The 112,883-nt window shown below is 59.8% G+C and carries 113 protein-coding genes (2 of these 113 only partly in view); 61 read left to right on the top strand and 52 right to left on the bottom strand.

Going from position 1 to position 112,883, the window contains the following annotated elements; translation table 11 throughout:
- The 7 genes from C5F71_RS13180 to prlC form a co-directional block, all read right to left on the bottom strand.
- Positions 1-726 carry the 5' portion of a carbonic anhydrase gene (locus C5F71_RS13180; protein WP_029290302.1) on the bottom strand. It extends 6 nt beyond the left edge of the window, so only the first 726 of its 732 coding nucleotides appear in the window; its start codon is at positions 724-726; the stop codon falls past the left edge of the window.
- 227 nt (positions 727-953) lie between these two features.
- Complete coding sequence (locus C5F71_RS13175; RefSeq protein WP_092232490.1) at positions 954-2,012, bottom strand: PA0069 family radical SAM protein; 1,059 nt, start codon at positions 2,010-2,012, stop codon at positions 954-956.
- An 81-nt stretch (positions 2,013-2,093) separates the two neighbouring features.
- Positions 2,094-3,392: a cytochrome c gene (locus tag C5F71_RS13170; protein ID WP_104911272.1), complete on the bottom strand. Its 1,299-nt coding sequence runs from the start codon at positions 3,390-3,392 to the stop codon at positions 2,094-2,096.
- A gap of 12 nt (positions 3,393-3,404) precedes the next feature.
- Positions 3,405-5,189, bottom strand: coding sequence for a GMC family oxidoreductase (locus C5F71_RS13165; RefSeq protein ID WP_029290295.1), 1,785 nt, complete (start codon positions 5,187-5,189; stop codon positions 3,405-3,407).
- 2 nt (positions 5,190-5,191) lie between these two features.
- Positions 5,192-5,944, bottom strand: a complete 753-nt coding sequence (locus C5F71_RS13160; protein WP_104911271.1) for a gluconate 2-dehydrogenase subunit 3 family protein — start codon at positions 5,942-5,944, stop codon at positions 5,192-5,194.
- 270 nt (positions 5,945-6,214) lie between these two features.
- On the bottom strand, positions 6,215-6,490 hold the full coding sequence (locus C5F71_RS13155; protein WP_104911270.1) for a YheV family putative zinc ribbon protein: 276 nt from the start codon (positions 6,488-6,490) through the stop codon (positions 6,215-6,217).
- The gene (gene prlC, locus C5F71_RS13150; protein WP_104911269.1) at positions 6,487-8,538 is read right to left on the bottom strand and encodes an oligopeptidase A; all 2,052 of its coding nucleotides are present in this window, start codon (positions 8,536-8,538) and stop codon (positions 6,487-6,489) included. The genes C5F71_RS13155 and prlC overlap by 4 nt, the downstream gene beginning before the upstream one ends.
- A 101-nt stretch (positions 8,539-8,639) precedes the next feature.
- On the opposite strand from prlC, the gene C5F71_RS13145 reads away from it, so the two are divergent.
- Positions 8,640-9,182, top strand: a complete 543-nt coding sequence (locus C5F71_RS13145) for a gamma carbonic anhydrase family protein (RefSeq protein WP_029290286.1) — start codon at positions 8,640-8,642, stop codon at positions 9,180-9,182.
- A complete protein-coding gene (locus C5F71_RS13140) occupies positions 9,179-9,838 on the top strand; it encodes an HAD family hydrolase (protein WP_032866240.1) in 660 nt (219 codons plus the stop codon). Before C5F71_RS13145 ends, C5F71_RS13140 begins: the two co-directional genes overlap by 4 nt.
- Positions 9,839-10,177: 339 nt before the next feature.
- Here C5F71_RS13140 and C5F71_RS13135 read toward each other — a convergent pair whose 3' ends face one another.
- Positions 10,178-11,221, bottom strand: coding sequence for an aminopeptidase (locus tag C5F71_RS13135; protein ID WP_070996572.1), 1,044 nt, complete (start codon positions 11,219-11,221; stop codon positions 10,178-10,180).
- A gap of 87 nt (positions 11,222-11,308) precedes the next feature.
- On the opposite strand from C5F71_RS13135, the gene C5F71_RS13130 reads away from it, so the two are divergent.
- Positions 11,309-11,737 carry a hypothetical protein gene (locus C5F71_RS13130; RefSeq protein WP_029290280.1) on the top strand — a complete coding sequence of 143 codons (429 nt, stop codon included), beginning with the start codon at positions 11,309-11,311 and terminating at the stop codon, positions 11,735-11,737.
- Here C5F71_RS13130 and C5F71_RS13125 read toward each other — a convergent pair whose 3' ends face one another.
- Positions 11,738-11,977 carry a DUF1161 domain-containing protein gene (locus C5F71_RS13125; RefSeq protein ID WP_092232344.1) on the bottom strand — a complete coding sequence of 80 codons (240 nt, stop codon included), beginning with the start codon at positions 11,975-11,977 and terminating at the stop codon, positions 11,738-11,740. It abuts the gene before it with no gap.
- Positions 11,978-12,186: 209 nt separating this feature from the next.
- Positions 12,187-12,618 (bottom strand): OsmC family protein, encoded by a 432-nt coding sequence (locus C5F71_RS13120; RefSeq protein ID WP_029290276.1) that lies wholly within the window; start codon positions 12,616-12,618, stop codon positions 12,187-12,189.
- A gap of 211 nt (positions 12,619-12,829) precedes the next feature.
- Between C5F71_RS13120 and C5F71_RS13115 the strand changes: the two genes are divergently transcribed.
- Complete coding sequence (locus C5F71_RS13115) at positions 12,830-13,831, top strand: LLM class flavin-dependent oxidoreductase (RefSeq protein ID WP_029290274.1); 1,002 nt, start codon at positions 12,830-12,832, stop codon at positions 13,829-13,831.
- A 58-nt stretch (positions 13,832-13,889) separates the two neighbouring features.
- Here C5F71_RS13115 and C5F71_RS13110 read toward each other — a convergent pair whose 3' ends face one another.
- Both C5F71_RS13110 and C5F71_RS13105 read right to left on the bottom strand, forming a co-directional pair.
- Complete coding sequence (locus tag C5F71_RS13110) at positions 13,890-14,114, bottom strand: DUF1161 domain-containing protein (protein WP_104911268.1); 225 nt, start codon at positions 14,112-14,114, stop codon at positions 13,890-13,892.
- Positions 14,115-14,227: 113 nt separating this feature from the next.
- Positions 14,228-14,443, bottom strand: coding sequence for a dodecin (locus tag C5F71_RS13105; RefSeq protein WP_029290270.1), 216 nt, complete (start codon positions 14,441-14,443; stop codon positions 14,228-14,230).
- 155 nt (positions 14,444-14,598) lie between these two features.
- Here C5F71_RS13105 and C5F71_RS13100 point away from each other — a divergent pair, with 155 nt between their 5' ends.
- Entirely contained in the window at positions 14,599-14,925 is a 327-nt protein-coding gene (locus C5F71_RS13100) for a YqjD family protein (protein WP_003170746.1), read from the top strand.
- On the opposite strand, the gene C5F71_RS13095 is transcribed toward C5F71_RS13100, so the two are convergent.
- Positions 14,922-15,818 carry a LysR family transcriptional regulator gene (locus C5F71_RS13095; RefSeq protein ID WP_104911267.1) on the bottom strand — a complete coding sequence of 299 codons (897 nt, stop codon included), beginning with the start codon at positions 15,816-15,818 and terminating at the stop codon, positions 14,922-14,924. The two genes, C5F71_RS13100 and C5F71_RS13095, sit on opposite strands and share 4 nt — an antisense overlap.
- A 109-nt stretch (positions 15,819-15,927) precedes the next feature.
- Here C5F71_RS13095 and trpB point away from each other — a divergent pair, with 109 nt between their 5' ends.
- Together trpB and trpA are read left to right on the top strand one after the other, a co-directional pair.
- Positions 15,928-17,154: a tryptophan synthase subunit beta gene (trpB, locus tag C5F71_RS13090; protein ID WP_029290261.1), complete on the top strand. Its 1,227-nt coding sequence runs from the start codon at positions 15,928-15,930 to the stop codon at positions 17,152-17,154.
- Positions 17,154-17,963 (top strand): tryptophan synthase subunit alpha, encoded by an 810-nt coding sequence (trpA, locus tag C5F71_RS13085; RefSeq protein ID WP_029290259.1) that lies wholly within the window; start codon positions 17,154-17,156, stop codon positions 17,961-17,963. The genes trpB and trpA overlap by 1 nt, the downstream gene beginning before the upstream one ends.
- A gap of 117 nt (positions 17,964-18,080) precedes the next feature.
- On the opposite strand, the gene C5F71_RS13080 is transcribed toward trpA, so the two are convergent.
- The 6 genes from C5F71_RS13080 to C5F71_RS13055 form a co-directional block, all read right to left on the bottom strand.
- Complete coding sequence (locus C5F71_RS13080) at positions 18,081-19,397, bottom strand: MFS transporter (RefSeq protein ID WP_029290257.1); 1,317 nt, start codon at positions 19,395-19,397, stop codon at positions 18,081-18,083.
- Positions 19,398-19,535: 138 nt separating this feature from the next.
- Positions 19,536-20,684, bottom strand: a complete 1,149-nt coding sequence (dgoD, locus tag C5F71_RS13075; RefSeq protein ID WP_029290255.1) for a galactonate dehydratase — start codon at positions 20,682-20,684, stop codon at positions 19,536-19,538.
- 48 nt (positions 20,685-20,732) lie between these two features.
- A complete protein-coding gene (locus C5F71_RS13070) occupies positions 20,733-21,353 on the bottom strand; it encodes a 2-dehydro-3-deoxy-6-phosphogalactonate aldolase (RefSeq protein ID WP_092232355.1) in 621 nt (206 codons plus the stop codon).
- Position 21,354: 1 nt separating this feature from the next.
- Positions 21,355-22,320: a 2-dehydro-3-deoxygalactonokinase gene (locus tag C5F71_RS13065; protein ID WP_104911266.1), complete on the bottom strand. Its 966-nt coding sequence runs from the start codon at positions 22,318-22,320 to the stop codon at positions 21,355-21,357.
- 163 nt (positions 22,321-22,483) lie between these two features.
- Positions 22,484-22,810: a DOPA 4,5-dioxygenase family protein gene (locus tag C5F71_RS13060; RefSeq protein ID WP_029290249.1), complete on the bottom strand. Its 327-nt coding sequence runs from the start codon at positions 22,808-22,810 to the stop codon at positions 22,484-22,486.
- 108 nt (positions 22,811-22,918) lie between these two features.
- Positions 22,919-23,842, bottom strand: coding sequence for a LysR family transcriptional regulator (locus C5F71_RS13055; RefSeq protein ID WP_029290247.1), 924 nt, complete (start codon positions 23,840-23,842; stop codon positions 22,919-22,921).
- A 103-nt stretch (positions 23,843-23,945) separates the two neighbouring features.
- Here C5F71_RS13055 and betC point away from each other — a divergent pair, with 103 nt between their 5' ends.
- The 3 genes from betC to C5F71_RS13040 all read left to right on the top strand — a co-directional run bounded on the left by betC (position 23,946) and on the right by C5F71_RS13040 (position 28,112).
- Positions 23,946-25,460: a choline-sulfatase gene (gene betC, locus C5F71_RS13050; protein WP_104911265.1), complete on the top strand. Its 1,515-nt coding sequence runs from the start codon at positions 23,946-23,948 to the stop codon at positions 25,458-25,460.
- 19 nt (positions 25,461-25,479) lie between these two features.
- Complete coding sequence (gene choX / locus C5F71_RS13045) at positions 25,480-26,397, top strand: choline ABC transporter substrate-binding protein (RefSeq protein WP_092232364.1); 918 nt, start codon at positions 25,480-25,482, stop codon at positions 26,395-26,397.
- Positions 26,398-26,549: 152 nt separating this feature from the next.
- A complete protein-coding gene (locus C5F71_RS13040) occupies positions 26,550-28,112 on the top strand; it encodes a SulP family inorganic anion transporter (RefSeq protein ID WP_070996591.1) in 1,563 nt (520 codons plus the stop codon).
- 64 nt (positions 28,113-28,176) lie between these two features.
- On the opposite strand, the gene aroE is transcribed toward C5F71_RS13040, so the two are convergent.
- Positions 28,177-29,001, bottom strand: a complete 825-nt coding sequence (aroE, locus tag C5F71_RS13035) for a shikimate dehydrogenase (RefSeq protein WP_104911264.1) — start codon at positions 28,999-29,001, stop codon at positions 28,177-28,179.
- Positions 29,001-29,933, bottom strand: a complete 933-nt coding sequence (gene hemF / locus C5F71_RS13030; RefSeq protein WP_104911263.1) for an oxygen-dependent coproporphyrinogen oxidase — start codon at positions 29,931-29,933, stop codon at positions 29,001-29,003. The genes aroE and hemF overlap by 1 nt, the downstream gene beginning before the upstream one ends.
- 160 nt (positions 29,934-30,093) lie before the next feature.
- On the opposite strand from hemF, the gene C5F71_RS13025 reads away from it, so the two are divergent.
- On the top strand, positions 30,094-31,071 hold the full coding sequence (locus tag C5F71_RS13025; protein ID WP_029290235.1) for a quinone oxidoreductase: 978 nt from the start codon (positions 30,094-30,096) through the stop codon (positions 31,069-31,071).
- Positions 31,072-31,131: 60 nt separating this feature from the next.
- On the opposite strand, the gene C5F71_RS13020 is transcribed toward C5F71_RS13025, so the two are convergent.
- Positions 31,132-31,689, bottom strand: a complete 558-nt coding sequence (locus C5F71_RS13020) for an L-threonylcarbamoyladenylate synthase (RefSeq protein ID WP_104911262.1) — start codon at positions 31,687-31,689, stop codon at positions 31,132-31,134.
- A gap of 54 nt (positions 31,690-31,743) precedes the next feature.
- Positions 31,744-32,838 carry a DNA-processing protein DprA gene (gene dprA, locus C5F71_RS13015; RefSeq protein ID WP_029290231.1) on the bottom strand — a complete coding sequence of 365 codons (1,095 nt, stop codon included), beginning with the start codon at positions 32,836-32,838 and terminating at the stop codon, positions 31,744-31,746.
- A gap of 265 nt (positions 32,839-33,103) precedes the next feature.
- Here dprA and def point away from each other — a divergent pair, with 265 nt between their 5' ends.
- From def to C5F71_RS12990, 5 genes are read left to right on the top strand one after another with little or no spacing between them, the layout of a single operon-like run.
- Positions 33,104-33,610 (top strand): peptide deformylase, encoded by a 507-nt coding sequence (gene def / locus C5F71_RS13010; RefSeq protein WP_029290229.1) that lies wholly within the window; start codon positions 33,104-33,106, stop codon positions 33,608-33,610.
- Between the two features lie 57 nt (positions 33,611-33,667).
- Positions 33,668-34,618 carry a methionyl-tRNA formyltransferase gene (fmt, locus tag C5F71_RS13005; protein WP_104911261.1) on the top strand — a complete coding sequence of 317 codons (951 nt, stop codon included), beginning with the start codon at positions 33,668-33,670 and terminating at the stop codon, positions 34,616-34,618.
- Complete coding sequence (rsmB, locus tag C5F71_RS13000) at positions 34,618-35,928, top strand: 16S rRNA (cytosine(967)-C(5))-methyltransferase RsmB (RefSeq protein ID WP_029290224.1); 1,311 nt, start codon at positions 34,618-34,620, stop codon at positions 35,926-35,928. The genes fmt and rsmB overlap by 1 nt, the downstream gene beginning before the upstream one ends.
- Before the next feature lie 23 nt (positions 35,929-35,951).
- Positions 35,952-37,325 (top strand): Trk system potassium transporter TrkA, encoded by a 1,374-nt coding sequence (gene trkA, locus C5F71_RS12995; protein WP_029290222.1) that lies wholly within the window; start codon positions 35,952-35,954, stop codon positions 37,323-37,325.
- Positions 37,326-37,343: 18 nt separating this feature from the next.
- Positions 37,344-37,655, top strand: coding sequence for a tetratricopeptide repeat protein (locus C5F71_RS12990; RefSeq protein ID WP_104911260.1), 312 nt, complete (start codon positions 37,344-37,346; stop codon positions 37,653-37,655).
- Positions 37,656-37,791: 136 nt separating this feature from the next.
- Here C5F71_RS12990 and C5F71_RS12985 read toward each other — a convergent pair whose 3' ends face one another.
- Positions 37,792-38,679 (bottom strand): lysophospholipid acyltransferase, encoded by an 888-nt coding sequence (locus C5F71_RS12985; protein WP_070996605.1) that lies wholly within the window; start codon positions 38,677-38,679, stop codon positions 37,792-37,794.
- A 41-nt stretch (positions 38,680-38,720) separates the two neighbouring features.
- Positions 38,721-39,278, bottom strand: coding sequence for a DNA-3-methyladenine glycosylase I (locus C5F71_RS12980; RefSeq protein ID WP_092232382.1), 558 nt, complete (start codon positions 39,276-39,278; stop codon positions 38,721-38,723).
- A gap of 81 nt (positions 39,279-39,359) precedes the next feature.
- On the opposite strand from C5F71_RS12980, the gene glyQ reads away from it, so the two are divergent.
- The 4 genes from glyQ (at position 39,360) to C5F71_RS12960 (ending at position 43,756) form a co-directional block, all read left to right on the top strand.
- Positions 39,360-40,313: a glycine--tRNA ligase subunit alpha gene (glyQ, locus tag C5F71_RS12975; protein WP_003213601.1), complete on the top strand. Its 954-nt coding sequence runs from the start codon at positions 39,360-39,362 to the stop codon at positions 40,311-40,313.
- Complete coding sequence (glyS, locus tag C5F71_RS12970) at positions 40,310-42,364, top strand: glycine--tRNA ligase subunit beta (protein ID WP_029290211.1); 2,055 nt, start codon at positions 40,310-40,312, stop codon at positions 42,362-42,364. Before glyQ ends, glyS begins: the two co-directional genes overlap by 4 nt.
- On the top strand, positions 42,364-42,903 hold the full coding sequence (gene gmhB, locus C5F71_RS12965; RefSeq protein ID WP_169870889.1) for a D-glycero-beta-D-manno-heptose 1,7-bisphosphate 7-phosphatase: 540 nt from the start codon (positions 42,364-42,366) through the stop codon (positions 42,901-42,903). The genes glyS and gmhB overlap by 1 nt, the downstream gene beginning before the upstream one ends.
- An 82-nt stretch (positions 42,904-42,985) precedes the next feature.
- Positions 42,986-43,756: a 1-acyl-sn-glycerol-3-phosphate acyltransferase gene (locus tag C5F71_RS12960; protein WP_029290207.1), complete on the top strand. Its 771-nt coding sequence runs from the start codon at positions 42,986-42,988 to the stop codon at positions 43,754-43,756.
- Between the two features lie 169 nt (positions 43,757-43,925).
- Here C5F71_RS12960 and C5F71_RS12955 read toward each other — a convergent pair whose 3' ends face one another.
- From C5F71_RS12955 to C5F71_RS28905, 3 genes are all read right to left on the bottom strand, one after another.
- Positions 43,926-46,229, bottom strand: a complete 2,304-nt coding sequence (locus tag C5F71_RS12955) for a CHASE2 domain-containing protein (protein ID WP_092232385.1) — start codon at positions 46,227-46,229, stop codon at positions 43,926-43,928.
- An 18-nt stretch (positions 46,230-46,247) separates the two neighbouring features.
- Complete coding sequence (locus tag C5F71_RS12950; protein ID WP_029290203.1) at positions 46,248-47,237, bottom strand: FecR domain-containing protein; 990 nt, start codon at positions 47,235-47,237, stop codon at positions 46,248-46,250.
- Positions 47,238-47,606: 369 nt separating this feature from the next.
- Complete coding sequence (locus C5F71_RS28905; protein WP_143007600.1) at positions 47,607-48,059, bottom strand: hypothetical protein; 453 nt, start codon at positions 48,057-48,059, stop codon at positions 47,607-47,609.
- A gap of 17 nt (positions 48,060-48,076) precedes the next feature.
- Between C5F71_RS28905 and C5F71_RS12940 the strand changes: the two genes are divergently transcribed.
- Positions 48,077-48,796, top strand: coding sequence for a response regulator transcription factor (locus C5F71_RS12940; RefSeq protein WP_029290199.1), 720 nt, complete (start codon positions 48,077-48,079; stop codon positions 48,794-48,796).
- 85 nt (positions 48,797-48,881) lie between these two features.
- Here the strand turns inward: C5F71_RS12940 and gyrB are convergent, their stop codons facing one another.
- From gyrB to dnaA, 4 genes are read right to left on the bottom strand one after another with little or no spacing between them, the layout of a single operon-like run.
- Complete coding sequence (gene gyrB, locus C5F71_RS12935; RefSeq protein WP_032857164.1) at positions 48,882-51,299, bottom strand: DNA topoisomerase (ATP-hydrolyzing) subunit B; 2,418 nt, start codon at positions 51,297-51,299, stop codon at positions 48,882-48,884.
- A 4-nt stretch (positions 51,300-51,303) separates the two neighbouring features.
- Positions 51,304-52,407 (bottom strand): DNA replication/repair protein RecF, encoded by a 1,104-nt coding sequence (gene recF / locus C5F71_RS12930; RefSeq protein WP_029290195.1) that lies wholly within the window; start codon positions 52,405-52,407, stop codon positions 51,304-51,306.
- A 20-nt stretch (positions 52,408-52,427) separates the two neighbouring features.
- Positions 52,428-53,531 (bottom strand): DNA polymerase III subunit beta, encoded by a 1,104-nt coding sequence (gene dnaN, locus C5F71_RS12925; RefSeq protein WP_029290193.1) that lies wholly within the window; start codon positions 53,529-53,531, stop codon positions 52,428-52,430.
- 39 nt (positions 53,532-53,570) lie between these two features.
- Positions 53,571-55,091 carry a chromosomal replication initiator protein DnaA gene (dnaA, locus tag C5F71_RS12920; RefSeq protein ID WP_029290191.1) on the bottom strand — a complete coding sequence of 507 codons (1,521 nt, stop codon included), beginning with the start codon at positions 55,089-55,091 and terminating at the stop codon, positions 53,571-53,573.
- A gap of 585 nt (positions 55,092-55,676) precedes the next feature.
- Here dnaA and rpmH point away from each other — a divergent pair.
- The 21 genes from rpmH to glmS all read left to right on the top strand — a co-directional run bounded on the left by rpmH (position 55,677) and on the right by glmS (position 75,967).
- On the top strand, positions 55,677-55,811 hold the full coding sequence (rpmH, locus tag C5F71_RS12915; RefSeq protein WP_003213577.1) for a 50S ribosomal protein L34: 135 nt from the start codon (positions 55,677-55,679) through the stop codon (positions 55,809-55,811).
- 16 nt (positions 55,812-55,827) lie between these two features.
- Positions 55,828-56,232 (top strand): ribonuclease P protein component, encoded by a 405-nt coding sequence (rnpA, locus tag C5F71_RS12910; RefSeq protein WP_029290189.1) that lies wholly within the window; start codon positions 55,828-55,830, stop codon positions 56,230-56,232.
- Positions 56,225-56,470: a membrane protein insertion efficiency factor YidD gene (gene yidD, locus C5F71_RS12905; RefSeq protein WP_010465488.1), complete on the top strand. Its 246-nt coding sequence runs from the start codon at positions 56,225-56,227 to the stop codon at positions 56,468-56,470. The genes rnpA and yidD overlap by 8 nt, the downstream gene beginning before the upstream one ends.
- Before the next feature lie 2 nt (positions 56,471-56,472).
- A complete protein-coding gene (gene yidC / locus C5F71_RS12900) occupies positions 56,473-58,155 on the top strand; it encodes a membrane protein insertase YidC (protein WP_029290187.1) in 1,683 nt (560 codons plus the stop codon).
- 79 nt (positions 58,156-58,234) lie between these two features.
- Positions 58,235-59,605, top strand: a complete 1,371-nt coding sequence (gene mnmE / locus C5F71_RS12895; protein ID WP_070996612.1) for a tRNA uridine-5-carboxymethylaminomethyl(34) synthesis GTPase MnmE — start codon at positions 58,235-58,237, stop codon at positions 59,603-59,605.
- A 550-nt stretch (positions 59,606-60,155) separates the two neighbouring features.
- Positions 60,156-62,048, top strand: a complete 1,893-nt coding sequence (gene mnmG, locus C5F71_RS12885; protein ID WP_104912619.1) for a tRNA uridine-5-carboxymethylaminomethyl(34) synthesis enzyme MnmG — start codon at positions 60,156-60,158, stop codon at positions 62,046-62,048.
- Positions 62,045-62,689 (top strand): 16S rRNA (guanine(527)-N(7))-methyltransferase RsmG, encoded by a 645-nt coding sequence (gene rsmG / locus C5F71_RS12880; RefSeq protein ID WP_104911259.1) that lies wholly within the window; start codon positions 62,045-62,047, stop codon positions 62,687-62,689. Before mnmG ends, rsmG begins: the two co-directional genes overlap by 4 nt.
- A gap of 18 nt (positions 62,690-62,707) precedes the next feature.
- Complete coding sequence (locus tag C5F71_RS12875; protein ID WP_005792605.1) at positions 62,708-63,505, top strand: ParA family protein; 798 nt, start codon at positions 62,708-62,710, stop codon at positions 63,503-63,505.
- A 9-nt stretch (positions 63,506-63,514) separates the two neighbouring features.
- Entirely contained in the window at positions 63,515-64,387 is an 873-nt protein-coding gene (locus tag C5F71_RS12870) for a ParB/RepB/Spo0J family partition protein (protein ID WP_104911258.1), read from the top strand.
- Between the two features lie 148 nt (positions 64,388-64,535).
- Positions 64,536-64,943, top strand: coding sequence for a F0F1 ATP synthase subunit I (locus C5F71_RS12865; RefSeq protein WP_104911257.1), 408 nt, complete (start codon positions 64,536-64,538; stop codon positions 64,941-64,943).
- A 16-nt stretch (positions 64,944-64,959) separates the two neighbouring features.
- The gene (gene atpB, locus C5F71_RS12860; RefSeq protein WP_029290172.1) at positions 64,960-65,829 is read left to right on the top strand and encodes a F0F1 ATP synthase subunit A; all 870 of its coding nucleotides are present in this window, start codon (positions 64,960-64,962) and stop codon (positions 65,827-65,829) included.
- Between the two features lie 133 nt (positions 65,830-65,962).
- Positions 65,963-66,220 (top strand): F0F1 ATP synthase subunit C, encoded by a 258-nt coding sequence (gene atpE, locus C5F71_RS12855; RefSeq protein ID WP_002555987.1) that lies wholly within the window; start codon positions 65,963-65,965, stop codon positions 66,218-66,220.
- Between the two features lie 56 nt (positions 66,221-66,276).
- A complete protein-coding gene (locus tag C5F71_RS12850) occupies positions 66,277-66,747 on the top strand; it encodes a F0F1 ATP synthase subunit B (RefSeq protein WP_008439543.1) in 471 nt (156 codons plus the stop codon).
- A gap of 12 nt (positions 66,748-66,759) precedes the next feature.
- Complete coding sequence (locus C5F71_RS12845; protein WP_029290139.1) at positions 66,760-67,296, top strand: F0F1 ATP synthase subunit delta; 537 nt, start codon at positions 66,760-66,762, stop codon at positions 67,294-67,296.
- Positions 67,297-67,317: 21 nt separating this feature from the next.
- Complete coding sequence (gene atpA / locus C5F71_RS12840; protein WP_029290137.1) at positions 67,318-68,862, top strand: F0F1 ATP synthase subunit alpha; 1,545 nt, start codon at positions 67,318-67,320, stop codon at positions 68,860-68,862.
- Between the two features lie 50 nt (positions 68,863-68,912).
- The gene (atpG, locus tag C5F71_RS12835; protein WP_029290134.1) at positions 68,913-69,773 is read left to right on the top strand and encodes a F0F1 ATP synthase subunit gamma; all 861 of its coding nucleotides are present in this window, start codon (positions 68,913-68,915) and stop codon (positions 69,771-69,773) included.
- A gap of 27 nt (positions 69,774-69,800) precedes the next feature.
- Positions 69,801-71,177, top strand: coding sequence for a F0F1 ATP synthase subunit beta (atpD, locus tag C5F71_RS12830; protein WP_029290131.1), 1,377 nt, complete (start codon positions 69,801-69,803; stop codon positions 71,175-71,177).
- 44 nt (positions 71,178-71,221) lie between these two features.
- The gene (locus C5F71_RS12825; protein ID WP_032885166.1) at positions 71,222-71,638 is read left to right on the top strand and encodes a F0F1 ATP synthase subunit epsilon; all 417 of its coding nucleotides are present in this window, start codon (positions 71,222-71,224) and stop codon (positions 71,636-71,638) included.
- 123 nt (positions 71,639-71,761) lie between these two features.
- Positions 71,762-73,129, top strand: coding sequence for a bifunctional UDP-N-acetylglucosamine diphosphorylase/glucosamine-1-phosphate N-acetyltransferase GlmU (glmU, locus tag C5F71_RS12815; protein WP_104911256.1), 1,368 nt, complete (start codon positions 71,762-71,764; stop codon positions 73,127-73,129).
- A 228-nt stretch (positions 73,130-73,357) separates the two neighbouring features.
- Positions 73,358-74,125, top strand: a complete 768-nt coding sequence (locus C5F71_RS12810) for a DeoR/GlpR family DNA-binding transcription regulator (protein ID WP_029290123.1) — start codon at positions 73,358-73,360, stop codon at positions 74,123-74,125.
- 9 nt (positions 74,126-74,134) lie between these two features.
- Positions 74,135-75,967, top strand: a complete 1,833-nt coding sequence (glmS, locus tag C5F71_RS12805; RefSeq protein WP_029290121.1) for a glutamine--fructose-6-phosphate transaminase (isomerizing) — start codon at positions 74,135-74,137, stop codon at positions 75,965-75,967.
- A gap of 120 nt (positions 75,968-76,087) precedes the next feature.
- Here the strand turns inward: glmS and C5F71_RS12800 are convergent, their stop codons facing one another.
- The gene (locus C5F71_RS12800; protein ID WP_104911255.1) at positions 76,088-77,056 is read right to left on the bottom strand and encodes a bifunctional GNAT family N-acetyltransferase/nucleoside diphosphate kinase regulator; all 969 of its coding nucleotides are present in this window, start codon (positions 77,054-77,056) and stop codon (positions 76,088-76,090) included.
- 808 nt (positions 77,057-77,864) lie between these two features.
- On the opposite strand from C5F71_RS12800, the gene C5F71_RS12795 reads away from it, so the two are divergent.
- The 7 genes from C5F71_RS12795 to C5F71_RS12765 are packed head-to-tail and all read left to right on the top strand — an operon-like array spanning position 77,865 to position 86,045.
- A complete protein-coding gene (locus tag C5F71_RS12795) occupies positions 77,865-78,890 on the top strand; it encodes a glycosyltransferase (protein WP_092232398.1) in 1,026 nt (341 codons plus the stop codon).
- A complete protein-coding gene (locus tag C5F71_RS12790; RefSeq protein WP_104911254.1) occupies positions 78,890-80,038 on the top strand; it encodes an FAD-binding oxidoreductase in 1,149 nt (382 codons plus the stop codon). The genes C5F71_RS12795 and C5F71_RS12790 overlap by 1 nt, the downstream gene beginning before the upstream one ends.
- Before the next feature lie 25 nt (positions 80,039-80,063).
- Entirely contained in the window at positions 80,064-80,849 is a 786-nt protein-coding gene (locus C5F71_RS12785; RefSeq protein ID WP_104911253.1) for an NAD(P)-dependent oxidoreductase, read from the top strand.
- Positions 80,846-81,679, top strand: a complete 834-nt coding sequence (locus C5F71_RS12780) for a sugar phosphate isomerase/epimerase (RefSeq protein ID WP_104911252.1) — start codon at positions 80,846-80,848, stop codon at positions 81,677-81,679. Before C5F71_RS12785 ends, C5F71_RS12780 begins: the two co-directional genes overlap by 4 nt.
- Positions 81,680-81,681: 2 nt before the next feature.
- Positions 81,682-82,038, top strand: coding sequence for an SMR family transporter (locus C5F71_RS12775; protein ID WP_070996626.1), 357 nt, complete (start codon positions 81,682-81,684; stop codon positions 82,036-82,038).
- 11 nt (positions 82,039-82,049) lie between these two features.
- Positions 82,050-82,856 (top strand): glycosyltransferase family 2 protein, encoded by an 807-nt coding sequence (locus C5F71_RS12770; protein ID WP_092232409.1) that lies wholly within the window; start codon positions 82,050-82,052, stop codon positions 82,854-82,856.
- 15 nt (positions 82,857-82,871) lie between these two features.
- Complete coding sequence (locus tag C5F71_RS12765) at positions 82,872-86,045, top strand: hypothetical protein (RefSeq protein ID WP_104911251.1); 3,174 nt, start codon at positions 82,872-82,874, stop codon at positions 86,043-86,045.
- A gap of 80 nt (positions 86,046-86,125) precedes the next feature.
- On the opposite strand, the gene C5F71_RS12760 is transcribed toward C5F71_RS12765, so the two are convergent.
- Genes C5F71_RS12760 through C5F71_RS12735 form a run of 6 tightly spaced genes read right to left on the bottom strand, consistent with a single transcriptional unit; the run spans position 86,126 to position 91,812 of the window.
- Positions 86,126-87,058 (bottom strand): phosphatidate cytidylyltransferase, encoded by a 933-nt coding sequence (locus C5F71_RS12760; protein WP_092232415.1) that lies wholly within the window; start codon positions 87,056-87,058, stop codon positions 86,126-86,128.
- Position 87,059: 1 nt separating this feature from the next.
- Positions 87,060-87,680 (bottom strand): 1-acyl-sn-glycerol-3-phosphate acyltransferase, encoded by a 621-nt coding sequence (locus tag C5F71_RS12755; RefSeq protein ID WP_104911250.1) that lies wholly within the window; start codon positions 87,678-87,680, stop codon positions 87,060-87,062.
- Positions 87,681-87,689: 9 nt separating this feature from the next.
- Positions 87,690-88,133, bottom strand: coding sequence for a hypothetical protein (locus C5F71_RS12750; RefSeq protein WP_029290110.1), 444 nt, complete (start codon positions 88,131-88,133; stop codon positions 87,690-87,692).
- Positions 88,123-89,421 (bottom strand): phosphatase PAP2/dual specificity phosphatase family protein, encoded by a 1,299-nt coding sequence (locus tag C5F71_RS12745; RefSeq protein ID WP_104911249.1) that lies wholly within the window; start codon positions 89,419-89,421, stop codon positions 88,123-88,125. The genes C5F71_RS12750 and C5F71_RS12745 overlap by 11 nt, the downstream gene beginning before the upstream one ends.
- Positions 89,422-89,423: 2 nt before the next feature.
- The gene (locus tag C5F71_RS12740) at positions 89,424-91,178 is read right to left on the bottom strand and encodes a bifunctional alpha/beta hydrolase/class I SAM-dependent methyltransferase (RefSeq protein WP_104911248.1); all 1,755 of its coding nucleotides are present in this window, start codon (positions 91,176-91,178) and stop codon (positions 89,424-89,426) included.
- 10 nt (positions 91,179-91,188) lie between these two features.
- Entirely contained in the window at positions 91,189-91,812 is a 624-nt protein-coding gene (locus C5F71_RS12735) for a CDP-alcohol phosphatidyltransferase family protein (protein WP_104911247.1), read from the bottom strand.
- Positions 91,813-92,015: 203 nt separating this feature from the next.
- On the opposite strand from C5F71_RS12735, the gene C5F71_RS12730 reads away from it, so the two are divergent.
- The 4 genes from C5F71_RS12730 to cfaB all read left to right on the top strand — a co-directional run bounded on the left by C5F71_RS12730 (position 92,016) and on the right by cfaB (position 95,222).
- Entirely contained in the window at positions 92,016-92,270 is a 255-nt protein-coding gene (locus C5F71_RS12730) for a hypothetical protein (RefSeq protein WP_092232427.1), read from the top strand.
- 62 nt (positions 92,271-92,332) lie between these two features.
- The gene (locus C5F71_RS12725) at positions 92,333-93,178 is read left to right on the top strand and encodes a DUF692 domain-containing protein (protein ID WP_104911246.1); all 846 of its coding nucleotides are present in this window, start codon (positions 92,333-92,335) and stop codon (positions 93,176-93,178) included.
- Positions 93,169-93,951, top strand: coding sequence for a DNA-binding domain-containing protein (locus tag C5F71_RS12720; RefSeq protein ID WP_104911245.1), 783 nt, complete (start codon positions 93,169-93,171; stop codon positions 93,949-93,951). Before C5F71_RS12725 ends, C5F71_RS12720 begins: the two co-directional genes overlap by 10 nt.
- 86 nt (positions 93,952-94,037) lie before the next feature.
- Positions 94,038-95,222 carry a C17 cyclopropane fatty acid synthase CfaB gene (gene cfaB / locus C5F71_RS12715; RefSeq protein WP_092232436.1) on the top strand — a complete coding sequence of 395 codons (1,185 nt, stop codon included), beginning with the start codon at positions 94,038-94,040 and terminating at the stop codon, positions 95,220-95,222.
- A gap of 136 nt (positions 95,223-95,358) precedes the next feature.
- On the opposite strand, the gene cls is transcribed toward cfaB, so the two are convergent.
- On the bottom strand, positions 95,359-96,798 hold the full coding sequence (gene cls / locus C5F71_RS12705) for a cardiolipin synthase (RefSeq protein ID WP_104911243.1): 1,440 nt from the start codon (positions 96,796-96,798) through the stop codon (positions 95,359-95,361).
- A gap of 130 nt (positions 96,799-96,928) precedes the next feature.
- Between cls and C5F71_RS12700 the strand changes: the two genes are divergently transcribed.
- Positions 96,929-97,450 carry a DUF3617 domain-containing protein gene (locus C5F71_RS12700; protein WP_070996636.1) on the top strand — a complete coding sequence of 174 codons (522 nt, stop codon included), beginning with the start codon at positions 96,929-96,931 and terminating at the stop codon, positions 97,448-97,450.
- A gap of 80 nt (positions 97,451-97,530) precedes the next feature.
- Here C5F71_RS12700 and C5F71_RS12695 read toward each other — a convergent pair whose 3' ends face one another.
- Genes C5F71_RS12695 through folE2 form a run of 7 tightly spaced genes read right to left on the bottom strand, consistent with a single transcriptional unit; the run spans position 97,531 to position 103,167 of the window.
- Positions 97,531-98,868, bottom strand: a complete 1,338-nt coding sequence (locus C5F71_RS12695) for a dihydroorotase (protein ID WP_104911242.1) — start codon at positions 98,866-98,868, stop codon at positions 97,531-97,533.
- A gap of 2 nt (positions 98,869-98,870) precedes the next feature.
- Positions 98,871-99,431 carry a DapH/DapD/GlmU-related protein gene (locus tag C5F71_RS12690; RefSeq protein ID WP_029290088.1) on the bottom strand — a complete coding sequence of 187 codons (561 nt, stop codon included), beginning with the start codon at positions 99,429-99,431 and terminating at the stop codon, positions 98,871-98,873.
- Positions 99,428-99,853 carry a phosphoribosyl-AMP cyclohydrolase gene (hisI, locus tag C5F71_RS12685; protein ID WP_104911241.1) on the bottom strand — a complete coding sequence of 142 codons (426 nt, stop codon included), beginning with the start codon at positions 99,851-99,853 and terminating at the stop codon, positions 99,428-99,430. Before hisI ends, C5F71_RS12690 begins: the two co-directional genes overlap by 4 nt.
- The gene (locus tag C5F71_RS12680) at positions 99,850-100,728 is read right to left on the bottom strand and encodes a metal ABC transporter substrate-binding protein (RefSeq protein WP_104911240.1); all 879 of its coding nucleotides are present in this window, start codon (positions 100,726-100,728) and stop codon (positions 99,850-99,852) included. The genes hisI and C5F71_RS12680 overlap by 4 nt, the downstream gene beginning before the upstream one ends.
- 11 nt (positions 100,729-100,739) lie before the next feature.
- Positions 100,740-101,606: a metal ABC transporter permease gene (locus tag C5F71_RS12675; RefSeq protein ID WP_104911239.1), complete on the bottom strand. Its 867-nt coding sequence runs from the start codon at positions 101,604-101,606 to the stop codon at positions 100,740-100,742.
- Positions 101,606-102,274 carry a metal ABC transporter ATP-binding protein gene (locus C5F71_RS12670; RefSeq protein ID WP_104912618.1) on the bottom strand — a complete coding sequence of 223 codons (669 nt, stop codon included), beginning with the start codon at positions 102,272-102,274 and terminating at the stop codon, positions 101,606-101,608. Before C5F71_RS12670 ends, C5F71_RS12675 begins: the two co-directional genes overlap by 1 nt.
- Complete coding sequence (gene folE2 / locus C5F71_RS12665; protein ID WP_104911238.1) at positions 102,271-103,167, bottom strand: GTP cyclohydrolase FolE2; 897 nt, start codon at positions 103,165-103,167, stop codon at positions 102,271-102,273. The genes C5F71_RS12670 and folE2 overlap by 4 nt, the downstream gene beginning before the upstream one ends.
- 81 nt (positions 103,168-103,248) lie before the next feature.
- Between folE2 and C5F71_RS12660 the strand changes: the two genes are divergently transcribed.
- The gene (locus C5F71_RS12660) at positions 103,249-104,424 is read left to right on the top strand and encodes an N-acetylmuramoyl-L-alanine amidase (protein ID WP_104911237.1); all 1,176 of its coding nucleotides are present in this window, start codon (positions 103,249-103,251) and stop codon (positions 104,422-104,424) included.
- On the opposite strand, the gene C5F71_RS12655 is transcribed toward C5F71_RS12660, so the two are convergent.
- Positions 104,421-104,789 (bottom strand): glutamine synthetase, encoded by a 369-nt coding sequence (locus C5F71_RS12655; RefSeq protein WP_104911236.1) that lies wholly within the window; start codon positions 104,787-104,789, stop codon positions 104,421-104,423. The genes C5F71_RS12660 and C5F71_RS12655 overlap by 4 nt on opposite strands.
- A 126-nt stretch (positions 104,790-104,915) precedes the next feature.
- Between C5F71_RS12655 and dksA the strand changes: the two genes are divergently transcribed.
- From dksA to C5F71_RS12635, 4 genes are read left to right on the top strand one after another with little or no spacing between them, the layout of a single operon-like run.
- Entirely contained in the window at positions 104,916-105,320 is a 405-nt protein-coding gene (dksA, locus tag C5F71_RS12650; RefSeq protein WP_029290072.1) for an RNA polymerase-binding protein DksA, read from the top strand.
- 26 nt (positions 105,321-105,346) lie between these two features.
- Entirely contained in the window at positions 105,347-106,555 is a 1,209-nt protein-coding gene (zigA, locus tag C5F71_RS12645) for a zinc metallochaperone GTPase ZigA (RefSeq protein ID WP_070996650.1), read from the top strand.
- Positions 106,555-107,199, top strand: coding sequence for a DUF1826 domain-containing protein (locus tag C5F71_RS12640; protein ID WP_029290068.1), 645 nt, complete (start codon positions 106,555-106,557; stop codon positions 107,197-107,199). The genes zigA and C5F71_RS12640 overlap by 1 nt, the downstream gene beginning before the upstream one ends.
- Before the next feature lie 45 nt (positions 107,200-107,244).
- Complete coding sequence (locus C5F71_RS12635) at positions 107,245-108,207, top strand: GTP-binding protein (protein WP_104911235.1); 963 nt, start codon at positions 107,245-107,247, stop codon at positions 108,205-108,207.
- Here the strand turns inward: C5F71_RS12635 and C5F71_RS12630 are convergent.
- A complete protein-coding gene (locus C5F71_RS12630; protein ID WP_029290064.1) occupies positions 108,201-108,593 on the bottom strand; it encodes a DUF3301 domain-containing protein in 393 nt (130 codons plus the stop codon). The two genes, C5F71_RS12635 and C5F71_RS12630, sit on opposite strands and share 7 nt — an antisense overlap.
- Positions 108,594-108,708: 115 nt before the next feature.
- On the opposite strand from C5F71_RS12630, the gene pdxY reads away from it, so the two are divergent.
- A complete protein-coding gene (pdxY, locus tag C5F71_RS12625; RefSeq protein WP_032856675.1) occupies positions 108,709-109,581 on the top strand; it encodes a pyridoxal kinase PdxY in 873 nt (290 codons plus the stop codon).
- 116 nt (positions 109,582-109,697) lie between these two features.
- On the opposite strand, the gene C5F71_RS12615 is transcribed toward pdxY, so the two are convergent.
- Complete coding sequence (locus tag C5F71_RS12615) at positions 109,698-110,180, bottom strand: acyl-CoA thioesterase (RefSeq protein ID WP_029290061.1); 483 nt, start codon at positions 110,178-110,180, stop codon at positions 109,698-109,700.
- Positions 110,181-110,472: 292 nt separating this feature from the next.
- Here C5F71_RS12615 and C5F71_RS12610 point away from each other — a divergent pair, with 292 nt between their 5' ends.
- Positions 110,473-112,236 (top strand): cation:proton antiporter, encoded by a 1,764-nt coding sequence (locus C5F71_RS12610; protein WP_029290060.1) that lies wholly within the window; start codon positions 110,473-110,475, stop codon positions 112,234-112,236.
- A gap of 55 nt (positions 112,237-112,291) precedes the next feature.
- On the opposite strand, the gene C5F71_RS12605 is transcribed toward C5F71_RS12610, so the two are convergent.
- Both C5F71_RS12605 and C5F71_RS12600 read right to left on the bottom strand, forming a co-directional pair.
- Positions 112,292-112,699, bottom strand: coding sequence for an SMI1/KNR4 family protein (locus C5F71_RS12605; RefSeq protein WP_029290059.1), 408 nt, complete (start codon positions 112,697-112,699; stop codon positions 112,292-112,294).
- 99 nt (positions 112,700-112,798) lie between these two features.
- Positions 112,799-112,883 carry the end of a surface lipoprotein assembly modifier gene (locus C5F71_RS12600; protein WP_104911233.1) on the bottom strand. The gene runs 1,415 nt beyond the window's last position, so only the last 85 of its 1,500 coding nucleotides appear in the window; the start codon falls outside the window, past its right edge; the stop codon is at positions 112,799-112,801.

Genomic DNA, 112,883 nt, shown 5'->3' with positions numbered 1-112,883 from the left:
GCGCGCTTTGGGCGTCGCCGAAGGGATCGGTCCGGAACCGGTCAGCGGCAGGAACGTGGCCTGGTCCGCATCGTAGGCTTTGATCTCGCTGGTCTCGATGTTGTAGATCCAGCCATGGATAAACAAATGACCGTTGGCCATGCGCGAAGCCACAGAAGGGTGGGTGCGCAAATGTTGCAACTGGGCGATGACGTTTTCTTCGGTCAGCACCTGCATGCTTTCGCCTTCATTGGCGCAATCACAGTTGTCCTGGACCATGGTCTTGGCGACCTCGGCATGGCGCAGCCAGGCTTTGACCGTGGGCATCTTTTCCAGGCTCTGGGGGTTGAGCACCGCCCGCATCGCGCCACAGTCGGAGTGACCGCAGACGATGATGTGCTGCACGCCCAGGGCCAGCACCGCGTACTCGATGGCCGTGGACACACCGCCGTTCATCTGCCCATAAGGCGGTACGACGTTACCCACGTTACGGGTGACGAACAGATCGCCCGGGGAGCTTTGGGTAATCAGTTCTGGAACAATGCGCGAGTCGGCGCAGGTGATAAACATCGCCCGTGGGCTCTGGGCCGTGGCGAGTTTCTTGAAGAGTTCTTCCTGCTGGGGAAAGACCTCGTTATGGAAATGCAAAAAGCCATCAACGATGTGCTGCAGCGCTGCATCGGCGGACTCCGCCTCGTGAGGGGCTGAAGCCGACGCAGCCAACGGCTGTTTATCCTTGTCACTCATGATTCATCCTCGTAGTTGGAGCAGGGGAGTGTTGCAGTTCAGTTTGGCGCGCGACCATTGCAATAATTGGAAAACCACACCAGCCGCGACGCAGACCCACCAGTCACTCGATGAACAAGGTACCTGCCAAAACTTAACTCAAACTGAATCAACCGCTCTATCTCGCGGGTTTCAGTGATTTCAAAACGCGACCACCCTGGCTGGGCAGTGCGCGCATTTGTATCAGTCTACAACAAAGCCAACTGCCTGCCGGGCGGACAGAATGCACTGCAATCGAGGTTGAAGCCTTCCCGTCGGTCCAGCCCCAAGCGCTTGATCGCCTTGGCAAATCGTTGCGCCAGCAGGTCGGCAAACGGCCCCTCACCGCGCATGCGTACACCGAAGCGGCTGTCATAGACTTCGCCCCCGCGCACCTGGCGGACCAGGCTCATCACATGGGCCGCCCGCTGCGGGTAATGGGCCGCCAGCCACTCCTCGAACAGCGGCGCCACCTCAAGGGGCAGGCGCAGCATCATATAGGCGGCGCTCTGTGCCCCGGCGGCATGGGCCTCGGCGAGCAGGCTTTCCAGTTCGCTGTCGTTGATCATCGGAATCATCGGCGAACACAGCACGCCTACCGGGATACCCGCCTGACGCATCACCCGGATCGCCCGCAAACGCGCCTTGGGCGCCGCCGCACGGGGCTCCAGGATGCGCTTGAGTTCATCGTCCAGGCTGGTAAGGCTGATCATCACCGCTACCAGCCGCTGGCGGGCCAGCTCCGTGAGCAGGTCCAGGTCACGCAGGATCAACGAACCCTTGGTCACGATAGTCACCGGGTGACGATAGCGCAGCAGCACTTCCAGGGTTTGCCGGGTGATCTTGTACTCGCGCTCGATGGGCTGGTACGGGTCCGTGTTGGAGCCCAGGTTGATCGGCGCACACACATAGCCGGGCTTGGACAATTGCTGCTCCAGCACCTCGGCGGCGTTGCTCTTGGCGATCAGCTTGGTTTCGAAGTCCAGGCCCGGGGACATGTCCCAATAGGCATGGCTGGGCCGCGCATAACAATAAATACAACCGTGCTCACAGCCCCGGTAAGGGTTGATGGAGCGATCGAACGGCAGGTCTGGCGAGGTATTGCGGGTGATGATGGTCTTCGCCGTCTCGATACGCACTTCGGTACCCTGGGTCGGCGGCACTTCCTGATACCAACCATCGTCCTCGGCCACACTGACCGTGGGCGCGAAGCGATTGTGCAGGTTGGTGGCGGTGCCTCGCCCACGCGGCGGTAGAGGAGTGGACATGAAAGCGCCTCGATACTGTTTTTATATACAGTATCGAGACGCAGCGTATCTGACCAGTGCCGTTGGGCGGCAAAGCCTGAATCAGTGACTCGTGGTCACTTGCCCCAGATCGTCGCCCGAGGTGCTGTGTTGATCGCTCTTGCGCAGGTCGGCGACTTCGCCGGCCTTCACCGGCGCGCCCTGGTTACCCCAGCTGCCACGGATAAAGCTGACCACATCCGCCACTTCCTGATCCGACAACCGCCAGGCAAACGCCGGCATGGTGAAGGTCGAAGGCGCGGCGTGAGTGGCCGGCAGGGTGCCGCCCTTCAACACAATGTTGATCAGCGACGTGGCATCTGCCGTCTGCAACACCGGGTTGCCCGCCAGCGCCGGGAACACGCGGGTGTAGCCATGGCCGTCGGTACGGTGGCAGGCCGCGCAGTTGTCGATGTACACCGCGGCACCTGGCTTGCTGTCATCGCCCTTCCACAGCGCCTCGGCCACCTGCTTGTCGTATTGGTGCGGCTGATCCTTGGGGTCCACTGCCGGCAGGCTCTTGAGGTAACGGGCGATAGCTGTCAGGTCGTCTTCAGACATGTATTGCATGCTGTGGACTACCACATCGCTCATACCGCCAAATACCGCGCTGCGATCACTGCGACCGGTCTTGAGAAACTGCACCAGCTGCTCTTCGCTCCAACTGCCCAGGCCGTCCTTGTGGTCGCCGCGCAGGCTTTTGGCGATCCAGCCTTCCAGTGGCGCACTGCCGGACAGGAACGCCGCCCCGTCCACCGCGCTCAGGGCCTTTTCCTGCATGGTCAGGGCCCGCGGGGTATGGCAAGCGCCGCAGTGACCCAGGCCTTCCACCAGGTAGGCGCCACGGCTGATCACCGGGTCGGAATCGGCCGGGGCCTGATAGTCCGCCACCTCGGGCGCGAACATCCAGCGCCACGCCGCCAGGGGCCAGCGCATGCTCAAGGGCCAGGGAATATCACTGTCCTGGTTCGCCTGGGCGACCGGTTCCACACCTTTCATAAAGTACGCATACAGCGCCTGCATGTCGGTTTCGCTGACACGTGCATAAGACGGGTAGGGCATCGCTGGGTAAAGGGTACTACCGCTTTTGGCGACGCCATGGCGCACGGCCTTGTCGAAGTCTTCAAAGCTGTAGTCCCCCAGGCCGGCTTTGTCCGGGGTGATGTTGGTGGAGTAGATCACGCCGATCGGGGTTTCCATCGGCAGCCCACCGGCAAACGGCTTGCCGCCCTTGGCCGTATGGCAGGCCACGCAGTCACCGGCGCGGGCCAGGTATTCGCCTTGCTTGATCAAATCGGCTTGCGCGGCGCTCACCGAGCAACTGCTGAACAAGGCCAGGGTCGCGATAACAAATGCTTTCATGGTCGTCGCTCCTTATGCCTGAACCAGCGGGCCGGGGTTTTTCAAGTACTGCTCGCGAATCGCCCGGGCCGACCAGTAGGTCAACGCCGCCACCAGGCCCGTAGGGTTGTAGCCCAGGCCTTGTGGGAAAGCAGATGCGCCCGGGACAAACACGTTGTGTACATCCCAGCACTGCAAGTAGCGATTCAACGCGCTGGTCTTCGGGTCGGTACCCATGATCGCGCCGCCATTGAGGTGGGTGGTCTGGTAGGACGCGGTATTGAAGTGTTCGCCGACTTTTTTGCCGAGCACGGCAATCGCCTTGGGGTTCATCGCCTCGGCGATCTTGCCCATTTTCTCGACCATGAAGCGGTTCATCTTGATGTCGTTTTCCTGCCAGTCGAAGGTCATGCGCAACAACGGCAGGCCGTAGGCATCACGGTAAACCGGATCCAGATCGAGGTAGTTACCCCTGTAGGACTGATGGGCGCCGTGGGCATCCATCGACACCTGGTGGGTGTAGTAATCGGCCGTGGCGCGCTTCCACGCGCTGCCCCAGGCCGGCGTGCCCGGTGGGTTGGAGGTCCCGGCAATCGGTCGGCTGCCCGCCTGGTTGACCCACATGGGCGAGCCACCGACAAAGCCATGGGGCCCATGATCGAAGTTGTCGGCGTTGAAATCGTCCACCGCCACGCCATTGCCGCCGGCGCCGATGAAGTTGTTGGTGTGCACGTCTTTATCGAAGTAGGCCTTGATGGTGGCCATGTTCTGGTAGGCGAAGTTCTTGCCCACCACCCCTTCGCCCGTGATCGGGTCGTAGGGCTTGCCGATGCCCGAGAGCAGCATCAGGCGCACGTTGTGGAACTGGAAGGCGCCAAGAATCACCAGGTCCGCCGGTTGCTCGATCTCGCGACCCTGGGCGTCGATGTAGGTCACGCCGGTGGCCTTGCGCTTGGTGCTGTCGAGATTGACCTTGAGCACGTGGGAATTGGGCCGCAGCTCAAAGTTCGGTACCTGGCGCAACGCTGGCAGGATATTCACGTTGGGCGATGCCTTGGAGTACATGTAGCAGACATACCCACTGCAAAAACCACAGAAGTTGCACGGCCCCATCTGCGCGCCATAGGGGTTGGTGTAGGGCCCCGAGGTATTGGCCGACGGCAGGTTGTAGGGTTTGTAGCCCACATCGGCGGCAGCTTTCTGGAACAGTTGCGCCGAGTAGGTATTTTTCTGCGACTCCAGTGGGAAATGGCTGGAGCGATCCGGCGCATAAGGGTTACCGCCCTTGCCTTCACCCACCAACTGGCCTTTTACGGTCCAGGCCTGGCCGGAGGTGCCGAAGACTTTTTCGGCGTAGTCGAAGAACGGTTCCAGCTCTTCGTAGCTGACGCCGAAGTCCTGGATGGTCATGTCCTTGGGAATGAAGTTTTTCCCGTAGCGCTCTTCGTAATGGCTGCGCATGCGCAACTCGATAGGGTCCACCCGAAAATGCACGCCCGACCAGTGCAGGCCCGCGCCGCCCACGCCATTGCCCGGTAAAAACGCGCCCAACTGCCGGTTGGGCAAGGCAATGTCATTCACGCTATGGCGAATGGTCACGGTTTCCTTGGAGATGTCCTGGAAGAGTTTTTTACGCACGCTGTAGGTCAGTTCATCGATCACCTGTGGGTAGTTACCGTCAGGGTAGGTGTCCTGCATCGGGCCGCGCTCCAGCGCTACCACGTGCAAGCCTGCTTCGGTCAGTTCCTTGGCCATGATCGCGCCAGTCCAGCCAAAGCCAACGATCACTGCATCGACTTTCTTCATGATGGTCGCCACGCTTATGCCCTCTCGCCACGGATGGAAACAGCCGCGAAGGGGTATTGCTCGTTGCGTTCAACCCAATCCATGAAATCGGCGCGGGCGCCGGGGAAGCCGATCATGGTCCAGCCGACCATGCCTTTGTTGCCGCCGTGGATCGGGTCGCAGAAGAACCCCTCCTTGGTGTTTTGCAGCAACAAGTTGAAGAAAATCTTCGGTGGGACCGCCGCGAAATGCTCGCCGGTTTCCGCACCACCAGCCTCCAGGCGACGCAGCAAATCATCCTGGGTAGCGCTGTCTTGCCCGGCAAATGTTTTACCGTTGAACGCGTTCGACCAGGAATCCGTGGCAGCAATACCCAGGCGATAGATCTCCTTGGGCACCAGCTTGCTCTGCCAACCCATCTCGGGCGGCGCGTCGGCGTTGAATGGGCCTTGCATAAACCACAGGGCACCGCTGGCGTAAGGGGTGTTCATCTGGCGGTCGATGTATTGCGGCGCACCGGCTTCCAGGGCGCCCGGGCCTTGGGCATCGGCAGGAATCAAGCGCGCGACGGCGGCGTTGATAAACGCCCATTCCTCGGCGGTGAAGTAGCTGGGCTCGTAGGTCTTTTCACTGGCGGGTGCCTTGGCCGGGCTGGCTTGGGCAGGTTCAGGCGTGGCCATCAGCATCGAGCCGCCAAGGCCGGTACTGGCAACCGTGACCACCGGGATCAAGGTCAAGGATTTGCGCAAAAAGTCACGCCGGGGGTTGTCTCGATCTTGATCAGACATGGTGGCACCTCATCATGTAGTCACGGGTTTGAGCAGTCGCTTCGTGGAGCGGCTTGTCGTTTTGATAGCAATGAATAGTTACAAATGATAGCAGGCTAAGTAATGAAGGAATCGTTTCAGCCAGGAAAATCGAGAAATGCGCGCAAAAAAAATGTAGGAGCGAGCCTGCTCGCGAAAATCTCAAGGACGCCGCGTTCATTCAGAATGAACGCGTTATCGTTAACGATCTTCGCGAGCAAGCTCGCTCCTACAGTGGTTGGCGTAGCTTCTTTAGTCTTTTTTCAGCTTCGGATTAGGGAAGAACTGTACCGCCTGCACCTTGGGATCCGCGGGTGCTTTCAACGCCGAGGTATTGACCCGCGTGCCCAATTCCTTGGGCACCGACAAACCTTGGTCGTTGAGCGTGTCGGCATAGCCGCAGGCCACGCATTCGCGATGGGGCACACTGTCTTCGGTCCACATCTTCAACTTGTCCGGCTCGCTGCACGCCGGGCACACGGCGCCGGCGATAAATTGCTTCTTGGTGATCACAGGCCCGTCACTCATGCTGCCGCGTCCTCACTCAGGCCGCTGTGGCGCAAGAGTGCGTCAATCGACGGTGCGCGTCCGCGGAAGTCGACGAACAACACCATCGGCGCCTGGGAACCACCACGGGCCAGGATCGCCTCGCGGAAGGCACGGCCGGTTTCGGCGTTGAGCACGCCGTCTTCTTCAAACTTGGAGAAGGCATCCGCCGACAACACTTCGGCCCACTTGTAGCTGTAGTACCCCGCCGCATAACCGCCGGCGAAGATATGCGCGAAGCTGTTGGGGAAGCGGTTGTAGGCGGGTGGGCGCATTACGGACACTTCGTCACGGATGCCTTCGAGTACCTGGGCCACGCTGCGGCCATCGCCGTGGGTGGCATGCAGCTCAAAGTCAAACAGCGAGAACTCCAGTTGGCGCACCATCATCAGCCCCGACTGGAAGTTCTTCGCCGCGAGCATTTTTTGCAGCAGGTCCTGGGGCAGTGCTTCGCCGCTTTCATAGTGACCGGAAATCAGCGCCAGGCCTTCCGGCTCCCAGCACCAGTTCTCCATGAACTGGCTCGGCAACTCCACCGCATCCCAGGCCACGCCATTGATGCCGGACACGCCCGCGTGTTCGACGCGGGTCAGCAGGTGGTGCAGGCCATGGCCGAATTCGTGGAACAGGGTGGTGACTTCATCGTGGGTCAGCAGGGCAGGCTTGCCGCTGTCGGCCGGGGTGAAGTTGCACACCAGGTTGGCCACCGGGCTTTGCAGGGTACCTGCGGCGGTACGCCGGCGATCACGGGCGCCGTCCATCCACGCACCGCCACGCTTGTTGGCGCGGGCATACAGGTCGAAGAAGAAGCGGCCGACGTGTTGGCCGTTTTCCTTGATTTCGAACAGGCGAACATCCGGGTGCCAGGTATCGAAGCCTTTCTGCTCGGCGATCTCGATGCCGTACAGGCGCTGGACAATGGCAAACAGGCCACCCAGCACTTTGTCGATCGGGAAGTAGGCGCGCGGGGCTTCCTGGGACACGCTGTAGCGCTGTTCACGCAGCTTTTCGCCGTAGAAACCGCTGTCCCAGCTTTGCAGGTCGGCGCAGCCTTGCTCGGCGGCGTAGGCCTTGAGCTGCTGCAGGTCCTGGTTGGCGAACGGTTTGCTGCGCTTGGCCAGGTCACGTAGGAAACTCAGTACCTGGTCGCTGGATTCGGCCATTTTGGTGGCCAGGCTCAGTTCGGAGAAGGAGGCGAAGCCGAGCAGTTGGGCCAGTTCCTGACGCAGGTCGAGGATCTGTTCCATCACCGGACCGTTATCGTTCTGACCGGCATTCGGGCCCTGGTCCGACGCGCGGGTGCAGTAGGCCGCGTAGACTTCTTCGCGTAGCGCGCGGTCGTGGGCGTAGGTCATCACCGCGTAGTAGCTGGGGAATTCCAGGGTGATCAGCCAGCCATCGAGGCCTTTGGCCTGGGCCGCAGCAGCCATTTGCGCCTTGGCCGAATCGGTCAGGCCGGCCAGGGTGGCTTCGTCGGTGACGTGCTTGGTCCAGGCCTGGGTGGCGTCGAGCAACTGGTTGGAGAACTTGCTGCCCAGTTCGGACAATTTGCTTTGCACTTCGGCGTAGCGCTTCTGCTGCTCAGGCGGCAGGTCGATACCCGACAGACGGAAGTCGCGCAGGGCGTGCTCCAGGATAGTTTTTTGCGCCACATCAAAACCGGCGGCTTCGGGGCTGTTGGCCAGGGCTTCGAACGCCTGGAACAGCTCGCGGTTCTGGCCCATCTCGGTAGAGTAGGCGCTCAAGGCCGGCAGGCAGGCCTCGTAGGCTTGGCGCAATTCAGCGCTGTTGCATACGGCATTCAGGTGGCTGACCGGGCTCCACGCCGCGCCCAGGCGGTCGTTGAGTTCGTCCATGGCCAGGACCAGACCGGCCCAGGTCGGATTTTTCCCCTGGCTTTGCAGGATGCCTTCGATGGCAACGCGGTTGTCGGCCAGGATCTGTTCAATGGCCGGTTGGACGTGCTCGGCACGGATCGCCGAGAACGGCGGCAGGTCGTAGGACTGCAAAAGAGGGTTGTTCGCGCTCACGGTTGGCACCTTGGCTGAAGAAACAGGTAAGACAAAGATGGGGCCATCTTAATTACAATCAACGTCCACCGCAGCTATCAACCAAACAGAGAGAGGCTATCGTGACCCTTCGCACCTATCAGAATCACACGCCAACCCTCGGCGCCGGGGCTTTCGTCGATGCTTCGGCGGTGGTGATCGGCGATGTTGAAATCGGCGCAGACAGTTCGGTCTGGCCGCTGACGGTGATTCGCGGCGACATGCACCGCATCCGCATCGGTGCCCGCACCAGCGTGCAGGACGGCTGCGTGCTGCACATTACCCACGCCGGCCCTTTCAATCCGGACGGTTTCCCGTTGCTGATCGGCGACGACGTGACCATCGCCCATAAAGTCATGCTGCATGGCTGCAGCGTCGGCAGTCGCATCCTGATCGGCATGGGCAGCATTGTGATGGACGGCGCGGTGGTTGAAGACGATGTGATCATCGGTGCCGGCAGCCTGGTGCCGCCGGGCAAAAAACTGGAAAGCGGTTTTTTGTATGTGGGTAGCCCGGTTAAACAAATCCGCGCGCTGACTGATAAGGAACGCGCCTTTTTCACCTACAGCGCCGCGAACTACGTGAAGCTCAAGGACCTGCACCTGGCAGAAGGATTCGACCAATGACCCTGGATTACCAGACTGTCCTGTTTGACCTGGACGGCACCCTGACCGACCCACGGGAAGGCATCACCCGTTCGATCCAGTACGCCCTGGCCAAGCTGGGTATCGATGAGCCTGACCTGACCAAACTCGAGCACTTTATCGGCCCGCCGCTGCTGCAGGCCTTTATGCAGTTCTACGACTTCGACGAGGCCCGCGCGTGGGAGGCGGTGAATTTCTACCGCGAGCGCTTCAAAGTCACCGGGCTCTATGAAAACCGCGTGTTTGACGGGGTCATGCCACTCCTCGAAGAATTGAATGGCCAGGGGCGCCAGTTGTATGTGGCTACCTCCAAGCCGTGGGAATTTGCCCGGGAGATCGCCAGGCATTTCGATTTCGCCAAGCACTTCAAGGTGATCTACGGCAGTGAGCTCGACGGTACCCGTACCAACAAGGTCGAATTGATCGCCCACTTGATGCACGAAGAAGGCCTGGATCCGGCCAGCACCTTGATGATCGGCGACCGCAAGCACGACCTGATCGGCGCGCGCAGCAATGGGCTGGATGCGGCGGCGGTGGGGTATGGGTTTGGTAGTTTTGAAGAGTTGAGTGCCGAAGAACCGCGCTGGCATTTTGAGACGCTGGACGAGATGCATCAGGCTTTTTTGCGGCGGGCGTGAGATGGCTATCGCGGGCAAGCCCGCTCCCACATGTTGATGTGTGAACACCGTCAAATGTGGGAGCTGGCTTGCCTGCGATGAGCATCGGTATCTACACAATTTTGCCGCATCGCATAAAGCCAAGCAGATAGGGCTGTTGTGGCGAGCGGGCTTGCCCCGCGCTGGGCTGCGAAGCAGCCCAAAAACCAGCCGCTACGGAGTATCTGATACACCGCATACGGCTTATTGGGGCTGCTTCGCAGCCCAGCGCGGGGCAAGCCCGCTCGCCACAACTGCGCCATCTGCCTGGATCTAGGCGTTGCGGCAAAGTTGTGTAGATACTTATGCTGCGATGAGGCCCTAAAGGCCGCCACCGACCAACTGCTTCAACGCCAATTTACGCTGCGCAACCGGCAACCCACCCAACTGTTCCACAGCACTGTAGAACTTCAGCCAATCCCCTCCCTCCCGGCGAAACAACGCCGCAAACGCTGGCACCCACTGGTCATACAAACCAAACGGCAACAGCCGCGCATTGTTCATCGGCTGATTGATCCAGGCGTCATACCGCGGGTCGCCGGCCCACTGACTGTCGCGTAACTGCCGATACTCACGGCGTAAACGCTCGAACTCGTCAGCCTTGGCCTGGCGCATTGCATCGGCGGCCAACGGCTGCGCATACAGGCGTTCCAAGCGGGTGCGGGTGTCGAGGATCAGTTGGGTAAATTGGTCGCGCTGCTTCAAGGCCGACTCGCTCGCAGGCCCAAGGCCACGGGCCGTACGCCATTGCCGGGTGCCTTCCTGTTCGACAAAGGTGGCAAATGACTCATTGAACTCAGTGTCGTCCTTCACATAAAAACGCTGGTGCGCCAGTTCGTGAAAAATCACCGTGGCCAGACGCTCTTCGCCCCAGCGCATCATCGAACTCATGATCGGGTCATCAAACCAGCCCAGAGTGGAATAGGCCTCGACCCCGCCAATCGACACATCCATGCCGCGCAGTTGCAACAAGGCAGCCTCGCCCCGTGCGGCACCTTGGCTGTAATAACCGCGATAGGCCACGCACCCGGCGATCGGGAAGCAATGGTTCTGGGGTGACAGGGAAAATTCTGAAGTAGCGAAGACATTCCAGACCACGTACGGCCGACCGATATCGGCGTACAGGCGGTAGCTCTGGTTGTCGGGCAAGTGCAACGCTTGGCTGGCAAAGGTCCGCGCCTTCTGGGATTGCGCCAAATGCTCCCGCAAAACTTGCGCACGCGTCGGGTCGGCGATCACCTTGGCCACCGGCTCGCGGGCCTGCAGCAGTTGCCATTGGCCGCTGGCCAGTTGGCTGTAATAGCTGACACTGGAGCAACCACCGAGCAACACACACGCCAGCCCCGCCAATAAACGCCGCACCATTTCAAACCGCTCCAGAGTCATTGGCCTGCCAGACTAACGGGCTTACAGGAGGTATGCTCATACGATTCCTACGCTTGAGTGCTCACTATGCGTCAGCTCCTGCTTCCCTTGGCGGCGATTTTTCTCAGCGCCTGCACCTCCACACCGATCCCGCCGGCCGACCCGCAACAGGCCTGGGTCGATTTCGCCACCCCGACACCGGGCGCCAAACTGGTCATGGCGCAACGCCTGGACGGCAAAGCCCTCGATGATGGGCGCTACTTCCAGGTGCCACCGGGCAGCCACGAGTTGATGGTGCGTTTTGATTTTGAAGTGTATGCCGGCGCAGGCCTGGGCGGCGGGTTGAACCAGCCCCAGGAGCGCACGTGTTTTATCACCCTGCAATACGACCAGTTCGAAGCCGGTCAGCGCTATCGCCTGGAAGGGCGTTCGCTGGGCTTTACCCCCAACATCCGGCTGTATGACGCCGCACGGCAGTTGCTGGCAGAGGAGCGCAGCGTCAACTGTATTCCCTGATCAGTCATTGTTGCGCTGGTAGATGATGCGCTTGGTGCCGTTTTCGCAGGAGCCCACGATCATGGCTTCATCGTGATTCTTGGCTTCTTCGGCGGTGATGATTTCCAACGTGTAGGACGGGATCGCCTTGGCCTGTAGGTCGACTTCGATCTCTCTCCTCAGTTCTTCACAGTCTTTCGGCGCGGCCAGCGCCGACGTGGCCAAAGCACCGCAGATAATCGCCAAGGCAAAACGTTTCATGTGTGAAGCTCCCTAAATGCGCTGCGCACGGGTGTGCGCCAAAGGCTGCATGGGTATGAGACCACATTTGCGAAACGCGAGTTCTGATTTAACGCACAACAAAATGTGGGAGGGGACTTGCTCGCGAAGGCGGTGTGTCAGCCAATACATTTGTTGCCTGACCTAGCGCGTTCGCGGGCAAGCCCGCTCCCACATTGGACCTGCGCAGATCAGTTGATGAGGGTGCCATCCAGGGTGATGGTGGCGTTCAACACTTTGGACACCGGGCACCCCTCCTTGGCCTTTTTGCTCAGCTCATCGAACTGCGCCTGGCTTGCGCCGGGGATCTTGGCCTTGAGGACCAGATGGACCGCGGTGATTGCAAAACCACCGTCCACTTGGTCCAGGGTCACTTCGGCTTGGGTGTCGATGCTGTCGGCCTTGAGCCCGGCATCGCCGAGAATCATGGAAAAGGCCATGGAGAAACAGCCGGCATGGGCAGCGCCGATCAGTTCTTCAGGGTTGGTGCCCTTGCCGCCTTCGAAACGGGCCTTGAAGCCGTAGGGGGCTTCGCGCAGTACGCCGGTTTCGGTGGAAATAGAGCCCAGGCCGGTTTTCAGGTCGCCTTCCCAGTGTGCGGAGGCTTTTTTCACAATACTCATAGCGTTCTCCCAAGCAGTGGTTGTGCATCAGTAAGGTTCTGAGGATAGAACCTCTGGCAAAGTTCACCCTGTCGGAAAAACCAAGCGCGCAAGTAGGAAATTTCATGCTCGCTATTGAATCTCGGGTATATGCCCTCATTGCATAGAGCATGCACATGAAGCGGCAGGTTTTGGTTCGTCACAAGCCTGCGCCCTTAGGAGAAGCAGGCTTATGAAACCGTTGTCCGACGTGAAGTTCTCGACCCTCGACCTGGTGCCGGTGCGCGCCAATGGCAGCCCGGCGCAGTCGCTGCGCAATTCCCTGGACCTGGCCCAGCACGTGGAAAAACTCGGCTACACCCGCTTCTGGGTGGCCGAACATCACAATATGGATGGCATCGCCAGCTCCGCGACCTCGGTGCTGCTGGGCTACCTGGCCGGCGGGACCTCGACCATCCGGGTCGGCGCAGGCGGCGTGATGCTGCCCAACCATGCACCGCTGGTGATCGCTGAACAGTTCGGCACCCTGGAAAGCCTGTACCCCGGCCGTATCGACCTGGGCCTGGGCCGCGCGCCCGGTTCCGACCAGATGACCGCCCGCGCCCTGCGCCGCGAGCGCTCCGGCAGCGCCGATGACTTCCCCGAAGACGTGGCCGAACTCATGGCGTACCTGGGCCCACGCACCCCCGACCAACGGGTGATCGCCGTACCTGGCACCGGCACCAACGTACCGGTGTGGCTGCTCGGCTCCAGCCTGTTCAGCGCGCAACTGGCCGGTGAACGCGGTTTGCCCTACGCCTTCGCCTCCCATTTCGCACCGCGCATGATGCATGAGGCGATTCGCGTCTATCGCAATCACTTCAAGCCTTCAGCGGTACTCGACAAACCCTACGTGATGCTCGGCGTCCCCCTGGTGGCCGCCGATACCGATGAGCAGGCCAATTACCTGGCCACCTCGGTCTACCAACGCATTCTCGCCCTGATGCGGGGGCAAAGCCTGGTGCAGCGCCCGCCGGTGGATAGCATGGACGGCCTGTGGCTGCCCCATGAGAAGGACGCGGTAGGCAGTTTCCTGGGCCTGGCCATGGTCGGAAGCCCGGCGAAAATTCGCGCCAAGCTGGAAGTATTGATCGAGCAAACCGGTGCCGATGAGCTGATCTTTACCTGCGACCTGTACGAACATGCTGATCGGATTCATTCCTACGAGCTGCTGGCGCAAGTGATGAAAGGCTGATCCACAGGCACAAAAAAACCGACGCCCTGGCGTCGGTTTTTATGTCTGCCACACGGGATCACCCGCGGTTGTAGACGATTTCCTTGGTACCGCCCTCGCAACTGCCGACCACGTCGCCGTTGGTTGCGCTGCCTTTATCGACAATTTCCAGGGTGTACCCGGAGGCGCCATTGGCCTGGATCTTGGCCTCGATTTCGCTTTTCAGCTCGCCACAGTCCTTGCCAGCCGCCAGGGCTGTACCTGCCAGGCTCAACAAACCTACTGCTAACAGAAACTTCTTCATCCGTTACTTCCTTGCGCTGATCAAAAAATGTACGCCGATGCATTTGGCATCGGCGCCCCAAGGTGTCGCGCAGGTTATGGCAATCGGCCAGCGTGCAAGTTCAACCGTGCCTATCAACTATTGGCAATACGAAAGCCCACCTTGAGGGTCACCTGAAAGTGCGCGGCCTTGCCGTCCTTGATGTGGCCACGGGTTTCGGTCACCTCAAACCACTCCAGATGCTTGATGCTCTTGCTGGCCTCGGCCAGGGCATTGTTGATGGCGTCCTCGATGCTGGTTGGGGACGAGCCCACCAGTTCGACTTTCTTATAGGTGTGATGATCAGTCATGAGCGTTCTCCTGGGTGGTTGAATGAAGCCTAGCAGTGATTCTTCGTACCGCTTCTGGCGGTACTTCTCACTTGAAAGTTCAGATTTACTGCACTTTCTGAACCCCCCGCAGTCGGAATCAACACACGTTACTCATTCACTCCAGGAGAGCCCACATGGCCAACACCTCTTTACGCAAAGCGTCATTGGAAAGCATGGAAGCCGAGATTTCGAGCCTGCTCAAATCCCTTGAGAGCCTCAAGGACGATGCGTCTGACGAGTCGCGCAAAACCCTGAAGGCCCTCAAAAGCAATGCCGAGAATGCCCTCAAGCACTCTCGCCACTTGATCAGCGATGCCTACGAAGAAAGCAAAGTCAAAATCCGCGAAACCGGGGTTGCCACCCGTGACTATGCGCAGGAACACCCGTGGACCACCGCCGGCGTTGCCGTTGGCGCACTGGGCCTGCTGGCGGCCTACCTGCTGTGCAAACGCGGTGACTAAACCGGTTGGCGCGCAAGCTCAGCCTTGAGCCACTGCGCCAACTGCCGAGCGCGCCCATCCGCGGCGCGCTTGGGTAGCCACAACGCCAGTTGCGCCGGGGTCTGGCTAAAGCCCCACGGCGCAACCAGGCGACCGGCACGCACATCCTCCGCCACCAGCGGTTGCGGGGCGATCGCCACCCCCAGGCCAGCCACGGCCGCCTCCAGCAAATAATACAAATGCTCAAACCCCTGGCCGTACTTCAACGCGCCGGCCTCGATGCCATGGTGCTGTGCCCAGTTGGGCCAGGCTTGCGGGCGTGAAGTGGTGTGCAACAAAGCCTCGTCCAACAAAGCCTGCGCAGGGGCCTGGTGCAGGGCTTGGTAGTGGGCAAAGTGTGGGCTCATCACCGGGCCAATGCGTTCGCTGGCCAGTTCGTATACCTGCATATCCGCAGGCCACGGGGGCTCGGCAAACAGCAGCAGGGCGTCCAGGCCAGGCCGCCGTGGATCAAGGTCGCCTTCGCCCGCCGACAGATGCAGGCGCAAATCCGGCAAATCGGCATTCAAGCGCCCCAGCCGCGGGATGAACCAGCGCGCCAGCAGGCTGCCAGAGCAGCCAAGCACAAACGGCGCGTCGGCGCTGCTCTGGGTCAGCTCCCCGCACACATCGCGCAAGCGCTCGAACGCCTCGAAGCTGGCATCGCGCAGCCTCACACCGGAATCTGTGAGTTTAATGCCGCGCCCATCCTTGATGAAAAGGCTCACCCCAAGATGTTCTTCCAACACTTTCAGTTGTCGGCTGACGGCGCCATGGGTCACATGCAATTGCTCTGCAGCCTGGCTGACGCTGTTGAGGCGGGCAGTGGCTTCGAATGCACGCAGGGCGTTAAGCGGGGGAAGGTCTCGGCTCATCTGTGAGTTTTCCTGACAGGTTGTGGCGATCTTATCGGTTTTCACGGTCAAGCGTCAGAGGTAGAGTGGCCGTCATTGCCTCTCCCACACTTTCTTCCTGGAGCGCCCCATGACTCAGTCCCAGACCGACTTACGCAACGGCCCTGACGCCAACGGCCTGTTTGGCGCGTTCGGCGGCCGCTACGTGGCGGAAACCCTGATGCCGTTGATCCTCGACCTGGCCCGCGAATACGAAGCGGCGAAGATCGATCCGGCCTTCAACGAAGAACTTGCCTACTTCCAGCGCGATTACGTCGGACGCCCAAGCCCGCTGTACTTCGCCGAACGCCTGACCGAATTCTGCGGCGGCGCCAAGATCTACCTCAAGCGCGAAGAGCTGAACCACACCGGCGCGCACAAGATCAACAACTGCATCGGCCAGATCCTGCTGGCCCGGCGCATGGGCAAGAAACGCATCATCGCCGAGACCGGCGCCGGCATGCACGGCGTGGCCACCGCCACCGTCGCCGCGCGGTTTGGCCTGCAATGCGTGATCTACATGGGCACCACCGACATCGAGCGCCAGCAGGCCAACGTGTTCCGCATGAAGCTGCTGGGCGCCGAAGTGATCCCCGTGGTGGCCGGCACCGGCACCCTCAAGGATGCAATGAACGAAGCCCTGCGTGACTGGGTGACCAACGTCGACAGCACCTTCTACCTGATCGGCACCGTGGCCGGCCCGCACCCTTACCCCGCGATGGTGCGCGACTTCCAGGCGGTGATCGGCAAGGAAACCCGCACCCAGTTGCAAGCCCAGGAAGGCCGCCTGCCGGACAGCCTGGTGGCCTGCATCGGCGGTGGCTCGAATGCCATGGGCCTGTTCCACCCGTTCCTCGATGACACCAGTGTGCAGATCATCGGCGTCGAAGCGGCCGGCTACGGCATCGAAACCGGCAAGCACGCCGCCAGCCTCAACGGCGGCGTACCCGGCGTGCTGCACGGCAACCGGACCTTCCTGTTGCAGGACGACGATGGCCAGATCATCGACGCCCATTCGATTTCCGCGGGCCTGGATTACCCCGGCATCGGCCCTGAGCATGCGTGGTTGCACGACATAGGCCGCGTCCAGTACACCTCGGTAACGGACGACGAAGCCCTCGACGCCTTTCACAAATGCTGCCGCCTGGAAGGGATTATTCCGGCACTGGAAAGCGCCCACGCCCTGGCCGAAGTATTCAAGCGCGCCCCGACCCTGCCCAAGGATCACCTGATGGTGGTCAACCTGTCGGGCCGTGGCGACAAAGACATGCAGACCGTGATGCACCATATGGAAACCGCCAAGCAGGAGAAACACTGATGAGCCGCCTGCAAACCCGTTTTGCGCAACTCAAGGAACAAAACCGTGCCGCCCTGGTGACCTTCGTCACCGCTGGCGACCCGGGGTATGACACCTCCCTGGCGATCCTCAAGGGCTTGCCGGCAGCCGGCGCCGATGTGATCGAGCTGGGCATGCCCTTCACCGATCCGATGGCCGACGGCCCAGCGATCCAACTGGCCAACATCCGGGCGTTGGGCGCCAAGCAGAACCTGGTGAAAACCCTGCAAATGGTGCGCGAGTTCCGCAAGGACAACAGCGATACGCCGCTGGTGTTGATGGGCTACTTCAACCCGATCCACATGTACGGCGTGCCACGTTTTATCGCTGACGCAAAAGAAGCCGGCGTCGATGGACTGATCGTGGTCGACGTACCGCCGGAACATAACAGCGAACTGTGCGACCCGGCCCAGGCCGCGGGCATCGACTTTATCCGCCTGACCACGCCGACCACCGACGATGCACGCCTGCCGACGGTGCTCAACGGCAGCTCGGGTTTTGTGTACTACGTCTCGGTAGCCGGTGTGACCGGTGCCGGTGCCGCCACCCTGGAGCACGTCGAAGAAGCGGTCGGCCGCCTGCGCCGCCATACCGACCTGCCGATTAGCATCGGCTTTGGCATCCGCACCCCGCAACAAGCCGCTGCCATCGCCCGCCTGGCGGACGGTGTGGTAGTGGGCTCGGCACTGATCGACCACATCGCCAATGCCAGCAACGACCAGCAAGCGATTGATGGGGTGTTGAGCCTGTGTGCAGCCTTGTCGGAAGGTGTACGCAACGCCCGTAAATAATCCCCACCCATTGTAGGAGCGAGCTTGCTCGCGAAGACCGTCAACGATAACGCGGGCATCCTGGATGAACGCGGTGTCTTGACGTTTTTCGCGAGCAAGCTCGCTGCTACAACAGCTTTATTCCTTCAGCTCGATACGTTCGACCTTGCCCACCAGCAATATGTAGGACAGCGCCCCCAGCAACGCCAACACTGCAATGTAGGTAATCGCCGGCGCAAACGAGTCGCCCGTGGCCAGGAAGCCAATGACGATGGGCGTGGTGATCGCCGCCAGGTTGCCGATAAAGTTGAACACCCCACCCGTCAATCCCAACAACCGCGCTGGCGCCAGGGTCGAGACCAGCGACCAGGTGATCGACGCCAGCCCGTTGCCGAAAAACGCCACCGCCAGGAACGCGATCACCAACGGCGTCGAGTCGACGAAGTTGGCGCCGATGATCGCCGTGGAGATCAGCAGGCCGCTGATAATTGGCAACTTGCGCGCAAAACCCACCGAGGCGCCACGGCGGATCAGCCAGTCGGAAAACAACCCGGAACACAGCACCCCGACAAACGCCGCGAGGAAGGGCAGCGACGCGAGCAGGCCGGACTTGATGAAGTCCATGCCGCGATATTTCACCAGGTAGGTGGGGAACCACGTCAGGAAAAACCACAAGGTCGAGTTCAGGCAGAACTGGCCCAGGTAGATGCCCCATAGCTTGCGTTTAGTCAGGACGATACCCAGGTCGACCCAACTGAACGGCGCCTTGCGCTTGGCGGTTTGTGCATCCAGGTCCACCAGCCCGCCGCCTGCGCGGATCAGCTCGATTTCCGCGCTGTTGACCCCTTTGAAATCGCGCGGCTCGCGGTACACCGCATACCACACCAGCGCCCAGAGAATGCCTACCGCGCCGGTGCTGATAAACACCATGTGCCAGCCATAGTGGTGCTGCAACCAGGCCAGCACCGGGGTGAGGAATGCCAGCCCGACGAACTGCCCCGACGTGTAGAAGCCAATGGCCGTGGCGCGCTCACGCTCGGGAAACCAACTGGTGACCACCCGGCTGTTGATTGGATAGGCCGGCGCCTCCAGGGCGCCCACTGCCATGCGCAACACGAACAGGGCAATGAAGCTGGCGGCAAATCCCAGCATCACCGTGGCGATGGACCACAACAGCAGGGCGACAGTGTAGAGAATGCGCGGCGGCACCCGGTCCACCAGCCAGCCGCCGGGGATTTGCATGGCGGCGTAGGTCCAGCCGAACGCCGAGAAGATCAGCCCCACATGCACCGGGTCGATCCCCAGTTCGCTGGTCAGGGCCGGCGCGGCAATCGACAGGTTGCTGCGGTCCAGGTAGTTGATCACCACCGTGATAAACAGCAGGACCATGATGAAGTAGCGCTTGCGGCTGGGCGTGACTAAAGATGCCTGCCCGGTGAGGGTTTCAGGGTGCATGGGGGAGCCTCTTATTATGTTTATTGAGGTCGGTTGACGGCTATCTGATGGGGAGGTGGGAGCAGGCTTGCCTGCGATGGCGGTGGAACATTCAACATCGCTATCGCAGGCAAGCCAGTTCCCACATGGACCGCGTTATCACCACTCGGCAAAGCTGCCATCGGCATGCCGCCAGATCGGGTTGCGCCAGCGATGGCCGATGGCGGCCCGTTCAATCACATATTCCTCGTTGATCTCGATCCCCAGCCCTGGCCCATTGGGGATCTTCACAAAGCCCTGGTCGTAGTCGAAAACCCCCGGGTCGCGTACGTAATCGAGCAGGTCGTTGCTTTCGTTGTAGTGAATGCCCAGGCTTTGCTCCTGGATAAACGCGTTGTAGCAAACCGCGTCCAGTTGCAGGCACGCCGCCAGGGCAATCGGCCCCAGGGGGCAGTGCAGCGCCAGGGCCACGTCGTAGGCCTCGGCCATGTTGGCGATCTTGCGGGTTTCGGTGATGCCGCCGGCGTGGGACGCGTCCGGCTGGATGATGTCGACGTAACCTTCGCTGAGCACACGCTTGAAGTCCCAGCGCGAAAACAACCGCTCACCCAGGGCAATCGGGGTGCTGGTCAAAGGCGCCAGCTCTTTGAGCGCTTCGTAGTTTTCGCTCAGCACCGGTTCTTCGATGAACATCAGCTTGTACGCATCCAGCTCTTTCATCAGCACCTTGGCCATGGGCTTGTGCACGCGACCATGGAAGTCCACGCCGATGCCGACATTCGGCCCGACCGCATCGCGCACGGCGGCTACGTTCGCCAGGGCCTGGTCGACCTTGTCAAAGGTGTCGAGAAACTGCAGCTCCTCGGTGCCGTTCATCTTCACCGCTGTAAACCCACGGGCCACGGCCTCTTTGGCGGCGCGGGCGGTGTCGGCCGGGCGGTCGCCGCCGATCCACGAATAGACGCGAATCTTGTCCCGCACCTGGCCACCCAGCAGGTCGCTGACCGACACACCGAGGGCCTTGCCCTTGATGTCCCACAGCGCCTGGTCGATGCCCGCCAGCGCACTCATATGGATCGCGCCACCGCGATAGAAGCCGCCGCGATACAGCACCGTCCAGATGTCTTCGATGTTGCGTGGGTCTTTGCCGATCAAGTAGTCGGACAGTTCCTCGACAGCGGCCGCCACGGTGTGGGCGCGGCCTTCAACCACGGGCTCGCCCCAACCGGTCACGCCCTGGTCAGTTTCCACTTTGAGGAAGCACCAGCGCGGCGGCACGATGAAGGTGGTCAGTTTGGTGATTTTCATCTTCTTGTTCTCTCTTGTCGGATGCGGCACCTGGGGTGCCAGGCACACTCAGTTCAGGGCGTTCCAGGCAGCGACATACGCCTGGGCACGGCTCGCCACCTGCTCGACCGTCATGCCGGGCTTGTACAGCCCGGAACCCAGGCCAAACCCCTTGACCCCGGCGTCGACGAACACTTGCATGTTGTCTGGGGTAATCCCGCCCACCGGCAGCAATACCGTGCCGGCCGGCAACACCGCCAGCCAGGCCTTGACCACCGCTGGGCCCATTTGCTCGGCCGGAAACAGCTTCAGCACATCGGCACCTTCGGCCAGGGCGGCAAAGGCTTCGGTGGGGGTCGCAACGCCGGGCGACAGGTACAGGCCCGCAGCTTTTGCCGCACGTAGCACCTTGGCGTCGCTGTGGGGCATGACGATGACCTGGCCACCGGCCGCCTTCACCTGTTCCACCTGCTCGGGCGTCAGCACCGTGCCGGCGCCGATCAGGCAATCGGCGGGTAACGTCTCACGCAGGGTGCGGATGCTGGTGTAGGGATCGGGCGAGTTGAGCGGCACTTCGATCACCCGCAACCCTGCCTGGTACAGCACCTGGCCGACAGCGCCGGCCTCATCCGGGCGCAGGCCCCGCAGGATCGCGATCAAACCGTTGTGTGTGAGTGCTTGCTTGAGCATGTCAGGCCTCGATTGCAGGTTGAGTGAGCCCGGCGGCCAGCGCCAATTGCCACAGGCCGCGCTCGGTCGCTTGTTGCGCGAGGCTGACTTGGCTGAAACCACACAGGGCGAGGGCGCGTTGATAACGGGCGCAGAGGGCGGTGGCGCCTACCAGGATGATCGGCGTGTTGCGAGTACGGTCGGGCAAGCCGGCCAGTTCATGGCCGATCAGCAGGCCGGACAGGTAGTCCGACTGCTGCTCGGCAGCCAGTTCGGCGGTCAACCCCAGCGTGCGCGCGCTGAATAGCGTCGACAGCACACCGCGTTGGCCGTCCTGTGAAAGCGCCACGCGCACGCCTCGGTCAAAGGCCTCAGCCTGGAACTGCCCGGCGATCTTTTGCGTGCGCCCGAGAATGCTGTGGGTGCTCAGCACCGCGAACAGCTCACCGGTCATGAAGGTGTCAAAGTGGGTGATGCGACCTGCAATTACCTCGACCCATTTGGAATGGCTGCCGGGCAGGCCGATCAATAACTCAGCGCTGGCCGCAAAGCTTTGCAGCACGCCGAGCACCTGGGTTTCTTCGCCGCGCATCACGTTGGGCAAGCCGACCTGCTCGATCACGCCGGGCACGATATGCACATCGACACCGCGCAGGCTGCGCACCTTGTGTAGCGCCAGGCCCAGGCTGGCAACGTCGACCGGCGTATGGCGATAGGCCGCTTCGCTCCAACCCTGGGCGCTGCCGACCATGCCGCAGGCAATCACCGGCAGACCGGGCTGCGCGTCGAGCCAGTCGCCGCACGCGGCATCAAAGGCCAGCTCAAAACCATCACTGCAGTGAACGCCGGCAATCAGCCGCGGTTCACTGGGCAAATGCATGATCCCCGACGCCAACGAGCGCTGTTCGAGGACCTGGCCATCGGGGCCGAGTTTATAAGCACGAAGGGAACTGGTTCCCCAATCGAGCGCGATCAAGTGCGCTGGCATTGCTTCACCTGGAATGTGGCAGATGGCCGACTATAAACCTAAGGCTCTGGATATCTCAATATATAAATACTGATCCCATATAGTGGAACAACGTAGAAAAAATCCCCACGTCATCGTGCTGCTCTACGCACATGAACGTGAGGATTCGACCGACAGAAACTGGTTAAAAAATAGACAAATCCAACGGACGCATGGCCCCCATCCAGATCGCGTAGTCGGTATGGTCCTTCAGGTCATCGCCGGTATCCGGGTGCAGAAACACCACCAAACCGTTGCGATTGAGGGCCAACCACGGCAACGCCACACCGATGTACTGCGGGTCGAAGGCCAACTGGCAGCTCCAGTCCGGATGCGGCCCCACCGCACGCTCATGCATGCGCCCCATGCGCACCGGGAAGATGGCCGCCGCCTCTTCACAGAGCTTGCGCGCCTGGTCGAGCGTGCTGGCGTCGAAGTAGATATGGGCGTGATAACCCTTGATACGTTGCATGACTGGCTCCGGACTCGTTGATCGGCCGATCCTAGACCGCAATCGACGGCAGGCCAAGCCTGGGAGGCTCAGCGATGAGGCAACTCTGTGGCAAGGGGACAAGCCCCCTCAATCGGGCGGCATCAGGCTGCTGGCCTGTTCGGCCGCCAGCCAGTCGACAAACCGCTCGATCAACTGCCCACGCCGTTTGCGCTGGGGCAATACCACGTAATACCCAAAGCGCGAGATCACCGTGTCGCTAATCGGCCGGCACAGCCAGTTCTGCTCGAGCAGGTTATCCACCAGGTGGCGCCAGCCAATGGCCACGCCCTGGCCGGCAATCGCCGCCTGGATCAGCAGCGTGTAATTGTCGAAACGTAGCGGTCCCGGGGTCGGTGCGGCGCTGATCCCCAGTTCGCGAAAGACCCCGTTCCAGTCGAACCATTGGCTATTGTTTTCCTGGCGCAGGTGCAGCAACGGCAATTGCTGCAGGCTCTGCAGCGACAGCGGCGTGGTACGGCCCTTGAGCAGTTGCGGGCTGCACACCGGGAACACTTCTTCGCTGAACAACCACTGGCTGTGCCCCTGGCGAAAACGCCCATCGCCAAACAACACGGCTACGTCGATATCGCTGCGCAAGGTCGCGTGATTACGCTCGCTGGTGACCAGGCTCACATCCACCTGCGGGTTGGCCTCATGAAAGCGATGCAGGCGCGGCATCAGCCAGTAGGCGGCGAAGGCGAAGTCGGTCGCCACTTGCAACACTTCGTGCTGATCCTGCTGGGTGATCAACCCCAGGCCCGCATCCATGCTCTGCAACCCAGCCTGCACGTGCTCGAACAACAGCCTGCCCGCATCCGTCAATTCGATGCCCCGGTAGATACGGTCAAACAGCCGCACCGCCAGTTGTTCTTCCAGGCGCTTGATTTGCTGGCTGACTGCCGGCTGGGTGGTGCCCAGCTCCATCGCCGCCGCCGTGAAGCTGCGGTGACGGGCGGCGGTTTCGAAGGCCCGCAGCAGGTCCAGCGACAGGTTACCCAGGGCTTTATACATAAGCGGTACTTATCCTAGACATTGCTCTGTATGGGCTTTACCACGTATTCCATGGCCCCCATGCTCAATCGCATAAATATTGACTATGGAATGCCGCGAAACCATGAAGCGCAAGAACATTCTTTTCATCATGGCCGATCAAATGGCCGCGCCGTTGCTTCCGTTCTACGGTCCTTCGCCAATCAAACTGCCCAACCTCAGCCGCCTGGCCGCCCAAGGCGTGGTGTTCGACGCCGCGTACTGCAACAGCCCGCTGTGTGCCCCGTCGCGTTTTACCCTGGTCAGCGGCCAGTTGCCGAGCAAGATCGGCGCCTACGACAACGCGGCGGATTTCCCCGCCGATGTACCGACCTACGCCCACTACCTGCGTCGCCTCGGCTATCGCACGGCGCTGTCGGGCAAGATGCATTTCTGCGGGCCGGACCAGTTGCACGGCTACGAAGAGCGCCTCACCAGCGATATCTACCCCGCCGACTACGGTTGGGCGGTGAACTGGGATGAGCCCGACGTGCGCCCCACCTGGTATCACAATATGTCGTCGGTGCTGCAAGCCGGCCCATGTGTACGCACCAACCAACTGGATTTCGACGAAGAGGTGGTGTTCAAGGCCCAGCAATACCTGTTCGACCATATTCGCGAGGACGGCGACCAGCCGTTCTGCCTGACGGTTTCCATGACCCACCCCCACGACCCGTACACCATTCCCAAGCCGTTCTGGGATATGTACGACGATAACGACATCCCGATGCCTACAACGCCGGCCCAGGCCGACCAGGATCCGCACTCCCAGCGTCTGCTCAAGGTCTACGACCTGTGGGACAAGCCGCTACCAGTGGATAAGATCCGCGATGCACGGCGGGCTTACTTCGGGGCGTGCAGCTACATCGACAGCAATGTCGGCAAACTCCTGCAAACCTTGCAAGACACTGGCCTGGCCGAAGACACGATCATCGTGTTCTCCGGCGACCACGGCGACATGCTCGGCGAGCGTGGGCTCTGGTACAAAATGCACTGGTTTGAAATGGCCGCCCGCGTGCCGCTGCTGGTCAGTGCGCCAGGGCAATTCCAGGCCGGGCGGGTGAGTGCGGCGGTGTCCACCGCCGACCTGTTGCCGACCCTGGTGGAGTTGGCCGGCGGTGAACTGGACGCCGACCTGCCTCTGGACGGCCGCTCACTGGTCCCGCACTTGCAAGGGCAGGGCGGGCATGACGAAGTGTTCGGCGAGTACATGGCCGAAGGCACCATCGGCCCGCTGATGATGATTCGCCGCGGCGCCTACAAATTCATCTATAGCGAGGACGATCCCTGCTTGTTGTTCGATGTTCACCGCGACCCTCGTGAGCAGGAAGAACTCAGTCAGTCGCCAGCCCATCGCCCGCTGTTCGAAGCCTTCCTGGCCGAGGCGCGGGCCAAATGGGACATGCCCGCGATCCACCGGCAAGTGCTCGCCAGCCAGCGCCGCCGGCGTCTGGTAGGCGAAGCGTTGGCGGTGGGCAAACTCAAGAGCTGGGATCACCAGCCGCTGGTCGACGCCAGCCAGCAGTACATGCGCAACCATATCGACCTCGACGATCTGGAGCGCAAGGCTCGTTATCCACAACCCTGCCAAAACCAATAAATCCAGTAAGGGGAAGGCCATGCAAAAGTTATCCACAGTCGTCAGTGCCGCGTTGTTGCTCAGTGCCACCCACGTGTATGCCGACGCCCGTTGCGAGACGGTGAAGATGGCCGACCCCGGCTGGAGCGACATTGCCGCTACCAACGCCATCGCCGGCTTTTTACTCAGCGGCATGGGTTACAAGGCCAAGGTCGATACCCTGGCGGTGCCGATCACTTATGGCGGGCTCAAGGACGGCCAGGTGGACGTGTTTTTGGGCAACTGGATGCCAGCGCATCAAGGCTTCTACGATAAGTTCGTGGCCAACGGCGATGTGGTGCAACTGGCCAAGAACCTTGAAGGTACGGAGTTCACCCTCGCGGTGCCGGACTATGTGTGGGAGGCCGGCGTGCATGACTTTGCCGATCTGAATAAATTTGCCGACAAGTTCGACAAGAAGATCTACGGCATCGGGTCCGGCGCGCCGGCCAACCTTTCGCTGAAGGAAATCATCCAGAAGAACGACTTCGACCTCGGCCAATGGAAGCTGATCGAGTCCAGCGAGCAGGCGATGCTGGCCGAAGTGTCCAGGGCGGTGAAGCGCGAACGTTTCGTCACCTTTCTCGGCTGGACACCGCACCCGATGAACGTGCAGTTGAAGATGCGCTACCTCAAGGGCGGGGAAAAATACTTCGGCGACACCGGCAGCGTGTACACCCTGACGCGCAAAGGTTATGCACAGGCCTGCCCGAATGTGGCCAAGCTGCTGACCAACCTTAAGTTCACCCAGGACATGGAGAACAGCATCATGGCCGAGGTGGTGAACAACAAGGTCAGCAATAGCGATGCGGCCAAGGCGTGGATCAAAGCCAACCCGGCGGTATTGGACAAGTGGCTGGAGGGGGTTGAAACCCTCGATGGCCAGGAGGCATTGGCGGCGGTCAAAGCCAAACTCTAAATATTGCCCTGGTTCCTACAGGTCTTCCTATCACCCTGTAGGAGCCGGCTTGCCGGCGAAGAATTGGAAAACGCCGCGTTTTTTCAGGCAACCCGCGTTATCGTTATCCATCTTCGCGAGCAAGCTCGCTCCTACAGTATTTCGAGCGATCCATGTCCCGGCCCCACACTCTGCTCCCATTCCTGCGCTGGCTACCGCGCCAGACCCGCGCCAGCGTTGGCCGGGATGCGATTGTCGGCCTCAGCGGCGCAGTGCTGGCCTTGCCGCAATCGATCGCCTATGCCCTGATCGCCGGCCTGCCTCCCGAATACGGCCTGTATGCGGCGATCGTCCCGGTGCTGATTGCCTGCCTGTGGGGCTCTTCGTGGCACTTGATCTGCGGCCCGACGGCGGCGATTTCCATAGTGCTTTACGCCAGCATCAGCCCGCTGGCGGTGCCCGGCTCGCAGGACTACATCACCTTGATCCTGTTGCTGACCTTGCTCGCCGGCGTCTTCCAATGGCTGTTGGGCATGTTGCGCTTTGGCGCGCTGGTCAATTTCGTCTCCCATTCCGTAGTCCTCGGCTTCACCCTTGGCGCGGCAGCTGTCATTGCCCTGGGCCAATTGCCCAACCTGCTGGGGCTCGACCTGCCCAGCCAGGGCACGGCGTTCAACAGCCTGCTGGCACTGATCGACCACAGCGGCGAATGGGATCGCCCGTCCCTGGCCCTCGGGCTCGGCACCTTGCTGGTGGGCGTGCTGCTCAAATACTGCGTGCCGCGCTGGCCGAGCCTGTTGATTGCCCTGGTCCTCGGCAGCCTGGTGGCGTGGGCGTGGCCGGCGATGTTCGGGCATGTGGCGCGGGTCAGCTCATTTGTCGGCCAATTGCCGCCGTTCAGCCCGTTGCCGCTGGACCTGGATATGATCCTGCGCCTGCTGCCCAGCGCCGTGGCAGTCGGCATGTTGGGGCTGGTGACCAGCCTGTCGATTGCCCGCTCGCTGTCGGCGCGTTCGCAGCAGTTGCTCGACGCCAATCAGGAGGTCCGCGCCCAGGGTTTATCCAATATCGTCGGCGGATTTTTCTCCGGCTACCTGTCGGCCGGATCCTTCACCCGCTCGGGCCTGAGCTACGAGGCGGGCGCCTGCTCGCCACTGGCGGGGGTGTTCTCTGCGTTGTGGGTCGCGCTGTTTGCGCTGTTCGGTGCGGTCCTGATCGCGCACATCCCGATCCCGAGCATGGCCGCCAGCATCCTGCTGATCTGCTGGGGCCTGGTGGATCATCGGGGCATTCGCGCACTGTGGCGGGTCAGCCGTGCGGAGTTTGTGGTGATGGGCCTGACATGCCTGGCCACCTTGCTGCTAGAGCTGCAAACGGCAATTTATGCAGGCGTGCTGGCGTCGCTGTTCTTCTACCTCAAGCGCACCTCGCAGCCACGGGTGCAACAGTGGCGCGACGGTGACGATGATGTGCTGCGGGTCGGCGGCTCGATCTTCTTTGGCGCCAGCCACTACCTGCAAGTGCGCTTGCAGCGCCTGCAAGGCCAACGAGTGGTGATCGAGGCGCAACAGATCAACTTTATCGACTATTCAGGGGTGGAGATGCTGCACCAGGAAGCCCGCCGTTTGCGCGGGTTGGGGCGCAGCCTGACGTTGCGCCGGGCGCGGCCGCAGGTGGTCGAAGAATTGAAAAAGCTGGAAGGGGCCGACAAGTGCCCCATCCATTTCGAAGACTGAATTCGCTCAAAAACTGTGGGAGCTGGCTTGCCTGCTCCCACATTTGATCTTCAGTGGCCTGAAATCATTGGGTTGCCAACTGGCGCCGCAGCTCGGCCAGCACCGGCGCCGAATCCGGGCGCACGCCGCGCCACAGGTAGAAGGCTTCCGCGGCCTGCTCCACCAACATGCCCAGGCCATCCATCGCCACTGCCGCGCCGTGTTCAGTGGCCCAGCGGCAGAATGCCGTCGGTTCCTTGGCATACATCATGTCGTAGCAAAAGGTCTTGCCCGGATCGATCAGGCTGCTGGCAATCGGCGGTACATCGCCTGACAGGCTTGCGGAGGTGGCGTTGATGATCAAGTCCACCGGCTCACTCAGCCAATCGAAGCCACTGGCAGATACCGGCCCCAGGTCATCGAACAGTTCGGCCAGCAACTCGGCTTTTTCCACGGTGCGGTTGGCGATGATCAGCGAGGCTGGCTGTTGCGCCAGCAGCGGCTCCAAGGCCCCACGCACCGCACCACCGGCACCGAGCAGCAGGATGCGCTTGCCCGCCAGGCTCAAGCCGGCGTTGACGGTCAGGTCGCGCACCAGACCAGCACCGTCGGTGTTATCACCCAACAGGCTGCCGTCGGCCAGCTTGCTCAGGGTGTTCACCGCGCCTGCGCGTTGCGCGCGCTCGGTCAGGGCGCTGGCCAGGCGATAGGCCTCTTCCTTGAACGGCACGGTGACGTTGGCGCCGCGCCCATGCAGGAAAAACTCCCGGGCACAGCCGGTGAAATCCTCAAGCGGCGCCAGCAACGTGCTGTAGTCCAGCGCCTCGCCCGTCTGCTCGGCAAACAGGCGATGAATCAACGGCGACTTGCTGTGGCCGATGGGGTTGCCGAACACCACATAACGATCCATCAGCTGGCCACCTGGGGCGCAGCAAGGCCGAGCCAGTCACGGTCTTGCAGGAAATAATCGGTCAAACGTGCTTCTTCGCTGCCGGCGGTAGGCTTCCAGTCATAGCTCCAGCGCACTTGCGGTGGCAGCGACATCAGGATCGACTCGGTGCGCCCGCCCGATTGCAGGCCAAACAGCGTGCCACGGTCGTACACCAGGTTGAACTCCACGTAGCGCCCACGGCGCAACTCCTGGAACTGGCGTTGCTGCTCGGTATAGGCCAGCGCCTGGCGACGCTGGACGATGGGCAGGTAGGCGTCGATGTAGGCATCGCCAATGGCGCGCATAAAGGCGAAGCAGGTGTCGAAGTCCCACTCGTTCAAGTCATCGAAGAACAGGCCGCCGATCCCGCGGGGCTCGTTGCGATGCTTGATGTGGAAGTAGCTGTCGCACCAGGCCTTGTAGCGCGGGTAAACGTCTGCGCCAAACGGCGCGCAGGCCTGCTCGGCCACACGGTGCCAATGGATGCAGTCTTCTTCGTTGCCGTAGTAGGGCGTCAGGTCGAAGCCACCACCGAACCACCAGACAGCCTCTTCGCCTTCTTTCTCGGCGATGAAAAATCGCACATTGGCGTGGGAAGTCGGCACATGGGGGTTATGCGGGTGGATCACCAGTGACACGCCAAGGGCTTCAAAACCACGACCGGCAAGTTCCGGACGGTGGGCACTGGCGGACGGTGGCAGGCCGCTGCCGAAAACATGGGAAAAGTTGACGCCGCCTTTCTCGATCACTGCCCCGTTCTCAATCACCCGCGTGCGGCCACCGCCACCGGCTGGGCGGGTCCAGGCATCTTCGATAAAGCGCGTATCCGCCTCGAAGGTTTCCAGGGCACTGCAAATGCGGTCTTGCAGGTCGAGCAGGTAGGCTTTTACAGCCTCGGTGCGAGTAGTCATGGCATCACCTTGAATCGGGCAAAGCTACGCGAGGCCATTGGGCGTCGGCGGCAAAGGGGCGCACAGGATACCACCGCGCCGGGCGCTGCCACAGTTGACGAAGATCAAGCATAGGAGTCCGATAGGAGCCTTTCGCGAAACAGACTTGAGGACAGAGCAGATGGCCAAACGTATCCAGTTCAGCGCCCATGGCGGCCCCGAAGTACTTGAGTATGTGGACTACACGCCGGCAGAACCGGGCCCGCAACAGGTACGTGTGCGTAACCAGGCCATTGGCCTGAATTTTATCGATACCTATTACCGCAGTGGCCTGTATGCACCGCCGGCCTTGCCCTCGGGCCTGGGCGCGGAAGGCGCTGGGGTGGTGGATGCGGTGGGCAGCGAAGTCAGCCAGTTCAAGGTCGGCGACCGCGTGGCCTATGGCAGCGGCCCGCTGGGTGCCTACAGCGAACTGCACGTGCTGCCGGCCGCCAACCTGGTGCATCTGCCGGATGGGATCAGCTTCGAACAGGCTGCTGGGGCCATGCTCAAAGGCCTGACCGTGCAGTACCTGTTGCGCCAGACCTATGAATTGAAAGGCGGTGAAACCATCCTGTTCCACGCCGCTGCCGGTGGCGTCGGCTCCCTGGCCTGCCAATGGGCCAAAGCCCTGGGTGTGAAGTTGATCGGTACGGTCAGTTCGCCGGAAAAAGCCGCCCTGGCCAAATCCCTCGGCGCCTGGGAAACCATCGACTACAGCAAGGAAAACGTCCCACAGCGCGTACTGGAACTGACCGACGGCAAGAAATGCCCGGTGGTGTACGACGGCGTCGGCAAAGACACCTGGCTCGCCTCGCTGGACAGCGTCGCGCCCCGGGGCCTGCTGGTGAGTTTCGGTAATGCGTCAGGTGCGGTGGACGGGGTGAACCTGGGGATTCTGGCGGCGAAAGGCTCGCTGTACGTGACCCGGCCGACACTGGCGACCTACGCCAACAATCCGCAGAACCTGCAGGCCATGGCCGACGACCTGTTTGCCATGATCGAAAGCGGCAAGGTACGGATTGATATCAACCAGCGTTACTCGTTGGCGGAAGCGGCGAAGGCGCAGGAGGAGTTGTCGGGGCGACGGACGACTGGGTCGACCATTTTGCTGCCGTAACATTTCGGCTGCTTGGAATGCTGCCATCGCGGGCAAGCCCGCGATGGCAGTACCACGGTCTCAAGACGGGCGCCGAACCTCACCCGTGGCCAGATCCCGAATCAAGCTCGGGTTCTTGCGCCCACCCAGGCTGCCACCCAGCACCCGGTCCACCTGACCACGGAAATACTGCTCCACCCGGATCCGCGAGCGCGCGGCCGGCCGGCCTTGTGGGTTGGCAGAGGTGGAGATCAATGGCCCCACCAGTGAACACAAATCGCGCACCAGCGGATGATCGCTGACCCGCAATGCCACGGTGTCGTGCTTACCAGTAACCCATTCAGGCAGCAGGTCCTGATGGGGCACCAGCCAGGTATTGGGCCCCGGCCAGGTACTGGCCATGCGGTCGATCCAGGTGTCGGGGAAGTCTTCGAACAGAAAGTCGAATTGCCGGATATTGTCGGCGACCAGGATCAGCCCCTTATCCACCGACCGGCCCTTGATCGCCAGCAAGCGATCCACCGCTTCCTCGTTCCAAGGGTCGCAGCCCAGGCCCCAGACGGCCTCGGTCGGATAGGCAATCACCGCGCCTGCGCGAATATCTCGTGCGGCCTCTTGCACACGCCACCTGTTGACCATTACTCACTCTCCGGACTAAAGCTCTGCGCAGTTTACCGATGTTCGTTACAAAACCTAACTGCGTGCAAACCAACGACCGCTTTCGCAGATCACCCGACCCTCCAGCTCCAGTTCGGTGAGGCTCGCCAGCACCTGGCACAGGCTCTGCCCGCTGGCGATGGCCAAGCCTTCACTGGTCTGGGGCGCCGCATGCAACAGCGCCACCAGTGGGTGGGTTACCGCCACCGGCGCGGGCCGCGATAACGCCTGCCAACCGCGCAACCCTTCAAGGATGTGTTCGATGGTTTCCACCAGCACCGCCCCGTCGCGGATCAGTTGGTGACAGCCCCTGGCGCCAGGATGATGAATCGACCCCGGTATTGCATACACCTCGCGCCCCTGTTCGGCGGCCAGCCGCGCGGTGATCAGCGAGCCGCTGGCAACGCTGGCCTCCACCACCAGGACCCCCAGGGACAGGCCACTGATAATACGGTTGCGCCGCGGGAAGTTGCCGGCCTGGGGACCGGCGTCCAGCGGGAACTCGGAAACCACCGCGCTGCCTTGGGCAATCATCGCCTCGGCGAGCTGGCGGTGGCGCTGTGGATAAAAATTTTCCAGGCCGGTGCCCAGCACGCCGATAGTCTGACCCCCGACATCTAATGCTGCCTGGTGGGCCGCCCCGTCGATACCCAGGGCCAAGCCGCTGGTAATGACAAAACCGGCGCTTGCCAGGCTGCGGGAAAAGGCCGCCGCCGTATCCATTCCGGGCCGGGAAGCGCGGCGGCTGCCGACCATGGCCAACTGCGGTTTTTCCAGGATAGCGGGGCTGCCGGCCACGAATAACAACGGTGGTGCATCATCCAGCTCGGCCAGCAAGGCTGGGTAATCGGGTTGGTCCCACATCAGCAAATGCTGGGCCGGACGCTCTAGCCAGGCCAATGCGACGCTGGCGCCATCGCGCACTTGCACGCTGCGCCGGGCTTCGGCACAGGCCGCCGGCAACCCCAGCGAACGCCAGGCACTGGCCGGCGCGCCGAGGGCTTTCGAGGCGCAGCCAAAGGCCTCGATCAATGTCTTGAAACGCCTGGGACCGAGCTCCGGCATGCGATGCAAACGCAGGCGGGCTTCCAGCTCGGCGGGGGAAATATCCGGGGTATGGATTACTGACATATGATCATCCTTGATCAGGAACAAGCTGTGGATAACTCTGTTGGTAACTTCTGTAGCAGGCTAATTATTGCAGCGGGTCATCGCCGCCCAACCGGCTACTGCATTTTGAAGACGAGTAGCGATTTCCTCATGGGCGCAATCTCCTTTATTATGTCGGTTCGCGTGAAATGCCTTGGCCTTCGCGGCCTGCGAGCGTTTCACACCGGTCGTGCGGGTTGTCCCGAGGCCGACTTGCCTTTACCTCACATGTGCAGCAATTACGCTTATGGCTATTTTGAACATCCTCGAATTCCCGGACTCGCGCCTGCGCACTATCGCCAAACCGGTGGCCGTAGTGGACGACAAGGTTCGTCAGTTGGTCGATGACATGTTTGAAACAATGTATGAAGCCCCGGGCATCGGCCTCGCCGCGACCCAGGTCAATGTGCACCTGCGCGTGGTGGTCATGGACCTGTCCGAAGACCGCAGCGAACCGATGGTGTACATCAACCCCGAGTTCGAGCCGCTGACCGACGAGATGGGCGAGTATCAGGAAGGCTGCCTGTCGGTGCCGGAGTTCTACGAGAACGTCGAGCGCCCGCTGCGCGTCAAGATCAAGGCCCTGGACCGTGACGGCAAGCCCTTCGAGCTGATTGCCGAAGGCCTGCTGGCCGTGTGTATCCAGCACGAGTGCGACCACCTCAACGGCAAGCTGTTCGTCGATTACCTGTCCACGCTCAAACGCGACCGGATCAAGAAGAAACTGGAAAAGAAGCATCGCCAGCAAGCTTGATTCCCTTCTTCCAAAGGCTTGCTCCGGCAAGCCTTTTTCTTTTGTGAGACGTTTCCCATGACCGAGCCACTGCGCATCGTTTTTGCCGGCACCCCCGAATTTGCCGCCGAACACCTCAAGGCCCTGCTTGCCAGCCCTTATGAAATCGTCGCGGTGTACACCCAGCCGGATCGCCCGGCCGGCCGTGGGCAAAAACTGATGCCCAGCCCGGTCAAGCAACTGGCCCTGGAGCACGGCATCGTCGTGCTGCAACCGCCCACCCTGCGCAACGCCGAAGCCCAGGCTGAACTGGCCGCGCTGAAGCCGGACCTGTTGGTGGTGGTGGCCTACGGCCTGATCCTCCCGCAAGTCGTGCTGGATATCCCGCGCCTGGGTTGCATCAACAGCCACGCCTCGCTGCTGCCACGCTGGCGCGGTGCCGCGCCGATCCAGCGCGCGGTGCAAGCCGGTGACGCCGAAAGCGGCGTGACGGTGATGCGCATGGAGGCCGGCCTCGACACCGGGCCGATGCTGCTCAAGGTCACCACGCCCATCACCGCGCAAGACACCGGCGGCAGCCTGCACGACCGCCTGGCCGAGATGGGCCCGCCTGCGGTGATCCAGGCCATTGCCGGCCTCGCGGCTGGCACCTTGGAAGGCGAAGTGCAGGACGACAGCCTCGCCACCTACGCCCACAAGCTGAACAAGGACGAAGCGCGCATCGACTGGAGCCGCCCGGCCGTGGAGCTGGAACGCCTGGTACGCGCGTTCAACCCATGGCCGATCTGCCACAGCACCCTCAATGGCGAAGCCTTGAAAGTCCTCGCCGCCAACCTGGCCGAAGGCCACGGCGCCCCCGGTGAAATCATCGGTGCCAGCAAGGAAGGCCTGTTGGTAGCCTGCGGGGAGCAGGCCTTGTGTCTGACCCGTCTGCAATTACCCGGTGGCAAGGCGCTGAACTTCAGCGATTTGTTCAATAGCCGTCGTGAGAAATTTGCCCCCGGCATCATCCTCGGAGTGGACGCTTGATGAACCCGCGTTTGGCCGCCGCCAAGGCCCTGGCCGCCGTGCTCAATGGCAAGGCTTCCCTGAACAGCTCGTTGCCGGTGCAACTGGATAAGGTCGAAGACCGTGATCGCGGCTTCACCCAGGACCTGGCATTTGGTACCGCGCGCTGGCAGCCGCGTCTATCGGCGCTCGCGGCCAAGTTGCTGCAAAAGCCGTTCAAGGCAGCCGATGCCGACGTCGAGGCGCTGCTGCTGGTGGGGCTTTACCAGTTGCTCTACAGCCGCGTGCCGGCCCACGCCGCCATCGGCGAAACCGTGGGCTGCGCCGACAAGCTGAAAAAACCCTGGGCCAAGGCCTTGCTCAACGCCGTGCTGCGCCGCGCCCAGCGCGAAAGCGAGGCATTGCTGGCCGAGCTGGAACACGACCCGGTAGTGCGCACCGCACACCCGCGCTGGCTGCAAAAATCCCTCAAGGCGTTCTGGCCCCAGCAGTGGGAAGCCATCTGCGCCGCCAACAATGCGCACCCGCCGATGATTCTGCGGGTCAATCGCCGCCACAACAGCCGCGATGCCTATCTCACGCTGCTGGCAGATGCCGGCATCAACGCCAGCGCCTGTGTGTACAGCCAGGACGGTATCGTCCTCGAAACGGCTGGCGATGTACGCAGCCTGCCAGGCTTTGCCGAAGGCTGGATCAGCGTGCAGGACGAAGCCGCGCAACTGGCCGCCGACCTGCTCGACCTGGCGCCCGGCCAACGGGTGCTGGACGCCTGCTGCGCGCCTGGTGGCAAGACCTGCCACATCATGGAAGTCCAGCCCAACCTGGCCGGCGTGGTGGCCGTGGATCTGGAAGCCAAGCGCCTGGTGCGGGTGCGCGAAAACCTCGCACGCCTGGGCCTGGAAGCTGAGTTGATTGCCGCCGACGGTCGCGACACCGCCACCTGGTGGGATGGCAAACCGTTCCAGCGCATCCTGCTCGACGCACCGTGCTCTGCCACCGGGGTGATCCGCCGCCACCCGGATATCAAACTGACCCGCCAACCCGACGACATCGCCGCCCTGGCTGTGCTGCAAGGCGAGCTATTGGACGCGCTGTGGCCGACACTGGAAGTCGGTGGCATCCTGCTCTACGCCACCTGCTCGACCTTGCCCACCGAGAATACCGAAGTGATCCAAGCCTTCCTCGCCCGCACCAGCGGCGCGCGGGAGTTGGACATTGCCACCACGGCCGGCATCAAGCAGCCCCATGGCCGCCAGCTACTGGCGCAGGAAGGCGGGCACGACGGCTTCTATTACGCCAAGCTGATCAAGATTGCCGCTGCACGCGGTTGAATGGTTTTTAAGGGAGTGACCGGATGAAGATCATCATCCTTGGCGCAGGGCAGGTCGGCGGTACGCTGGCCGAGCATTTGGCCAGTGAAGCCAACGACATTACCGTGGTCGACACCGACGCCGAACGCCTGCGTGGCCTGGGGGATCGCCTGGATATCCGGACGGTCCAGGGCCGTGCCTCGTTCCCCACCGTGCTGCGCCAGGCCGGCGCCGACGACGCCGATATGCTGGTGGCGGTGACCAATAGCGACGAGACCAATATGGTCGCCTGCCAGGTCGCCCACACCCTGTTCCACACCCCGACCAAGATCGCCCGAGTGCGTGAAGCGGCCTACCTGACCCGCGCCGGGCTGTTCGACAACGACGCGATTCCGGTGGACGTGCTGATCAGCCCGGAGCAGGTGGTCACCCACTACATCAAGCGCCTGATCGAAATCCCCGGCGCACTGCAGGTGATCGACTTCGCCGAAGGCAAGGCGCAACTGGTGGCGGTCAAGGCTTACTACGGTGGGCCTCTGGTGGGCCAGCAACTGCGTCAGCTGCGCGAACACATGCCGAATGTGGAAACCCGCGTGGCCGCGATTTTCCGCCGCGACCGGCCGATCCTGCCCCAGGGCGACACAGTGATCGAAGCCGACGACGAAGTGTTCTTCATCGCCGCCAAGGCCAACATTCGTGCAGTGATGAGCGAAATGCGCCGGCTCGATGAGAGCTACAAACGCATCGTCATCGCCGGCGGCGGGCAGATCGGCGAGCGCCTGGCCGAGGCTATCGAAAGCCGCTACCAGGTGAAGATCATCGAGATGAGCCCGGCACGCTGCCGGCATTTGTCCGACACCCTCGACAGCACCGTGGTACTGCAAGGCAGCGCTTCGGATCGTGACCTGCTGATGGAAGAGAACATCGCCGACGCCGATATCTTCCTGGCCCTGACCAACGACGACGAGGCCAATATCATGTCGTCGCTGCTGGCCAAGCGGCTGGGGGCGAAGAAGGTCATGACGATCATCAATAACCCGGCCTATGTGGACCTGATCCAGGGCGGCGACATCGACATTGCCATCAGCCCGCAATTGGCCACCATCGGCACGTTGCTGGCCCACGTGCGGCGCGGCGATATCGTCAGCGTGCACTCACTGCGCCGGGGCGCGGCGGAAGCCATCGAGGCGATTGCCCACGGTGACTCCAAGTCGAGCAAGGTGATCGGCCGGGCGATCCGCGATATTGGCTTGCCACCGGGCACCACCATTGGCGCGATCATTCGGGATGAAGAAGTGATCATCGCCCACGACGACACGGTGATCGCCACGGGGGACCATGTGATTCTGTTCCTGGTGGATAAAAAACATATCCGCGATGTGGAGAAACTGTTCCACGTGGGGTTGAGCTTTTTTTGATCTGACGGAGAGACCGACATGCTCGAATCCCTGGAAAACATGCTCGCCAAGGGTGTGGATAACTCGCTGCTGCGCTTTGGTTTGGGCAAGGGTTATCTGGACCTGAAAGACAACGCCAAGGCGGCCGAGCATTTAAGCAAGTGCGTCGGCTTTGATCCGAAGTATTCAGCAGCGTGGAAGCTGTTGGGCAAGGCGCATGCTGCGCTGGGCGATAAAGACGCGGCACGGCAGGCGTGGGAGCAGGGGATTGCAGCGGCCCAGGCCCATGGCGACAAGCAGGCCGAAAAAGAGATGACGGTGTTCCTGAAAAAACTCGACCGCCAAGCCTGAATGGAGATCACAACTGTGGGAGCGGGCTTGCTCGCGAATGCGGAGTCTCAGCCACTGAATGTGTAGCTGATACACCGCATTCGCGAGCAAGCCCGCTCCCACATTGGTTTCGCATCGACCTTGAATCAGTCGCGAATCAGTACCACCGCGCCTCACCCGGCGGGCGTTTCTTGAAGCGCTTCATGCTCCACATGTACTGGCTCGGGTAAGCGCCCACATAACGCTCCACCACCTTGCTCATCGCCGCGCAGGACGTGGCCGTGTCGGTGCTGTACATATCTTCCGGCGCCGCTTCCAAAATCACTTTGTAGCCCGAGCCATCCGGCAGCCGCAGGGCATGCAGGAATACCCCGACCGCCTTGTGACCGGCGAGCATGTTCGGCACGAACTTGCTGGTCAGTGCCTGGGTGGCGAAGAACGGCACGAAGATCCCGGCCGACTCTGCCGGCTCCGGGTCAGCGGGAATCCCCACTTGGCCGCCCTTGCGCACTTCCTTGATGACACTGAGGATGCCTTCTTTGGTGGAGGCCGCCACCCGGTTGCCCAACTGCACGCGTTGCTTGCGCAGCAGGTCATCCACCGCCTTGAGCTTGGGCGGGCGGTAGAAAATGATCGGTTTGCACTGGCTGCAATAGAAGTGGTTCAACACTTCCCAGTTGCCCAGGTGGCTGGTGATGCCTACCACGCCTTTGCCTGAGGCCAGGGCTTGCTGCAGCACTTCCAGGCCTTCGACTTCGCGCACCAGGTCGATGGAACGCTGGGCCGGCCAGATCCAGGCGCAGGCGCTTTCGGTCAGGGACTTGCCGATATCCATCAGGCTTTGGCCGACCAGGCGCTCACGCTCGATCGGGTCCATGTCCGGGAAGCACTTGGAGAGGTTGATCCGCACCGTATCGCGGGAGCGGTTGGGGGTTTTCCACATGATCCAGCCAATGGCCGTACCCACCGCCTGGACGGCGCGCCAGGGCAGCAGGGCAAACAATCGCAGAGCGCCTACCAGCAAGGCGCCTTTTAACTTTTCCACAGGTCACTCCTGATGTTGTGCGGTGCGCAAAGTGCGCCATTCTACCCGGCGTTGACCAAGTCCGCGTAACGGTCGCAATCCTGAGTGTGGTCCATGACCATGCCCGAGGCCTGCATGAACGCATAGCAGATGGTCGGCCCGACGAACGTGAAGCCGGCTTTCTTGAGCGCTTTGCTCATGGCTTCGGCCTCTGGCGTAATCGCCGGAACCTGGCTGCGATCCTTGAAATGATTGACCTTGGGCGCGCCGCCGACAAACCCCCAGAGCAACCCCACCGGGTCCTCCAGCGCCAGCCAGGCGGCGGCATTGCGCCGGGTGGCATTGAGTTTCAAGCGGTTGCGCACGATGCCTGGGTCGAGCATCAACTGCTCGATCTCGGCATCACTCAACTGCGCCAGGCGCTGGGGATCAAAACCGAACAAGACCTTTCGATAATGCTCGCGTTTGCGTAAAACGGTGATCCAGGACAGGCCCGCCTGGAACCCTTCGAGCAAAAGCAACTCGAACAAACCCTGCGCATCGCGCAGCGGCGTTCCCCACTCCTGATCGTGATAAGCCATGTACAGCGGATCTTCAGAACACCAAAAGCAGCGTGGCATAAGGCTCCAGGGAGTGGTGGCAAGGCCGAATCGGGTATACTGCCGCCCTTTAAATCGCAGCCCAAGTAACAGGTGAATTTTGTGAGCCAGCCTACGCCAGCCGTGCGTACCTTCCAAGACTTGATCCTCGCCCTCCAGCAATACTGGGCCGAGCAAGGTTGTGTGGTACTTCAGCCCTACGATATGGAAGTAGGCGCCGGCACTTTCCACACCGCAACATTCCTGCGGGCCATCGGCCCGGAAACCTGGAACGCCGCTTATGTGCAGCCCAGTCGTCGCCCGACTGACGGCCGCTACGGCGAAAACCCCAACCGCCTGCAGCACTACTATCAGTTCCAGGTCGTCCTCAAGCCAAACCCGGACAACTTCCAGGAGCTGTACCTGGGCTCGCTGAAACATGTCGGCCTGGACCCGCTGGTCCACGATATCCGTTTCGTCGAAGACAACTGGGAGTCGCCAACCCTGGGCGCCTGGGGCCTGGGCTGGGAGGTCTGGCTCAACGGCATGGAAGTGACGCAGTTCACTTACTTCCAGCAAGCGGGCGGCATCGAGTGCTACCCGGTGACCGGCGAGATCACCTACGGCCTGGAACGCCTGGCCATGTACCTGCAGGGCGTGGACTCGGTCTACGACCTGGTATGGGCTGACGGCCCGTTCGGCAAAGTGACTTATGGCGATGTGTTCCACCAGAACGAAGTGGAGCAGTCGACCTACAACTTCGAACACGCCAACGTCGAGAAGCTGTTCGAACTGTTCGACTTCTATGAAAGCGAAGCCAAGCGCCTGATCGAACTGGATCAGCCGCTGCCGTTGCCGAGCTATGAAATGGTCCTGAAGGCATCCCATACCTTCAACCTGCTGGACGCTCGCCGTGCCATCTCGGTAACCGCGCGCCAGCAATACATCCTGCGTGTACGCACCCTGGCGCGTTCCGTCGCCCAAGCCTACCTGCTGGCTCGCGCCAAGCTGGGCTTCCCGATGGCCACCCCGGATTTGCGTGATGAAGTGTTGGCTAAGCTGGAGGCTGCACAATGAGTGCTCAAGATTTCCTGGTTGAACTGGGCACCGAAGAGCTGCCACCCAAGGCCCTCAACACCCTGGCCGACGCATTTCTGGCCGGTATCGAAAAAGGCCTGCAGACTGCCGGCCTGAAGTTTGAAGCCAAGAAGGTCTACGCCGCGCCACGTCGCCTGGCGGTGTTGCTGACCGCGCTGCAAACCCAGCAGCCGGACCGCAACATCAACCTCGACGGCCCGCCACGCCAGGCCGCTTTCGATGCCGAAGGCAACCCGACCCAGGCCGCCCTGGGTTTTGCCAAGAAGTGCGGCGTCGAGCTGAGCGAAATCGACCAAAGTGGCCCGAAACTGCGTTTCAGCCAGGTCATCACCGGCAAGCCGACCGCCAGCCTGCTGCCGACCATCGTTGAAGACTCCCTGAACGACCTGCCGATCCCCAAGCGCATGCGCTGGGGTGCACGCAAGGAAGAGTTCGTCCGTCCGACCCAATGGTTGGTAATGCTGCTCGGTGATCAAGTCATCGATTGCACCATCCTCGCCCAGAAGGCCGGCCGCGACTCCCGTGGCCATCGCTTCCACCACCCGCAAAACGTGCGCATCGGTTCGCCGGCCAGCTACCTCGAAGACCTGCGTGCAGCCTATGTGCTGGCGGATGCCAACGAGCGTCGCGAGCTGATCAGCAAGCGCACCGAAGAGCTGGCTCGTTTGCAGGAAGGCACCGCCATCGTGCCGCCAAGCCTGCTCGACGAAGTAACCGCGCTGGTCGAGTGGCCGGTGCCGCTGGTGTGCTCGTTCGAAGAGCGCTTCCTCGATGTGCCACAAGAAGCCTTGATCACCACCATGCAGGACAACCAGAAGTACTTCTGCCTGCTGGATGTGGACGGCAAATTGCTGCCGCGCTTTATCACCGTGGCCAACATCGAAAGCAAGGACCCGCAGCAGATCATCGCCGGTAACGAAAAAGTCGTACGCCCGCGCCTGACCGATGCCGAGTTCTTCTTCAAGCAAGACAAGAAGCAGAAGCTCGAAGACTTCAACCTGCGCCTGCAGAACGTGGTGTTCCAAGAAAAACTTGGCAGCGTCTACGACAAGGCTGTGCGGGTTTCCAAGCTGGCGGCCTACATCGCGCCACGTATTGGCGGCGATGCGGCCTTGGCCGCCCGCGCTGGCCTGTTGTGCAAATGCGACCTGGCCACCGAGATGGTCGGCGAGTTCCCGGAAATGCAAGGTGTTGCCGGTTACTACTACGCGCTCAATGACGGCGAGCCTGAAGACGTCGCCCTGGCCTTGAACGAGCAGTACATGCCACGCGGTGCTGGCGCCGAACTGCCGACCACCCTGACCGGCGCGGCCGTAGCCATCGCTGACAAGCTGGACACCCTGGTGGGGATCTTCGGTATCGGCATGTTGCCCACCGGCAGCAAAGACCCGTATGCCCTGCGCCGTGCGGCCCTGGGCGTGCTGCGCATCCTGATCGACAAGAAGCTGGACCTGGACCTGACCCAGGCCGTGGTGTTTGCAGTTGGTCAGTTCGGCGCCAAGGTCAAGCAAGCCGGTTTGGCCGAGCAAGTGCTGGAGTTCGTGTTCGACCGCCTGCGTGCGCGCTACGAAGACGAAGGCGTGGACGTTTCCGTCTACCTGTCGGTGCGTGCCCTGCAACCGGGTTCGGCACTGGACTTCGACCAACGTGTGCAGGCCGTACAAGCCTTCCGCAAGCTGCCGGAAGCCGATGCCCTGGCCGCCGTGAACAAACGTGTGTCGAACCTGCTGAGCAAGGCCGAAGGCCTGGGCACCGGCGACGTCGATCCTGGCCTGTTTGCCGATGCCAAGGAGTTCTCGCTGAACTCGGCTATCGCCAAGGCAGAAAACGCAGTGAAACCGCTGATCGCCGAGCGCAACTACGCCGAAGCACTGGCGCGCCTGGCCACCTTGCGTGAGCCGGTGGATGCGTTCTTCGAAGCGGTGATGATCAATGCCGAAGATGCTGGCGTGCGGAAAAACCGCTACGCCATGCTGGCGCGTCTGCGCGGTTTGTTCGTCAACATCGCTGACATTTCGACGCTGAGCTGATCATGTTGAAACTGCTGATTCTCGATCGGGACGGGGTGATCAACTACGACTCCGACGCTTACATCAAGTCGGTAGAGGAGTGGATCCCGCTGCCCGGCTCGATCGAGGCCATCGCGCAGTTGAGCAAGGCCGGCTGGACGGTAGCCATTGCTACCAACCAGTCCGGCATCGCCCGCGGCTACTACGACATCGCCACCCTGGACGCCATGCACGCGCGCTTGCGCACGTTGGTGGCAGAGCAGGGCGGTGAGGTGGGGCTGGTGGTGTATTGCCCCCACGGGCCGGACGAGGGCTGCGATTGCCGCAAACCCAAGCCTGGCATGTTGAAAATCATTTCAGAACATTACAAGGTGCCCCTGGCTGGGATATGGTTCGTCGGGGACAGTCTCGGTGACCTGGAGGCGGCCAAAGCCGTCGACTCTCAGCCAGTTTTGGTAAAGACCGGAAAAGGCGAAAAGACCCAGGCGAAAAACCTGCCGGTAGGCACCTTGATTTTTGACGATCTGGCGGCGGTTGCCGCAGAACTTATCAACAACTAGTCGCCCTCGACTTCCTGACCAAGGATTGTTCGGGAGTGCACTTTTAACAGGCGGGCGTTGTCCCGCAACGGTAAATGCTGCCATGTCGATTTTGCAGGCCATCAGAACCTTCTTCTTTTACCTGCTGCTGGGCACCAGTTCGTTTCTCTGGTGCACCCTGAGCTTTTTTATTGCGCCCTTTTTGCCATTCAAGGCGCGCTATCGCTTTATCAACGTCTATTGGTGCCGCTGCGCGTTGTGGCTGACCAAGGTGTTCCTGGGCATCCGTTTCGAGGTCAAGGGCGCCGAGAATGTCCCGGACCAGCCGTGCGTGATCCTGTCGAACCACCAGAGCACCTGGGAGACGTTTTTTCTTTCTGCCTACTTCTCGCCCCTGAGCCAGGTGCTCAAGCGTGAGTTGCTGTTCGTACCGTTCTTTGGTTGGGCCATGGCCATGCTGCGCCCGATTGCCATCGACCGCGACAACCCCAAGGCCGCGCTCAAGCATGTGGCCAAGAAAGGTGACGAACTGCTCAAGGACGGCGTTTGGGTCCTGATCTTCCCTGAGGGCACCCGCGTTCCCTTTGGCACAGTCGGCAAGTTCTCCCGGGGCGGTACGGCACTGGCGGTCAACGCCAATCTGCCGGTGCTGCCGATTGCCCACAATGCCGGCAAGTTCTGGCCCAAGGAAGGCTGGGCCAAGCGCAAGGGCACCATCACTGTGGTGATCGGCGAGCCGATGTATGCCGAAGGGGAAGGACCGCGTGCAATTGCCGCGCTCAATGACCGCGCTGCAGCCTGGAATGAAGCGCAGCAACGGGCCATGGGTTCGCTGCCGCCACTGCCGGTTGCCGAAGACCGCGCGGTGATCTGACGTTCTGTGGATAACCTGTGTACGGTTTGTTGGCGAAAAGCAGTTTTTGGCTTATAGGCTTATGATTTGATTACATATTTCTTAAGCTAATAAAACACCGAAAAACGTGCATAAGTTTTTTCGACCGTTGAAGACCGGCCCTTGCGGCCGGTTTTTTATGCACAGCTGTTTACTCTTCCCACAACGGCAACTGCAGGCTGAAAACCGTGCCTTGCCCGACCTCACTCGCACACTCGATCCGGCCCCCATGGCGGTCCATGACCGCCTTGACCATGGTCAGGCCCAACCCAAGGCCTTCGCTGCCCTGGGCAGAAGCAAAACGTCGGTATTGGCTGAACAGTTCGGGAAGCTCCTGGGCCGCGATGCCGGGCCCCTGGTCCTGGATATGACAGGCCAACCATTGGCCTTTGCGTTCGAGTCGCACCGTCACTGTGGTGCCGGATGGGCTGTACTTGATCGCATTCTCCATCAGGTTGAACAAGGCTCGGGTCAGTAGGGATTGATCCGCCAGGACCATGTCCTCACCCGCCTCGTCGAGGTCGTGGACCAATTGGATCTTTTTCAGTTGGGCCAGCAGCGCTACCTGGTCAAACGCATCGAGCACCAGCATGGCAAACAGGCTGGGCTCAAACTGGTAGCCGTCAGACTCGGCCTTGGCCAATTGAACGAACGACTCGGTCAAACTCAGTGCCCGCCGCACTTGCTGTTCGATCTGGGTAAATACCTGCCAGACGTCAGAGGCCTCATGTCGCTGCACATCCAACAACGCCAGAATGGCCGAGTGGGGCGCCCGCAGATCATGGGAGAGGAAGCGCAGCAAGGTTTCACGTTGCTGTTGGGCGTCACGTTCGATACTCAGGTCAGTCAGGCTCAGCAGCCAACCCAACGCCACATCACCGTCGACCGGTAACAACGGTGCCAACTCCAGGCGCAGGCTGCGTTGCTGGGTGTCGCGGAACTCGACGATTTCCAGGGCTGACAGCGGCGTGCTCACCCCGCCTTGCAAGGGCGGATAGCCCAATGCCTTGAGTTGCTGTAGCAGGTTCTCGGTAATTAGTTCGTTGCCAAATACATCCCGGGCGATGCGATTGGCCAGCAGGATTTCGCCCGTGGGATCGGTAATCAGCGTAGCGACCGGCAGGCACTCCAGGCCGTCGGCCATAAAACGCCGGGTGTCGCGGGTACGGCTGACCGCTTGCTCCAGGGCCACGATACGGCCCTGCAATACGTCGCCCTTGCTGACGGCGGCACGACGGCGTTCCGGCAGCACCTTGGGCTCACTGTCGAGGCGCGCCAACTCCCAGCCGAAATAGGCCAGGATTACGCTCAGGCGACGCCAGTTCCAGATCAGGTAGCCAAGCAACATGCCGACCAACGTGGCTGCTGGCGACCACCAGAGCCCCAGGCGTAACAAGCCCCAGGAAGCGAGGAGGGCACCCACCATACAACCCAGGCTCAGCCATAGGGCATAACGCGGGCGCAACAGCAGCAGGCCCAGCAGCAATGCCACCAGCGAGGTAGACAGCAGCGTGGCCAGCCAGCCAGGCAACACGGTAATGCTGCGCCCTTGCAGCAGGCCGTTGAGAATATTGGCCTGGATCTCGACACCTGGGGTCGTGCCAACGCTGGCCGAAAGCGGTGTCACGTAGCGATCGCCCATGCCTGGCGCGGTGGCTCCCACCAGGATGATCCGATCGCGCAACAGTTGGGCCGGGACTTCACCGCGCAGCACGCTGACATAGGGCACGCTGGGAAAGCCGTTATCGGCGGCGATAAATGGAATGCGGATGGCATTGTCCCGTTGCCAATCACTGGTTTCAGAAGACGCCGGCAGCCCCGGCATGTCGGCCTGTTGGCCGGTCAGCTCGAAGGCCAGCCACGCCAACTGCGGGACCAGTTGCCCCGGCGGCCCTTCACGCAAATAGAGGCTGCGCACAATACCGTCGCTGTCCGCCTCCACGTTGATATGACCCACCGCCCTGGCACAGTCGCGCAGTGGCAGCACGGGGAGGATTTGCGTGAGGGGTTGCCCCAAGCGCGGCGTGCCTTCGCGAATCAACGGCAGCAGCACATTGCCGGCCTTGCAGATCGCCTGGGCCAGGCGCTGATCATTGGCCGGCTCGCGCGCCGGTTCGCTGAAGATCACATCGAGCAGGATCCCGGCAGGTTTTGCGGCACTCAATTGGTCGATCAGGTCGGCATGCAGACGCCGCGACCAAGGCCATTGGCCAAGCTCCCTGAGGCTCATGTCATCAATGCTCACCAACAGGATGCGCGGGTCCACCTGCAACGGCGCCATGCGCCGCAAGCTATCGTACAACAGGTTATTCAGGGACAGGCCAGGGCTCAGGGACAGCAAGGCCGTCATCGGCAGCAGGAGCAGGCTGATCCACAGCCATTCCCTGACCAGCCCATTGAACAGGCGCTGGGCCTGGCTCGGCTGACGTTGTTCAGCCCGGCGCCACCACTTCACCGTCCCATCACCGCGGTGCTACTGCACACGGGTGGCAGGTGGGTAATAGAAGATGTCATAAACACCTGTTTCTCCTTCCAGTCCCTGGTCATCAAAGGCCGACACGCGCACGTGATAGAACGAGGCCTTGAGTCCAGTGAAGCTCAAGCGCGGTTCACTGGAGAAGTTTTCCTGCTTGATGTTCATGAAGGTTTTATCGGTAGCCACCTGCGCACGGTAGCGCTGGGCCCCCGGTTGCGGGTGCAGGATCAATGTCCAGACCGGCGCATCGCCTTTCTGGCCGTCCTGGCCCATCAGGCGCGGAGCAGGCAATAAGTCGACCGTCTTCAACTCGCCCTGGGTCTTGAGCAACAACCCTTGTCGAGCGCCAACCTTCAGCTCACCGTCCACCGGTCCCGTCTGCGGTTTTTTCTTGAGCTGTTTACCCAGCGGTTGCGACTCGCTGCGGCTGGCGGCCACCTGGCCGTTGAGCACTTCGACAACCGATTGCTGATCGTCGTTACGCACACGGAAGTGCGTCCCGCGCACGCCAAGTACGCCCACCGGGGTCACGATCTGAAAACGGTCATAGTCACTGGCGCGCTTGAGTACGTAGGCTTCCACTTGCCCTTGTTGCAGGATCACCTGGGGAATCGCCTGTTCTTCCACCAAGTGCAGACGCACCTCGGAGCTGGAGGGCAGGACAACCCGCGAGCCGTCACCCAGCAACAAGCTGACAAACGCCGAGGGCGAGGTTTTTACGCTTTCCTGCTCATCAATCAGCATGCCTTCTTCCAACACGCTGGGGCGTCCCTTGGCATCGAGCTTCCAGGCTTCACCGGTCAGGTGCTGCACGACTGCCGGCAGCGGCTGTGCCCGGCACATCAGGTTGTCATCTATGTAGGGCGCACGCACAGGGGCAGGCTTGGCTAGAACGTGTGGGCTGTTGATCACAAGCGCCAGGGCCAGGCTTGAACCGAATAGAGAGGAAAGGGAATAGCGGCGAGGAAAGAGGGTCATGGCGCTCATCAAGGTTCTAGTTCTAAAGGTCCGTCAGACTGTACGTTCAGAAAGCGTCTTGCCGCGGCAGGACCTTGAATCTCGCCTACGATACCCGATGACGCATCGAACTCGATAGCCGTAGTGGCAGGGATGAGGTGCTCGGAAAGGTGACACATCCCTGTGTCTGCCGGATCGACGAGGCCGAACCGGATGTACATCGAAGAAATACTGTCCCTCACATCCCTCCGACAGCAGTCCGTAGCGAACCGCGGACTACAGATGATACGTCCGTGTATCGAGAGCGCTTCCCGCGCACGCCCTCCATGTGTCACTCAGCGAAAGAGAATTTACCTACAAGAGTGGTGCACAGGGGCGCAGCGCAACATTTGTTCAGATTTAGAAGATCCACCGTTGCTCCTGGTCAAGCACGCTACCGTGTTGAAAGGCATTGGGTGCATCAACTTCCCTGAGTCCGGCGTAACCAAGGCCGTCTACCGATTCGGCATACACCGACATTTCTTTAAGGGGGGCAGACGGCGCCGGGCTACACGCATCCACCATTTCCGTGCCAAAACCTGTTGCCGCAACCAGCACTAACATCTTTCCCCACACTCTGACCTTCTGCACAAGACTCACCTGTCCCGACAGCGCATAAAACCTGATTGCCATTGATCCTTTTCCTGAGGGGCTTGAGCCGGTATCTTTCCAGCTGGGTACGCGATGTTTAACGGCCTTAGGGCTATTTGATATCAGCGTACCGAGAGATGCAGGGAGCTTGAGAAACTGGCCATAATTGTTCAGATTCAACGGCGAACCAATGTTCTCTTCAACCGCTGCAACACTCTTCAAAAAGAAAGGACCCTGCCATGCGTGTCGCGATACTGGATGACGAACCTGCCGAATTGCGGCGGGTGGAACAGACTCTGCGACAAATCCCAAGTGCCTCGGAGCAGCCATGGACGCTGCATTGCTTCGAGCGTGGCGAAGACTTGCTGCGCCAACTGCGCCGAGAAACCTTCGACTTGCTGGTACTCGACTGGCAATTGCCGGACCTGAGCGGTATCGCGATCCTGCGCTGGACCCGTGAGCACATGGAGGCGCCGCCTCCGGTGATCATGCTTACCAGCCGCGACGCCGAGAGCGATATCGTCCAGGCCCTGAACAGCGGTGCAGATGACTATGTCAGCAAGCCGTTTCGTCCCAACGAGCTGAAGGCACGGGTCAGTGCCGTCCTGCGCCGTCACGGTCTGCAGAAATCGGCCGCCTCGGAAGTGCTGGTTTTCAACGACCTGACTTTCGACGATGCCGAGCTGACCGTCAGCCGCGCCGGTGATCCGATCAACCTGACCGAAAGGGAGTACCGCCTGGCGCGCTGCCTGTTCGCCAACCTGGCGCGGCCGCTGTCACGGGAATATCTCTATGAGCGGTTCTGGACCCATGAAGAAATGGTGTCTTCACGGCCCTTGGATACCCATATTTATCGCCTACGAAACAAGCTTGGACTAACGCCGGAACGAGGCTGGCAGCTGCTGACCATCTACGGCTACGGCTATCGTTTGGAGAGCGTGACTGCCGCTACGGCATAACAGATGTTCCACGTGGAGCATTTAAAAATGCGCAATAAAAAAGGCCAACGTTAAACGTTGGCCTTTTTGTTTCGCAAATGCGTTATCAGAAGTCCAGGTTGGACACTGCCAAGGCATTGCTCTCGATGAAGTCACGACGTGGCTCGACCGCGTCACCCATCAGGGTGTTGAAGATCTGGTCCGCGCCAATGGCGTCTTCGATGGTCACACGCAGCATGCGACGCTGCGCTGGGTCCATGGTGGTTTCCCACAGTTGATCCGGGTTCATTTCGCCCAGACCTTTGTATCGCTGGATGGTATGGCGCTTGGTGCTTTCCGCCATCAACCAGTCCAGTGCTTCCTTGAACTCCTTGACCTGCTTCTTGCGTTCGCCACGCTGAATATAAGCGCCGTCGTCCAGCAGGGTGCTCAGTTGCGCGCCCAGGGTAACCACGGTCTTGTAGTCGTTGCTGCCGAAGAAGTCACGGTTGAAGGTGACGTAGTTCGACAGGCCGTGGGAGATCAGCTCGACCTCTGGCAGCCAAACGTTACGTTCACGGTCTTCACGCAGGCTGGCTTTGTAAACCAGGCCAGACTTCTCAACGGTGCGCAGTCGAACTTCGTACTGGGCCAGCCAATCTTGCATCGCTGCGTGATCGCCCAACTGTTCCAGGCTGACGGCTGGCAGGTAGATGAAGTGTTCGGTCAGCTCCTGAGGGTACAGGCGCGACAAACGCTTGAGGGTCTTCATCACCATGCGGAAGTCGTTTACCAGACGCTCCAGCGCCTCACCGGAGATCCCCGGGGCTTCATCGTTCAAGTGCAGGCTGGCATCTTCCAGGGCCGACTGCGTCATGTACTCTTCCATGGCGTCGTCGTCTTTGATGTATTGCTCTTGCTTGCCCTTTTTCACTTTGTACAACGGTGGCTGGGCGATATAGATGTAGCCCCGCTCGATCAGCTCCGGCAACTGACGGAAGAAGAAGGTCAGCAGCAGGGTACGGATGTGCGAACCGTCGACGTCAGCATCGGTCATGATGATGATGTTGTGATAGCGCAACTTGTCGATGTTGTACTCGTCGCGACCAATGCCACAGCCCAGGGCGGTGATCAAGGTGCCGACTTCCTGGGAGGAAATCATCTTGTCGAAACGGGCTTTCTCGACGTTGAGGATCTTGCCTTTCAACGGCAGGATTGCCTGGGTGCGGCGGTTACGACCCTGCTTGGCGGAACCGCCAGCAGAGTCACCTTCCACCAGGTACAGTTCGGAGAGGGCAGGGTCCTTCTCCTGGCAGTCCGCCAGTTTGCCCGGCAAGCCAGCGATATCCAGCGCACCTTTACGACGCGTCATTTCACGGGCTTTACGCGCCGCTTCACGAGCCCGTGCCGCATCGATCATCTTGCCGACGACCAACTTGGCTTCGTTAGGGTTTTCCAACAGGAAGTCGGAGAAATACTTGCCCATTTCCTGTTCAACAGCGGTCTTCACTTCAGAAGAAACCAGCTTGTCTTTGGTCTGGGAGCTGAACTTCGGATCCGGGACCTTGACCGAAATAATCGCAGTCAGGCCTTCACGGGCATCGTCACCGGTGGTGGCGACCTTGTGCTTCTTGGCCAGGCCTTCGGCTTCGATGTAGGTGTTCAGGTTGCGCGTCAGTGCAGAACGGAAACCCACCAAGTGAGTACCGCCGTCGCGCTGGGGAATGTTGTTGGTGAAGCACAACAGGTTCTCGTTGAAGCTGTCGTTCCATTGCAGGGCGATTTCCACGCCGATGCCGTCTTCACGCTGGATGTTGAAGTGGAACACCTGGTTGACCGCAGTCTTGTTGGTGTTCAAGTATTCAACGAATGCACGCAGGCCGCCTTCGTACTTGAACAGCTCTTCCTTGCCGCTGCGCTCGTCCTTGAGGACGATACCCACACCGGAGTTGAGGAACGACAGTTCACGAATCCGCTTGGCCAGGATGTCCCAGCTGAAGTGAATATTCTTGAAGGTGTCAGCCGAAGGCTTGAAGTGAATCTGGGTGCCGGTGGTTTCGCTGTCACCGACGATCGCCATGGGTGCCTGAGGTACGCCATGCACGTAAGTCTGTTCCCAGATCTTGCCGCTACGGCGAACGGTCAGGATCAACTCTTCTGACAGGGCGTTTACTACCGACACGCCTACACCGTGCAAACCGCCGGATACTTTATAGGAGTTGTCGTCGAACTTACCGCCGGCGTGGAGCACAGTCATGATGACCTCTGCCGCCGATACGCCTTCTTCTTTATGCACATCTACCGGAATGCCGCGACCGTTGTCACGCACGGTGATGGATTCGTCCGGGTGGATGATGATGCTGATGTCGTCACAATGGCCGGCGAGAGCTTCGTCGATGGAGTTGTCGACCACCTCGAACACCATGTGGTGCAGACCGCTACCATCATCGGTGTCGCCAATGTACATACCGGGACGTTTGCGTACGGCATCCAAACCTTTAAGCACTTTAATGCTGGTCGAGTCGTACGTGTTTTCTTCGCTCATGCCTTCACTCCCGATGGTCGTGGGTCTGGGTGATACGGCCTTGTTCCACGTGGAACAAAGCGACTGGCGTTTCCGTCTGCCAGCCTTCCCTCAATAATTCGTGGTCTACACAGGTAATAAATACCTGGCAGCGTAAGTCTTCCAACAAGCGGCATAGCGCGCGGCGGTGTTGCTCGTCCAGTTCGGACGGCAAATCATCCACCAGATAAATACATTGACCGCGTCGGGCCTGGCTAACCAAGTGCCCCTGGGCGATACGCAGCGCGCAGACCACTAACTTCTGCTGACCACGGGACAAGATATCCGCGGCGTTATGAGCACCTAATCTAAGGCGCAAATCAGCGCGTTGCGGTCCTGCCTGGGTGTGGCCAATTTGCTGGTCCCGTTGCAAAGAGGTGGCGAGTACTGCACTCAAGTCACGCTCTTTGTCCCAACCACGGTAGTAGCTCAGCGTCAGCCCCTCGAGTTCCAGCAACTCACTCAAGGTCTGTTCAAAGACTGGTTTCAAGGCTTTGATATAGGTGCGGCGGTATTCATCTATTTCGTCGCTGGCCAGGCACAGTTCACGGTCCCAGGCCGCTTGCGAAGCGGCGTCAAGTGTACCATGCCGCAGCCATGAGTTCCGCTGCCGCAGGGCCTTCTGCAGGCGCTGCCAAGTGGCCATGAACCTCGGTTCCACGTGGAACACTCCCCAATCGAGGAACTGCCGGCGAATTTTGGGTGCGCCTTCCAACAAGCGGAAGCTGTCGGGGTTGATCAATTGCAGTGGCAGGATTTCCGCCAGTTGCGCCGCACTGCGCGCATTCTGCCCATCGATACGGATCTGGAACTCCCCCTGGCGATCACGGGAGATCCCCAGGCTGCTATGCCCGCCTTGCGCCAGTTCAACCTGGCCAAATACGGTGCACGCCAATTGCTCGTACTGAATCACCGGTAACAGGCGGGCGCTGCGAAAGGAACGAGCAAGGCCCAACAAGTGAATGGCTTCCAGCACGCTGGTTTTGCCACTGCCGTTGGCGCCGTGGAGGATATTGATGCGGGGGGAGGGGGAGAAGGTCACCGGGTGCAGATTGCGCACCGCGGTGACCGAGACGCGACTGAGGGACATCTAGCTTCTGCTGAACATGATTACAGGCGCATCGGCATAACAACATAAGCCGAGTCGTCGTTATCGGATTCTTGCACCAAGGCGCTGCTGTTGGAGTCGGATAGGATCAGACGCACTTGCTCAGTGGTCATCACACCCAGCACATCAAGCAGGTAGCTCACGTTGAAACCAATCTCCAGCGAGCCGCCGTTGTAATCAACGCTGATTTCTTCTTCGGCTTCTTCCTGCTCCGGGTTGTTGGCCTGGATTTTCAGCTGACCGTTGGCCAATTGCAGGCGAATACCCCGGTACTTTTCGTTGGACAGGATCGCGGTCCGGCTGAACGCTTCACGCAGCGCCTGACGATCACCGATCACCAGCTTGTCGCCACCTTTGGGTAGCACACGCTCGTAATCCGGGAACTTGCCGTCTACCAGCTTGGAGGTGAAGGTGAACTCGCCAGTGGTCGCACGGATGTGATGCTGGCCCAGGACGATGCTGACGTTACCGTCCGGCTCGGTGAGCAGACGCGCGAGCTCCAGGATACCTTTGCGCGGCACGATCACCTGGTGGCGATCCGGCTGGCCGATATCAGCCTTCATCGAGCACATGGCCAGGCGGTGACCGTCAGTGGCCACGGCACGGATGATGCCTTCAGAGACTTCCAGCAGCATGCCGTTGAGGTAGTAACGCACGTCCTGCTGGGCCATGGCGAAGCTGGTGCGCTCGATCAAACGACGCAGACGGCTTTGTTCCAGGCTGCAGGTCAGCGAACCCGGGCCTTCTTCCACAGTCGGGAAGTCGTTGGCCGGCAAGGTCGACAGGGTGAAACGACTGCGCCCGGCCTTGACCACCAACTTCTGCTCATCGACCTTGATGTCGATCAGCGCGTCGTTGGGCAGGCTTTTGCAGATGTCCATCAGCTTGCGCGCAGGCACGGTGATCTCACCGGGCTCAGCGGGTTCTTCCAGCTGTACACGACCAACCAGTTCGACTTCCAGGTCGGTACCGGTCAACGACAACTGCTGGCCTTCGACAACCAACAGTACGTTGGAAAGTACCGGCAAGGTCTGTCGGCGCTCGACGACGCCTGCGACCAGTTGCAGGGGTTTCAACAGGGCTTCGCGTTGAATGGTGAAATGCATGGTCTAGTCCCTTGCCTTAATAAGCTGCGCTGGTGTTCATCAAGTTGTCAGTGTACGCAGCAGGTTCTTGTAGTCCTCGCGAATATCCGCGTCGGATTCCTTAAGCTCGTTGATCTTGCGGCACGCGTGCAAGACCGTGGTGTGGTCGCGACCACCAAATACATCGCCGATTTCCGGCAGGCTGTGGTTGGTCAACTCCTTGGAGAGCGCCATGGCCACCTGACGCGGACGCGCTACCGAGCGCGAGCGGCGCTTGGACAGCAGGTCGGAAATCTTGATCTTGTAGTACTCGGCCACAGTGCGCTGAATGTTATCCACACTCACCAGTTTGTCTTGCAACGCCAGCAGGTCTTTGAGGGATTCGCGAATCAGCTCGATGGTGATATCGCGGCCCATGAAGTGCGAGTGAGCGATGACGCGCTTGAGCGCGCCTTCGAGCTCACGCACGTTGGAGCGGATGCGCTGGGCGATGAAGAATGCGGCGTCGTGAGGCAGATCGACTTTCGCCTGGTCGGCCTTTTTCATCAGGATCGCGACCCGGGTTTCCAGTTCCGGCGGCTCTACCGCAACGGTCAGGCCCCAACCGAAGCGCGATTTGAGACGCTCTTCCAGGCCCTCGATTTCCTTGGGGTAGCGATCGCTGGTGAGGATGACCTGCTGGCCACCTTCAAGCAGGGCGTTGAACGTGTGGAAAAACTCTTCCTGGGAACGTTCCTTGCGCGCGAAGAATTGAATGTCATCGATCAGCAGCGCATCGACGGAGCGATAGAAGCGTTTGAATTCGTTGATCGCATTGAGTTGCAACGCCTTGACCATGTCGGCCACGAAGCGCTCCGAGTGCAGGTACACGACCTTGGCATTCGGGTTCTTCTTTAATAGGTGGTTACCCACAGCGTGCATCAAGTGCGTCTTACCCAAGCCAACGCCGCCGTAAAGGAAGAGTGGGTTGTAACCATGCTTGGGGTTGTCGGCTACCTGCCAGGCCGCAGCGCGGGCGAGCTGGTTGGATTTACCTTCGACGAAGTTTTCAAAGGTAAAGGTGCGGTTCAGGTAACTGGTGTGCTTGAGCGCACCCTCGACCTGGACCGTGCGCTGTTCGGCACGTACCGGCGCCTGCTGGGAGCTGGCTCCTGCCATCGGGTCGAAACTGTCGCGGGAGGGCTCTTCGCTGACTGGCGCGTTTTTCTGCGCGGCGGATTTCGTCGGCATAGACGCAGCGGGCGCCGGCGCATGATTGACCGGGGCAGAGGCAGCCTGGGCTTGCGACGCAGCGGCGGCAAGCGGCGCGTTGGGGGCGGCGCGAGGTACGGAGCTGCGTTTGCTGCCTATTAATAAGGAGAGCGCAGGAGCCATCCCATTGCCATGTTCGTCGAACAATTCGAGAACGCGGCTCAGGTACTTCTCGTTGACCCAGTCGAGAACAAAACGATTGGGTGCGTAGACACGCAACTCGTCGCCTTCGGCTTCGACCTGTAGTGGACGGATCCAGGTGTTGAATTGCTGGGCAGGCAGCTCATCGCGCAAAAGCTCCACGCACTGCTGCCAAAGTTCCACTGACACGGATATCCCCTAAGTTGAAAGCCGGTGAGGCAAAAACAGCCGCCATTGTAGCGGCGAGCGGGCCACTTATCCACATGTAGGTTGCTCACAGGCCGCCAAGAATCAATGCCTTAACCGTAAAAAAGGCGACAAATGGTCTGTGCATAAGCTCTGTGGATAAGCGCCCCTAAGCTCGTTGTACAAGTGGGGTCGAAAGTCTGTGGGTAACTGGCCTGTGGATAAGTAGCCATTCCACACACAGCTTATCCGACAGTGCAGCACAGGCAGAGCACTGCTTCTCCCCCGTGTTGTCATCCTCTGTACAGCACGTGGAATATGGTCTCAAGTCAGTTATCCACAGATGATCGGCTCCCTAGCTTTTATAAGCTTTACAGAAAAGCTTTAAATAACTTCCTTCTTTATTTTTATATCTATGGCATTGCTCGTGAAAGCCGAACCTCATGGAATCGGTCTCAGGGCCTGCAGATATCTAATTGAAGGAATAGCTGGTTGGAAATTGACCTAGAGGCTTGCTTTCTCTAGAATCCCCGGTCTCTTAAAACGGGGGCCATTCCGGCCCGTTGTGGACGAACCAGGTAACACGCCATGAAACGTACTTTCCAACCAAGCACCATCAAACGCGCCCGTACTCACGGTTTCCGTGCTCGCATGGCTACCAAGAACGGCCGTGCTGTCCTGTCGCGTCGCCGCGCCAAAGGTCGTGCGCGTCTGGCAGTTTGATAATCCGGTACTGGTGGTGAGTCAGGACTTCAGTCGGGAAAAGCGTCTGCTAACCCCCCGGCACTTCAAGGCAGTCTTTGACTCCCCCACCGGCAAGGTTCCGGGGAAAAATCTCCTGCTCCTTGCGCGTAACAACGATCTGGATCACCCCCGTCTCGGGTTGGTGATCGGCAAGAAGAGCGTAAAGCTCTCCGTTGAGCGCAATCGCCTCAAGCGTCTGATGCGCGAATCGTTTCGCCTCCACCAGGACACTCTGGTTGGTTGGGATATTGTTATCGTCGCGCGCAAAGGCTTGGGGGACGTAGAAAACCCCGAATTGATTCAGCATTTCGGCAAGCTCTGGAAACGTTTGGCTCGCACCAGCAAGCCGACCCCAGCAGTCAGCCCCGAAACTGTAGGGGTAGACAGCACTGATGCGTAAACTGGCCCTCGTTCCGATCCAGTTTTACCGTTATGCCATCAGTCCGCTGATGGCCAGCCACTGTCGTTTCTACCCCAGTTGTTCCTGCTACGCGTATGAAGCCATAGAAAATCATGGCCTTCTGCGCGGTGGCTGGCTGACCTTTCGTCGTTTAGGTCGCTGTCATCCGTGGAATCCCGGTGGTTATGACCCGGTTCCGCCTATCCCTACCTCCCGTTCTTCTTCGATGGCCGAGTAATCATGGATATTAAACGCACGATCCTGATCGTCGCCCTGGCAATCGTGTCCTACGTTATGGTTCTGAAATGGAACCAGGACTATGGCCAGGCTGCCCTGCCGACTCAGAATGTTGCTACCAATCAGTCTGCTCCTGCTATTGCAGATGCACCGTTGGGTAACAATGCTTCCGCCAGTGCCGATGTACCCAGCGCGAATGCCGATACCAGCACCCCTGTAGACAACGCGGTCATCACCAATAAAGACCTCATCCACGTCAAAACGGATGTACTGGACCTGGCGATCGATCCACAGGGCGGCGATATTGCCCAGCTGAAATTGCCACTGTATCCACGTCGCCAAGACCATCCGGATGTTCCATTCCAGTTGTTCGATAACGGTGGCGAACGTGTTTATCTGGCGCAAAGCGGCCTGACTGGCACTGATGGTCCTGATGCTCGTGCTACCGGTCGTCCGGTTTATTCGACCGAACAGAAGACTTATCAACTGGCTGATGGCCAAAACCAGTTGAACGTCGACCTGAAATTCAGTCACGACGGCGTCAATTACATCAAGCGTTTCAGCTTCACTCGCGGTTTGTACGATCTGAAAGTCACCTACCTGATCGACAACACCAGCGAAAAAGCCTGGACTGGCAACCTGTTTGCCCAGCTCAAGCGTGACGGCAGCTCCGATCCTTCTTCCAGCACTGCCACTGGCACCGCGACTTATCTGGGCGCTGCCCTGTGGACAAGTAACGAGCCGTACAAAAAAGTGTCGATGAAAGATATCGACAAGGCCGCGCTGAAAGAAACGGTGCAAGGTGGTTGGGTAGCCTGGCTGCAGCACTACTTTGTAACCGCGTGGATCCCGAACAAGGGTGAAGCCAACCTGGTTCAGACCCGCAAGGACAACCAGGGCAACTACATCATTGGTTTCACTGGCCCGGCGTTGACCGTTGCACCAGGTGCCAAGGCTGAAACCAGTGCCACCTTGTATGCCGGCCCGAAAAGCCAAGCGGTACTCAAGGAGTTATCCCCAGGTCTGGAACTGACTGTGGATTACGGCATCCTGTGGTTCATTGCCCAGCCAATCTTCTGGTTGCTGCAACATATCCACAGCATCGTCGGTAACTGGGGCTGGTCGATCATCTTCCTGACCATGCTGATCAAAGGGATTTTCTTCCCGCTGTCGGCTGCCAGCTACAAATCGATGGCCCGTATGCGTGCGGTTGCACCGAAACTGGCTGCACTGAAAGAGCAACATGGCGATGACCGGCAGAAGATGTCGCAAGCCATGATGGAGCTGTACAAGAAAGAGAAGATCAACCCGTTGGGTGGATGCTTGCCGATTCTGGTACAGATGCCGGTGTTCCTGTCGCTGTACTGGGTGCTCCTGGAAAGCGTGGAAATGCGCCAGGCGCCGTTCATGCTGTGGATAACTGACTTGTCGATCAAAGACCCGTTCTTTATCCTGCCGATCATCATGGGCGCGACCATGTTCATCCAGCAGCGTCTGAACCCGACTCCTCCGGATCCGATGCAGGCCAAGGTGATGAAAATGATGCCAATCATCTTCACCTTCTTCTTCCTGTGGTTCCCGGCTGGTCTGGTCCTGTACTGGGTGGTCAACAACGTGTTGTCGATCTCTCAACAGTGGTACATCACACGTAAGATCGAAGCGGCTGCCAAAAAAGCCGAGGCGTAACTTACTCTGTGGATAACCACTCAAGACGCCCCCTCGTGGGGCGTTTTGCATTCTGTCACTTTTGTCTGGGAAACCGCTGATGAGCGCTCCTCGTGAAACCATCGCTGCCGTCGCCACCGCCCAGGGCCGGGGCGGTGTCGGTATCGTTCGAATTTCCGGACCGCTGGCCGGCATTGCCGCCAAGGCTATCAGCGGGCGCGAGCTGAAGCCCCGGTACGCGCATTACGGGCCCTTTTTTGCTGAAGACCTCGAGGTGCTGGATGAAGGCCTGGCCCTGTATTTTCCCGGGCCTAACTCGTTCACCGGCGAAGATGTGCTGGAACTGCAGGGCCATGGCGGTCCTGTGGTGCTGGACATGCTGCTGCAGCGCTGCCTGCAATTGGGCTGCCGCCTGGCCCGGCCGGGTGAATTCAGCGAGCGGGCGTTCCTCAATGACAAGCTCGACCTGGCCCAGGCCGAGGCCATCGCCGATCTGATCGAGGCCAGTTCTGCACAGGCCGCACGCAATGCCCTGCGCTCGTTGCAGGGGGCGTTTTCCCTGCGTGTGCATAACCTCACCGAGCAACTGATCAGTTTGCGCATCTATGTCGAGGCAGCCATTGATTTCCCGGAAGAAGAAATCGACTTTCTTGCCGATGGCCATGTCCTGGCCATGCTCGATAAGGTCCGCGATGAGTTATCCACAGTACTGAAGGAAGCCGGGCAGGGCGCATTGCTGCGCGACGGTATGACAGTGGTGATTGCTGGCCGGCCCAACGCCGGCAAGTCGAGTTTGCTCAACGCTCTTGCGGGGCGTGAAGCGGCCATCGTCACCGAGATTGCCGGTACCACCCGGGATATCCTGCGCGAACACATCCATATCGATGGCATGCCGCTGCACGTGGTCGATACCGCCGGTTTGCGTGATACCGATGACCAGGTGGAAAAAATCGGTGTGGAACGGGCGCTCAAGGCCATCGGTGAAGCAGATCGGGTGCTGTTGGTGGTGGATGCCACAGCACCTGAAGCTGTGGATCCTTTTGCCCTGTGGCCCGAATTCCTTGAACAACGGCCAGACCCGGCCAAAGTCACGCTGATTCGCAACAAAGCCGACCTGACGGGGGAAGCCATTGCCCTGGAAGTCAGCGACGATGGCCATGTCACGATCAGCCTCAGCGCCAAGTCTGCCGGCGATGGCCTGGAACTGCTACGCGATCATCTCAAGGCGTGCATGGGTTATGAACAGACCTCGGAGAGCAGCTTCAGTGCTCGTCGCAGGCACCTTGAGGCCCTACGCCATGCCAGCGCCGCCCTTGAGCACGGCAGAGCACAGCTGACGCTGGCGGGCGCGGGAGAGCTGTTGGCCGAAGACTTACGGCAGGCCCAGCAACTGCTGGGGGAAATTACCGGGGCGTTCAGCTCTGATGATCTGCTCGGCAGGATCTTTTCCAGCTTCTGCATCGGTAAATAACCCTTCGCTGTTCACAGACAGGCAATGGGTGCCTGTCTGTTTCGTCCGTTTCAGGGCACACCTTCGCATTTCCTCAAATTTACCTCCCCCGAGGCTGCCTTGCTGTGGGTGAAATTTGCCGTGTGTGACACATTTCTGTGGATTAAGCCCTGTGAATAACCGCCCTTGTGCCCAGTTGATAACAGGGCTCGAAACCTGAGTAAAAACCAGCCTGTGGATAAGCACCTGTTTAATCCACAGGCTTAAAGCACTTATCCAAGGGCCTCATTGGCACCTAACCACAGACTTTTGAATCTCTGTACAGTACGTAAATAAAGGCCTATAGAGATCTATCCACAGAAAGTAGGCTCAGTAGAAATAAACATAAAAACAAAGATTTAATAAATTTCTCTCTTTTAATTTCTATTACCTCTGATTCATCCACAGCTGGTTAAATTTTGTGCAAAGGGTTCTTTAGGAAGGGCTAAGTCCCTATACTTGCCGCCATAGCTCCAAAACTCTTTCAACAGACAATTCCTGATTACCTACATAAGCAGGCACGAGGTGCGTGGTGGATTTCCCTTCCCGTTTTGAAGTGATCGTCATCGGCGGCGGTCATGCCGGTACCGAGGCAGCACTGGCGTCAGCCCGCATGGGGGTCAAAACCCTGTTGCTGACGCACAACGTGGAAACCCTTGGTGCCATGAGTTGCAACCCCGCCATCGGTGGGATCGGCAAAAGCCACCTGGTCAAGGAAATCGACGCCCTTGGCGGTGTGATGGCCATGGCTACCGACAAGGGTGGTATTCAATTTCGTGTGCTCAACAGCCGCAAAGGCCCGGCCGTGCGTGCTACTCGAGCACAAGCCGACCGCATTCTGTACAAGGCGGCAGTACGCGAAACCCTGGAAAACCAGGCCAACCTGTGGATATTTCAGCAAGCTGCTGACGACCTGATCGTCGAACAGGACCAGGTTCGCGGCGTTGTCACGCAAATGGGCCTGCGTTTCTTTGCAGAATCCGTGGTGCTGACCACCGGTACCTTCCTCGGTGGACTTATCCACATCGGGATGCAGAACTATTCGGGTGGCCGTGCCGGTGATCCGCCGTCCATTGCCCTGGCTCATCGCCTGCGCGAACTGCCACTGCGTGTCGGTCGCCTGAAAACCGGGACCCCGCCGCGTATCGACGGGCGTTCTGTGGATTTCTCGGTAATGACCGAGCAAGCCGGGGATACGCCGATCCCGGTGATGTCGTTCATGGGGTCCAAGGAGCAGCACCCGAAGCAGGTGAGTTGCTGGATTACCCACACCAATGCGCGTACCCACGAAATCATCGCGGCCAACCTTGATCGTTCGCCGATGTATTCCGGGGTGATTGAGGGCATCGGCCCGCGCTATTGCCCGTCGATCGAAGACAAGATCCACCGCTTTGCCGACAAGGAAAGCCACCAGGTCTTTATCGAGCCGGAAGGTTTGACTACCCACGAGCTGTACCCGAACGGGATTTCCACTTCCCTGCCGTTCGACGTGCAAATCCAGATCGTGCAGTCGATTCGCGGCATGGAAAACGCGCACATCGTGCGACCTGGCTACGCCATCGAGTATGACTATTTCGATCCACGGGACTTGAAATACAGCCTGGAAACCAAAGTGATCGGCGGCCTGTTCTTCGCCGGGCAAATCAACGGCACCACCGGTTACGAAGAAGCCGGCGCCCAGGGTTTGCTGGCCGGGACCAATGCGGCATTGCGCGCCCAGGGCAAAGACAGCTGGTGCCCGCGTCGCGATGAAGCGTACATCGGGGTGTTGGTTGACGACCTGATTACCCTGGGTACCCAGGAACCGTATCGGATGTTCACTTCCCGGGCCGAATATCGCCTGATCCTGCGCGAAGACAACGCCGACCTGCGCTTGACCGAAAAAGGTCGCGAGCTGGGCCTGGTCGATGACGCGCGTTGGGCAGCGTTCTGCAAAAAACGCGAAAGCATCGAAGTGGAAGAGCAGCGCCTGAAAAGTACTTGGGTGCGTCCGGGTACTGAGCAAGGCGATGCCATTGCCGAAAAATTTGGCACGCCGCTGACCCACGAGTACAACCTGTTGAACCTGCTGTCCCGTCCGGAAATCGACTACGCTGGTCTGGTCGAAGTCACTGGCGGCGGCGCAGAAGATCCACAGGTGGCCGAGCAGGTCGAAATCAAGACCAAATATGCCGGTTACATTGATCGTCAGCAGGACGAGATCGCTCGACTGCGCGCCAGTGAAGACACCAAGCTGCCTGTGGATATCGATTACACCGGGATTTCCGGCCTGTCGAAAGAAATTCAAAGCAAGCTGGGGATAACTCGTCCCGAAACCCTGGGCCAGGCTTCCCGTATCCCGGGCGTCACCCCGGCAGCCATTTCGCTGTTGATGATTCATTTGAAAAAACGCGGCGCGGGCCGTCAGTTGGAGCAAAGCGCTTGAGTTCGTTGGTCACCTTGCAACACGCCGAAGAGTTATCCACAGGTGCGCGCCAATTGGGCGTGGAACTGACCGAAGCCCAGCATGAGTTGCTGTTGGGCTATCTGGCCCTGTTGATCAAATGGAACAAGGCCTACAACCTGACTGCGGTGCGCGATCCGGACGAAATGGTCTCGCGGCATTTGCTCGACAGCTTGAGCGTGATGCCATTCATCGAAAACGGGCGCTGGTTGGACGTTGGCAGTGGCGGAGGCATGCCTGGCATCCCGCTGGCCATCCTGTTTCCCGAGTCGCAAGTGACATGCCTGGACAGCAACGGTAAGAAAACCCGCTTCCTGACCCAGGTCAAACTCGAACTCAAGCTGGACAACCTGCAAGTTATCCACAGCCGCGTAGAAGCCTTCACGCCTGAGCAGCCCTTCAATGGAATTGTTTCCAGGGCCTTCAGCAGCATGGAGAACTTCAGCAACTGGACGCGCCACCTGGGCGACCTGAACACCCGTTGGCTGGCAATGAAGGGCGTTCATCCAAGCGACGAGCTGTTAGCATTGCCGGCAGACTTCCACCTCGATAGCGAACACGCCTTGGCCGTACCCGGTTGCCAAGGCCAACGCCATCTGCTGATACTGCGCCGCACGGCATGATTGGGAACACAAGCAAGAATGGCTAAGGTATTCGCGATAGCGAACCAGAAAGGTGGCGTGGGCAAAACCACCACCTGCATCAACCTCGCAGCATCCCTGGTCGCTACCAAGCGTCGGGTGCTGTTGATCGATCTCGATCCACAGGGCAACGCCACCATGGGTAGCGGTGTGGATAAACACGGCCTGGAAAACTCGGTCTACGACTTGCTGATTGGCGAGTGCGACCTGGCCCAGGCCATGCACTATTCCGAGCACGGCGGTTATCAACTGCTGCCGGCCAACCGCGATCTGACCGCGGCGGAAGTGGTGCTGCTGGAAATGCAGATGAAAGAAAGCCGTCTGCGCAGCGCCCTGGCGCCGATCCGCGAGAATTACGATTACATTTTGATCGACTGCCCGCCGTCGCTGTCGATGCTGACGCTCAACGCGTTGGTCGCCGCCGATGGGGTGATTATCCCCATGCAGTGCGAGTACTTCGCCCTCGAAGGCTTGAGCGACCTTGTGGATAACATCAAGCGCATCGCTGAGTTGCTCAACCCGAACCTGAAAGTCGAAGGCCTGCTGCGGACCATGTATGACCCGCGCCTGAGCCTGATGAACGATGTGTCGGCGCAGCTCAAGGAGCACTTTGGCGACCAGCTCTACGACACGGTGATCCCACGGAACATCCGCCTGGCCGAAGCGCCAAGCTATGGCATGCCCGCGCTGGCGTACGACAAGTCATCCCGTGGTGCCATTGCCTACCTGGCGCTGGCCGGCGAGATGGTTCGTCGCCAACGCCGCAACTCACGCACCGCTGCCGCCCAGCCAACTTAAGGAATCCCCATGGCCGTCAAGAAACGAGGTCTCGGACGTGGACTGGATGCACTGCTGAGTGGTCCGACTGTCACTTCGCTGGAAGAACAGGCGGTGCAGGCCGACTCCCGTGAGCTGCAACACTTGCCGTTGGACTTGATCCAGCGTGGCAAGTACCAGCCGCGCCGGGACATGGACCCGCAGGCGCTGGAAGAGCTGGCCAATTCGATCAAGGCCCAGGGCGTGATGCAGCCGATTGTGGTGCGCCCCATTGGTGGCGGTCGGTTTGAAATCATCGCCGGCGAACGCCGCTGGCGCGCCAGCCAGCAGGCCGGCCAGGAAAACATCCCGGCGATGGTGCGCGATGTGCCGGATGAAACTGCCATTGCCATGGCATTGATCGAGAATATCCAGCGCGAAGACCTCAATCCCATCGAGGAAGCCATTGCCCTGCAGCGCTTGCAGCAGGAATTCAAGCTGACCCAGCAGGAAGTGGCCGATGCGGTGGGCAAATCCCGTGTCACGGTTTCCAACCTGTTGCGTCTGATCGCGCTTCCAGAAGTGATCAAGACCATGTTGTCCCACGGTGACCTGGAAATGGGTCATGCCCGTGCTTTGCTCGGTTTACCGGAAAATCAACAGGTTGAAGGGGCGCGACACGTTGTCGCACGAGGTCTCACCGTTCGTCAGACCGAGGCCCTGGTTCGCCAGTGGCTCAGTGGCAAACCTGCACCGGTTGAAACCGCCAAAACTGATCCGGATATTGCGCGCCTTGAGCAGCGCCTGGCCGAGCGGCTGGGCTCTGCGGTGCAAATTCGCCACGGTAAGAAGGGTAAAGGGCAATTGGTTATCGGATATAACTCCCTCGATGAGCTCCAGGGCGTTCTTTCCCACATCCGCTGAAACATTTGCTTATGTAGCGTGCAGTCGGAAATCACTACCCGGCAGTTGAATAGGGGCAGAACCGCCCCTATACTCTGCGCGCATTTTGTCGGCACAAATTATGCCAAGTTATTGATTTCCGGCAGCCGACCATTGAGGAGCAAGAGTGATGGAAAACCGCACGCCAAACACGTTGCCGTTCCATCGCTTGGCCGTTTTCCCGGTTTTATTGGCCCAATTTGTCATTCTGCTGATCGCCGCATTGGCGCTTTGGTATTGGCATGGGGTCGTAGCCGGGTATTCAGGACTCTGCGGAGGCCTGATAGCCTTGCTGCCCAATATGTATTTTGCTCACAGGGCCTTTCGGTTTTCCGGCGCCCGAGCAGCCCAGGCTATCGTCCGGTCTTTTTATGCCGGCGAAGCAGGGAAACTGATTTTGACGGCAGTGCTGTTTGCACTGACCTTTGCAGGTGTGAAGCCATTGGCGCCGCTAGCTGTATTCGGCGTCTTCGTGTTGACCCAACTGGTCAGCTGGTTCGCTCCCCTGCTAATGAAAACAAGACTTTCGAAACCTTAGGGCGTTTGAGGCAACCATGGCAGAAACAACCGCTTCGGGCTATATCCAGCACCACTTGCAGAACCTGACCTTCGGTCAGCTTCCCAACGGCGGCTGGGGCTTTGCCCACTCCGCAGCAGAGGCCAAAGAAATGGGCTTCTGGGCTTTCCACCTGGATACTCTGGGCTGGTCGGTCGCATTGGGTCTGATCTTCGTCCTGATTTTCCGCATGGCGGCAAAGAAGGCGACTTCCGGTCAGCCAGGTGCTTTGCAGAACTTCGTTGAAGTATTGGTCGAATTCGTCGATGGCAGCGTGAAAGACAGCTTCCATGGCCGTAGCCCGGTGATTGCACCGTTGGCACTGACCATCTTCGTCTGGGTGTTCCTGATGAACGCCGTCGACCTGATCCCGGTGGACTGGATCCCGCAAGTGGCCATGTGGATCAGCGGCGACCCGCACATCCCATTCCGCGCGGTATCGACCACTGACCCGAACGCTACCCTGGGCATGGCCCTGTCGGTGTTCGCGTTGATCATCTTCTACAGCATCAAGATCAAGGGCATCGGCGGCTTCATCGGCGAACTGACCCTGCACCCGTTCGGCAGCAAGAACATCTTCGTTCAAGCCCTGCTGATCCCGGTGAACTTCTTGCTGGAATTCGTCACCCTGATCGCCAAGCCGATTTCCCTGGCTCTGCGACTGTTCGGCAACATGTATGCCGGCGAGCTGGTGTTCATTCTGATCGCTGTGATGTTCGGCAGCGGCCTGCTCTGGCTTAGCGGCCTGGGCATTGTTCTGCAGTGGGCGTGGGCTGTGTTCCACATCCTGATCATTACCCTGCAGGCGTTTATCTTCATGATGCTGACCATCGTCTACCTGTCGATGGCGCACGAAGAGAACCATTAAGACCAGTCTCGACTAGTCTGATGTCCTTCCCGGTGAAACGGGAAGGTGGCCCCCAAGGGCTATGAAACGATTTGTTTTACCGCTTTAAAATCTAAAAAACCTAAACCATACGACGTAAAAGTCGGGAGGAAAGATGGAAACTGTAGTTGGTCTAACCGCTATCGCTGTTGCACTGTTGATCGGCCTGGGCGCCCTGGGTACTGCCATTGGTTTCGGCCTGTTGGGCGGCAAGTTCCTGGAAGGCGCAGCGCGTCAGCCAGAAATGGTTCCAATGCTGCAAGTTAAAATGTTCATCGTTGCCGGCCTGCTCGACGCCGTGACCATGATCGGTGTTGGTATCGCTCTGTTCTTCACCTTCGCGAACCCCTTCGTTGGTCAACTCGCCGGTTAATCACTCGTTTTTTCGAGTGATTGGTGTGTTGTGCAACGAACGAGCGAGGTATTGGCGTGAACATTAATGCAACCATTATTGGTCAGTCCTTAGCGTTCTTGATTTTTGTTGTTTTCTGCATGAAGTTCGTATGGCCTCCGGTCATCGCGGCTTTGCACGAACGTCAGAAGAAGATCGCGGATGGACTGGACGCTGCCGCACGAGCAGCTCGCGACCTGGAGTTGGCCCAAGATAAAGCGGGTCAGCAACTGCGCGAAGCGAAGGCTCAGGCAGCTGAAATCATTGAGCAAGCCAAGAAACGCGGTAACCAGATTGTTGAAGAGGCTGTTGAAAAAGCCCGTATCGACGCTGACCGTGTGAAGGTTCAGGCTCAGGCCGAGATCGAACAGGAATTGAACGGTGTCAAAGATGCGCTGCGTGCCCAACTGGGTGCTCTGGCCGTCGGCGGTGCTGAGAAGATCCTGGGTGCCACAATCGATCAAAACGCGCACGCGGAGCTGGTAAACAAACTGGCTGCTGAAATTTAAGCGAGGGCGATCATGGCAGAATTGACCACGTTGGCCCGACCTTACGCTAAGGCAGCCTTCGAGCACGCCCAGGCCCACCAGCAGCTGGCCTCTTGGTCAGCCATGCTCGGCCTGGCTGCAGCAGTGTCGCAAGACGACACCATGCAGCGCGTGCTCAAGGCCCCGCGACTGACGAGCGCAGACAAGGCCGCCACGTTTATTGACGTGTGCGGCGACAAGTTTGATGTGAAAGTGCAGAACTTCATCCACATCATTGCCGAAAACGACCGTCTCCTGCTTTTGCCGGAGATTGCCGCTCTGTTCGACCTGTACAAGGCCGAACAAGAGAAGTCGGTAGACGTTGAAGTGACCAGTGCTTTTGCATTGAACCAAGAACAGCAAGACAAACTCGCCAAGGTTCTCAGTGCACGACTCGACCGGGAAGTGCGCCTGCAAGTTGCGGAAGACCCATCCCTCATTGGGGGTGTTGTCATTCGCGCCGGCGACCTGGTTATCGATGGCTCGATTCGCGGCAAACTCGCGAATCTTGCCGAAGCATTGAAATCTTGAGTTTGAAGGGGCAGCAGAGCAATGCAGCAACTCAATCCTTCCGAAATAAGTGAAATTATCAAGGGCCGCATCGACAAGCTCGATGTGACCTCCCAAGCCCGTAACGAAGGCACTGTCGTCAGCGTATCTGACGGCATCGTGCGGATTCACGGTCTGGCCGACGTAATGTACGGCGAGATGATCGAGTTTCCGGGCGGCGTCTACGGTATGGCCCTCAACCTGGAGCAAGACTCCGTAGGTGCCGTTGTATTGGGCGCATACACCAGTCTGGCTGAAGGTATGAGCGCCAAGTGCACAGGCCGCATCCTCGAAGTTCCGGTTGGTAAGGAACTGCTGGGTCGCGTTGTCGACGCACTGGGTAACCCTGTTGACGGTAAAGGTCCACTGGGCAACACCGAGACCGACGCGGTCGAGAAAGTTGCTCCAGGCGTGATCTGGCGTAAGTCGGTAGACCAGCCTGTACAGACTGGCTACAAAGCTGTCGATGCCATGATCCCAGTCGGCCGTGGCCAGCGTGAGCTGATCATCGGTGACCGTCAGATCGGTAAGACCGCTCTGGCGATCGACGCGATCATCAACCAGAAAGACAGCGGCATTTTCTGCGTCTACGTAGCAATCGGTCAGAAACAATCGACCATCGCCAACGTGGTTCGCAAGCTGGAAGAAAACGGCGCCCTGGCCAACACGATCATCGTGGCTGCCAGTGCTTCGGAATCTCCTGCGCTGCAATTCCTGGCACCGTACTCCGGTTGCACCATGGGTGAATTCTTCCGCGACCGCGGTGAAGACGCGCTGATCGTTTATGACGATCTGTCCAAGCAAGCAGTGGCTTACCGCCAGATTTCCCTGCTGCTGCGCCGTCCACCAGGCCGTGAAGCCTACCCAGGCGACGTGTTCTATCTCCACTCCCGTCTGCTGGAGCGCGCATCCCGCGTATCCGAAGAGTACGTAGAGAAGTTCACCAACGGCGCAGTGACCGGCAAAACCGGTTCCCTGACCGCACTGCCGATCATCGAAACCCAGGCTGGCGACGTTTCCGCGTTCGTTCCGACCAACGTGATTTCCATCACCGACGGTCAGATCTTCCTGGAATCGGCCATGTTCAACTCCGGGATCCGTCCTGCTGTGAACGCCGGTGTTTCGGTATCCCGTGTGGGTGGTGCCGCTCAGACCAAGATCATCAAGAAGCTCTCCGGTGGTATCCGTACCGCTCTGGCTCAGTACCGTGAACTGGCGGCATTCGCCCAGTTCGCTTCTGACCTGGACGAAGCGACCCGTAAGCAACTTGAGCATGGTCAGCGCGTTACCGAGCTGATGAAGCAGAAGCAATACGCGCCAATGTCGATCGCTGACATGTCGCTGTCGCTGTATGCCGCTGAGCGTGGGTTCCTGACTGACGTCGAAATCGCCAAGGTCGGCAGCTTTGAACAAGCGCTGATTGCTTACTTCAACCGAGATCATGCCGATTTGATGGCCAAGATCAACGTGAAGGGTGACTTCAATGACGAAATCGACGCTGGCCTGAAGGCTGGTATCGAGAAGTTCAAGGCCACCCAAACCTGGTAAGCCGCAGCGGGAGCCGCAAGGCTCCCGCTTGCTAACCTGATAGGTGTTACATGGCAGGCGCAAAAGAGATTCGCAGTAAGATTGCGAGCATCAAAAGCACGCAAAAAATTACCAGCGCCATGGAGAAAGTGGCGGTCAGCAAAATGCGCAAGGCACAAATGCGCATGTCTGCTAGCCGTCCTTATGCGGAGCGTATCCGCCAGGTAATTGGGCATCTGGCCAACGCCAACCCGGAATACCGCCACCCGTTCATGATCGAGCGCGCCGTCAAGCGTGTAGGTTATGTGGTAGTGAGCAGTGACCGTGGTTTGTGCGGTGGTTTGAATACCAACCTGTTCAAGGCCCTGGTCAAGGACATGGCGGTAAACCGCGAAAACGGCGTCGAGATTGATCTGTGTGTTGTTGGTAGCAAGGGTGCGGCCTTTTTCCGCAACTTCGGCGGTAACGTCGTTGCAGCTATCAGCCACCTGGGTGAAGAGCCGTCGATCAATGACTTGATCGGCAGTGTGAAGGTGATGCTGGATGCGTACCTGGAAGGCCGGATCGACCGCCTGTCCGTGGTATCCAACAAGTTCATCAACACCATGACCCAGCAGCCAACCGTGGAGCAATTGATTCCACTGGTGGCGACCCCGGATCAGGAACTCAAGCACCACTGGGACTACCTCTACGAACCAGACGCCAAAGAGCTGCTTGACGGCTTGATGGTGCGCTACGTGGAGTCGCAGGTGTACCAGGCGGTGGTCGAGAACAACGCAGCTGAACAAGCGGCGCGGATGATCGCGATGAAAAACGCTACCGACAACGCCGGTGATCTGATCAGCGATTTGCAGCTGATCTACAACAAGGCGCGTCAGGCTGCGATCACCCAAGAGATCTCGGAAATCGTCGGCGGCGCTGCCGCGGTTTAACGGTTCAAATATTCAGAGGATCCAGCTATGAGTAGCGGACGTATCGTTCAAATCATCGGCGCCGTTATCGACGTGGAATTCCCACGCGACAGCGTACCGAGCATCTACAACGCGCTGAAAGTACAAGGCGCGCAAACGACTCTCGAAGTTCAGCAGCAGCTGGGCGACGGCGTAGTTCGTACCATTGCGATGGGTTCCACCGAAGGCTTGAAGCGCGGTCTGGACGTTGTCGACACTGGCGCTGCCATCTCCGTACCGGTCGGTAAAGCGACCCTGGGCCGGATCATGGACGTACTGGGCAACCCGATTGACGAAGCTGGCCCGATCGATACTGAAGAGCGCTGGGGCATTCACCGTCCAGCACCTTCGTTCGCCGAGCAAGCGGGCGGCAACGACCTGCTGGAAACCGGCATCAAGGTTATCGACCTGGTTTGCCCGTTCGCCAAAGGCGGTAAAGTCGGTCTGTTCGGTGGTGCCGGTGTAGGCAAAACCGTAAACATGATGGAACTGATCCGTAACATCGCCATCGAGCACAGCGGTTATTCTGTGTTCGCCGGTGTGGGTGAGCGTACTCGTGAGGGTAACGACTTCTACCACGAGATGAAGGACTCCAACGTTCTGGACAAAGTGGCACTGGTCTACGGTCAGATGAACGAGCCGCCGGGTAACCGTCTGCGCGTAGCACTGACTGGCCTGACCATGGCCGAGAAGTTCCGTGACGAAGGTAACGACGTTCTGCTGTTCGTCGACAACATCTACCGTTACACCTTGGCCGGTACTGAAGTATCCGCACTGCTGGGCCGTATGCCTTCTGCAGTAGGTTACCAGCCGACCCTGGCTGAAGAGATGGGCGTTCTGCAAGAACGTATCACTTCGACCAAGGAAGGTTCGATCACTTCGATCCAAGCGGTATACGTACCTGCGGATGACTTGACCGACCCGTCGCCAGCGACCACCTTCGCCCACTTGGACGCCACCGTCGTACTGTCCCGTGACATCGCTTCCCTGGGTATCTACCCAGCGGTCGATCCACTCGACTCGACTTCGCGCCAGCTGGACCCGAACGTGATCGGCCAGGAGCACTACGACACCGCTCGCGGCGTTCAGTACGTGCTGCAGCGCTACAAAGAGCTGAAGGACATCATTGCGATCCTGGGTATGGACGAGCTGTCGGAAACCGACAAGCAGTTGGTATCCCGCGCTCGTAAGATCCAGCGCTTCTTGTCGCAGCCGTTCTTCGTGGCTGAAGTCTTCACCGGTGCTTCGGGTAAATACGTTTCCCTGAAAGACACCATCGCTGGCTTCAAAGGCATCCTCAACGGTGACTACGACCACCTGCCAGAACAAGCGTTCTACATGGTCGGCGGCATCGAAGAAGCGATCGAGAAAGCCAAGAAACTGTAATCCAGGCGCCCGGCAACGGGCGCTCATCAGGTTGAGGCAATCAGATGGCTATGACAGTCCATTGCGATATCGTCAGCGCGGAAGGGGAAATCTTCTCCGGTCTGGTAGAAATGGTGATTGCACACGGCGAACTCGGTGACCTGGGTATTGCCATGGGCCACGCGCCGTTGATCACCAGCTTGAAGCCAGGTCCGATCACTCTGACCAAGCAGGGCGGGGAGAGGGAGGTGTTCTACATCTCCGGTGGTTTCCTCGAAGTTCAGCCGAACATGGTCAAGGTACTTGCCGACACCGTGCAACGTGCTGGCGACCTGGATGAAGCCTCCGCTCAGGAAGCCGTCAAGGCTGCCGAGAAGGCCCTGAACGAAAAGGGTGCGGACTTCGACTACAGCGCTGCTGCTGTACGTCTGGCCGAGGCTGCAGCCCAGCTGCGCACGCTCCAGCAGATCCGCAAGAAGTAAGCGGCCAAGCCGTCATGCTTCATGCGCGATTGATTAAAAAGGGTAGCCTCGGCTACCCTTTTTCTTTTTTTGCAAAACACTTCTTTGGTCTGAAGCCGGACCGCCCAGGATTGGTAGCCATTCATGTCTCTTGAAATCGTCATTCTCGCCGCAGGCCAGGGCACTCGCATGCGTTCAGCCCTGCCCAAGGTACTGCACCCGGTTGCTGGCAACTCCATGCTTGGCCATGTTATCCACAGCGCCCGACAATTGGAGCCACAGCGTATCCACGTGGTGATTGGCCACGGCGCCGACGTGGTGCGTGAGCGTCTGGCCGCCGACGACTTGAATTTCGTATTGCAGGACAAGCAATTGGGGACCGGTCATGCCACGGCGCAAGCCGTACCGTTCATCAAGGCTGACACTGTGCTGATCCTTTACGGTGACGTGCCGCTGATCGAAGTAGAAACCCTGCAGCGCCTGCTCAAACACGTGGTGCCTGGCCAGATGGGGTTGCTCACCGTCGAGCTGGACGACCCGACCGGTTACGGCCGTATCGTGCGCAATGCCGACGGCAAGGTCACAGCCATCGTCGAGCACAAGGACGCCACTGAGGCCCAGCGGACAATTACCGAAGGCAACACCGGGATTCTCGCGGTGCCGGCAGCGCATTTGGCGGACTGGATGAGTCGTCTGTCGAACAACAACGCCCAGGGCGAGTACTACCTCACCGACGTCATCGAGATGGCCGTCAGCGATGGCCTGCTGGTCGCCACTGAGCAGCCCCACGACCCAATGGAAGTGCAGGGCGCCAACGACCGCAAGCAACTGGCGGAACTGGAGCGTCACTACCAACTGCGCGAAGGCCGCCGCTTGATGGCCCAGGGCGTGACACTGCGTGATCCGGCGCGTTTCGATGTGCGCGGTGAGGTTACCGTGGGCCGTGACGTGCTGATTGATATCAACGTGATCCTTGAAGGCCGCGTGATCATTGAAGACGACGTGGTGATTGGCCCCAACTGCGTGATCAAGGACAGCACTCTGCGCAAGGGCGTGGTGATCAAGGCTAACAGCCATATTGACGGAGCAGTGATGGGCGAGGGCAGCGATGCTGGGCCGTTTGCGCGGTTGCGGCCTGGTAGCGTGCTGGAGGCCAAGGCCCATGTGGGTAACTTTGTCGAACTGAAAAACGCCCACCTGGGCGAGGGCGCCAAGGCGGGTCACCTGACTTACCTGGGCGACGCCGTTATCGGCGCGCGCACCAACATCGGCGCAGGCACCATCACCTGCAACTACGATGGCGCCAACAAGCACCAGACCGTGCTGGGAGAAGATGTATTCATCGGCTCCAATAACTCGCTGGTTGCCCCTGTGAAGGTGGGCGATGGTGCCAGTACGGCCGCAGGCTCCACCATCAATCAGGATGTGGATAACTTGCAGCTAGGTGTGGCCCGCGCCCGCCAGCGCAATATCGACGGCTGGAAGCGCCCGGTCAAAATCAAAAAGACCTGAGTTATCCACACCTTCACAGGCAAAAAATCTCCAATGTGGGAGCGGGCTTGCTCGCGAATATGCAGTGTCAGTCAATGCATGTATCAACTGACAGACTGCATTCGCGAGCAAGCCCGCTCCCACATTTGGTTTCTGGGGATTTAAAATTTTACTCGCCGCGCTTGACGATTTCTCGTCAATAGGTTTTGATTGCCTTCGTTATCTTTCGAAACGAAACTTATCATCACCATGTCGAAACGAAATACACCGCAAAGACGCCACAACATCCTCACCTTGCTCAACGAGCAGGGTGAAGTGAGCGTGGACGAATTGGCCAAGCGTTTCGAAACCTCCGAAGTGACCATCCGCAAGGACCTCGCCGCGCTGGAAAGCAACGGCTTGCTGCTGCGTCGCTACGGTGGCGCAATTACCATGCCCCAGGAACTGGTGGGCGATCCTGCCCAGCCCATTTCTGTGCACAAGCGCGCCATCGCCCGGGCGGCGGTCAAACGGCTGCGTGAACATGCACGGATCATCATCGACAGCGGCAGCACCACCGCCGCGATGATCCCCGAGCTGGGTCATCAACCGGGCCTGGTGGTGATGACCAACTCCCTGCATGTGGCCAGTGCTCTGAGTGAGTTGGAGCATGAGCCGGTGCTGTTGATGACCGGCGGCACCTGGGACCCGCACTCGGACTCGTTCCAGGGCCAGGTCGCTGAACAAGTGCTGCGTTCCTATGACTTCGACCAACTGTTTATCGGCGCTGACGGCATCGACCTGCAGCGCGGCACCACCACCTTCAATGAATTGCTGGGCCTGAGCCGAGTGATGGCCGAAGTCGCCCGTGAAGTGGTGGTGATGGTCGAATCCGACAAGATCGGCCGCAAGATCCCCAACCTGGAACTGCCCTGGAGCAGCGTCCATACCCTTATTACCGATGATCGCCTGCCGCTTGAGGCCCGCGACCAGATTCAAGCCCGCGGCATTACGCTGATTTGCGCGGCAGTCATCTAGGAGAAAACCATGTGTGGAATTGTAGGCGCAGTCGCTGAACGAAACGTTACCGCCATTTTGCTCGAAGGCCTCAAGCGCCTCGAATACCGTGGCTACGACAGTGCCGGCGTGGCGGTTTTCAGCAACGCAGGCAAGCTTGAGCGCATGCGTCGCCCGGGCAAGGTCAGCGAACTGGAGCAGGCGTTGGCCGGTGAGCCCCTGGCTGGCCGCCTGGGCATCGCCCACACCCGCTGGGCGACCCACGGTGCGCCGTGCGAACGCAATGCACACCCACACTTCTCCGGTGATATTGCGGTGGTGCACAACGGCATCATCGAGAACCACGAAGTGCTGCGCGAACAACTCAAGGGCCTGGGCTATGTGTTTACCTCGGACACCGACACCGAAGTCATCGCCCACCTGCTCAACCATAAGCTCAAGGACCACAGCGACCTGACCACCGCCCTCAAGGCCACGGTCAAGGAACTGCATGGCGCCTACGGCCTCGCCGTGATCAGCGCCAGCCAGCCGGATCGTGTGGTTGCCGCCCGCAGTGGCAGCCCGCTGGTGATCGGCCTGGGCCTGGGGGAGAACTTCCTGGCGTCCGACCAACTGGCCCTGCGCCAGGTCACCGACCGCTTCATGTACCTGGAAGAAGGCGATATCGCCGACATCCGCCGTGAAAGCGTGGCGATCTGGGACGTCAACGGCAACTCCGTCGAGCGCGAAGCCGTGCAATACCGCGACGGTGCCGAAGCTGCCGACAAGGGCGAGTTCCGCCATTTCATGCTCAAGGAAATCCACGAGCAACCAGCCGTGGTGCAACGCACCCTGGAAGGACGCCTTGGCGACAAGCAAGTGCTGGTCAACGCGTTCGGCCCACAAGCCGCCGAGCTGTTCGCCAAAGTGCGCAATGTACAGATCGTCGCCTGTGGTACCAGCTACCACGCCGGCATGGTCGCCCGTTACTGGCTCGAAGAACTGGCCGGCATCCCGTGCCAGGTCGAAGTCGCCAGTGAGTTCCGCTACCGCAAGGTCGTGGTGCAGCCCGACACACTGTTTGTGACCATCTCCCAGTCCGGCGAGACCGCCGACACCCTGGCGGCCCTGCGCAATGCCAAAGAGCTGGGCTACCTGGCGAGCCTGGCGATCTGCAACGTCAGCATCAGCTCCCTGGTGCGTGAGTCCGACCTGACTCTGCTGACCCAGGCCGGCCGCGAAATCGGCGTAGCCTCCACCAAAGCCTTCACCACCCAGTTGGTGGGCCTGCTGCTGCTGACCCTGTCCCTGGGCCAGGTGCGCGGCACATTGGCTGCAGGCGTCGAAGCCACCCTGGTAGAAGAACTGCGCCGCCTGCCGACTCGCCTGGGCGAAGCCCTGGCTATGGACAGCACGGTAGAGAAAGTCGCGGAGCTGTTTGCCGACAAGAACCACACCCTGTTCCTGGGCCGTGGCGCGCAATACCCCGTGGCAATGGAAGGCTCCCTGAAACTCAAGGAAATCTCCTATATCCACGCCGAAGCCTACCCGGCCGGTGAACTCAAGCACGGCCCATTGGCCCTGGTGGACGACGACATGCCCGTGGTCACCGTTGCGCCGAACAATGAACTGCTGGAGAAGCTCAAGTCCAACCTGCAGGAAGTGCGCGCCCGTGGCGGCCAACTGATCGTATTCGCCGATGAGAAGGCCGGCATGACCAACGGTGAAGGCACCCACGTCATCAACATGCCGCACATCCACGACACCCTGTCGCCGATCCTCTACACCATCCCGCTGCAGTTGCTGTCGTACTACGTGGCCGTGCTCAAGGGCACCGACGTTGACCAGCCGCGTAACCTGGCCAAGTCGGTGACGGTTGAGTAACGTCTATCGGGTGGTTTTAGAGAATCAAATCTGACGCAGGTAGCTGACCGTTCTGATCAGCGCCTGCTACAGACGCGCCACCGTCCTCAATGGCTGCACGAAGTACCCTGGGCCCGATCTCTATAGGTGGAAGTCGCCCGCAGCCTCCGGCTGGTAAAGCACTTTCCTGATCTCAATCCGGCGGGTCCGGTCAGAAATTCGCCAGTCGATGGCGTCCCCCTCCTGATAACCCAAAATGGCGGCGCCGATGTCGGAATACACCGAATGCTTCCCTGCCTTGCTGTCCGCGTCTTCGGGGTAGACCAGGGCCACTTCGATCTCTTCGTCGTCCAACTGCAGCAAGGCCCTGGAGTTCATCGTGACGACATTGCGCGCCACCTGCTGTGGCTTGACGACAATGGCTCGCTCAAGCTCGTGTTCGAGTTCAACAACGGCCGGGCCAGGCTCGAGCACGATCAGGCTCTCGAGCCTGGCCTTGTCGATTTCAGTGATGTAGATCCTAGTGGCGTCGCCAACGGCACCTTCGCGCAAGGACTGGAGATAGCGCCCCACCGTCATCGAAAACGACTTCAATGTCGGTGTTTCGCTCTCAAGCACAAAGCCGCTGCGCAGAAAGGCTTTCAGCGAGCGTGCGTTGTCCGGGTGGATCTTGGCGATGAGCTTCTTGGCCCGCATGTCGAGGAAGGCCAGTTTCATGCCCTCGCGGATCGTGCGGGCGCCAAGGTTCCTGCCCCATTTGTCGCTGTCTCCGATGACCAGGACGATCTCGCAATCTGAGCCGGTCTTGATGAGACGGACAAAGCCCACCGGGGCGTCATGCCGGTCATAGGCCATGAAGAATCGCCCGCCCCGGTTGAATAGATGGGTCAGGATCGGCAATTGAGTCCGATCGATGGCGTGCTCGATGGAGCGGGAGACATCACGCGAATCGCTCAGGTAGCAGGTGACGCGCTCATCCTCCAACCAGTCCATCAGCGTCAGCGCATGCGCCCGAGTAATTTCAGGGCACAGCGAAATGAAAGGCTTGTTCATCTTCAGCACACTTATTTGTAGTCGAAAAGGGCGGAAGCCCTCCATGGTCATGGCCATGACGGTTCTTTCGGCAACCGGCTATGTTAAGACATAACGCGAGGAATGCCGAACAGCCTGGAGAGTTTGAGGAAATCACCGTTTTGCCGAATCCTGCCCCTTGGTCCTACCCAGAGGTTCGCCGTAAGTGGCTCCATCAAATGTAGGTGGGTGTCGTGTCATTACTGGGTGCACCAGTTTTTACAGTCTAAATTCAGTGTGACTGGATCAACTTCAAAGTCTTGCACAAGCGTCGATGAATCGATCACCGCATCCCCCCATGATGCCCATGCCTTCGCGGGGTGTTTTATTTGTGCAGGTTATCCTGAAAAGTCGCTGTGTTAAGACCCCACTTGAGTGGGGACTAATTACTTACAGATTATTCAGATTGAATGCTGATGGCTGACTTAATTAAGGGCGAAAGGTCAACTTTTTAATCATTAAACTATTTTGAAAACATGTTTTCTCAAGAGGCTTCGAGGTGTTTTTTATCGTGCTTTAAACGCTGGCATAGCGCCATTTCGGCGTCGTGAGGGCCGCATTTTTTGTGGTATGATCCGGCGCAAATTTGGGCTGGTGCCAGGTCTGATAGCTTCTGTCTATTCTGCCTTACCCCGGTTTTTCTGGCATGGCTGCTGTTTCAGGCGTGCCTATGGCCTGGTGCTTCAAGGACGAGCGATTTGAACGTTTGGCAATGGCTACCCCATCTTGGCAATGACCCTATGGCGCTGAAACTCTCGGTCAGGGGTGTGAGGCCTTTGGGCTATATATGGCGATCTCGGATAGACGACTCATCCAGTCTTTTAATTAATTTTTGTGAGAGTTGGTGATGGCTTATTTCCCCTGTTTTTTGTCTGTCGTTTTTGTCGTTCGTAATCAGGGCGATAAAATTGAAAAAATACTCTCCGAAGCCGCCGAAGTCATTGCGAAAACAGTCAGCGACTATGAGCTGATCGTTGTGGATAACGCGTCCGATGATGACAGTGTCATGGTCTTGAAGGGCCTGACCAGCGAGAAAGGCCTGGCCAACCTGCAGGTCTATGCATTGACCAAGGAAGTGGATACCGATACCGCTTCCTGGGTCGGCCTGGAAAACGCCTTGGGTGACTATGTTGCAGTCATCGATCCGCTGGTGGACGACATCAACTTCGTCCCACAGATGCTTGATCAGGCGGTCAGCGGCGCCGATGTTGTCTTTGCCCACAACGAACAAAAGAGCACCCAGAGCCTGGCCTATCGTTGGGCCAACGCGGTGTTCCACAGTATGTACAACCGCTTCAACGGGGTTCACCTTGCCAAGGAAGCGCCTCAGTACCGCATTCTCAGCAAGCGTGTGATCAATTTCATCCTGCAACACCCCCAGCCTTCGATGACATACAGGCATCTCCCGGCCACCGGTGGTTTTGCCCGTGCCTACCTCAAGTACAGTGCCGTGCCCCAGGCCTCCAGCCCCAAGCGCCTGGGCGACAGTATCGATCGTGGCGTGCGCTTACTGGTTTCCACCACGCGCGCGCCCATGCGACTGGTGACCTACCTTTCGCTGTTTGGCGCGGTTGCCAACCTGGTGTACTGCGTCTATGTGATCTCGGTGGGTATCTTCAAGGCTGATGTAGCGCCCGGCTGGATCAGTTTCTCGCTCCAGCAGTCGGGCATGTTTTTCCTGATTTCCCTGGTGTTGCTGGTGCTGGGTGAATACATCCTCAACATGGCCAGCCTATCGAATGAAGGGCCGCTCTATCATGTAGGGCAGGAGTTCACCAGCGCCCGCATGACCCGGCGCGAGAAGCTGAACATTGAAGAGGTGGCACCTGATGCGGCCGTGATCAAGGCGCAGCCTTCCGAACGAGTTTCCTGATGTCGAGCGCCCAAGCCAGCCAGCCTGAGCAGGATGCCGTCATTATCGGCGGGGGGTTTTACGGTGCAGCCATTGCGGTCTACCTGGCCAAGCAGAGGGGCTTCAAAAGGATCCTGTTGGTAGAGCGCGAGGCGGCACTGATGACGCGCGCCAGTTACAACAACCAGGCACGTGTGCACAACGGCTATCACTACCCGCGCAGCTTCACGACGGCTTATCGCAGCCGGGTCAACTTGCCCAGGTTTGTCCAGGACTGGCCGCAGGTGGTCAAGCAGGACTTTACCAAGCTGTATGCTATTGCCCGACGCAACTCAAAGGTCACGGCCAAGCAGTTCGAGCGCTTTTGCCGGGATATCGGTGCGGACCTAAAACCTGCCGATCCAGCGCTGCGTGACTTGTTCGAGCCACGCTTGATAGAAGAAGTGTTCCTGGTCGAGGAATATGCGTTCGACACCACCCGCCTGGCGGCCTGGGCGGCTCGCGAGCTGGCAGAAAGCGGTGTGCAGATTCGCTACCAGACACGTGTCACTTCGATTTCCAGAGGCGCAGCGGCGCCTTTGCAAGTGGTCACCCAAACCTCTCTGGGCGAGGAGGCGCTGACGACCTGCCGGTACGTCTTCAACTGTACGTACAGTGGCCTCAATCAGTTTGCGGGTGATTTCGCGGGGGTCAGTACCGGCCTCAAGCAAGAGATCACGGAGATGGCCTTGATGCAGATGCCCGAATCCCTTGAGGGGTTGGGTGTCACGGTGATGGATGGACCGTTCTTTTCACTGATGCCGTTCCCGGCCCGTGGGCTGCACACCTTGTCCCATGTACGCTATACGCCGCATTTGCACTGGAATGATGAAAAAGGCCTCGATCCCTACGAGAAGCTGCGGCTTTATGAGCGCGATTCACGGGTTGATCGCATGGTCAGGGACGTCGGGCGGTATATCCCCGAAGTGCTCAAGGCCCAACACAAGGATTCGCTGTTCGAGGTCAAGACCATCCTGGTGAAGAATGAAGGTGATGATGGACGCCCGATCCTTTTCGAGAAACACGCCGAGTTGCCAGGTTGCTTTTCCGTGCTGGGTGGCAAGATAGACAACATTTACGATGTGCTTGAAAAACTGGATACCGAGAGTTTTTCCCATCAAGGTCAATAAAACTTCAGGTTTGGAGCGGAAAAAGATGAATTCGCTTATTGGTTTCTCCGGGTTTGTCGGGGGCACGCTTCTTAAACAGGCTTCTTTCGGGGACTTGTACCGGTCCACCAACATCAGTGAGATAGAAGGCAAATCCTTCGACCTCGTGGTCTGTGCCGGCGCCCCGGCGCAAAAATGGATTGCCAACCGCGAGCCTGAGGCCGACCGCCAGAAGATCGAAGCACTGATCACCCATCTGAAAACCATCCAGTGCAAGACCTTCGTTCTGATCAGCACGGTTGATGTGTTCAAAAGCCCCATCGGCGTTGATGAAGACACTCCGGTCGATGAGTCCGGCCTGCATGCCTATGGCCTGCACCGTCGGCTGCTGGAAACCTTCGTCGAAAGTCATTTTCCGAATCACTTGATCGTTCGCCTGCCGGGGCTCGTCGGGCCTGGATTGCGTAAAAACGTGATTTTTGACTTCCTCAACGACAACAACCTGCAGGCAATCGATAGCCGGGGCGTGTTCCAGTTCTACCCGATGATCAACTTGTGGTACGACATCCAGACCGCGCTCGATGCGGGACTCAAGCTGGTCCACCTGACCGCCCAGGCAGTGAGTGTCGCCGACATTTCGCAGAAGGGTTTCGGCAAGCCTTTCACCAATACCCTGGCCAATGCTGCTGCTACCTATGACATGCAGACCAAGCATGCGCAGCTGTTTGGTGGCACCGGGCGTTACCAGTACAGCGCTCGCGAAACCGTGCAGGCTGTGCGGGCCTACGCGCAGTCGGAGCCGCTCAAGGCCGCATCGGGAGCACAGGCATGAGGCTGGCGATTTCCAATATCGCTTGGGAGACCACCGAGGACGAAGCCATTGCTGAACTGCTTGGGCGGTTTGCCGTGGATGCAATTGATATTGCACCGGGCAAATATTTCCCGGAGCCTGCCAAGGCCACGGACGAAGAGATTGCGCGGGTCAAGGATTGGTGGTCGCAGCGTGGGATTGCGTTGACCGGTATGCAGGCATTGCTGTTCGGCACTACGGGCCTGAATGTGTTCGGCTCCGTGCAAAGCCAGGCGGACTTGCTGCAACACCTGGCGGGCGTGTGCCGCATTGGCGCGGGCCTGGGGGCAACACGGATTGTGTTTGGCTCACCGAAGAACCGTGATCGCAGTGGTTTGACCGATCAGCAGGCGCAGGATGCCGCTGTGGCGTTCTTCCGGCAATTGGGCGATATCGCCCAGGCGAGCGGTGTGACGATCTGCCTGGAGCCCAACCCCACCTGCTACGATGCAAACTTCATGACCACCAGTGCGGAAACTGCGGGGGTGGTGCGGGCAATCGATCATCCGGCTATCCGGATGCAACTGGACACCGGGGCGTTGGCAATCAACGGTGAAGATCCATTCACCGTGCTTGATGACTGTGCTGAGTTGATCGGGCATATCCACGCCAGTGAACCTGACTTGCTCCCGTTGGGTGACGGCGGTACCGACCATGAAAAAATGGCACGTGCCGTAGCCCAATACTTGCCGGGGCATGTGGTCACCATTGAGATGGTGGCTACCAAGGCTGAACCCCATGCGCAATCGATCGAGCGTGCGCTGCAGGTTGCCCGCGAGTATTACCGCACCCCCGACGAGGTGACGGCATGAGCATGAAATGGATCATTTTGATCCTGGGTATCTTGTCGAACGCCTCCGCCAGCGTCCTGGTGAAGATGGCGATGATGCCCCCGCGCAAATTCCCTTCCTTGAGCGACCCGATGGCGGCGCTCAGCAACTGGCCGTTCTGGGTCGGTCTGGGCCTGTATGGCGCTGCGTTCCTGCTCTATGCCGCAGCATTGGCCCGTTTGCCTCTGAACGTGGCACACCCGGTTCTGACAGCCGGGGCTATCGCGACGGTCGCCCTGTTTTCCCTGCTGTTTTTCCGTGAGTCCTTCCACTGGACCACGGGAGTCGGCATCGCCCTGGTTATTGCTGGCGTAGGGCTGATCACAGCTCGCGTCGTTTGATGGAAATTAAAATGACTTCTTCTGATATTGCTCCCGATGTACGTGCCGGCTGGCAGGTACCTTCTTTTGACACACCACTCTGGCTGGGTCGCCAGCACCCGTGGTGCGTGGTCATCCCGGTCATCAACGAAGGTGACCGGATCAAGAACCTGCTCGCCCGTATGGCGGCGTTCAACATCGCGGACATGGCCGACATTATCATCGTTGATGGTGGCAGTTCTGATGGCTCGCTCGAGTTGCAATCACTGCAACAGGTGGGGGTACGTGGCTTGCTGGTCAAGACGGCCCCTGGCAAGTTGAGCGCGCAGTTGCGCTGCGCCTATGCCTTCGCCCTGGATCAGGGCTACGAAGGTATCGTGACCATTGATGGCAACGACAAGGATGATCCCGAGGCTATTCCACGCTTTATCGAAGCACTCAAGCAGGGTGTGGATTTTGTCCAGGCTTCACGTTTTGTCGAGGGTGGTGTTGCCGAGAACACTCCCAAGTCCCGCGATTTTGCTATCCGTTTTATCCACGCGCCGATGCTGAGCCTGTTTTCCGGTTTCAAGTGGACAGATACCACCCAGGGTTTTCGCGCCTACAGCCGCAAGATGCTGATTGATCCGAAGATGGCGATCTTCCGTGATGTGTTCACTACGTATGAACTACTTGCCTATCTGTCATACCGAGCGCCGAAACTGGGCTATCGCTGCGTGGAACTGGCGACAGTACGTCGTTATCCCCAAGGTGAAGTCCCTACCAAGATCAGCAGCGTAAAAGGCAACCTTTCGGTACTGGCGGTATTGTTCCGAGCTTGTTTTGGCAAGTACAACTAAAGATCTGGTAGTGAAATGTTCAAGCATCTGGAAATGAATGAAAGGGTTTCTTGCGCACTGGCGGCTTTAATTTTCTCGGCGCTGGTTTTAGTTTTCTGCCTCGACGTTGCAGTCGCACCAAGGTATGCGGATTTCGTCGTCGGGAGTATCACGTGGTCGGCGCAGACAAAATTTCAGGACCTTATTGCTGTCCCCGCTTTTCTTGCTGCCTTTGTATGTGCGTTTTTGTTTTTGGCTTCGACAATAGAGCGGCAGAAAAAATTATTCGGAACTAACTCTGCGCTTGAACTTTCCATTCAGTATCTATGGTGGTCGCTTCCTGCTGTTGCTGCCATTGCGTCTTTTGTTTTTTTTGAGCAGAAAGACTCAAGGATTTTCTACGGCTCAATTTCCGGAGTTACTTTTATCGCCGTTGCCGCAACGGCGAGTGCTTTAAGGGGGATTGACGTCAATCCACGCATCTATGGTGTGGGCGCATTGGGTATTCTTTTGCTGGTGCTTGTAAAACCAGAACTGGCACTAGTGCTTGGCCGGGCCCCGGCGGCGATGGTATCGGACATAGATCTCACGCGGCTGGCGCGGTTGGGGTATACCATCGCAGCCTTAGGGTGGGTGGCAGGTCTTATTTATGCCATTTGGAGGCCCAAAGGCTTCTCGCGAAACGTTTCCAAGTTACTCCTTTTCGTTCAGCTAGGGCTCTCGACGTTTTACCTGGTTCTTTACCCCGCAAGGCTACAGGAGCCTAACGGCAACGTTTCAAAATATGATACTAGCGTGTGGCTGAAAGTTTTGCTGATTGGTATGGTTGTCTGGGCCATAATTGATGTGAGCAAGCGATTTAGAAAGTATTCTCTGTCTCAGGATTTATACGGACTATTATCACCTGTTGCTTTTTTTGGATTATTACTTGCATTAAAAGCAGGTAATACAATTTCTCCTGTTGTGAGTCCTGATGATTACCATTTTGGCGAAAGTATGCTGGGGTGGTGGTCATATCTTAATGGGATTGTGCCTTATATAGGCTATATCCCCGCTCATGGAATTATTGGTGACGACTTTACACAGTTTTTGTCATTTGTTTTTTATGACGGTTCGGCAGGAACTATCGCACAGGTAGGTAATCTTGCCTTTGCTATCCTAGCGTTTGCCTCCTTCCTATCGCTGTATTATTTCACTCGTAGTATCGGTTTCGCATTCATTTCAATTTTCTGCCTTTTTGGGAATTTGAGTTGGCTGTATCTGACGCCATTTCTGTGCCTTTGGTTGAGCCCGAAATTATATGTACGGCCCTCCCACTGGCTTATTGTGTGGATGGTGACGGCGCCAATTGCTGTATTGGGTGTTCCGCCGCAAGGGTTGTTACTGGCTGCGGCGAGCGGCCTGATGGCGACTTATTTTGCTTGGCGAGTTTGGCAAAATCGCAAGAAAGAGTCTTTGAACGGTGTTATTGCGATGGCCGTAGTGATTCTGGTTGTGGGTTTAGTCACCCCTACCGGCTCAATGTTGTTGGGGGCGATTCGTTATGTGTTGGAAAACGGCCCTATCAACCAGGTTGCCTATGGTATTCCGTGGAGTCTGAGTTGGGTTGTTGGTGGACAGCGAGGTTTCGTTTTTGAAGTTGTACGCATGTCTTGGATCGCTATTCCGCTGGTCTGCTTACTGCTTATATGCGGCTGGTGCAAAGACGCCAATCGTCGTGCCGTAGCTGCTTTTCCCTTAATTATTGTATTGTTTTTCGTCTTGTTGTTGATCCCTTATTCAATGGGGCGTATCGATCCTGGCGCGATGTCCCGCCCAGGACTGGCCGCGAGTCTGGGCTGGGCAATCCTGTTGCCGGTTGCTGTATGGAGAGTCCTAGACTCTGGTGCCCGGGTGATGATGATTGTAATTGTGGCGAGTATAAGTTCGGTTTTGGGTTATGCGCCGTTTACGACAGCGATCAACAATCTAATTCAGTCCACGGCAGCAACTGTTGCCACACCCGAGCTACGAGATGGTCCAAGTACTGGCTTGCCCAACCTCGGACGTGCTTCCGTCCAGGAAGAACACTGGGTGAGGTTAACCAGCCTTTCGAAAGTATTAGCTGAGCATGTACCCGCGGGTGAGACTTACTTGGACCTGACGTCGCGTAATGCGCAGTACTTTTATCTGGGTTATCGACCTATCTTACCGGTGACCGCGGCCTACAATATGGTTTCGCCAGCCCAACAAAAACGCGCCATTGATACATTGAAAGAAAGTCTGCCGACTGTTGCATTACTGGAAGGGACGAATGTTATCCATGACGGCGGCGGGCTAGCTCTGCGTAATCCTTATCTGTATCGTTTTATTGTTGATAACTACGATCCAGCATATGTAAATGGTTTCATCCTGGGTTACAAAAAAGGCAGTGTAGAAGCGCAATCAGTACAGATCGATATTCCTCTGATGGACTTTACGGACGTTAACTGGCTGAGGGGGGGGCACCGAAATGCAGCGGCAGCGTATGTAGAAGATCCAGCGCTGGTAAGCCTCATCAAGGTGGGCGATGAAGTTCGTATTCACTCGGGTGATGTACGTCGTGTAATGCGTGTTGATGTCGCGGGGCAGAGCGTTTGGTTGGGAGGACCTCCCCTTGAAGCTTTTTCTACATCGAAAAACTCCATGACACTACTAAAAACAAACGCTCGTGAGCTTGCTGATTACAAGACCGCGTTGTTACAGAAGGCTTTTGGGAAAGCTGAGTTGCAAAAAATCCCGGTGGCATGGGGGCGCTCCCAAGCGTCCCTGGACAAAAAAATGGTGAGAGTCAAATCACTGGATGAATTGAACCCAAGCTTAAATCAATTAGCAGTGCAAGAAGGCGCGTATCGGGTTGACGGTTCAGATCCATCCATCAGTTTCGACCTCTCCGCGTTTAATATCTCTGGCCACGACGCTGGCCTGCTCAAGTTCGAGTTCCGCTGCTCAGGCCGCGCCGCCGAGCCGCGTATGCAGGTGTTCTGGTGGGGAGACGGGCAACAAGGGCCGTTCGAAGCCTCCAGTGTTCGTTTCAATGCAGAGGACGGGACGTTGATCGTGCCGTTGGATGCGTCACCGCGTTGGTTGACGTTGCAGCATGTGAAAGGCATCCGGATCGATTTGGACAATGCTGGCGCTTGCAGCAGTTTCAAGGTTGATAACCTGGGGCTCTACCAGCGGCAGCACTGATGTAAGTCGCTCTAAACCCACAAGACCCGATGTCCCTGGCGGACATCGGGTCTTGTCGTTTCAGCACTGCGGGGTACTGCTCAGGTCCACCAATACCGCACCAGATGAAAGAAAATCGGCGCCGCGAAACACACCGAATCCAGCCGATCCAGCATCCCGCCGTGTCCTTCGATCATATGCCCCCAGTCCTTCACGCCTCGGTCGCGCTTGATCGCCGACATCACAATCCCGCCGGCAAAGCCCAGCAGGTTGATCAGCAGCGCAATCAGGAAAGACTGCCAGGGGTTGAACGGTGTGATCCACCACAGCGCTGCGCCGATCAGGGATGACAGCAGGATTCCGCCAACAAAGCCTTCGACGGTTTTCGACGGTGACAGGTTGGGCGCGATCTTGTGTTTGCCGAACAGTTTGCCGCACACGTACTGCAACACGTCCGAGAGTTGCACCACGATCACCAGGTAGGCGATCAGCAAGAGGTTGCGGCCCTCGTAGCCGGCGATGTCGAGGGTCAGCAGGGCCGGGACGAAGGATACGCAGAACACCGCGATCATCAGGCCCCACTGTACTTTCGAGGCTCGCTCCAGGAAGTGCGTGCTGTCGCCGCCCAGGGAGGCCAGGATGGGCAGCAGCAGGAACACGTAGACCGGGATAAAGATCGAGAACAGGCCGTACCAGTCAAAGTAGATCAGCAGGTATTGCAGGGGCAGGGCCAGGTAGAACGCGGCGACCAGCGCTGGGTAGTCGCTGCGGCGGGTGGGGGTGAGGGTGAGGAATTCGCGCAGGGCGTAGAACGAGACGGCGTAGAACAACAGGATCACCGCGCCAGTACCGAGCCAGAAGGCGATGCCGATCACCACCACCATCACCCACCAGGCATTGATGCGGGCGTTGAGGTTGTCGATTACCGCATTGGGTGCGCCGCGGGTGCGCAGCTTGAGGATCAGGCCGATCAGCGAGGCGAGCACCAGGATCATGCCGATGCCGCCGAACAACATCAGGGTTTGGCTATCCATGTCAGGAATGCTCCGGGGCGAGGGCGAGCAGGGCGTCGCGGCTGCGGGCGAGGAACAGGGCTTTGTCTTCGTCGTCCTGCAGTTGCAGCGGTGCGCCAAAGCTGGTGGTGCACAACAGTGGCAGCGGCAGCACGCGACCCTTGGGCATCACGCGGTTGAGGTTGGCGATCCACACCGGGACCAGTTGCGCCTGTGGATAACTCTTTGCCAAGTGATACAGGCCACTTTTGAACGGCAACAGGCCATCCTCCAGGTTGCGCGTGCCTTCGGGAAAGATGATCAGTGAGTCGCCATGTTCCAGGGCTTCGAGCATCGGTTGCAGCGGGTTATCTACAGGGTCTTTGCGCTCGCGGTCGATCAGCACCCCATTGAAGACCCGGTTGATGATGTAGCGGCGCAAGGCGCTCTTGTTCCAGTAGTCGGTGCCCGCCACCGGGCGCGTGGTTTTGCGCAGGTTCTGCGGCAAGGATGCCCAGAGCAGCACAAAGTCGCCGTGGCTGCTGTGGTTGGCAAAGTAGATGCGCTGCACCGGTTCTGGCGCACAACCCAGCCACAGGCTGCGAGCGCCGGTCACTGTGCGGGCCATGGAGGTAATCAGGGTTGCGACCACAGGTTCGAACATGGGAATTCCTTATCCGGCGAAGGGCAGCCACGGGCTGGCCAGGATGACGGCCAATGTCAGTAATACTTGCGCGCCCAGCAGGTAAGCCTGTTTGCGCAGCAATTTGAGGGCGCCGCGCTGGCGCTCGGTCCAGGGTCGGCTGGCGCGGTTGGCCGGTTGCAAGCCCAGGGTTTGCAGGCTCTGGTCCAGTTCGCCGGTGCGCTCTATGTCCTTGGCCATTAGTGCAAACAGATCGGCATCGAACGCCACCCGCAGCGCCCAATACTTTTGCAGCAGCCCGAGGATAATCATCCACAGGCTGAGCAGCAGGCAGATCGGCGTGATACTGACCATCAACAGTTGCGCCAGGCCAAACAGCACCCCGAGCAAGGTCAGGCCTGTGGATAACTGATCCAGCGAGCGGCCACGCCGCAGCAGGCTGGCGACCACCTGGAGTTGCATATCAGCGGGCATACGGCAGATCTCCCAAGGCTTGACGGTGATTGGCATGCAGGACCACATCCGGTCGTGCTGTACGAATAATAGCCAGTGCCTCATCCACGGTGCTGGCGCGCCCGCTGTGCAGCAGCCATGCCGCCACGGCACTGGCGCTGCGGGAGTAGCCGAGGGCGCAGCACACCAGCAAGGGCCCGTGTTCGCGCAAGCGTTCAATGGCTTGGGCGGCTTCCAGGCACTGTGCAGGTGTGGGGGCGGTGAGGTCGAGGACGGGCAGGGCATGGTAAGCGCGACCTTGTGGATAAACCGGCAGTTCGGCACACAGATCGAGCACGGCATTGAATGAACTTAGCTGCGCTGTCGTCGGAATTCGCCCCAGCCATACGTTATCCACAATCAGATCGGGTTGTGGGTGTTTACGTGTCCATAGCCGCGAGTTGAGCCACGCCGCCGCGAGATAAGGCGCGTACAGCCAGCGGGACGCCGGGCTGAGTCGGCCATCGGCCCGTTTCTGAAAGCCTGCGGCACCCAACAGCCAATAGTTGAGCGCCACCAGCAACACCGCGACGGCCGGCCACAACAGCCATAGCCAGGCGCCGCCCCAGGTAAAGGCCGCTGTCGCCAGCAGCAGGGCGCCCACGGCGTAGCGCAAACCCAGGCGCCCACGTTTCGGATCTTTGGCCAGGCGCGCATTAAGCAGCGGGCTTGGATGATCTACCGGCCATAGCCACACGCACAGCCAGCCGGCGAGGGCGCCTGTGGGTAAGTCGATAAAGTGGTGTTGGTAAGTGGTCAACACCGAAATGCCGATCAGCGCGAACCAGCCATGCACCAGCCAGCGCCACAGGCCTTGGCTATGCCGCTGGTACATCACCCACAGGATCACCAGCAGGGCGATATGCAGCGAAGGCGCCTGGTTGAACGGTTTGTCGAACCCCGCCAGCACCGCGAAAAGCCAACCGAACACGCCGTCCATTTCCGGGCGCTCAAAGGTGAAGCGCAGCGGCCAGAGCAGGAAGCAGCTCACCGCAATCAACTGGGCACTGAGCAGGCGCAGTGCATGTTGCTTGAGCTCATGGCGACTGTTGGGCAGCAGCAGAGAGAAACCATAGAGCAGGTCGATCGACCAGTAGGGCACGATGGTCCAGGCCCAGAACGGGATATGGGTTTCCCAGCCGAACACCAGGGTGCCGACGTCGCTGCGCTGGCTGGTCACCCACGTGGCAAAGCCGTAGGTGCCGAAAAACAGCGGCGCCAACAGCATTAGCCACAGCAGCGCTGGTTTGAAAAGTCCCGGTTCGCGCATGCTCAGATCTTCTGCGCCAGCGAGACGCTGAAGATGCCCCACTCATCCACACGCTGGGTGATCTTGCGAAAGCCCGCCGCCTCCACCAGTTGATCCATTTCCGCCTGGCTGCGACGGCGCATCACCCAGGCCTGGCCCTGGCGATGGCTGGTGAGGGCGCGGGCGATCAGTTCCAGTTGCGGGTGCCACGGTTGGCCGGTGTACACCAGGTAGCCACCGGGCTCCACGGCCTCGGCCAGGCCGGCGAGCGAGCCACCGACCATGGCGTTATCGGCAAACAGCTCGTACAGCCCGGACACCACCGCCAGTGTCGGCTTGGGTGCCAGCGCCGCCAGGTCGGCCCGGTCGAAGGCATCACCTTTGACGAACTGCGCAATGTCTTCCAGGCCTTTCTCGCGGATCAGCGCGCCACCGTCGCGCACGTTGATATCGCTGTAGTCGCGCAACAGGATCGATTCCGGCAGTGGAGAAACGCCCTGCAAGGCTTCCAGAATGTACCGACCATGCCCCGCGGCGATGTCGACGATGCGCACTTCGCGCCCGTCATCCCGCAGCTTGACCATGGCCAGGCGCAGCAATTCTTCGACATGCAGTTTGCGCTGGCGAATTCCACGCCAGCCGATGGAGTTCAGGTAGTTGGTGTCGATCATCCGCCCCAGCGCACCTTTGCCGGTGGGCTTGTTGCGATAGACATAATCCAGGGTACTGCCGGAATCGAAACCGGTGTCGAAGCCAAGCTTCACGCCCTCGGACAACTGGCGGCCCAGGCCCATGCTGGCGCGGGTCATGCGCCAGTACAGGTCACGTAGCGAGTTGCGCGGCAGCGGCGCGGCAAGGGATTCGGATTCGGCGCATGTCGCGCCGATCTTGTCGGCATCCAGCAGGCTGGCGCGGTCCAGCGGGTGTTCGAAGTTTTGCAGGATAAAACGCCTGGCGCTGGCCAGTGCCACGGCGCGGTCACGCTCGCCGAGGGTGTCGTGGAAAAAACCGGGCAGGATATGCAGTTCTTTTTTCAGGCTGCCCAGGCGCTCGAAGAACTGCTGCTGGGGTTTGCGATGCACCACGAAGTCCGACCCAGAGATCAGCAGTTGGGTCGGCACTTGGATCGCCTGGGCATCGGCGACTACGCGGTCGGCCGCTTCGTACAGGCCCAGCAGCACATTCACCGAGATCGCCTTGGTGATCAGCGGGTCTGTGTCGTAGGACGCGACGCGCTCGGGGTCATGGCTGAGGAACTTGGCCTTGACGTAGCTGTTGACGAAAAAGTTGCCGCGAAAGCGTCGCATCAACGCCAGGCCTGGCCGGGCGAAGGGCACGTAGAGCTTGACCTTGAATGCCGGGGAGGCAAGCACCAGGGCGCGGATGTTGGGGGCGTAGTCATGGACCCAGGTGGCGGCGATCACCGCGCCGACGCTTTGGGCAATGACGGCGAGGTTGGCGGGCTCAATGCCGTAGGTTGCGCCGATATGGTCGCAGAAGGTCTGCACGTCCCGTGCGCTGGTGGCAAAGCTGGGGCTGTCGCCACGTTCGCCGGGGGATTGGCCGTGGCCACGGGCGTCCCAGGCGAAGAAATCAAAGTGCGGCAGGTCCAGCTCATCCACCAGGTGCGCGATGCGCCCGGAATGCTCGTGGCCCCGATGGAACAGCAGGATCGCCTGGCGTGGCTCAGGCCCGGTCGCGGTGGTCGCAGGCCAGTGCCGGTAGAAAAGCTCTACGCCGTCATGGGTGCTGAAGGTGTGCTGTTGCTGTTCGCGCATCGCAAGATCCTTATGCCGTCGGAGGGGTTTCTTGTTGTTCTTTGAGGCCCTGGCGCACTCGATTGACCAGGGTGTAGGCGAGCAATGCAGCCACCAGCCACATCACGCCATCCACCCAGCCGGCGCCGAGCCAACCCAGGGCTACGCCAGTGGCCAGTACGCCGAGAACGAACGCCCGATCACTCTTGCCCATCGGCCCGTCATAGCGCCGCGATGCGCCGACCATCGGCCCAAGTACGCCAGCGTATTCACTGAACACCGCCAGCAGTGTCACCAGTAGCACCGGCGCCAGGCCGACCCCGGGGATCAGCGCGAACGGCAGGATCAGTGCGCTGTCGGCGATCACATCGCACAGTTCGTTGAGGTAGGCGCCCAGGCGCGACTGTTGACCGTACTCCCGGGCGAGCATGCCGTCGATGGCATTGAGGGCCATGCGCAGGATCATCCACAGCGGGATCAACACGAACACCCAGGCATGCTCGGCGAAACCCGCCACCAGCAGGCCCACCAGCAGCGACACGACTCCCGCCAGCACGGTGATCTGGTTGGCGGTGGTGCCGTTGTCGTACAGGCGCTGGACCAGGGGCCGCAGCAGGTTCTGAAAACGCGGTTTGAGCTGATAGATCGAAATCATGAGAGTGACGCTTCCTTGTCCGTGATCCCGCGAAAAAGCTGGTGCGAGTGTGACGATAAATCGCCGTGGGCACTAGTGCCCGCCGGCAGCACATAAAAATGTCGATCACGCTGTAACGCCCATCAGGCACCTCACTCTAGTGCTGTGTCGGGACTGGACAAACCGTTCAGCCGACGCCCTACAGACCTATGAGGATTACCACAATGAACTTCAAGAACGCCGTTTCCGGTGCTGCCCTGGCCATTGCTGCCGCCACGATGTTTGCCGGTGTCGCGACCCAGGTCCAGGCGGCCGATGAAGCGAAGGTGCATTGCTATGGCGTGACCTCCTGCAAAGGCATGAACGACTGCAAGACTGCTGAAAACGCCTGTAAAGGCAAGGCCGTGTGCAAGGGGCACGGTTTCAAGGCGATGACCCAGGCTGCTTGTGATGCGGCTGGCGGCAAAGTCGGCGAATAACCGCGAGTACGTGATCCTGCAGCGGTGTGCACGTCGCTGCGGACACTTTCCAGGAGTTCGTCATGTCGGTATCGGTTCCTTGCCTGGGCTACGGCCTGGGGCTACGCAGCATTTACTATCAGCAGATCGTCGAGCAGTCGCCGCAGGTGGACTGGTTCGAGATCGTCTCCGAGAATTATCTGGTCCAGGGCGGTAAAGCCCTGTACTACCTGGACGCCATCGCCGAGCGCTATCCGCTGGTGATGCATGGCGTCTCCCTGTCCATCGGCGGGCCCCATGCCCTCGATATGCACTACCTCAAGCAACTCAAGCAATTGGCCGACCGGGTCAAGCCGGCGTGGGTCTCCGACCATCTGTGCTGGAGCCGTGGCAACGCCCATCAACTGCATGATTTGTTGCCGCTGCCCTACACCGAGGAAAGCCTTTACCACGTCGCCGCCCGCGTGCGGCAGGTGCAGGATGTGCTGCAGCGCCCGCTGGTGCTGGAGAATGTCTCCAGCTATGTGCGCTCAAAGGCCGATGACTTTACCGAGTGGGAATTCCTCAACGCCTTGAGCCACCTCAGTGGTTGCGAACTGCTGCTGGACATCAACAACGTGTATGTCAGCTCGCGCAATCACGGTTTCGATGCCTGGACCTTTATTCGCAACCTGCCGCCGCAGAGTATCCGCCAGCTGCATTTGGCCGGGCATATGGACTATGGCGACTATGTGGTCGATACCCATGACCATCCGGTTTGCGATCCGGTGTGGCAGTTGTTTCAACAGACCCTGGAACACTTGGGCCCGGTAGCGACGCTACTGGAGCGCGATGACCATTTCCCGCCGTTTGCCGAGCTACTCGATGAATTGGCCAAGGCCCGTGAGTTGGGGGCTGGCGCCTTGGCCCGGAGGTCGCTATGCGCCTGATCGATTGGCAACTGGCATTTGAACGTCATCTATTGGCAGACGCCGACGAGGGCGGTTTTGCCAGCACCTTGATCGGTGGCCCGACCCTGGACGTGGACACTGGCCTTGCGATCTACCACAACGCTTATCGGGCCCGTTTGCTGGAAGTGATGCAGGGGGATTTTCCGACCGTGTGGCATTGGCTGGGGGATGATGAATTTGCCGGGCTGGTGGCCGCTTATGTACAGCGTTATCCCTCGGCGCATTTCAGCTTGCGCTGGCTGGGGCAGCGGTTTGAAGGTTTTATCGGCGAGTACCTAGTTGCCGCACAAAGTGCACCGTTGGCCGAGCTGGCACGCCTGGAATGGGCGTTTACCCTGGCGTTTGATGCGCCTGCGGGCCAGCCGCTGGCCCTGGAAGACATGGCTCGGCTGGCACCCGAGGCCTGGCCATCGTTGCAGGTCGAGTGGGGGTCGTCGGTGCAGCAGGTGTTGTGCCGCTTCAACAGCCTGCAGATCTGGCGTGCGGTCAAGGCGCAGGCGGCGTTTCCCGGCAGCCTGGCGTTGCAGCAGGCCGAGGTATGCCTGATCTGGCGTGACCAGCAAGTGTGTCGCTACCGCAGCCTGGAGCCTACCGAGGCGTACGCCTTGGCCGGGATGGCCGATCAGGGTTGGACTTTTTCAGAACTGTGCGCCGAATTGGCAGTCACTTATCAAGAGGGCGCGCCGCTGCAAGCTGTCACGTGGTTGAAACAGTGGGTTGAGGACGGTTTGCTGCAACGTCGAGCACCATAGAAGGCGGCTATTGAATCGATAGCCAGCTACTTTTTTATGGATGGTCTACCCTCATTTCAGACGTCTGAAACAAGGGGGGACTACTCATGCTCGCGCAACTTCCACCGGCCTTACAGAATCTTCAGCTACCGCTGCGTCTGCGACTCTGGGATGGCCATGAGTTCAACCTGGGCCCGGAGCCCAGCGTCACGATTGTGGTCAAGGACCCGGTGATGGTGACGCAACTGACCCATCCCACGCTCGACTCCCTGGGCGCTGCCTTCGTCGAAGGCAAACTGGAGCTCGAAGGCTCCATCAGCGATGTAATCCGGGTATGTGACGAATTGAGCCACGCGCTGATCGACGACGATGAGCAGGCCGGACCGGTGCGCTCGATCCACGACAAGGCCACGGATGCCGCCGCGATTTCTTACCACTACGACCTGTCGAACGAGTTTTACCAGCTGTGGCTGGACCGTGACATGGCCTATTCCTGCGGTTATTTCGAGACCGGCAGCGAGTCCCTCGACCAGGCCCAACAAGACAAATTCCGCCACCTGTGCCGCAAGCTGCGCCTGCAGCCTGGGGAGTATCTGCTGGATGTCGGTTGTGGCTGGGGCGGGCTGGCGCGTTATGCGGCGCGTGAGTTTGGGGTCAAGGTGTTCGGTATCACCCTGAGCAAGGAACAACTGGCACTGGCCAGGGAGCGAGTGGTCGCCGAGGGCTTGGAGGACCACGTGGAGTTGGCGTTGCTCGACTACCGCGACCTGCCCCAGGACGGGCGGTTCGACAAAGTGGTCAGCGTCGGCATGTTCGAACACGTCGGCCACGCCAACCTGGCGCAGTACTGCCAGACCCTGTTCGGCGCCGTGCGCGAAGGTGGCCTGGTGCTCAACCATGGGATCACCGCCAAACATACCGATGGCCGCCCGGTGGGGCGTGGTGCAGGGGATTTTATCGAGCGTTACGTGTTCCCCAATGGCGAACTGCCGCACCTGGTGATGATCAGCGCTGAAATCAGCGAAGTCGGCCTGGAAGTGGTCGACGTGGAAAGCCTGCGCTTGCATTACGCGCGCACCCTGGATCACTGGAGCGAGCGCCTGGAAGACAACCTGGAAGCGGCGGCGAAAATGGTGCCGGCCCAGGCATTGCGCATCTGGCGCCTGTACCTGGCGGGTTGCGCGTATGCGTTTGCTCGGGGCTGGATCAACCTGCACCAGATCCTGGCGGTCAAACCCCATGCGGATGGCAGCCATGAGTTGCCGTGGACGCGGGAAGATCTCTACCGCTGAGACTGTTGCCCCCTCTGAAAGACTGAATGCGGGAGCTGAGCTTGTGTGGGAGCTGGCTTGCCTGCGATTGCATCACCGCGCGGTAACTGAAAGAACGCGGATTCTGCATCGCAGGCAACATTTGGTTTGGTGCTGGCTAAAGGATCGGGGAAATCAGGCGCGCCACGCGCATGCCCAATTGCTGCAGGCGGCGCGTCTGTTGGCTTTCTTCCTGGCTGGTTTCGTGGGCCTGGGCAAAGTCGTCCAGCAGCATATGTTCCACTTCGCTGGCGAAGGCGGCATCGACCGTGAGCAACATCACTTCAAAGTTGAGGCGGAACGAACGGTTGTCCAGGTTCGCACTGCCGATGGCAGTGATTTCGCGGTCTACCAGCACCACTTTCTGATGCAAAAAGCCCGGCTTGTAGCGGAACACCCGGACCCCGGCACGTACTGCTTCAATCGCGTACAGGCTGGATGCGGCGTAGACAATACGGTGGTCGGGGCGTGACGGCAGCAGCAGGCGCACGTCCACCCCACGCAACACCGCCAGGCGCAGCGCGGCGAATACCGCTTCGTCGGGGATGAAGTACGGGCTGGTGATCCACACCCGCTCAGTCGCTGCATGAATCGCTTCAACGAAAAACAGCGAGCAGGTTTCATACGGGTCCGCCGGGCCGCTCGCCAGCAATTGGCAGAGCACGCCGTCATCGGCATAAGTGTCGGGCAGGATCAGTGGTGGCAGCTCGCGCGCGGCCCAGAACCAGTCTTCGGCAAACGACTCCTGCAGGCAGGCCACCACCGGGCCGCTGACTTGCACATGGGTGTCGCGCCAGGGGGCGAGCGGGGGTTTCTTACCCAAGTATTCATCGCCGACGTTATGCCCGCCGACAAAACCGGTCAGGCCATCGACCACGACAATTTTACGATGGTTGCGGAAATTCACCTGGAAGCGATTGAACCAGCCGCTGCGGGTGGCAAACGCCTTGATCTGCACCCCGGCGTCGCGCAGCGATTGCACATAGCGGTGGGGCAGGGAGTGGCTGCCGATACGGTCATACAGCACGTAGATGGCCACGCCTTCGGCGGCCTTGGCCTTGAGCAGGTCATGCAACCGGCGCCCGAGTTCATCGTCATGAATGATGAAGAACTGCACCAGTACGGCCGTCTTGGCGGCGCGGATGGCGTCGAAGATGGCGTTGAAGGTTGCATCGCCATTGACCAGTAAATGCACTTGGTTGTTGGCCAGGCACGGCATGCGTCCCAGCTTGGGCATGGCGCGCAGGGAGGCATAGGCATGGGAGTTGCGCGCGGCCAGGGCTTCTTCGACCCAGGGGCGCCAGTTGAGCTCGGTGATTGCCTTGTGCATTTCCTGGTTGGCCTGGCGACGGGCCTGGATGTAGGCATCGAAGCTGCTGCGGCCAAAGATCAGGTACGGGATCAGCGTCAGGTAAGGCATGAACATCAGCGACAGCGCCCAGGCAATCGAGCCTTGGGCGGTGCGCACGGTCAGCACCGCGTGCAGGGCGGCGAGGGAACCGAGAAAATGCAGGGTGGCGATGAAGTAGCCGAGCAAGTGCGGGCCGAAGAAATCCATGGACAACATTACTCCTGACAATCCAATGCGTAACAGACCATGTTCGGCAGCGATTGTCGCTATTTTATTGAGCGTGCAACGCCGACCGCTTTGCGACGTCTAACGCCGACAATTACCCAGGAGTTACCCGATGAATGCTCGTCTGCTTGGTTTGGCCATGGTTGTTGGTTTGACGCTGCCGGTGGCGGCGCAGGCGCAGATGTTGGCGCCGGGCTTGTGGGAACTGACCACCAGCAACATGAAAGTCGATAACCAGAACCTGCCGGATTTATCGTTGATCCTCGGTCAACTGAAGCAACAGATGACCCCGGAACAGCGCGCCATGCTGGAAAAACAAGGCATTACCATGGCCGGCAAAGGCGTGCAGGTGTGCCTGACGCCGGCCCAGGTGGCCTCCGACGCCATCCCGCTGACCGACCCGCAATCGGGTTGCAAGCAAGAGGTGACCGATAAGACTGGCAACCAGTGGAAATTCCGTTTCAGTTGCCCGAAAGCCCAAGGCTCTGGCGTGGCCACGTTCCAGAGCCAGAAGGCATTCACCACCTCAGTCAACGGCACCTTCAACGCTACCGGTATCCAGCAGAACGGCAGCCTCGATACTCAGGCCCAATGGTTGGGCAGCGACTGCGGCACGGTAAAACCTCGCGCCTGAAGCCCCCTGTAGGAGCCGGCTTGCCGGCGATGGCGCCCTCAAGATCGCCATCGCCGGCAAGCCGGCTCTTACACATTTGGTCAGCGCAAAAAGTGCAGGGGCAGCCCCTGGCAACTGTTGATCACCTGACCGTCATGCCAAGCCAAATGCCCTGACACCAACGTGGTACTCACACTGTGGCGAAAGCTGCGCTCGGCAAACGGTGTCCAGCCGCAACGGGCGAGGATCGGCTGGCTGCTTACCGGCATGCCTTCGGGTTCGGGTCTGATCAGTACCAGGTCGGCCCAGTAGCCCTCGCGTAGATAACCCCGGTCAGGAATGGCGAACAGGTCGGCCACGCGATGGCTGGTTTTCGCCACGAGCACAGTCAATGGCAACAGCCCGTCAGCCACCAACTCCAGCAAGGCTGGCAGCGCGTGCTGCACCAGGGGCAACCCCGCCGGCGCCTCACGGTACGGCCGCTGTTTTTGCTCCCAGGTATGCGGTGCGTGGTCGGTGCCGATCACATCCAGCCGATTACTCAGCAGTGCCAGGCGCAGGGCATCTCGGTCGGCGCGGGTCTTGATCGCCGGGTTGCATTTGATCTGATGGCCCTGGCGCGCGTAGTCACGGTCATCGAACAGCAGGTGATGCAGGCACACTTCGGCGGTGATGCGTTTTTCTGCCAGCGGCTTGTCTTCGAACAACGACAGCTCTCGGGCACTGGTCAGGTGCAGCACGTGCAGACGCGTGTCGTGGCGGCGCGCCAGTTCCACGGCCAGGGATGAGGAGCGATAACACGCTTGGGCGTCGCGGATCAGCGGGTGGGCCACCGCGGGGATCTGCTCGCCGAAGCTATCGCGCAGCCGCTGTTCGTTGGCCTGGATGCTGGGCGTGTGCTCGCAGTGTGCCAGGAGAATCGTCGGTACCTCGGCAAACAGGCGCTCCAGAACCCTTGGGTCATCCACCAGCATATTGCCGGTGGAGGCACCCATGAATACCTTCACCCCGGCGACCTGCCGGGGATCGAGGGCAGCCACGGTGTCGAGGTTGTCGTTGCTGACGCCAAAGTGAAACCCATAGTTGGCCACCGAGTGCAGCGCCGCGCGGCGCTTCTTGTCTGCCAGTGCTTCCAGGGTCAGGGTTGCGGGCTGGGTGTTGGGCATGTCCATGAAACTGGTGATGCCGCCGGCCACCGCCGCGCGCGATTCGCTGTAGAAACTGCCTTTGTCCGGGGCGCCGGGTTCGCGAAAGTGCACTTGGTCGTCGATCATGCCCGGCAGCAGCCATTGGCCTTGGGCATCGATCTCGGTGTCAGCCCTTTGCCCCTGGATACTGCTGGCGATTTTTTCGATACGGCCGTTGGCGACCAGTAAGTCGGCGTCGAATTCTCGCCCTTCGTTCACCAGGCGGGCATTGCGGATCAGCAGGCGGCTCATGTTCAGAACTCGTTTTGCAGGGCTTTATAGCCGCGCACCAGGTCGACATTGGTGCGCGCCACGTCCTCGGAAAACTCCGAGGCGCTGACGCTCACTGGCGGGAACTGCGACAAGTCGGTGTTGGGGCCAATTCGCGTGGTGGATGGCACATAGAACGCAGCGGGCAAATCACGGCCATCGACCACCGAGTTGTGCCGCACCACACAGCCATCGCCCACCACACAGTTGAACAGCACGCTGTTGAAGCCGATAAACACCCGGTCGCCGACGGTGCAGGGGCCGTGGACAATCGAGCGGTGGGCGATGGAAGTGAACTCGCCGATGGTTACCGCCGCGCCGGATTTGGAGTGGATCACCACGCCGTCCTGGATATTGGAGTTGGCGCCGATGGTGATCGGGTCCATGTCGCCGGTAGCGTCGACTTCATCGGCGCGGATCACCGCATAGGGGCCGACAAATACGTTTTCGCCGATGATCACTTTGCCGCAGATGATTGCGGTTTTATCGACGTAGGCCGACTCGGCGATGACCGGCAGATCGCCGGAAGGGTTCTTGCGGATCATGCTGCGGGTTCCTTGAGGGGCGCGGTGAGGATATGCACCTGGTCGTGTTCAATCGCGTTGTAGAAACAGGTCGGGCGCCCGGTGTGGCAGGCCGGGCCTTGTTGATCGACGATCAGGAGTACGGCATCGCCATCGCAATCCAGGCGCGCTTCTATCAACTGTTGGATGTGCCCTGAGCTTTCGCCCTTGCGCCACAATCGCTGGCGCGAGCGTGACCAGTAGCAGACGCGGCCGCTGGCGAGGGTTTCATCGAGGGCCTGGCGGTTCATCCAGGCCAGCATCAATACCTCACCGCTGCGCTGTTGCTGGGCGATGGCCGCGATCAGGCCGTCGCGGTTCCACGGTAAGGCATCCAGTACGTGGGCCAGGGGGAAGCGGCTGCCGATGGGCGCGGCTTCCAACTCGAGCATCGACAGTGTCATGGGGTGCCCAAGGCGTTGTACAAAGTGTTGAGGTTGTATTCAAACAACCCGGTAAAAGTACTGGCCGGGCCTTTGGCAGCCAGTGCATCGGAGTACAACGTGCCGCCGATATGGGCGCCGCTTTCCTCGGCAATCTGCTTGAGTAGGCGCGCGTCCTTGATGTTTTCCATAAACACCGCTTTGACGTGGGCCTGGCGGATCTGCGTGATCAACGCGGCGACTTCGGCCGCCGAGGGTTCGCGCTCGGTGGACAAACCCTGGGGCGCCATGAAGTCGATACCGTAGGCCTGGCCCAGGTAGCCGAAGGCGTCGTGGGAGGTGACGATGCGTCGATTGCCCGCAGGCAGCGCGGCAAACTTGGCCTTGGCTTCGGCCAGCAGGCGGTAGATTTTCTGCAGGTATGCCTGGCTGTTGTGTTGATAGTCGGCCTTGTTGGCCGGGTCGGCAGTGATCAACGCCTGGGTGATGTTGCTGACGTAGATTTCGGCGTTGGCCAGGTTATGCCAGGCATGGGGATCAGGGATCTTCTCGCCGTCTTCCTCCAGCGTGCGAGCGATCACGCCTTTGCTGGCGTTGACCACTGTGGCCGGGGTCTCGGTACTGGTAATCAGGCGATCCAGCCACGGCTCGAAGCCCAGGCCGTTCTTGATGATGACACGGGCCTTGAGCAGCGCCTTGGCATCGTCCGGGGACGGCTCGTAGGTATGGGCATCGGCGTCGGGGCCGACCATATTGCTGAGCTGGATATGCTTCCCGCCGACCTGCTGGGTTATGTCGGCGAGAATGCTGAAGCTGGTGACCACCTGGAGCTTGTCCTGGGCGTTTGCGAACGACAGCGGGAGCAGGACGCTGAACAGCACGAGTAGAGCGCGCATCGGAAAACACCTCATTGGGATGTAAGCAAGGGCGGGCGGCGCAGCAAGCCATGTACCGGCCCCAGCACCACGGACAGCAGGTACAAGCCGCCAGCGACCAGGACAATCGCCGGGCCGCTGGGCAGCGAGTAGTAGAACGACAGCAACAGCCCGAGCCATACCGACAGGCATCCCAGCACGGCCGAGACTGCAATCAACATCGGCAGCCGCCGGCTCCAGAAGCGTGACGCTGCCGCGGGCAACATCATCAGGCCGACCACCATCAAGGCGCCGATGGCCTGGAAACCAATCACCAGGTTCAGCACGACCAGGGTCAGGAACACCCCATGGGCCAAAGGCCCGAGGCGGCTGACGGTTTGCAGGAATAGCGGGTCGAGGGTGTCCAGCACCAGCAACCGGTAGATCAGCGCCATGGCGATCAGGCTGAAACCGGACACCCACACCATGCCGGTCAATGTCGGGCCGTCTACCGCCAGCGCCGAGCCGAACAGCAGGTGCAGCAGGTCCAGGCGCTTGCCGGCCAGGCCGAGGATCAGCACACCGGCCGCCAGGGAAATCGGGTAGATCGCAGCCAGGCTGGCGTCTTCGCGCAGGCCGGTGCGGCGGGTGATCCACGCGGCGAGGCCGGCCATGCCCAACCCGGCGCCGAGACCGCCGAGGGTCAGTGCCGGCAGGCTCAGGCCGGCAAACCAGAAGCCCAGTGCGGCGCCGGGCAGGATGCCGTGGGCCACGGCATCGCCGATCAGACTCATACGCCGCAGGATCAGGAACACCCCCAGCGGCGCCGTGCTACACGCCAGCAGCAGGCCACCGAGCAGGGCGCGACGCATAAACACGAAGTCGTTGAAGGGCATCCACAGTTGGGCGGCGAGGTGCATCAGGCGACCTGCATCTGCGGCTGCTGAAGGATCAACTGTGTGCTGGGTGCGAGCACGCAGCCGCTGCTTTTGATGTGCAGTGCTTGCGGCAGGTGTTGGCGCACAGCGGCCAAGTCATGGCAGACCACCACCAAGGTGCGGCCTTCGGCATGCCAGGCGTGGATATGTTTCCACAGCAGTGCCTGGCCTTGCTCATCGAGTGCTGCGTGGGGTTCATCCAGCAACAACACAGGCGCTTGGGCCAGGCTGAGACGGGCGAGCAGGGCGCGTTGCAACTCACCGCCGGACAGGGCCATCAAGGGGCGCAGTTCAAGACCGCTGAGGCACCAGTCTCGCAGTACCGTTTGCAAGCGCTGGCTGCGTTGCTGCTGGGAGTGTTGGGTGCCCCATAGACCGGCGGCTACCAGCTCTTGCAGGCTGATGGGGAATTGTCGGTCCAGGTGTTGCTGCTGCGCCAGGTATGACAGGCCGCCGCGCCGTGGAACATCCAGAGTGACCTTGCCGGCTAGGGGCTTTTGCAGGCCGGCGATGACTTTCAACAAACTGCTTTTACCCGACCCGTTAGCTCCGATAACAGCGGTCAGGCTGCCTTTGCCCAGTTCGATATCAATGGCCGGCGTCAGCGGTTGGCCTGGTGCGCCCCAGCGCAGGGCATTGCAGCGGATCACGTGGTAGCCCTCGTCCAACGGGTTTCGGCCACGGCGTCGTGGGCGTGCAGGCTTTCGGCGTGGATGACTTTGACGTGAAAGGCTTGCACCGCGATCGAGCGTTGCAGCGCCAGGTTCAGGCGGCGGGCGGCGTCTTCGCAGAACATCAGGTTCTGGCCGTTGGCCAAGGCGAAGGCTTGCTCATCGGCACGTTTGACGGCGGTCTGTACGGCGGTGCCGAGGGCGGCTTCGGCGTGGTCGATCAACTCAGTCAGTGGCAGCGCGGGTTGCCCAGCTTGCAGAGCCACCAGCAATTGCGCAGTGCTGCGCTGGCTGTGCGGCGTGGCGATGATCCCTTTGGCGCTGCCAAGCCAGGCCAGCACATCTTCGTGTTGCAGCGTTGTGTTGGCAAAGTCATCGATAAATTGCTGCTGAATCAACTGCCTGGCGAGGGCAGCCGAGCAAGGGCAGGTTGAGGAATAAGTAACGTCAATTTTTAGTTCCACGTGGAACATCTGCTTTTCCAGGCGCGCTTCGATGCTCACTGGATAGCTCTTCCAGCCGGCGAGCGGGCTGACCAGCGCAGGACGTTTGAGCAACAAGTCGGTATGAATCCGCAGGTACGCGCTGCTCGACAGGCCTTCGTGGCTATCGAGAAAACGCTGGAGCACCTGACGCAGCAGCGCTGGTTGCAGGTCTTGTGACTCAAGCATTTCCAGCGCCAGGTATAAGCGCGACATATGAATGCCGCGCGCTTCGCCATCGTCCAGGCTTACTCCTGCATCGGCCTTGGCGCTCAAACGTTGGCCGTCGATCAGGATTGGCAGGGCAATGCCACACATGCCCACCCAGTCGAGTGGCAAGGCTTGGCGAGAAGCCTGCGCGGCGATATCCGGCAGAGTCAGCGCATTCATAAGCAGGTCCATCGTTGGATATAAAGCGACATGTTATAGTATAACAATTAGATCGACGATTATTTTTCTGCGGTGAGTGTCATGCACAGACGTCAACTCCTAAGCCTGCTGCTGGCCAGCGCCGTGTTTACTTTGCCTTTTGCGGTGCATGCGACGCAGATTCGCAATGCGCGCCTGTGGCGCTCCAACGACAAGCTGCGACTGGTGTTCGACCTCAGTGGTGCGGTGAGCTACAGCACCTTTTCCCTGAACGCGCCCGAGCGGCTGATCATTGACTTGAGCGGCGCAGGCCTGAGCGGGGATTTCAGCCAATTGGCACTGGCCAACACTGGCATTACTGCGATTCGCTCAGGGCGTCTGAGTGCGGGCGGGACACGGATCGTTCTCGATCTGGCTCAACCGATGCAGCTCAACAGTTTTGTCCTGCCGCCGCAGGATGGGCAGGGGCATCGCCTGGTGTTGGACCTGAGCAGCGGCGCCCGCCAAGCACCGGTGGAGAAGGCGCATCCCAAGCGCGACATTATCGTCGTGGTCGACCCTGGTCACGGTGGCAAGGACCCCGGCGCGGTTGGGGCAAAGGGTGAGCGGGAAAAAGACGTGGTGCTGGCTATCTCGCAGTTGCTGGCCAAGCGGCTCAAACGCGAGAAGGGCTTTACCGTGAAGCTGGTCCGCAACGATGACTTCTTCGTGCCGCTGCGCAAACGGGTGGAGATCGCCCGGCGCTACAAGGCCGATATGTTTATTTCGGTCCACGCAGATGCGGCGCCGCGACTGACCGCGTCAGGGGCTTCGGTGTATGCCTTGTCCGAAGGCGGCGCCACCTCGGCGACCGCGCGCTTCATGGCGCAGCGGGAAAATGGCGCAGATCTATTGGGCGCCACCAGCCTGCTCAACCTCAAGGACAAGGACCCGATGCTCGCTGGGGTCATTCTTGATATGTCGATGAGCGCCACCCTGGCCGCCAGCCTGCAACTAGGCAATGCCGTGCTGGGTAGCCTGGCGGGTATCACCACGCTGCATCAAAAGCGGGTGGAGCAGGCGGGGTTTGCGGTGCTCAAGTCGCCGGACGTGCCGTCGATCCTGGTGGAGACGGGCTTTATCTCCAACGTCCGCGACAGCCAGCGGCTGGTTACCGCGCGCCATCAACAGGCAATCGCGGATGGCCTGTTTGAGGGATTGCAGCGTTACTTCCAGAAGAATCCACCGATCAACAGCTACATGGCCTGGGCCCAAGAGCAGCAAAAAGGCCAGGCCTAGCAACCGCTGATCCGGCTACAAGTGAACTTGGCGCTGGAACCGCCGGAGCTGGAAAACCGGTTGATCGTGGTCCAGCCCACGCGCCGCGTATAGCCGACCCACGCCTCGCCATCGGAGGCCAGCCCGGTGAAGAACGTCAACTGGCCATAGCGGCTGTTGGTCTGCGCCCAGTAGCGTTTGCCGTCTACCTCGAACCCGCGCAAATACGTGGTGTTGCCTACGGTCGCGGCACTGTAGGCATTGCCCTGGGCATCAATGCAGGCCAACAGGGTGGCGCTGCGCGTGCAGGTGGCCAGGGCGTTGGGCACTTGGGCACTGGCCTGGCTCGCAACCAGCAGCAACACGCCGCACAACACATATCTCATAAGGCTTCTCGGGGAATGGACGGGCTCAAGGATTGCGCCCTTCGTCGTGGCGGGCAAGAGGGGATTGGCTTATTTGCATTGTTATACTATAACATAAAAAAACAGCCTGACCCGTGAACCACCCCCATGACTGAACAAGACCTGCTCGCCCAGCCGCCCGCCGATTATATGAATGAGGCCCAGCAAACCTTCTTCCGCGAGCTGTTGTTGGCCCAGCGCTCTGACCTGCAAACGCGCATCGATGCCGAGTTCATGGTGCTGCGCGAGCAGGAGCCCAATAGCGACCCCGCCGATGTCGGCAGCGCCGAAGAACAGCGCCACTGGCAACTACGCCTGCTGGAGCGGGAAAAGAAGCTGCTGGACAAGATTGATGAAGCCCTCGAGCACCTCGCTCGCGGTGAATACGGCTGGTGCCGCGAGACGGGCGAGGCGATTGGCCTCAAGCGCCTGTTGCTGCGGCCCACGGCCACCCTGTGTATCGAAGCCAAAGAACGTGAAGAGCTGCGCGAACGCCATCAACGGGCGATTTGACCGGCCAACCTGATGAGGAACACCTGATGACCGACCGACTACCCGTTACTGTGCTGTCCGGATTTCTCGGCGCTGGCAAAAGCACGCTGCTCAATTACGTCCTGCGCAACCGCGAAAACCTGCGGGTGGCGGTGATCGTCAACGATATGAGCGAAATCAACATCGATGGTGCCGCTGTCCAGCGTGACGTCAGCCTCAATCGCGCCGAAGAAAAGCTGGTGGAGATGAGCAACGGCTGCATCTGCTGCACGTTGCGCGAAGACTTGCTGATCGAAGTAGGAAAGCTCGCCAAGGAAGGGCGATTCGATTACCTGCTGATCGAATCCACCGGCATTTCCGAGCCGCTGCCGGTGGCGGAAACCTTCACTTTCCGCGATGAGAACGGCCAGAGCCTGGCGGATATCGCACGGCTCGACACCATGGTCACTGTGGTCGACGGCATGAACTTCCTGCTCGATTACCAGGCGGCTGAAAGCCTGGCGTCCCGGGGCGAAACCCTGGGTGAGGACGACGAGCGCTCCATCACCGACCTGCTGATCGAACAGATCGAGTTTGCCGACGTCATCCTTGTCAGCAAAATCGACCTGATCAGCAGCCACGAACGTGAAGAACTGGTGGCCATCCTCGAACGCCTGAATGCCCAGGCACGCATCATTCCCATGGTGATGGGCGAGGTGCCGCTGGCCGAGATCCTCAATACCGGGCGTTTTGACTTCGAGCGCGCGGCCCAGGCGCCGGGCTGGTTGCAGGAGTTGCGCGGCGAGCATGTGCCGGAGACCGAGGAATATGGCATTGCCTCCACGGCCTATCGGGCGCGTCGGCCATTCCATCCCCAGCGCTTTTTCGACTTTATCGACCGCCCGTGGAGCAACGGCAAATTGCTGCGCTCCAAGGGTTTTTTCTGGCTGGCCAGCAAGCATCGCGATGCCGGCAGTTGGTCCCAGGCCGGTGGCCTGATGCGCCATGGTTTTGCCGGTCGGTGGTGGCGCTTTGTGCCCAAGAGCCAGTGGCCCGAAGACCAGGAAAGCGTCGCGGCGATCATGGGCAACTGGCAACTGAGCACCGGCGACTGCCGCCAGGAACTGGTGTTTATCGGGCAGAACATCGATTTTGCGCAACTGCGCGCTGAACTGGATGGGTGCCTGCTGACCGACGATGAAATGGCCCTGGGCGTCGATGGTTGGCGCCTGCTGGTCGACCCTTTTGGCCCTTGGTACGAGGAGGCAGCCGCCTGATGCTGGCACCTGTGATTCAACTGCGTCCGGTCATTCGCCAGACCCGTGGGGAAACCCCGCTGGCGCTGGCCGACATCCTGGACAACGGCGTCAACCTGGCGCTGTGGCAACGCCAGTTGCCGCTGCATATCGCCGAGTTTGGCGCCTTGCTGGTCTCGCTGAACGAGCCGCTTGCCGAGTCGCTTGTGGTGGAGTTGGACAGCGAAGAAGCTGAGCCCAACTTACTGGGCCTGGCCGCAGGCTGTCGTGACCTTGAAGGTTACGACGGGTTTATCGCCGATGTGGCATGGCTGGTCAGCGCCTTTGCCTGCCTGTTGGGGGCCAAGCGCATCGGCGTGCGGCTGAGGCTGCTGGACAAGGCCATGTGCCCGCGTTTTCATGTCGATCACGTGCCCGTGCGCCTGATCACCACCTATGCCGGCATCGGTAGTCAGTGGCTGCGCGAAGGGGTGATGGACCGCCGCCAGTTGAGCCAGGCAGACGCGGAACCCAGCGAGCGCATCGAGCAGATCCACTGTGGCGAAGTCGCCCTGCTCAAGGGCGAAAAGTGGCGCGGCAATGAAGGCTACGGCTTGATTCATCGCTCGCCGGCGTTGGCCGCCAACGAACGGCGGCTGATTCTGACGCTGGATTGGTTGGCATAACCGGGTAGGATCAAGCGTCTCTACACGGCCTGAATAATGTCCACGATGCTGCAGAACATTCCCACCCATGTGATTGCCGGCCCTTTGGGGGCAGGCAAGACCAGCCTGATCAAGCACCTGCTCGCCCAGCGCCCATCCAATGAGCGTTGGGCGGTGTTGATCAATGAGTTCGGGCAGATTGGCCTGGATGCCGCACTGCTGACCCAGGATGACGACGGCATTGCCCTCGGTGAGGTGGCCGGCGGCTGCTTGTGTTGTGTGAATGGCGCGCCGTTCCAGGTAGGCCTGGGTCGATTGTTGCGTAAGGCCAAGCCTGACCGGCTGTTTATCGAGCCCTCGGGGCTTGGCCATCCGGCGCAATTGCTTGAGCAGTTGCGCCAGGCGCCTTGGCAAACCGCGCTGGCCGTCCAGCCTTGCGTGCTGGTACTCGACGCCCAGGCTTTGGCGGCAGGCAGGCCGTTGCCCGAGTCCCAGCGTGAAGCTCTGGCCAGTGCCGGGCTGCTGGTGCTGAACAAGGATGAAGGATTGGATGCCGTACAGCGCGGTGAGATTGAAAGGTCGCTGCCGGCTTGCGAGGTTTTCTGGACCCGACAGGCGCAACTGCCATTGGCCCGGCTGCCGGGGCTTGATGCGCAGGCGCGGGCGGCTGTGGATAACTTCGAGACACCCAAGGGGCTGGGGCAGATTCCGGCCGTCTGGAGCGATCCCTGCGTACCGATTTGCCTGCACCAGGCCCAGGCGGGTGCGTGGAGCATCGGTTGGCGCTGGCATCCGAGCCAGCAGTTCGACACCTGCAAAGTCCGGCAATGGCTGGAGAGCCTGGACTGGCAGCGCGCCAAATTGGTTATCCACAATGCCGATGGCTGGGTCTCGGCCAACGCTGTGGATAACTCCACACTCACCTGGCAGCCCAGCGAATGGCGCCGGGACTCTCGTATCGAGTTGATTTTCAGTGAGCAACAGGACGCAGCCATGCTGCAAACAGCCTTGGCCAATTGCCGTCAGTGACGGGTCTTGCTGTGCTCCTGGCGCCACTGGCTTAGTTCAATCACTTCGGCACTGGGCGGTGGCGTCTTTATTTCAAACGGGTAGGGTGCCAGTTCGATCTGCGCACTGTGGGCACCAAACTGAGTGATGGTCCCGGGATGGCGGGCTTCGCCGGTCACGGTGAACTCGAAGTTATAGACCCGCGCCAAACGCCGACGGCCGTTGGCGTCCTTGACGAAACCGATGCGTTTCAAAGCCACGGCGCCGTCGAGCAGTTCGATATCGAGCTTGGCGCAATGCTGTTTGACCCTCTCCAACGCCCGCTCGCGCAGGCCGTGGTTGTGCCACACCCAGGCGGCAGCCGCCGCCAGCAACATCAGCACAAAGATATTTCCCAGGGTCAGCATGCGATTTGCTCCAACAAAGTAAGGCCAGCTTAACTGTGTCTCCGGTCTGTCGTACAGGCTGCTTTTAGTCGCATACTGCGCGGCCAGAATTTAACGGTTTTACGGAAGTCCCCGCATGAAACGTACGCCTCATCTGCTTGCGATCCAGTCCCACGTGGTCTTTGGCCATGCCGGCAACAGCGCCGCCGTGTTTCCCATGCAGCGGGTCGGGGTGAATGTCTGGCCGCTCAACACCGTGCAGTTCTCCAACCATACCCAGTATGGCCAGTGGGCGGGAGAAGTGTTGGCGCCGCAGCAAATTCCTGCTCTGGTAGAGGGGATCGCGGCGATTGGCGAACTGGGCAACTGTGATGCCGTGCTGTCCGGCTACCTGGGCAGCGCCGCCCAAGGCCGCGCGATCCTGACCGGCGTGGCACGTATCAAGGCGATCAACCCCAAGGCGCTGTATCTGTGTGACCCGGTGATGGGCCATCCGGAAAAAGGCTGCATCGTGCCCCAGGAAGTCAGTGATTTTCTGCTGGACGAAGCGGTGGCCATGGCCGACTTCCTGTGCCCCAACCAATTGGAGCTGGACAGTTTTTCCGGGCGTAAACCGCAGTCGCTGTTCGATTGCCTGGGGATGGCGCGGGCCCTGCTGGCGCGAGGGCCCAAAGCGGTTTTGGTCAAGCACCTGGACTACCCGGGCAAGCTGGCGGACGGTTTCGAGATGCTGCTGGTGACTGCCGAAGGCAGCTGGCACCTGCGTCGGCCGCTGCTGGCATTCCCGCGCCAGCCGGTGGGGGTGGGCGACCTGACGTCGGGCCTGTTCCTGGCACGAGTGCTATTGGGCGACAGCCTGCTGGCGGCCTTTGAGTTCACCGCGGCGGCTGTGCACGAAGTCCTGCTGGAAACCCAGGCGTGCGCCAGTTACGAGTTGGAATTGGTGCGGGCCCAGGACCGCATCGCCCACCCGCGCGTACGCTTCGAAGCCACGCCGATCAGCCTCTGACACCACCCACCCAATGTGGGAGCGGGCTTGCTCGCGAAGACGGTGTATCAGTCAATACATGTGCTGACTGGTACACCGTCTTCGCGAGCAAGCCCGCTCCCACATTTTGATTGGGTTTACACGTCAGCCTTGATCTCCTGGTAGCGCTTCTCCAGCTCCTGGCGGATCTGCCGGCGCTGTTTGCCCTGGATAAACCGGCGCTTGTCTTCGCTGTTCTGTGGCTGCAACGCCGGCACGGCGGCCGGTTTGCGGTCGTCGTCGACCGCGACCATGGTGAAGAAGCAACTGTTGGTATGGCGTACCGAACGCTCGCGGATGTTTTCGGTGACCACCTTGATCCCCACTTCCATCGAAGTGTTGCCGGTGTAGTTGACCGACGCCAGGAACGTCACCAACTCGCCGACATGGATCGGCTCGCGAAAAATCACCTGGTCCACCGACAGCGTAACTACATAGCGGCCGGCATAACGGCTGGCGCAGGCGTAGGCCACTTCGTCGAGGTACTTGAGCAGGGTGCCGCCGTGGACATTGCCTGAGAAGTTGGCCATGTCAGGGGTCATCAATACCGTCATCGACAGCTGGGCGTTTCCGGGTTCCATAGCACACTCACGGTTGTAGGCATTGGTTGGGGGGCACCTCTGCGGATGCTGGAATCATTACAGCGCCATCCCTTACGGGACGCCGGGACGGGGTTTGCCGTCACGCCCAAGGCGATCTGTTTCCATATATTGCACCGGCTTTCTGCCGGAAGTCGCGGTGTTACCCTTGAAAAGCCCATTTCAAGGGCATTTCTTACGATTAAGGCAGACTTTTCCTTCCGCACATTTCGCGCCGTTGTAGCGGCCGCGTGGAAATCGGGACAGTGCCAGTACCCTCAAGGAGCCCCTCGCCATGCACGCCATCAGCTTTATCCAGGACTTGGCCGTGATCATGCTCGTGGCAGGGGTGGTGACTATCCTGTTCCATCGTCTCAAGCAGCCGGTCGTCCTGGGGTACATCGTCGCCGGCTTCATCATTGGCCCGCACACGCCGCCCTTCGGCCTGATCCACGATGAAGACACCATCAAGACCCTGGCCGAGCTGGGGGTGATCTTCCTGATGTTCTGCCTGGGCCTGGAGTTCAGCCTGCGCAAGCTGTTCAAAGTGGGGGCCACGGCGTTTATCGCGGCCTTCATGGAAATCATCCTGATGATCTGGATTGGCTACGAAATTGGCCAATGGTTCGACTGGAACACCATGGACTCGCTGTTCCTCGGCGCGATCCTGGCGATTTCCTCGACCACCATCATCGTCAAGGCGCTCAACGACCTGAAGATGAAAAACCAGCGCTTTGCCCAACTGATCTTTGGCGTGCTGATCGTCGAAGACATCCTCGGTATCGGCATCATCGCCTTGTTGTCGAGCATCGCCGTCAGCGGCACGGTCAGCTCCGGCGAGGTGTTTTCCACGGTGGGCAAGCTCTCGCTGTTCATGATCGTGGCCCTGGTGATCGGCATTCTGCTGGTGCCTCGGCTGCTGGCCTACGTGGCCAAATTCGAAAGCAACGAGATGCTGCTGATCACCGTTTTGGGCCTGTGTTTCGGTTTTTGCCTGCTGGTGGTCAAGCTCGAATACAGCATGGTGCTGGGCGCCTTCCTGATCGGCGCGATCATGGCCGAATCCCGGCAGCTGCTGAAAATCGAGCGTCTGATCGAGCCGGTTCGCGACATGTTCAGCGCGATTTTCTTCGTGGCGATCGGCTTGATGATCGACCCGCAGATCCTGCTGCAATACGCCTGGCCGATTGCGGTCATTACCGTAGCCGTGGTGCTGGGCAAGATGCTGTCCTGTGGCCTTGGCGCGTTTATCGCCGGCAATGACGGCCGGACTTCGTTGCGGGTCGGGATGGGCCTGTCACAAATTGGCGAATTTTCTTTCATCATTGCGGCGCTTGGGATGACCTTGCAGGTCACCAGCGACTTTCTTTACCCGGTGGCGGTGGCGGTTTCCGCGATTACCACGCTGCTGACGCCGTACCTGATCCGTGGCGCCGACCCGTTGTCATTGAAGATCGCAGCGGTGATGCCGCAGCGCCTGAGCCGGGTGTTTGGCATGTATGGCGAATGGCTGCGCAGTATTTCGCCCCAAGGCGAGGGCGCGATGCTGGCGTCGATGATCCGCAAGATCATCCTGCAGGTAGGGGTGAACCTGGCACTGGTGGTGGCGATTTTCTTTACCGGTAGTTTCTTCGCGGCACGAATTGGCGGGTATCTGGAAGGCTGGATCAGTGATCCGAGTTGGCAGAAGGCATTGATCTGGGGCGGTGCGTTGTTGCTGTCGCTGCCATTTTTGATCGCCGCGTATCGCAAGCTCAAGGCGCTGTCGATGTTGCTGGCGGAGATGAGCGTGAAGCCGGAAATGGCCGGGCGTCATACCCAGCGCGTGCGACGGGTGATTGCCGAACTGATCCCGATCCTCTCGCTGCTGGTGATCTTCCTGCTATTAGCGGCCCTGTCGGCCAGTATCCTGCCGACCAACAAGCTGCTGGTGTTGATTGCCGTGGTCACGGCTGCGGTGGCCGCAGTGCTCTGGCGCTGGTTCATCCGCATACATACGCGCATGCAAGTGGCCTTGCTGGAGACCCTGGATAACCACAAGGACACCCCGGAGCACTGAGCACCACCCTCTGGCGAACGACTCACCGTAGGAGCCGTACGCAGGGTTTGTGAGATCAGCTTTCCAGCCAGACGTCCCGCGCCCAGTGCCACACCGATTCCCAGGACTCTTCGGTGACCAGCTCTTCTTCGCCGGACCACAGCACTACCGTGCCGTCTTCCTCGACGCAGTAGTAATCGTCACCGTCCTGGCAGATCGGGATCAACTCGCGAGGCACGCCGATATCCCAGGCATTGGCCGCGACTTCCGGCAGATAGGTGTGGGACTGTGGGTCGGTGATGGTCACCGGCTCCAGGCTGCCGTACACCACATCGCTGACGGTCAGCAGGAATTCCTTGAACACAAACGGGATGTTGATAAACAGCTGTTCTTCGACTTCCACCAACTGGTCTTCGTCGGGCAGTTCCAGAGGAACCGGTACCGGTTCGTTGGCTTCACGCAATTGTTCGATAACTTCTTCCACGGCCGGGATCCTCATGCTAGATGGCGCGGTTTATAGGGGCGTTTTATACAGTAGCTCGCTATAAGTGCAACCGCGAAATAGAAAACCCGGTGAAGACGGTTAAAACTGCTTTTCCAGCTTTAGGCTGATGCTGTTTTTGTCGTAGGAATAAAGCCAGTCGACATTGCTTACGACCTTGTTGTAT

It is taken from the genome of Pseudomonas sp. LG1D9 (assembly GCF_002949995.1).
Taxonomy (GTDB): Bacteria; Pseudomonadota; Gammaproteobacteria; order Pseudomonadales; family Pseudomonadaceae; genus Aquipseudomonas; species Aquipseudomonas proteolytica.
The sequence above is the reverse complement of the archived record's forward strand: the minus strand, read 5'-3'. Positions and strand labels throughout refer to the sequence as shown.

Bases quoted from the DNA above. Each gene is read 5' to 3' on its own strand.
- C5F71_RS13060 (WP_029290249.1), bottom strand. From the start codon at position 22,810: ATGCAACGTATCAAGGGTTATCACGCCCATATCTACTTCGACGCCAGC.
- C5F71_RS12795 (WP_092232398.1), top strand. From the start codon at position 77,865: ATGGCTTATTTCCCCTGTTTTTTGTCTGTCGTTTTTGTCGTTCGTAAT.
- cfaB (WP_092232436.1), top strand. From the start codon at position 94,038: ATGCTCGCGCAACTTCCACCGGCCTTACAGAATCTTCAGCTACCGCTG.
- C5F71_RS12865 (WP_104911257.1), top strand. From the start codon at position 64,536: ATGGAAAACCGCACGCCAAACACGTTGCCGTTCCATCGCTTGGCCGTT.
- C5F71_RS12875 (WP_005792605.1), top strand. From the start codon at position 62,708: ATGGCTAAGGTATTCGCGATAGCGAACCAGAAAGGTGGCGTGGGCAAA.
- C5F71_RS12940 (WP_029290199.1), top strand. From the start codon at position 48,077: ATGCGTGTCGCGATACTGGATGACGAACCTGCCGAATTGCGGCGGGTG.
- C5F71_RS12750 (WP_029290110.1), bottom strand. From the start codon at position 88,133: ATGCCCGCTGATATGCAACTCCAGGTGGTCGCCAGCCTGCTGCGGCGT.
- C5F71_RS13070 (WP_092232355.1), bottom strand. From the start codon at position 21,353: ATGCTCAAGCAAGCACTCACACACAACGGTTTGATCGCGATCCTGCGG.
- C5F71_RS12845 (WP_029290139.1), top strand. From the start codon at position 66,760: ATGGCAGAATTGACCACGTTGGCCCGACCTTACGCTAAGGCAGCCTTC.
- C5F71_RS12825 (WP_032885166.1), top strand. From the start codon at position 71,222: ATGGCTATGACAGTCCATTGCGATATCGTCAGCGCGGAAGGGGAAATC.
- C5F71_RS13125 (WP_092232344.1), bottom strand. From the start codon at position 11,977: ATGAAACGTTTTGCCTTGGCGATTATCTGCGGTGCTTTGGCCACGTCG.
- C5F71_RS12725 (WP_104911246.1), top strand. From the start codon at position 92,333: ATGTCGGTATCGGTTCCTTGCCTGGGCTACGGCCTGGGGCTACGCAGC.
- choX (WP_092232364.1), top strand. From the start codon at position 25,480: ATGCAAAAGTTATCCACAGTCGTCAGTGCCGCGTTGTTGCTCAGTGCC.
- dgoD (WP_029290255.1), bottom strand. From the start codon at position 20,684: ATGAAAATCACCAAACTGACCACCTTCATCGTGCCGCCGCGCTGGTGC.
- yidC (WP_029290187.1), top strand. From the start codon at position 56,473: ATGGATATTAAACGCACGATCCTGATCGTCGCCCTGGCAATCGTGTCC.
- trpA (WP_029290259.1), top strand. From the start codon at position 17,154: ATGAGCCGCCTGCAAACCCGTTTTGCGCAACTCAAGGAACAAAACCGT.
- C5F71_RS13155 (WP_104911270.1), bottom strand. From the start codon at position 6,490: ATGAGTGACGGGCCTGTGATCACCAAGAAGCAATTTATCGCCGGCGCC.
- C5F71_RS13120 (WP_029290276.1), bottom strand. From the start codon at position 12,618: ATGAGTATTGTGAAAAAAGCCTCCGCACACTGGGAAGGCGACCTGAAA.
- C5F71_RS12690 (WP_029290088.1), bottom strand. From the start codon at position 99,431: ATGATCCGCAAGAACCCTTCCGGCGATCTGCCGGTCATCGCCGAGTCG.
- C5F71_RS13175 (WP_092232490.1), bottom strand. From the start codon at position 2,012: ATGTCCACTCCTCTACCGCCGCGTGGGCGAGGCACCGCCACCAACCTG.
- C5F71_RS13095 (WP_104911267.1), bottom strand. From the start codon at position 15,818: ATGAGCCGAGACCTTCCCCCGCTTAACGCCCTGCGTGCATTCGAAGCC.
- rsmB (WP_029290224.1), top strand. From the start codon at position 34,618: ATGAACCCGCGTTTGGCCGCCGCCAAGGCCCTGGCCGCCGTGCTCAAT.
- C5F71_RS12870 (WP_104911258.1), top strand. From the start codon at position 63,515: ATGGCCGTCAAGAAACGAGGTCTCGGACGTGGACTGGATGCACTGCTG.
- rpmH (WP_003213577.1), top strand. From the start codon at position 55,677: ATGAAACGTACTTTCCAACCAAGCACCATCAAACGCGCCCGTACTCAC.
- C5F71_RS13080 (WP_029290257.1), bottom strand. From the start codon at position 19,397: ATGCACCCTGAAACCCTCACCGGGCAGGCATCTTTAGTCACGCCCAGC.
- C5F71_RS12660 (WP_104911237.1), top strand. From the start codon at position 103,249: ATGCACAGACGTCAACTCCTAAGCCTGCTGCTGGCCAGCGCCGTGTTT.
- dnaN (WP_029290193.1), bottom strand. From the start codon at position 53,531: ATGCATTTCACCATTCAACGCGAAGCCCTGTTGAAACCCCTGCAACTG.
- C5F71_RS12960 (WP_029290207.1), top strand. From the start codon at position 42,986: ATGTCGATTTTGCAGGCCATCAGAACCTTCTTCTTTTACCTGCTGCTG.
- C5F71_RS12800 (WP_104911255.1), bottom strand. From the start codon at position 77,056: ATGGCCATGACCATGGAGGGCTTCCGCCCTTTTCGACTACAAATAAGT.
- C5F71_RS12950 (WP_029290203.1), bottom strand. From the start codon at position 47,237: ATGAGCGCCATGACCCTCTTTCCTCGCCGCTATTCCCTTTCCTCTCTA.
- C5F71_RS13140 (WP_032866240.1), top strand. From the start codon at position 9,179: ATGACCCTGGATTACCAGACTGTCCTGTTTGACCTGGACGGCACCCTG.
- C5F71_RS12740 (WP_104911248.1), bottom strand. From the start codon at position 91,178: ATGCGCGAACAGCAACAGCACACCTTCAGCACCCATGACGGCGTAGAG.
- C5F71_RS12765 (WP_104911251.1), top strand. From the start codon at position 82,872: ATGTTCAAGCATCTGGAAATGAATGAAAGGGTTTCTTGCGCACTGGCG.
- C5F71_RS12810 (WP_029290123.1), top strand. From the start codon at position 73,358: ATGTCGAAACGAAATACACCGCAAAGACGCCACAACATCCTCACCTTG.
- cls (WP_104911243.1), bottom strand. From the start codon at position 96,798: ATGGATTTCTTCGGCCCGCACTTGCTCGGCTACTTCATCGCCACCCTG.
- mnmE (WP_070996612.1), top strand. From the start codon at position 58,235: ATGAGCGCTCCTCGTGAAACCATCGCTGCCGTCGCCACCGCCCAGGGC.
- atpE (WP_002555987.1), top strand. From the start codon at position 65,963: ATGGAAACTGTAGTTGGTCTAACCGCTATCGCTGTTGCACTGTTGATC.
- recF (WP_029290195.1), bottom strand. From the start codon at position 52,407: ATGTCCCTCAGTCGCGTCTCGGTCACCGCGGTGCGCAATCTGCACCCG.
- C5F71_RS13065 (WP_104911266.1), bottom strand. From the start codon at position 22,320: ATGCCAGCGCACTTGATCGCGCTCGATTGGGGAACCAGTTCCCTTCGT.
- C5F71_RS12770 (WP_092232409.1), top strand. From the start codon at position 82,050: ATGACTTCTTCTGATATTGCTCCCGATGTACGTGCCGGCTGGCAGGTA.
- aroE (WP_104911264.1), bottom strand. From the start codon at position 29,001: ATGGATCGTTATGTGGTGTTCGGCAACCCCATCGGCCACAGCAAGTCG.
- zigA (WP_070996650.1), top strand. From the start codon at position 105,347: ATGACCGACCGACTACCCGTTACTGTGCTGTCCGGATTTCTCGGCGCT.
- C5F71_RS12980 (WP_092232382.1), bottom strand. From the start codon at position 39,278: ATGCCACGCTGCTTTTGGTGTTCTGAAGATCCGCTGTACATGGCTTAT.
- C5F71_RS13055 (WP_029290247.1), bottom strand. From the start codon at position 23,842: ATGTATAAAGCCCTGGGTAACCTGTCGCTGGACCTGCTGCGGGCCTTC.
- fmt (WP_104911261.1), top strand. From the start codon at position 33,668: ATGACCGAGCCACTGCGCATCGTTTTTGCCGGCACCCCCGAATTTGCC.
- C5F71_RS12735 (WP_104911247.1), bottom strand. From the start codon at position 91,812: ATGATTTCGATCTATCAGCTCAAACCGCGTTTTCAGAACCTGCTGCGG.
- C5F71_RS12760 (WP_092232415.1), bottom strand. From the start codon at position 87,058: ATGGATAGCCAAACCCTGATGTTGTTCGGCGGCATCGGCATGATCCTG.
- trkA (WP_029290222.1), top strand. From the start codon at position 35,952: ATGAAGATCATCATCCTTGGCGCAGGGCAGGTCGGCGGTACGCTGGCC.
- C5F71_RS13160 (WP_104911271.1), bottom strand. From the start codon at position 5,944: ATGTCTGATCAAGATCGAGACAACCCCCGGCGTGACTTTTTGCGCAAA.
- C5F71_RS12775 (WP_070996626.1), top strand. From the start codon at position 81,682: ATGAAATGGATCATTTTGATCCTGGGTATCTTGTCGAACGCCTCCGCC.
- C5F71_RS13170 (WP_104911272.1), bottom strand. From the start codon at position 3,392: ATGAAAGCATTTGTTATCGCGACCCTGGCCTTGTTCAGCAGTTGCTCG.
- C5F71_RS12745 (WP_104911249.1), bottom strand. From the start codon at position 89,421: ATGCGCGAACCGGGACTTTTCAAACCAGCGCTGCTGTGGCTAATGCTG.
- glmU (WP_104911256.1), top strand. From the start codon at position 71,762: ATGTCTCTTGAAATCGTCATTCTCGCCGCAGGCCAGGGCACTCGCATG.
- C5F71_RS12615 (WP_029290061.1), bottom strand. From the start codon at position 110,180: ATGGAACCCGGAAACGCCCAGCTGTCGATGACGGTATTGATGACCCCT.
- C5F71_RS12700 (WP_070996636.1), top strand. From the start codon at position 96,929: ATGAATGCTCGTCTGCTTGGTTTGGCCATGGTTGTTGGTTTGACGCTG.
- atpD (WP_029290131.1), top strand. From the start codon at position 69,801: ATGAGTAGCGGACGTATCGTTCAAATCATCGGCGCCGTTATCGACGTG.
- atpB (WP_029290172.1), top strand. From the start codon at position 64,960: ATGGCAGAAACAACCGCTTCGGGCTATATCCAGCACCACTTGCAGAAC.
- C5F71_RS12675 (WP_104911239.1), bottom strand. From the start codon at position 101,606: ATGCACCTCGCCGCCCAACTGTGGATGCCCTTCAACGACTTCGTGTTT.
- C5F71_RS12785 (WP_104911253.1), top strand. From the start codon at position 80,064: ATGAATTCGCTTATTGGTTTCTCCGGGTTTGTCGGGGGCACGCTTCTT.
- C5F71_RS12990 (WP_104911260.1), top strand. From the start codon at position 37,344: ATGCTCGAATCCCTGGAAAACATGCTCGCCAAGGGTGTGGATAACTCG.
- dprA (WP_029290231.1), bottom strand. From the start codon at position 32,838: ATGTCAGTAATCCATACCCCGGATATTTCCCCCGCCGAGCTGGAAGCC.
- hemF (WP_104911263.1), bottom strand. From the start codon at position 29,933: ATGACTACTCGCACCGAGGCTGTAAAAGCCTACCTGCTCGACCTGCAA.
- C5F71_RS12610 (WP_029290060.1), top strand. From the start codon at position 110,473: ATGCACGCCATCAGCTTTATCCAGGACTTGGCCGTGATCATGCTCGTG.
- glyS (WP_029290211.1), top strand. From the start codon at position 40,310: ATGAGTGCTCAAGATTTCCTGGTTGAACTGGGCACCGAAGAGCTGCCA.
- C5F71_RS13020 (WP_104911262.1), bottom strand. From the start codon at position 31,689: ATGGTCAACAGGTGGCGTGTGCAAGAGGCCGCACGAGATATTCGCGCA.
- gyrB (WP_032857164.1), bottom strand. From the start codon at position 51,299: ATGAGCGAAGAAAACACGTACGACTCGACCAGCATTAAAGTGCTTAAA.
- C5F71_RS12695 (WP_104911242.1), bottom strand. From the start codon at position 98,868: ATGAGCCGCCTGCTGATCCGCAATGCCCGCCTGGTGAACGAAGGGCGA.
- hisI (WP_104911241.1), bottom strand. From the start codon at position 99,853: ATGACACTGTCGATGCTCGAGTTGGAAGCCGCGCCCATCGGCAGCCGC.
- folE2 (WP_104911238.1), bottom strand. From the start codon at position 103,167: ATGAATGCGCTGACTCTGCCGGATATCGCCGCGCAGGCTTCTCGCCAA.
- C5F71_RS12680 (WP_104911240.1), bottom strand. From the start codon at position 100,728: ATGCGCGCTCTACTCGTGCTGTTCAGCGTCCTGCTCCCGCTGTCGTTC.
- C5F71_RS12720 (WP_104911245.1), top strand. From the start codon at position 93,169: ATGCGCCTGATCGATTGGCAACTGGCATTTGAACGTCATCTATTGGCA.
- C5F71_RS13115 (WP_029290274.1), top strand. From the start codon at position 12,830: ATGAAACCGTTGTCCGACGTGAAGTTCTCGACCCTCGACCTGGTGCCG.
- C5F71_RS12730 (WP_092232427.1), top strand. From the start codon at position 92,016: ATGAACTTCAAGAACGCCGTTTCCGGTGCTGCCCTGGCCATTGCTGCC.
- def (WP_029290229.1), top strand. From the start codon at position 33,104: ATGGCTATTTTGAACATCCTCGAATTCCCGGACTCGCGCCTGCGCACT.
- C5F71_RS13040 (WP_070996591.1), top strand. From the start codon at position 26,550: ATGTCCCGGCCCCACACTCTGCTCCCATTCCTGCGCTGGCTACCGCGC.
- C5F71_RS12755 (WP_104911250.1), bottom strand. From the start codon at position 87,680: ATGTTCGAACCTGTGGTCGCAACCCTGATTACCTCCATGGCCCGCACA.
- yidD (WP_010465488.1), top strand. From the start codon at position 56,225: ATGCGTAAACTGGCCCTCGTTCCGATCCAGTTTTACCGTTATGCCATC.
- atpG (WP_029290134.1), top strand. From the start codon at position 68,913: ATGGCAGGCGCAAAAGAGATTCGCAGTAAGATTGCGAGCATCAAAAGC.
- C5F71_RS12780 (WP_104911252.1), top strand. From the start codon at position 80,846: ATGAGGCTGGCGATTTCCAATATCGCTTGGGAGACCACCGAGGACGAA.
- C5F71_RS12640 (WP_029290068.1), top strand. From the start codon at position 106,555: ATGCTGGCACCTGTGATTCAACTGCGTCCGGTCATTCGCCAGACCCGT.
- atpA (WP_029290137.1), top strand. From the start codon at position 67,318: ATGCAGCAACTCAATCCTTCCGAAATAAGTGAAATTATCAAGGGCCGC.
- C5F71_RS12790 (WP_104911254.1), top strand. From the start codon at position 78,890: ATGTCGAGCGCCCAAGCCAGCCAGCCTGAGCAGGATGCCGTCATTATC.
- trpB (WP_029290261.1), top strand. From the start codon at position 15,928: ATGACTCAGTCCCAGACCGACTTACGCAACGGCCCTGACGCCAACGGC.
- C5F71_RS13100 (WP_003170746.1), top strand. From the start codon at position 14,599: ATGGCCAACACCTCTTTACGCAAAGCGTCATTGGAAAGCATGGAAGCC.
- C5F71_RS13130 (WP_029290280.1), top strand. From the start codon at position 11,309: ATGCGTCAGCTCCTGCTTCCCTTGGCGGCGATTTTTCTCAGCGCCTGC.
- C5F71_RS13025 (WP_029290235.1), top strand. From the start codon at position 30,094: ATGGCCAAACGTATCCAGTTCAGCGCCCATGGCGGCCCCGAAGTACTT.
- dksA (WP_029290072.1), top strand. From the start codon at position 104,916: ATGACTGAACAAGACCTGCTCGCCCAGCCGCCCGCCGATTATATGAAT.
- C5F71_RS12630 (WP_029290064.1), bottom strand. From the start codon at position 108,593: ATGCTGACCCTGGGAAATATCTTTGTGCTGATGTTGCTGGCGGCGGCT.
- C5F71_RS12635 (WP_104911235.1), top strand. From the start codon at position 107,245: ATGCTGCAGAACATTCCCACCCATGTGATTGCCGGCCCTTTGGGGGCA.
- C5F71_RS13105 (WP_029290270.1), bottom strand. From the start codon at position 14,443: ATGACTGATCATCACACCTATAAGAAAGTCGAACTGGTGGGCTCGTCC.
- C5F71_RS12655 (WP_104911236.1), bottom strand. From the start codon at position 104,789: ATGAGATATGTGTTGTGCGGCGTGTTGCTGCTGGTTGCGAGCCAGGCC.
- pdxY (WP_032856675.1), top strand. From the start codon at position 108,709: ATGAAACGTACGCCTCATCTGCTTGCGATCCAGTCCCACGTGGTCTTT.
- C5F71_RS13110 (WP_104911268.1), bottom strand. From the start codon at position 14,114: ATGAAGAAGTTTCTGTTAGCAGTAGGTTTGTTGAGCCTGGCAGGTACA.
- glmS (WP_029290121.1), top strand. From the start codon at position 74,135: ATGTGTGGAATTGTAGGCGCAGTCGCTGAACGAAACGTTACCGCCATT.
- C5F71_RS13135 (WP_070996572.1), bottom strand. From the start codon at position 11,221: ATGGTGCGGCGTTTATTGGCGGGGCTGGCGTGTGTGTTGCTCGGTGGT.
- betC (WP_104911265.1), top strand. From the start codon at position 23,946: ATGAAGCGCAAGAACATTCTTTTCATCATGGCCGATCAAATGGCCGCG.